The sequence below is a fragment of the Streptomyces sp. NPDC107654 genome (assembly GCF_055639035.1).
The window spans coordinates 1-115343 of the sequence record NZ_JBVKBI010000010.1; the positions used below are offsets into that span (position 1 = coordinate 1).

General features: G+C 72.2%; 94 protein-coding genes, 4 pseudogenes and 2 riboswitches (1 of these 100 running past the window's edge). Of the genes and pseudogenes, 64 read left to right on the top strand and 34 right to left on the bottom strand.

Features of this window, described 5'->3' with window-relative positions; translation table 11 throughout:
- Positions 1–712: maltotransferase domain-containing protein (locus tag ACZ7N4_RS19155; RefSeq protein WP_471359505.1), on the bottom strand; the 712-nt coding region annotated here is incomplete at its 3' end.
- 330 nt (positions 713–1042) lie between these two features.
- Between ACZ7N4_RS19155 and ACZ7N4_RS19160 the strand changes: the two genes are divergently transcribed.
- On the top strand, positions 1043–3661 hold the full coding sequence (locus tag ACZ7N4_RS19160) for a glycosyltransferase family 1 protein (protein WP_471359506.1): 2619 nt from the start codon (positions 1043–1045) through the stop codon (positions 3659–3661).
- Between the two features lie 49 nt (positions 3662–3710).
- Here the strand turns inward: ACZ7N4_RS19160 and ACZ7N4_RS19165 are convergent, their stop codons facing one another.
- From ACZ7N4_RS19165 to ACZ7N4_RS19195, 7 genes are all read right to left on the bottom strand, one after another.
- A complete protein-coding gene (locus ACZ7N4_RS19165) occupies positions 3711–3923 on the bottom strand; it encodes a bacteriocin immunity protein (RefSeq protein WP_471359507.1) in 213 nt (70 codons plus the stop codon).
- Positions 3924–3956: 33 nt separating this feature from the next.
- Positions 3957–8696, bottom strand: coding sequence for a putative T7SS-secreted protein (locus tag ACZ7N4_RS19170; RefSeq protein ID WP_471359508.1), 4740 nt, complete (start codon positions 8694–8696; stop codon positions 3957–3959).
- Positions 8696–9277, bottom strand: coding sequence for a hypothetical protein (locus ACZ7N4_RS19175; protein ID WP_471359509.1), 582 nt, complete (start codon positions 9275–9277; stop codon positions 8696–8698). Before ACZ7N4_RS19175 ends, ACZ7N4_RS19170 begins: the two co-directional genes overlap by 1 nt.
- Positions 9274–9789 (bottom strand): hypothetical protein, encoded by a 516-nt coding sequence (locus tag ACZ7N4_RS19180; protein WP_471359510.1) that lies wholly within the window; start codon positions 9787–9789, stop codon positions 9274–9276. Before ACZ7N4_RS19180 ends, ACZ7N4_RS19175 begins: the two co-directional genes overlap by 4 nt.
- A gap of 109 nt (positions 9790–9898) precedes the next feature.
- Entirely contained in the window at positions 9899–10420 is a 522-nt protein-coding gene (locus ACZ7N4_RS19185; RefSeq protein ID WP_471359511.1) for a DUF1990 domain-containing protein, read from the bottom strand.
- 74 nt (positions 10421–10494) lie between these two features.
- The gene (locus ACZ7N4_RS19190) at positions 10495–12135 is read right to left on the bottom strand and encodes a M4 family metallopeptidase (RefSeq protein WP_471359512.1); all 1641 of its coding nucleotides are present in this window, start codon (positions 12133–12135) and stop codon (positions 10495–10497) included.
- Positions 12136–12375: 240 nt separating this feature from the next.
- Positions 12376–14430 carry a M4 family metallopeptidase gene (locus tag ACZ7N4_RS19195; protein WP_471359513.1) on the bottom strand — a complete coding sequence of 685 codons (2055 nt, stop codon included), beginning with the start codon at positions 14428–14430 and terminating at the stop codon, positions 12376–12378.
- Between the two features lie 402 nt (positions 14431–14832).
- On the opposite strand from ACZ7N4_RS19195, the gene ACZ7N4_RS19200 reads away from it, so the two are divergent.
- The 5 genes from ACZ7N4_RS19200 (at position 14833) to ACZ7N4_RS19220 (ending at position 23594) form a co-directional block, all read left to right on the top strand.
- Complete coding sequence (locus ACZ7N4_RS19200; protein ID WP_471359514.1) at positions 14833–18753, top strand: DNRLRE domain-containing protein; 3921 nt, start codon at positions 14833–14835, stop codon at positions 18751–18753.
- Positions 18753–19244, top strand: coding sequence for a hypothetical protein (locus ACZ7N4_RS19205; RefSeq protein ID WP_471359515.1), 492 nt, complete (start codon positions 18753–18755; stop codon positions 19242–19244). Before ACZ7N4_RS19200 ends, ACZ7N4_RS19205 begins: the two co-directional genes overlap by 1 nt.
- A gap of 335 nt (positions 19245–19579) precedes the next feature.
- Positions 19580–21388: an ABC transporter ATP-binding protein gene (locus tag ACZ7N4_RS19210; protein ID WP_471359516.1), complete on the top strand. Its 1809-nt coding sequence runs from the start codon at positions 19580–19582 to the stop codon at positions 21386–21388.
- A complete protein-coding gene (locus ACZ7N4_RS19215) occupies positions 21385–23250 on the top strand; it encodes an ABC transporter ATP-binding protein (RefSeq protein WP_471359517.1) in 1866 nt (621 codons plus the stop codon). Before ACZ7N4_RS19210 ends, ACZ7N4_RS19215 begins: the two co-directional genes overlap by 4 nt.
- Positions 23229–23594 carry a hypothetical protein gene (locus ACZ7N4_RS19220; RefSeq protein ID WP_471359518.1) on the top strand — a complete coding sequence of 122 codons (366 nt, stop codon included), beginning with the start codon at positions 23229–23231 and terminating at the stop codon, positions 23592–23594. The genes ACZ7N4_RS19215 and ACZ7N4_RS19220 overlap by 22 nt, the downstream gene beginning before the upstream one ends.
- A 36-nt stretch (positions 23595–23630) precedes the next feature.
- Here the strand turns inward: ACZ7N4_RS19220 and ACZ7N4_RS19225 are convergent, their stop codons facing one another.
- From ACZ7N4_RS19225 to glgX, 5 genes and pseudogenes are all read right to left on the bottom strand, one after another.
- Positions 23631–24869, bottom strand: a complete 1239-nt coding sequence (locus ACZ7N4_RS19225) for a hypothetical protein (RefSeq protein WP_471359519.1) — start codon at positions 24867–24869, stop codon at positions 23631–23633.
- A gap of 23 nt (positions 24870–24892) precedes the next feature.
- Positions 24893–25741, bottom strand: a pseudogene (locus ACZ7N4_RS19230) (dolichyl-phosphate beta-glucosyltransferase); the annotation flags it as partial.
- Between the two features lie 37 nt (positions 25742–25778).
- Positions 25779–26312: a hypothetical protein gene (locus ACZ7N4_RS19235; RefSeq protein WP_471359520.1), complete on the bottom strand. Its 534-nt coding sequence runs from the start codon at positions 26310–26312 to the stop codon at positions 25779–25781.
- A 10-nt stretch (positions 26313–26322) separates the two neighbouring features.
- Complete coding sequence (locus ACZ7N4_RS19240; protein ID WP_471359521.1) at positions 26323–26829, bottom strand: SigE family RNA polymerase sigma factor; 507 nt, start codon at positions 26827–26829, stop codon at positions 26323–26325.
- Positions 26830–26941: 112 nt separating this feature from the next.
- Positions 26942–29185: a glycogen debranching protein GlgX gene (glgX, locus tag ACZ7N4_RS19245; RefSeq protein ID WP_471359522.1), complete on the bottom strand. Its 2244-nt coding sequence runs from the start codon at positions 29183–29185 to the stop codon at positions 26942–26944.
- 229 nt (positions 29186–29414) lie between these two features.
- Here glgX and ACZ7N4_RS19250 point away from each other — a divergent pair, with 229 nt between their 5' ends.
- From ACZ7N4_RS19250 to ACZ7N4_RS19275, 6 genes are all read left to right on the top strand, one after another.
- Positions 29415–30638: a L,D-transpeptidase gene (locus tag ACZ7N4_RS19250; RefSeq protein WP_471359523.1), complete on the top strand. Its 1224-nt coding sequence runs from the start codon at positions 29415–29417 to the stop codon at positions 30636–30638.
- 164 nt (positions 30639–30802) lie between these two features.
- Complete coding sequence (locus ACZ7N4_RS19255; RefSeq protein WP_471359734.1) at positions 30803–32029, top strand: L,D-transpeptidase; 1227 nt, start codon at positions 30803–30805, stop codon at positions 32027–32029.
- Between the two features lie 78 nt (positions 32030–32107).
- Positions 32108–32875, top strand: coding sequence for an enoyl-CoA hydratase/isomerase family protein (locus ACZ7N4_RS19260; protein ID WP_471359524.1), 768 nt, complete (start codon positions 32108–32110; stop codon positions 32873–32875).
- A gap of 299 nt (positions 32876–33174) precedes the next feature.
- Positions 33175–33678, top strand: coding sequence for an ATP-binding protein (locus ACZ7N4_RS19265; protein ID WP_471359525.1), 504 nt, complete (start codon positions 33175–33177; stop codon positions 33676–33678).
- Between the two features lie 305 nt (positions 33679–33983).
- The gene (locus ACZ7N4_RS19270; RefSeq protein WP_471359526.1) at positions 33984–34775 is read left to right on the top strand and encodes a polysaccharide deacetylase family protein; all 792 of its coding nucleotides are present in this window, start codon (positions 33984–33986) and stop codon (positions 34773–34775) included.
- A complete protein-coding gene (locus tag ACZ7N4_RS19275; RefSeq protein WP_471359527.1) occupies positions 34775–35962 on the top strand; it encodes a YncE family protein in 1188 nt (395 codons plus the stop codon). Before ACZ7N4_RS19270 ends, ACZ7N4_RS19275 begins: the two co-directional genes overlap by 1 nt.
- On the opposite strand, the gene ACZ7N4_RS19280 is transcribed toward ACZ7N4_RS19275, so the two are convergent.
- Entirely contained in the window at positions 35929–36579 is a 651-nt protein-coding gene (locus ACZ7N4_RS19280; protein ID WP_471359528.1) for a GNAT family N-acetyltransferase, read from the bottom strand. The genes ACZ7N4_RS19275 and ACZ7N4_RS19280 overlap by 34 nt on opposite strands.
- A gap of 48 nt (positions 36580–36627) precedes the next feature.
- Between ACZ7N4_RS19280 and ACZ7N4_RS19285 the strand changes: the two are divergent.
- The 3 genes and pseudogenes from ACZ7N4_RS19285 to ACZ7N4_RS19295 form a co-directional block, all read left to right on the top strand.
- A pseudogene (locus ACZ7N4_RS19285) lies at positions 36628–36838 on the top strand (MerR family transcriptional regulator); the annotation flags it as partial.
- A gap of 63 nt (positions 36839–36901) precedes the next feature.
- Positions 36902–37036 (top strand): hypothetical protein, encoded by a 135-nt coding sequence (locus ACZ7N4_RS19290; protein WP_471359742.1) that lies wholly within the window; start codon positions 36902–36904, stop codon positions 37034–37036.
- 59 nt (positions 37037–37095) lie between these two features.
- Positions 37096–37308, top strand: a complete 213-nt coding sequence (locus ACZ7N4_RS19295) for an EF-hand domain-containing protein (protein ID WP_189306000.1) — start codon at positions 37096–37098, stop codon at positions 37306–37308.
- Positions 37309–37367: 59 nt separating this feature from the next.
- Here ACZ7N4_RS19295 and ACZ7N4_RS19300 read toward each other — a convergent pair whose 3' ends face one another.
- Together ACZ7N4_RS19300 and ACZ7N4_RS19305 are read right to left on the bottom strand one after the other, a co-directional pair.
- Positions 37368–38162: an ABC transporter ATP-binding protein gene (locus ACZ7N4_RS19300; RefSeq protein WP_471359529.1), complete on the bottom strand. Its 795-nt coding sequence runs from the start codon at positions 38160–38162 to the stop codon at positions 37368–37370.
- Complete coding sequence (locus ACZ7N4_RS19305) at positions 38159–39844, bottom strand: 2-isopropylmalate synthase (protein ID WP_471359530.1); 1686 nt, start codon at positions 39842–39844, stop codon at positions 38159–38161. Before ACZ7N4_RS19305 ends, ACZ7N4_RS19300 begins: the two co-directional genes overlap by 4 nt.
- A gap of 194 nt (positions 39845–40038) precedes the next feature.
- Between ACZ7N4_RS19305 and ACZ7N4_RS19310 the strand changes: the two genes are divergently transcribed.
- The gene (locus ACZ7N4_RS19310) at positions 40039–40731 is read left to right on the top strand and encodes a FadR/GntR family transcriptional regulator (RefSeq protein WP_471359531.1); all 693 of its coding nucleotides are present in this window, start codon (positions 40039–40041) and stop codon (positions 40729–40731) included.
- Between the two features lie 102 nt (positions 40732–40833).
- Complete coding sequence (locus ACZ7N4_RS19315) at positions 40834–41493, top strand: NADPH-dependent F420 reductase (protein WP_471359532.1); 660 nt, start codon at positions 40834–40836, stop codon at positions 41491–41493.
- A gap of 40 nt (positions 41494–41533) precedes the next feature.
- Here ACZ7N4_RS19315 and ACZ7N4_RS19320 read toward each other — a convergent pair whose 3' ends face one another.
- Positions 41534–42088, bottom strand: coding sequence for a glycoside hydrolase family 25 protein (locus tag ACZ7N4_RS19320; RefSeq protein ID WP_471359533.1), 555 nt, complete (start codon positions 42086–42088; stop codon positions 41534–41536).
- 36 nt (positions 42089–42124) lie between these two features.
- A complete protein-coding gene (locus ACZ7N4_RS19325; RefSeq protein WP_471359735.1) occupies positions 42125–43156 on the bottom strand; it encodes a phosphatidylinositol-specific phospholipase C domain-containing protein in 1032 nt (343 codons plus the stop codon).
- Positions 43157–43356: 200 nt separating this feature from the next.
- Between ACZ7N4_RS19325 and ACZ7N4_RS19330 the strand changes: the two are divergent.
- A pseudogene (locus tag ACZ7N4_RS19330) lies at positions 43357–44334 on the top strand (M28 family metallopeptidase); the annotation flags it as partial.
- 100 nt (positions 44335–44434) lie between these two features.
- Here ACZ7N4_RS19330 and ACZ7N4_RS19335 read toward each other — a convergent pair.
- The 4 genes from ACZ7N4_RS19335 to gcvT all read right to left on the bottom strand — a co-directional run bounded on the left by ACZ7N4_RS19335 (position 44435) and on the right by gcvT (position 48794).
- Positions 44435–45802 carry an L-serine ammonia-lyase gene (locus tag ACZ7N4_RS19335; protein ID WP_471359534.1) on the bottom strand — a complete coding sequence of 456 codons (1368 nt, stop codon included), beginning with the start codon at positions 45800–45802 and terminating at the stop codon, positions 44435–44437.
- A gap of 63 nt (positions 45803–45865) precedes the next feature.
- Positions 45866–47146, bottom strand: coding sequence for a serine hydroxymethyltransferase (glyA, locus tag ACZ7N4_RS19340; RefSeq protein ID WP_471359535.1), 1281 nt, complete (start codon positions 47144–47146; stop codon positions 45866–45868).
- Positions 47147–47160: 14 nt separating this feature from the next.
- Positions 47161–47538 (bottom strand): glycine cleavage system protein GcvH, encoded by a 378-nt coding sequence (gcvH, locus tag ACZ7N4_RS19345; RefSeq protein ID WP_471359536.1) that lies wholly within the window; start codon positions 47536–47538, stop codon positions 47161–47163.
- A 137-nt stretch (positions 47539–47675) separates the two neighbouring features.
- Entirely contained in the window at positions 47676–48794 is a 1119-nt protein-coding gene (gcvT, locus tag ACZ7N4_RS19350; protein ID WP_471359537.1) for a glycine cleavage system aminomethyltransferase GcvT, read from the bottom strand.
- A 42-nt stretch (positions 48795–48836) separates the two neighbouring features.
- Positions 48837–48950: riboswitch (glycine riboswitch) on the bottom strand.
- Positions 48951–49050: riboswitch (glycine riboswitch) on the bottom strand.
- A gap of 179 nt (positions 49051–49229) precedes the next feature.
- Here gcvT and ACZ7N4_RS19355 point away from each other — a divergent pair.
- The 10 genes from ACZ7N4_RS19355 (at position 49230) to ACZ7N4_RS19400 (ending at position 61135) form a co-directional block, all read left to right on the top strand.
- Positions 49230–49898, top strand: coding sequence for an AAA family ATPase (locus ACZ7N4_RS19355; protein ID WP_471359538.1), 669 nt, complete (start codon positions 49230–49232; stop codon positions 49896–49898).
- A gap of 430 nt (positions 49899–50328) precedes the next feature.
- Positions 50329–51120, top strand: a complete 792-nt coding sequence (locus ACZ7N4_RS19360) for an enhanced serine sensitivity protein SseB (protein ID WP_471359539.1) — start codon at positions 50329–50331, stop codon at positions 51118–51120.
- Between the two features lie 93 nt (positions 51121–51213).
- Positions 51214–52038, top strand: coding sequence for an enhanced serine sensitivity protein SseB C-terminal domain-containing protein (locus ACZ7N4_RS19365; protein ID WP_471359540.1), 825 nt, complete (start codon positions 51214–51216; stop codon positions 52036–52038).
- Positions 52039–52387: 349 nt separating this feature from the next.
- Positions 52388–53386 (top strand): ABC transporter permease, encoded by a 999-nt coding sequence (locus tag ACZ7N4_RS19370; RefSeq protein WP_471359541.1) that lies wholly within the window; start codon positions 52388–52390, stop codon positions 53384–53386.
- 55 nt (positions 53387–53441) lie between these two features.
- Complete coding sequence (locus tag ACZ7N4_RS19375; RefSeq protein WP_471359542.1) at positions 53442–55193, top strand: ABC transporter substrate-binding protein; 1752 nt, start codon at positions 53442–53444, stop codon at positions 55191–55193.
- 72 nt (positions 55194–55265) lie between these two features.
- Positions 55266–56273 (top strand): ABC transporter permease, encoded by a 1008-nt coding sequence (locus ACZ7N4_RS19380; protein WP_471359543.1) that lies wholly within the window; start codon positions 55266–55268, stop codon positions 56271–56273.
- Positions 56270–57361 (top strand): ABC transporter ATP-binding protein, encoded by a 1092-nt coding sequence (locus ACZ7N4_RS19385; RefSeq protein ID WP_471359544.1) that lies wholly within the window; start codon positions 56270–56272, stop codon positions 57359–57361. The genes ACZ7N4_RS19380 and ACZ7N4_RS19385 overlap by 4 nt, the downstream gene beginning before the upstream one ends.
- Positions 57358–58914 (top strand): ABC transporter ATP-binding protein, encoded by a 1557-nt coding sequence (locus ACZ7N4_RS19390; protein ID WP_471359545.1) that lies wholly within the window; start codon positions 57358–57360, stop codon positions 58912–58914. The genes ACZ7N4_RS19385 and ACZ7N4_RS19390 overlap by 4 nt, the downstream gene beginning before the upstream one ends.
- Positions 58915–59036: 122 nt before the next feature.
- On the top strand, positions 59037–60428 hold the full coding sequence (locus ACZ7N4_RS19395; RefSeq protein ID WP_471359546.1) for a M1 family metallopeptidase: 1392 nt from the start codon (positions 59037–59039) through the stop codon (positions 60426–60428).
- Between the two features lie 47 nt (positions 60429–60475).
- On the top strand, positions 60476–61135 hold the full coding sequence (locus ACZ7N4_RS19400; protein ID WP_471359547.1) for a trimeric intracellular cation channel family protein: 660 nt from the start codon (positions 60476–60478) through the stop codon (positions 61133–61135).
- On the opposite strand, the gene ACZ7N4_RS19405 is transcribed toward ACZ7N4_RS19400, so the two are convergent.
- Positions 61044–62333, bottom strand: a complete 1290-nt coding sequence (locus ACZ7N4_RS19405) for an alpha/beta hydrolase (protein WP_471359548.1) — start codon at positions 62331–62333, stop codon at positions 61044–61046. The genes ACZ7N4_RS19400 and ACZ7N4_RS19405 overlap by 92 nt on opposite strands.
- 161 nt (positions 62334–62494) lie before the next feature.
- Here ACZ7N4_RS19405 and ACZ7N4_RS19410 point away from each other — a divergent pair, with 161 nt between their 5' ends.
- Positions 62495–63355 carry a thioesterase family protein gene (locus tag ACZ7N4_RS19410; protein WP_471359549.1) on the top strand — a complete coding sequence of 287 codons (861 nt, stop codon included), beginning with the start codon at positions 62495–62497 and terminating at the stop codon, positions 63353–63355.
- Here the strand turns inward: ACZ7N4_RS19410 and ACZ7N4_RS19415 are convergent.
- Positions 63342–63941 carry a TIGR03086 family metal-binding protein gene (locus ACZ7N4_RS19415; RefSeq protein WP_471359550.1) on the bottom strand — a complete coding sequence of 200 codons (600 nt, stop codon included), beginning with the start codon at positions 63939–63941 and terminating at the stop codon, positions 63342–63344. The genes ACZ7N4_RS19410 and ACZ7N4_RS19415 overlap by 14 nt on opposite strands.
- Before the next feature lie 112 nt (positions 63942–64053).
- Here ACZ7N4_RS19415 and ACZ7N4_RS19420 point away from each other — a divergent pair, with 112 nt between their 5' ends.
- Positions 64054–65034 (top strand): helix-turn-helix transcriptional regulator, encoded by a 981-nt coding sequence (locus tag ACZ7N4_RS19420; protein WP_471359551.1) that lies wholly within the window; start codon positions 64054–64056, stop codon positions 65032–65034.
- Between the two features lie 262 nt (positions 65035–65296).
- Here ACZ7N4_RS19420 and ACZ7N4_RS19425 read toward each other — a convergent pair whose 3' ends face one another.
- The gene (locus ACZ7N4_RS19425) at positions 65297–65923 is read right to left on the bottom strand and encodes a TetR family transcriptional regulator (RefSeq protein WP_471359552.1); all 627 of its coding nucleotides are present in this window, start codon (positions 65921–65923) and stop codon (positions 65297–65299) included.
- A gap of 145 nt (positions 65924–66068) precedes the next feature.
- Here ACZ7N4_RS19425 and ACZ7N4_RS19430 point away from each other — a divergent pair, with 145 nt between their 5' ends.
- The 3 genes from ACZ7N4_RS19430 to ACZ7N4_RS19440 all read left to right on the top strand — a co-directional run bounded on the left by ACZ7N4_RS19430 (position 66069) and on the right by ACZ7N4_RS19440 (position 67991).
- Entirely contained in the window at positions 66069–66236 is a 168-nt protein-coding gene (locus ACZ7N4_RS19430) for a hypothetical protein (RefSeq protein WP_189305957.1), read from the top strand.
- A 52-nt stretch (positions 66237–66288) separates the two neighbouring features.
- Complete coding sequence (locus tag ACZ7N4_RS19435; RefSeq protein ID WP_471359553.1) at positions 66289–66567, top strand: DUF4190 domain-containing protein; 279 nt, start codon at positions 66289–66291, stop codon at positions 66565–66567.
- A gap of 254 nt (positions 66568–66821) precedes the next feature.
- The gene (locus ACZ7N4_RS19440; protein WP_471359554.1) at positions 66822–67991 is read left to right on the top strand and encodes a cysteine desulfurase family protein; all 1170 of its coding nucleotides are present in this window, start codon (positions 66822–66824) and stop codon (positions 67989–67991) included.
- A gap of 134 nt (positions 67992–68125) precedes the next feature.
- Here ACZ7N4_RS19440 and ACZ7N4_RS19445 read toward each other — a convergent pair whose 3' ends face one another.
- On the bottom strand, positions 68126–68818 hold the full coding sequence (locus tag ACZ7N4_RS19445) for an N-acetylmuramoyl-L-alanine amidase (protein ID WP_471359555.1): 693 nt from the start codon (positions 68816–68818) through the stop codon (positions 68126–68128).
- 60 nt (positions 68819–68878) lie between these two features.
- On the opposite strand from ACZ7N4_RS19445, the gene mnmA reads away from it, so the two are divergent.
- Complete coding sequence (mnmA, locus tag ACZ7N4_RS19450) at positions 68879–70006, top strand: tRNA 2-thiouridine(34) synthase MnmA (RefSeq protein WP_471359556.1); 1128 nt, start codon at positions 68879–68881, stop codon at positions 70004–70006.
- Between the two features lie 75 nt (positions 70007–70081).
- On the opposite strand, the gene ACZ7N4_RS19455 is transcribed toward mnmA, so the two are convergent.
- Together ACZ7N4_RS19455 and ACZ7N4_RS19460 are read right to left on the bottom strand one after the other, a co-directional pair.
- Positions 70082–70864, bottom strand: coding sequence for an alpha/beta fold hydrolase (locus ACZ7N4_RS19455; RefSeq protein WP_471359557.1), 783 nt, complete (start codon positions 70862–70864; stop codon positions 70082–70084).
- A 37-nt stretch (positions 70865–70901) separates the two neighbouring features.
- Positions 70902–71225: a DUF427 domain-containing protein gene (locus tag ACZ7N4_RS19460; protein ID WP_471359558.1), complete on the bottom strand. Its 324-nt coding sequence runs from the start codon at positions 71223–71225 to the stop codon at positions 70902–70904.
- Positions 71226–71290: 65 nt separating this feature from the next.
- Here ACZ7N4_RS19460 and ACZ7N4_RS19465 point away from each other — a divergent pair, with 65 nt between their 5' ends.
- The 17 genes from ACZ7N4_RS19465 to ACZ7N4_RS19545 all read left to right on the top strand — a co-directional run bounded on the left by ACZ7N4_RS19465 (position 71291) and on the right by ACZ7N4_RS19545 (position 91010).
- Positions 71291–71830, top strand: coding sequence for an LOG family protein (locus tag ACZ7N4_RS19465; protein ID WP_471359559.1), 540 nt, complete (start codon positions 71291–71293; stop codon positions 71828–71830).
- A 7-nt stretch (positions 71831–71837) separates the two neighbouring features.
- A complete protein-coding gene (locus tag ACZ7N4_RS19470; protein WP_471359560.1) occupies positions 71838–72536 on the top strand; it encodes an SDR family oxidoreductase in 699 nt (232 codons plus the stop codon).
- Positions 72537–72901: 365 nt separating this feature from the next.
- Positions 72902–73909 carry a methionine synthase gene (locus tag ACZ7N4_RS19475; protein ID WP_471359561.1) on the top strand — a complete coding sequence of 336 codons (1008 nt, stop codon included), beginning with the start codon at positions 72902–72904 and terminating at the stop codon, positions 73907–73909.
- A gap of 15 nt (positions 73910–73924) precedes the next feature.
- Positions 73925–76120: an NAD-dependent DNA ligase LigA gene (gene ligA / locus ACZ7N4_RS19480; protein ID WP_471359562.1), complete on the top strand. Its 2196-nt coding sequence runs from the start codon at positions 73925–73927 to the stop codon at positions 76118–76120.
- Between the two features lie 259 nt (positions 76121–76379).
- Entirely contained in the window at positions 76380–78617 is a 2238-nt protein-coding gene (locus tag ACZ7N4_RS19485; RefSeq protein ID WP_471359563.1) for a putative bifunctional diguanylate cyclase/phosphodiesterase, read from the top strand.
- A 214-nt stretch (positions 78618–78831) separates the two neighbouring features.
- Complete coding sequence (locus ACZ7N4_RS19490; RefSeq protein ID WP_471359564.1) at positions 78832–79326, top strand: cupin domain-containing protein; 495 nt, start codon at positions 78832–78834, stop codon at positions 79324–79326.
- Between the two features lie 95 nt (positions 79327–79421).
- Entirely contained in the window at positions 79422–79718 is a 297-nt protein-coding gene (gene gatC / locus ACZ7N4_RS19495; protein ID WP_031117542.1) for an Asp-tRNA(Asn)/Glu-tRNA(Gln) amidotransferase subunit GatC, read from the top strand.
- Positions 79719–79722: 4 nt separating this feature from the next.
- On the top strand, positions 79723–81216 hold the full coding sequence (gene gatA, locus ACZ7N4_RS19500; RefSeq protein ID WP_471359565.1) for an Asp-tRNA(Asn)/Glu-tRNA(Gln) amidotransferase subunit GatA: 1494 nt from the start codon (positions 79723–79725) through the stop codon (positions 81214–81216).
- Positions 81213–81452 carry a hypothetical protein gene (locus ACZ7N4_RS19505; protein WP_161292640.1) on the top strand — a complete coding sequence of 80 codons (240 nt, stop codon included), beginning with the start codon at positions 81213–81215 and terminating at the stop codon, positions 81450–81452. Before gatA ends, ACZ7N4_RS19505 begins: the two co-directional genes overlap by 4 nt.
- Positions 81453–81467: 15 nt before the next feature.
- Positions 81468–82982 carry an Asp-tRNA(Asn)/Glu-tRNA(Gln) amidotransferase subunit GatB gene (gene gatB / locus ACZ7N4_RS19510; RefSeq protein WP_471359566.1) on the top strand — a complete coding sequence of 505 codons (1515 nt, stop codon included), beginning with the start codon at positions 81468–81470 and terminating at the stop codon, positions 82980–82982.
- A gap of 128 nt (positions 82983–83110) precedes the next feature.
- A complete protein-coding gene (locus tag ACZ7N4_RS19515; protein ID WP_471359567.1) occupies positions 83111–83491 on the top strand; it encodes a hypothetical protein in 381 nt (126 codons plus the stop codon).
- A gap of 112 nt (positions 83492–83603) precedes the next feature.
- Positions 83604–85835, top strand: coding sequence for an MMPL family transporter (locus ACZ7N4_RS19520; RefSeq protein WP_471359736.1), 2232 nt, complete (start codon positions 83604–83606; stop codon positions 85833–85835).
- Entirely contained in the window at positions 85813–86388 is a 576-nt protein-coding gene (locus tag ACZ7N4_RS19525) for a GNAT family N-acetyltransferase (RefSeq protein WP_471359568.1), read from the top strand. Before ACZ7N4_RS19520 ends, ACZ7N4_RS19525 begins: the two co-directional genes overlap by 23 nt.
- 35 nt (positions 86389–86423) lie before the next feature.
- On the top strand, positions 86424–87011 hold the full coding sequence (locus ACZ7N4_RS19530) for a hypothetical protein (protein WP_471359569.1): 588 nt from the start codon (positions 86424–86426) through the stop codon (positions 87009–87011).
- A 204-nt stretch (positions 87012–87215) separates the two neighbouring features.
- Complete coding sequence (locus ACZ7N4_RS19535; protein ID WP_471359570.1) at positions 87216–87404, top strand: hypothetical protein; 189 nt, start codon at positions 87216–87218, stop codon at positions 87402–87404.
- Positions 87405–87688: 284 nt separating this feature from the next.
- Entirely contained in the window at positions 87689–90727 is a 3039-nt protein-coding gene (locus ACZ7N4_RS19540) for a helix-turn-helix transcriptional regulator (RefSeq protein WP_471359737.1), read from the top strand.
- Between the two features lie 37 nt (positions 90728–90764).
- On the top strand, positions 90765–91010 hold the full coding sequence (locus tag ACZ7N4_RS19545; protein WP_471359571.1) for a DUF6191 domain-containing protein: 246 nt from the start codon (positions 90765–90767) through the stop codon (positions 91008–91010).
- A gap of 18 nt (positions 91011–91028) precedes the next feature.
- On the opposite strand, the gene ACZ7N4_RS19550 is transcribed toward ACZ7N4_RS19545, so the two are convergent.
- Both ACZ7N4_RS19550 and ACZ7N4_RS19555 read right to left on the bottom strand, forming a co-directional pair.
- The gene (locus tag ACZ7N4_RS19550) at positions 91029–92192 is read right to left on the bottom strand and encodes a PQQ-dependent sugar dehydrogenase (protein ID WP_471359572.1); all 1164 of its coding nucleotides are present in this window, start codon (positions 92190–92192) and stop codon (positions 91029–91031) included.
- A gap of 101 nt (positions 92193–92293) precedes the next feature.
- Positions 92294–93292, bottom strand: coding sequence for an aldo/keto reductase (locus tag ACZ7N4_RS19555; protein WP_471359573.1), 999 nt, complete (start codon positions 93290–93292; stop codon positions 92294–92296).
- A 75-nt stretch (positions 93293–93367) separates the two neighbouring features.
- Here ACZ7N4_RS19555 and ACZ7N4_RS19560 point away from each other — a divergent pair, with 75 nt between their 5' ends.
- The 6 genes from ACZ7N4_RS19560 to serA all read left to right on the top strand — a co-directional run bounded on the left by ACZ7N4_RS19560 (position 93368) and on the right by serA (position 103310).
- Complete coding sequence (locus ACZ7N4_RS19560; RefSeq protein ID WP_471359574.1) at positions 93368–94345, top strand: 2-hydroxyacid dehydrogenase; 978 nt, start codon at positions 93368–93370, stop codon at positions 94343–94345.
- 199 nt (positions 94346–94544) lie between these two features.
- Complete coding sequence (locus tag ACZ7N4_RS19565) at positions 94545–97739, top strand: putative bifunctional diguanylate cyclase/phosphodiesterase (RefSeq protein WP_471359575.1); 3195 nt, start codon at positions 94545–94547, stop codon at positions 97737–97739.
- A gap of 243 nt (positions 97740–97982) precedes the next feature.
- A complete protein-coding gene (locus ACZ7N4_RS19570; protein WP_471359576.1) occupies positions 97983–99833 on the top strand; it encodes an acetolactate synthase large subunit in 1851 nt (616 codons plus the stop codon).
- Between the two features lie 18 nt (positions 99834–99851).
- On the top strand, positions 99852–100376 hold the full coding sequence (gene ilvN, locus ACZ7N4_RS19575) for an acetolactate synthase small subunit (RefSeq protein WP_121786755.1): 525 nt from the start codon (positions 99852–99854) through the stop codon (positions 100374–100376).
- A 118-nt stretch (positions 100377–100494) separates the two neighbouring features.
- A complete protein-coding gene (gene ilvC / locus ACZ7N4_RS19580; protein ID WP_471359577.1) occupies positions 100495–101493 on the top strand; it encodes a ketol-acid reductoisomerase in 999 nt (332 codons plus the stop codon).
- 227 nt (positions 101494–101720) lie between these two features.
- On the top strand, positions 101721–103310 hold the full coding sequence (gene serA / locus ACZ7N4_RS19585; protein ID WP_471359578.1) for a phosphoglycerate dehydrogenase: 1590 nt from the start codon (positions 101721–101723) through the stop codon (positions 103308–103310).
- 69 nt (positions 103311–103379) lie between these two features.
- On the opposite strand, the gene ACZ7N4_RS19590 is transcribed toward serA, so the two are convergent.
- Positions 103380–104894 (bottom strand): MFS transporter, encoded by a 1515-nt coding sequence (locus ACZ7N4_RS19590; RefSeq protein WP_471359579.1) that lies wholly within the window; start codon positions 104892–104894, stop codon positions 103380–103382.
- Positions 104895–104990: 96 nt separating this feature from the next.
- On the opposite strand from ACZ7N4_RS19590, the gene ACZ7N4_RS19595 reads away from it, so the two are divergent.
- The gene (locus tag ACZ7N4_RS19595) at positions 104991–105575 is read left to right on the top strand and encodes a TetR/AcrR family transcriptional regulator (protein ID WP_471359580.1); all 585 of its coding nucleotides are present in this window, start codon (positions 104991–104993) and stop codon (positions 105573–105575) included.
- Here ACZ7N4_RS19595 and ACZ7N4_RS19600 read toward each other — a convergent pair.
- Positions 105562–106923 (bottom strand): MFS transporter, encoded by a 1362-nt coding sequence (locus tag ACZ7N4_RS19600; protein ID WP_471359581.1) that lies wholly within the window; start codon positions 106921–106923, stop codon positions 105562–105564. The genes ACZ7N4_RS19595 and ACZ7N4_RS19600 overlap by 14 nt on opposite strands.
- Before the next feature lie 47 nt (positions 106924–106970).
- On the opposite strand from ACZ7N4_RS19600, the gene pdxR reads away from it, so the two are divergent.
- Positions 106971–108380 (top strand): MocR-like pyridoxine biosynthesis transcription factor PdxR, encoded by a 1410-nt coding sequence (gene pdxR / locus ACZ7N4_RS19605; protein WP_471359582.1) that lies wholly within the window; start codon positions 106971–106973, stop codon positions 108378–108380.
- Between the two features lie 189 nt (positions 108381–108569).
- Here the strand turns inward: pdxR and ACZ7N4_RS19610 are convergent, their stop codons facing one another.
- Positions 108570–109871, bottom strand: a complete 1302-nt coding sequence (locus ACZ7N4_RS19610; protein ID WP_471359583.1) for a PucR family transcriptional regulator — start codon at positions 109869–109871, stop codon at positions 108570–108572.
- 144 nt (positions 109872–110015) lie between these two features.
- On the opposite strand from ACZ7N4_RS19610, the gene ACZ7N4_RS19615 reads away from it, so the two are divergent.
- From ACZ7N4_RS19615 to ACZ7N4_RS19630, 4 genes are all read left to right on the top strand, one after another.
- On the top strand, positions 110016–110942 hold the full coding sequence (locus ACZ7N4_RS19615) for a proline dehydrogenase family protein (protein ID WP_471359584.1): 927 nt from the start codon (positions 110016–110018) through the stop codon (positions 110940–110942).
- Between the two features lie 39 nt (positions 110943–110981).
- On the top strand, positions 110982–112613 hold the full coding sequence (gene pruA / locus ACZ7N4_RS19620) for an L-glutamate gamma-semialdehyde dehydrogenase (protein ID WP_471359585.1): 1632 nt from the start codon (positions 110982–110984) through the stop codon (positions 112611–112613).
- 242 nt (positions 112614–112855) lie between these two features.
- Positions 112856–113383, top strand: a complete 528-nt coding sequence (locus ACZ7N4_RS19625) for a GNAT family N-acetyltransferase (protein WP_471359586.1) — start codon at positions 112856–112858, stop codon at positions 113381–113383.
- Between the two features lie 322 nt (positions 113384–113705).
- Entirely contained in the window at positions 113706–113837 is a 132-nt protein-coding gene (locus tag ACZ7N4_RS19630; RefSeq protein WP_471359587.1) for a hypothetical protein, read from the top strand.
- A 72-nt stretch (positions 113838–113909) separates the two neighbouring features.
- On the opposite strand, the pseudogene ACZ7N4_RS19635 reads toward ACZ7N4_RS19630, so the two are convergent.
- Positions 113910–114895 (bottom strand): annotated as a pseudogene (locus ACZ7N4_RS19635) (purple acid phosphatase family protein).
- Positions 114896–115038: 143 nt separating this feature from the next.
- Here ACZ7N4_RS19635 and ACZ7N4_RS19640 point away from each other — a divergent pair.
- Positions 115039–115343: the beginning of a 3-isopropylmalate dehydrogenase gene (locus ACZ7N4_RS19640; protein WP_471359588.1), read on the top strand. It continues 739 nt past the right edge of the window; the window shows 305 of its 1044 coding nt (coding positions 1–305); it begins with the start codon at positions 115039–115041; the stop codon falls past the right edge of the window.

The following is a 115343-nucleotide window of genomic DNA, read 5'->3' on the forward strand; positions in this document are numbered from 1 at the left end:
GCTCCACCAGCAACGGCATCGGATCCGAGGCGGTCACCAGCTCCCGCAACGGATGGCGGGCCAGCAGCGCCTCCACCTCCGGGTCCAGCGCCGCCGCGAGCCGCCAGGCGGCCGGCCGGCTCTCGTCCCGCAGCGCCGCCACCGCGTCCAGCACGGGCCGCCGCTCGGCCTCCGGGACCCCGGCGGCGGCCCGCTCGTACAGCTCCGCGCCCTCCGCCAGCACCAGACCGGTGTCGATACCGGCCGGGATCTTGATCCGGGCCGTGTGCCGCCAGGTGCCCAGCGGGTCCGACCAGGCCTCCACCGTGAAGGTCCAGCGGCCCGGCTCGCCGGCGGTGACGGTGGCGCCCCAGCGGTCGGTGCCCGGGGCGAGTTCCCGCATCGGCGTCCAGGGTCCGGCGCGGCCCGCCGGGTCCCGGAGCACCACGTTCGCCGCGACGGCGTCGTGACCCTCCCGGAACACGGTGGCCGACACCTCGAAGGACTCCCCGGTCACGGCCTTGGCGGGCCGGCGGCCGTGCTGGACGACGGGGCGTACGTCCAGCACGGGGATGCGGCCGAGGGTGGTGGCCGCGCCGGGGGGCGTCACGTCGGGGGGCGCCACCCCGGTCCTCCCCGTCGCCGTGGTAGCCGGCGGTGTGGTCTTCTTCTTCCCTGCTGCCTTGCTCCTGTTGCTTGTCGGGGGTGCTGACGATGGGTGCTTGGCGGGCATGACCGCTCCTGTCCGCTTCAACGTGGGTGTGGGCGGATGGATATGGGGAGGTGGGTCCTGCGGTGGTGCTGTGGTGCACGGGTGGGGCCGGTACCGGTGGAGCCTTTCCACCCGGTCCGGGTGGGCAATCCGGCACCTTGTTAACTACTCACGCGTATGTCTACGCACAAGACCGGTCTCTCCCTCCGAGTGCCCCACGTCTGCTTCTTGACGCCCCGACACCCCGGCCGGTACGTCCCCACCGACCGCGCGGTAACCACTACCGTCGAAGGCGACGACGAGACGTACGACGCCGTACGTCTCCCCCCGTAACGCGTCCCGAGGTGGAATGTGAAGGCGATCCGTCGGTTCACCGTCCGTCCCGTTCTCCCCGACCCCCTCCGGCCGCTGAGCGACCTGGCGCGCAACCTGCGCTGGTCCTGGCATGCGGAAACGCGCGACCTCTTCCGGTCCGTCGACCCCGAGACGTGGGCCTCGGCCGGCGGCGACCCGGTACGGCTGCTGGGCAGTGTGCGGCCGGAACGGCTGGCCGAACTGGCGGCGGACCGGCGGTTCCTGCGCCGCCTCACCGCCGCCGCCGACGACCTGGACGACTATCTGACCGGCGACCGCTGGTACCAGACCCAGTCGGAGGGCCTGCCTGCCGCCGTCGCCTACTTCTCCCCGGAGTTCGGCATCACGGCCGCGCTCCCGCAGTACTCCGGCGGCCTGGGCATCCTCGCCGGCGACCACCTGAAGGCGGCCAGCGACCTCGGCGTACCCCTGATCGGCGTGGGGCTCCTCTACCGGCACGGGTACTTCCGGCAGACCCTCTCCCGGGACGGCTGGCAGCAGGAGCACTACCCGGTGCTCGACCCCCACGAACTGCCGCTCTCCCAGCTGAAGGAGCCCGACGGCACCCCGGCGCAGGTCTCCCTGGCCCTGCCGGGCGGCACGGCGCTGCGTGCCCGGATCTGGCTGGCCCAGGTGGGCAGGGTGCCGCTGCTGCTCCTGGACTCGGACGTGGAGGAGAACGACTTCGGCGAACGCGGGGTGACCGACCGGCTCTACGGCGGCGGCAGCGAGCACCGGCTGCTCCAGGAGATGCTGCTCGGCATAGGAGGTGTCCGGGCGGTACGGACGTACTGCCGCCTCACCGACCACCCACGGCCGGAGGTGTTCCACACGAACGAGGGCCACGCCGGTTTCCTGGGCCTGGAGCGCATCGCCGAACTCTGCGCGGCGGGGCTCGACTTCGACTCCGCACTGGAGGCCGTGCGCGGCGGCACGGTGTTCACCACCCACACCCCCGTCCCGGCCGGCATCGACCGCTTCGACCGGGAGCTGGTCGGCCGGCACTTCGGCCCGGACGCCGAACTCCCCGGCATCGACGTGCAGCGGATCCTGGCGCTGGGCATGGAGACGTACCCCGGCGGCCGTCCCGACCTCTTCAACATGGCGGTGATGGGACTCCGCCTCGCCCAGCGCGCGAACGGCGTCTCACTCCTGCACGGCCAGGTCAGCCGGGAGATGTTCGCGGGCCTGTGGCCGGGATTCGACCCCGAGGAGGTGCCGATCACCTCCGTCACCAACGGGGTGCACGCGCCGACCTGGGTGGCCCCGGAGGTCCTGCGCCTCGGCGCCCGCCGGATCGGCACCGAACGGGCCGAGGACGCGCTGACCGTCGGCGGCTCCGAGCGCTGGGACTCGGTCGCGGAGATCGACGACCAGGAGCTCTGGGAACTGCGCCGCACCTTGCGCGAACAGCTGGTGCAGGAGGTGAGGGAGCGGCTGCGCGCCTCCTGGCGCCAACGCGGCGCGGGAGACGCCGAACTGGGCTGGATCGACGGTGTCCTGGACCCGGACGTCCTGACGATCGGCTTCGCGCGCAGGGTCCCCTCCTACAAACGCCTCACCCTGATGCTCCGGGACCGGGACCGCCTGACGGACCTGCTCCTGCACCCCGACCACCCGATCCAGATCGTGGTGGCGGGCAAGGCGCACCCGGCGGACGACGGGGGCAAGCGCCTGGTCCAGGAACTGGTCCGCTTCGCCGACGACCCCAGGGTCCGCCACCGCGTCGTCTTCCTCCCCGACTACGGCATGGCGATGGCGCAGAAGCTCTACCCCGGCTGCGACGTCTGGCTGAACAACCCCCTGCGCCCCCTGGAGGCCTGCGGCACCTCGGGCATGAAGGCGGCCCTGAACGGCTGCCTGAACCTCTCCGTCCTCGACGGCTGGTGGGACGAGTGGTTCCAGCCGGACTTCGGCTGGGCCATCCCCACGGCGGACGGACCGTGCACCGACCCGGACCGCCGCGACGACATCGAGGCGGCGGCGCTCTACGACCTCCTGGAGCAGCGGGTGGCCCCCCGCTTCTACGAACGCGGCCGGGCCGGCCTGCCCGACCGCTGGATCACGATGGTCCGCCAGACGCTGTCCCTGCTGGGCCCGAAGGTCCTGGCCGGCCGCATGGTCCGCGAGTACGTCGACCGCCTCTACGCCCCCGCCGCCCAGGCCCACCGCGCCCTGACCCCGGACACCGCCCGGGACCTGGCCGAGTGGAAGACCCGGGTGCGGTCGGCCTGGTCCGGCGTGAGCGTGGACCACGTGGAGACGACGGCGACGACGGCGACCGCGGAACTGGGCACGACGGTGGGGCTCCGGGTGCGCGTCGACCTGGGCGACCTGACCCCGGACGACGTGGAGGTCCAGGCGGTGTCGGGCCGGGTGGACGCGGAGGACCGCATCACGGACGCGACGACGGTCCCCCTGAAGCCGACGGGCACCCCCGACCTGGAGGGCCGCCTGGCCTACGAGGGCCCCCTCTCCCTGGACCGCACCGGCCCGTACGGCTACACGGTCCGCATCCTGCCCGCACACCGCCTGCTGGCGTCCAACGCGGAACTGGGACTGGTGGCGGTGCCTTCTGAGGAGGTGGTGGAGGGGGCGGGGGTGCTGATGCGGTGATCTGTTGGCTGGACCGGTGGCGGGCCCCACAGGTGTCGATTGATTGCTTCTAGAGCTCGATGGGGCGGTAAGCGAGCGCCTGGTCGACTACTTCTTCCGCTGTCAACGGGGGGTCGGAATAGTAGATCAGGTCGGACACCCGTGGATGGAGGACGCTCGATTTCAGTTCCGCCACAAGTCGATCCTCCTCTTCTTCCGGCAGTCTCGCGTCGATGAGCTGCTGAACGATACGGACGAGCTCTTCACGTGACTTCTGTGCCATGGTTCCGTGATCCTCCGGGGCTGACGGCAGCTCTCATTTCCCGAAATGGTAGCTGCCGTCCAGTATCTCTTTATGGTAGCGCGGTGTGACGACGACGATGTTGTCCAGGTCGTAGACTCCGCCACCACGCTGGATGGGGCGCACGTGATGCAGCTCATACCTCCCCCTCCCGCCTGCCTGCTGACCCTCGACCGTGAACGGAGCCTTGCCTTGAGCCATTGCCGTTTGACCTGATGGGGAGAATTGCTCGGACAGTTCCCGATGTTTCGACACTTCTTCCCAGAAGGCCGAACGGAACTCGTTGAAACTGTTGAACTGCTTGCCCTGCAAGGCTCTCGCTACCTGCCCTGGAATTCTTCCGGCATTGCCCTCGGACCCCCTCAGCCATCTACCTTCGACGGGACTTAGCGAATGCCCCCCAGTTGCAGATCCTGGAGAGCTTCTAAGTTCTTCTGCGCTTTTTCGAGTACCAAAGCATGGTTGCAAACCTAGCGGGTCGATCCACGCGAGAGGGTTGTCGACGTAGGTAGCCGGGTTGGGTGCGGGCGTGAGCCCGAGGGGGTCGGGCGAAGCGTATCGGGCGGTATCGGGGTCGTAATGGCGGAAGTAGTTGTAGTGGAGGCCGGTTTCCGGGTCGTAGTACTGGCCGGGAAATCTTAGGGGTGTGTAGGTGCTGCTGTTGGTTGCCCATGTCGTCGTGCCCCAGAGGGTTCTCCGGCTGTGCCATGCGATGTCGCCCTGTTCGTTGACGAGTTCGGTCGGTGTGCCGACCAGGTCGGTGACGATGGCGAAGAAGCGGGAGTCGATTTCCTGTTGGGGGGCTTCGGCTGCGGTGATGCGTTCCGTCTGGGCGACGGGACGCAGATTTTGGTGGTCCCAGGTGAGGGTGACAGGGTGGGGGAGGTCGGTGGACGTTGTTGTCTGTTCGCAGAGTGTGGTGCCGTCCCAGGCGAACTCCACCCGTTCAAGAATCGTTTCGCCGTTCTCCGCGAGGCGGAGTTTGGCCGTGCGGCGGCCCAGGGGGTCGTATGTGTAGTGCCAGCGGGTGCCGTCGGGGGTCATCACCGAGGTGAGGCGGTCTTCGGCGTCCCACTCGTAGTGCCAGGCGTCCGGTTTGCGGGACAGTCGTGGCTTCTGGCGGAGAGTGATGCGGCCCAGGGCGTCGTGTTCGTAGCGGACGTTGCCGGCACGGATGATACGGGTGCCCGTGTACGCGCGCGGCCCCGTTGCCTCTGCGCCCGGGTGGTCCGAGGGCCAGGACGCCTCGGTCTGGTTGCCTGCCTCGTCGTAGGCGTAGCGTTCCGTCCAGCCGGCGGCGTGGACCGCTGTGACCCGGGCTGTCGCGTCGAGGTCGAAGCGGCGGATGCCGGACAGGTGGTCGTCGATGCCGATCAGGTGGCCGTCGGTTCGGTAGGTGTATGTCCGGTGTTGGATGCGACGGCCTCGTGCGCCGGTCACCGACTGGGTCGTCAGGCGGCCCATGAGGTCGAAGGTGTGCGCGAAGGCGAGGATGCCGCCGATGCGGCGGGACACCTCGCGGCCTGCCTCGTCGTAGGCGAAGTCGATCGTCCGGCCGGACGCCACCATGCCGATTGGGCGGCCCGCTGGGTCGTACGACCACGTCGTCCTGGCTCCGGTCGGGGTGGTGCGGCTCGTGCGGCGGCCCAGGGTGTCGTAGGTGTAGGTCATCGTGCGACCGTCGACCGTTTCTGAGCGCAGGCGGCCGTACCGGTCACGCAGCAGCATCAGTGTCGTGCCGTCGGGGCCCGTCGCCTGGGCCAGTTGGTCGGTCAGGTCGTAGGCGTACGTGGTGATGCGGCCCGCAGCGTCCTTGCGGAGTACTTGGCCGAGTTCGTTGCGTTCGAAGGACGTCACCTCGCCGAGTGCGTTGCTACGGGAAGACAGGCGGCCCGCCGCGTCGTACTCGTACTCCAGTGCCCGGTCGTCGAAGTCCGTCTCCTGTACCAGGCGGCCGGCCGGGTCGTACGTGTACTCCCAGGTCAGGCCCTGTGGGTTGGTGACCTTCGTCAGGCGTAGTTCGGTGTCGTGGTCGAATGCGTAGCGGATGCCGTCCGGGCCTGTGCGGGCTGTCAGCAGGTCGAAGTGGGTGTACTCGAAGTAAGAGACTCCGCCGAGGGGGTCGGTGTGGCTGGTGCAGTTGCCCTCGCCGTCGTACGTCCACGTCTCCGTGGTGCCGTCAGGGGCCGTACGGCGGGTCAAGTGGCCCTCGACCGACCATTCCAGGCGGGTTGTCGCTCCGGTCGGATCGGTGATCGAGGTCGGGCGGCCGAAGGCGTCTCGTTCGTAGCGGGTCACCGCACCCAGCGGGTCGGTCACCTGAGCCGGGAGACCGGCACGGTCGCTGACCACAGTCGTCGTGTTGCCCAGTGGGTCGGTCAGCGACGTCAGGTGGCCGGCCTGCGTGTACGTGAGGCGGGTTGTCTGGCCGGCCGGGTCCGTCACCGAGGTGAGGTTGCCCCGGTCGTCGTAGGTCTGGCGGATCACCGTGCCGTCCGGGTTCACCATCTTCACCGGCAGGCCGAGGTCGTTGTACTCCGCCCGTGCCTCGCGGCCGTCCGGGCGGACCGCCCGGGTGAGGTTGCCCGCGTCGTCGTACTCGAACGTCGTCGTGTGGCCCAGGGGGTCTGTTGTGGACAGCAGGCGGTTGTAGCGGTCACGGGTGTAGCGCGTGGTCGCGCCGACGTCGTTCGTTTCGGCGATGACCTGGCAGCGGCGGTTGATCAGGTAGCGGGTCGTGTGGCCGTGTGAGTCGGTGATCGTCGTGGTGTGCTCGCCGGTGTCCGCATCCACCGGCCCGTAGGCGAAGGTCGAGGCCAGGTGGCCGGCGGCGCCGGACTGGTGGGTGCAGCGGTCCTGGTCGTCGTAGGCGTAGGTGAAGTGGCTGTCGTTGGTGTCCGTCCAGGACACGATGCGCCCCTCGGCGTCGTACGCGAAGCGCATGGGACGGCCGCAGGAGTTGAAGACCTCGCTCAGGTGGCCGTCGGTGTAGCCGTACCGGATCAGTTCCTGGTCGGTGCCGTCCGATGCCGCGCCCGCCAGGTGCAGCGCGGTGACCCGGCCGTCGGCGGTTGACAGCAGCAGGCGGTAGCCGCCGCTGTGGGCCAGGGCGCGGGGGGCGCCGGTCGTGTCGTACTCGAAGGTGATCCGGTTGCCGTTGCGGTCGTCGATCTGTTCCAGTACGGCCAGGGTCTCGGAGCGGTCCGTGAAGTGCCGTACGTGACCGGACTCCGGGTCGGTGAGGGTGTAGCCGTCGTCCGTGCGGTCCAGCGACAGGCGGGGGCCGTGGCCGGGGAGCGTCGGCACGCCGGGTGCCGGGTGCGGGTAGGCGAGGACCAGGCCGTCCTCGCCGACGAAGACGACGCCCTGCGCGTCGATCTCCAGGCGCTGGTCGAGGGTGGAGGACCAGGTCGGGCCGAACCAGCCGCCGAGCCGGTACGACGACTCGAACTGCCGCTTGAGGAACAGGGGAAGAGCGCCGGGGAGGGAGACGTCGGTCTGCGGCAGCACCATCCGCCCGGTCGCGACGTCGACCGGGTCCTTTTCGCAGACCTTCTCGCCCGGCCGCCGGGAGACGTCCTCCGGGCCCTTTTCCACCGCGTTCCGGGCGGCGCTGCGCAGCCCCTGCTCGGCGCCCTCTTCCGCCGCCTTCCGCGCCAGTCCCGCTTCCAGCCCGGCGCCGTCACCGAGGAGGAACTGGGGGGCCATGCGTCCGCTGAACTCGGAGGGATCCTTGCGGAACTCCTCCCACATGGTCTTGGCGGTGCGTTCGGGGTGGGCGGCGGTGGAGGTCAGGCCGGAGAGCGTCATGCTGACGTTCTGCATGTAGGCGGCCGGGTGGGTGAGGTTGTAGGGGTCCGCCGGGTCCAGACCCCGGACGAAGTTGACCAGGCCGGCCGTGCCCTTGGCGACGCCTCCGGCGAAGTGGGTGAGTTCGATGCCGGTGGACACCGCGCCGTCCTTCAGGTCGCCCTTCAGGCGGTCCAGGGGCGGGGGTTCGGCCGGGGCGTGGGCGACGGCTGCTTTCACCTTGTCCTGGGCTTCGGAGGCGGCGGTGTTGCGCTGCTTGCGGGCCTCGGCGAGCTTGTGCCGGGCGGCCTGGACGGTGGCCTTGCCCGGGTCCTGGAACTTCCCCGGGTCCGGGCCGGGATCCTCGCCCGCCTTCGCCTTCGCCTGGTACGTCCGGACCTTGTCCTGGTAGGCGTCGAACGCGGTCCTGGACGCCTTCTCGCCCTTCTTGTAAAGCTCCACGGCCTCACCGGCCTGCCCTTGCGCCCACTTCACGGTGTCGGCATACGCATCCAAGGCAGCCGCGGCTGTCTTGCAGGCCTCGGCCGCCTGCGCCCACTTGGCGGGGTGGACGCCGAACTTGGCGCGGAAGGCGTCACCGCCCTCGCCCTTCCAGCCGGAGGAGTCGACCTTCTTCAGGCCCTGGCCGACCTTGTCGAACGCGCCGTGGAAGTCCCGCAGGTGCTTGACACTCTCCCGGATCTTCGCCGGGTCGCCGTAGATGAGTTCGTTGGCTTCCTCGCTCTGGCCGAGCTGCTGCTCGCCGGGGGTCGCGCCCAGGTCGGAGGCGATGCCGTCGCCCCAGTCCTCCACCACGTCGGCCCACTCGTGCAGCCCGTACTCGTCCAGCTTGTCGCCGACCTTGTCCGTGGCCCAGTCGACGCCCTCACCGAGCTTCTTCTTCCCCTTGTCGTAGAGGTTCTCGGCACCGCCCAGCAGGGCATTGGTGACATCCCCGATGCCCATCAGCCCTCACCGCCCGACTGCCCGGCGTCCGCGTCACCGACCAGGTCGCCCACACCCACGCCCGGCACCGGTCCGATGGTGTGCGAGGTCATCACATCGTCCGCGGCCGTCTTCCAGCCCTCCTTGCTGTTCGCCCACGCCTTCTCAAAGGACTCCCCGCTGTAGTCGACGTCACCGCCGTACGCACCCGACTTGGCGATGTCGCCGTAGCCCATCTTCTCGACGTCCTTCTCCGAGGCGTACGGGTTGCCGACGGCCGCGTTCTCCACGACCTTCACCGTGCCCTCGACGTACTTGTCGGTCTCGTAGTACGTCCCCGCCGCCAGCCCCGTCTTCTCCGCGAACCCGTTGCCCTCGGCGATCAGCGCCCGAACCCCCCACTCCCAGCGCTCGCAGAACGACGTGAAATCACCCGTCAAACCCTCATGACCCAGCTCCAGGCCCGACAGCGCGATCTCACCGAAACCGCGGCCCGCCCCGGACGTGCCGAAACCACCCAGCTCCTTCAACTCGCCCAGCGCATCCGTCAGCCCCTTGGCGATCAGGCCGAGCCCCTGCGCCGCCAGATCCTCACCGCTCACCGCTCATCCCCCGTCACACCCTCCACGTCCACCGCCACCGCGTCCGGCACGATCCCCCGCACCGGAGGAAAGACCATGCCGTCGTCCCCGTCCGCGCAGTCCAGCGCCACCCCACACGGCACACCCACCGCCGGCACCACCGCGTCCAGCAAACGGGCCCCCAGCCACCGCTGATAGGCCCACTCCCGGCCGCCCTCGCCCCGCGCCACCGCGAAACAGGCCAGGGCATGCTCATGGGAGAAGGCGTAGACCCAGCGGACACCGCCGAAGTCCGCCGTCAGGGGAGCGTCGTCCTCGTCCACCGGCACCAGCACGGCCGTACGCCGGAACTCACCCAGCAGGACAGCGAACTCCCGGCGCCTGCGCTCACGCGCCTCCAGGGCATCGGCGGCGTCGACCGCACGCTTCTGCGGAGCGGTGTCCTCCGACCTCACCGGCGCGGTCGTGTGCCGCTGGTCGACGCGGTCCGCGTCCACGTAGTCGTACAGCCGTGACCTGGGCGTTCGTGCCACCGAAACGGCGTTCCCCCCGTGTTCATCCACAGCCGGATCTTCACATCAGGGCGTTCTGGATCGCAACGCGGGGCACGGGGTCGCTGAGGCAGACGGCCGGAATCCGGCGTCATGCCTCCGGTACATCCGCGCACAGCCTCCTCAGCACCGCCCCGCACCTGCGGGCGTACGCGTGCTGCAAGCCGCGCGTGGCCGGGCCTCCCGCCCGGGCGTACCACTTGGCGCCCTTGCTGAACGCCGCCACCGTCAGCCAGACGGTGCCGTCGCCGGTGCGGTCGACCACGAAGGCTTCCTCGCCGCACTCGGGGTGGCCCTGGAGGGTGCCGTAGGCCCAGCCGGCACGGCGGGGTTCCTCCGCTGTCCAGACGACGCGGCAGGGGGCCTTGACGAGGCCGGCGAGGGTGACGGTGACGTCGACGCCGGGGGCCGCGCGGTCGGCGGTGGCGTCGATGCCCACCCCCAGTTCGCGGTGCATCTCCCAGGTCATGACCGCCTCGGCCGCGCGCTGGAAGACCGGCCGGCCCTCGCCGAGGCGGGTGCGGACGAGCAGGGGATGGAAGCCGGGCGGGCAGTACGACAGATCGTCGCGGGTTGCGCCTACCGGCTCGTAGGTGAAGGGGGCCGAGGACATGGGTCACAAGGGTAGGGGCGGCACCCGGGAGAGTCCTCTCCCGGGTGCCGCCCCTCACCACGAGCCGGGTGTCGCTAGGCGACGTTGACCGCCGACCAGGCGGCCGCGACCGCCTTGTACTCGGTGCTGGTGGAGCCGTACAGGGCGGACGCCGCGTTCAGGGTCGCCGTGCGGGCGGCCTTGTAGTTGGTCGTCGAGGTCATGTACGTGGTCAGCGCCTTGTACCAGATCTGCAGCGCCTTGGCGCGGCCGATGCCGGTGACCGTGGAGCCGTTGTACGTCGGCGAGTTGTAGGTCACGCCGTTGATCGTCTTCGAACCGCTGCCCTCGGAGAGGAGGTAGAAGAAGTGGTTCGCGACGCCCGAGGAGTAGTGGACGTCCTTGTTGCCGACGGAGGAGGACCAGTAGTCGGCCGAGCCGCCGTCCTTGCTGGGCTTGTCCATGTAGCGCAGCGGGGTGCCGTCGCCGTTGATGTCGATCTTCTCGCCGATGAGGTAGTCGCCCTTGTCGGACGCGTTGTTCGCGAAGAATTCCACACCGGTGCCGAAGATGTCGCTGGTGGCCTCGTTCAGGCCGCCGGACTCACCGGAGTAGTTGAGGCCCGCGGTGTTCGAGGTGACGCCGTGGCTCATCTCGTGGCCGGCGACGTCCAGCGCGGTCAGCGGGTCGGCGTTGCCGGAGCCGTCGCCGTAGGTCATGCAGAAGCAGCTGTCGTCCCAGAACGCGTTCACGTAGGCGTTGCCGTAGTGGACGCGGGAGTAGGCGCCGACGCCGTTGTTCTTGATGCCGCTGCGGCCGAACGTGCTCTTGTAGAAGTCCCACGTCTCGGCCGCGCCGTAGGCGGCGTCGGCGGCCGCCGTCTGGTCGGAGGAGGAGGTGGAGGCGGTGCCGGTGCCGAAGACGTTGGTCGAGTTGGCCACCAGGGTGCCCGTGCCGGACGTCCTGCGGGCCAGGTTGTAGGTCTTGTGGTTGCCCCGCGCGCTGTCGGTGAGCTGGTACGTCGAGCCCGACTGCACGGAGTTGAGGGTGACCGTGCCGGAGTACAGCGTCTTGCCGGTCGCGTTCTCGATGCCCTGGTACTCGTAGAGCTTCTTGCCGGTGGCCGCGTCGGTGATGACGTGCAGCTGGTTCGGGGTGCCGTCGTCCTGGAAGCCGCCGACGACGGTCTCGTAGGCGAGGACGGGCTTGCCGGAGCCGGCCCAGACGACCTTGCGGGCGCCGTCCGCGGCGGTCTTGGCGGAGCCCAGCGTCCTGGCGGCGGACAATGCCTGCTTCTCGGCCTTGGCCGCGGTGATCTGCGGCTTGAGCGAGGAGATTCTGATGGCCGACTTGGCCGCCTTGGTGACGCCCTGCGTCTTGCCGGACTTGGCGGTGTGGACGATCAGGTCGCCGCCGAGCACGGGCAGGCCGGCGTAGGTGCGCTCGTAGCGGGTGTGCAGGGTGCCGTCGGTGTCCTTGACGACGTCCTTGACGACGAGCTTCTCCTTGGCGCCGAGGCCTATCGCGTGCGCGGTGCCGGCCGCGTCGGCCTGGGCGTGCTGGAGCAGCGTGGTGCGGGCTGCCGCGGACAGCTGGGTCGGGGCCGCCGCGAGGGGCTTGGCCGTCGGCTGGGCGGAGGCGCTGGTGGTCACACCGGTGGCGAGGAGGGCTCCGGCCGCGACAGCGGTGGCGATGGCCAGAGTCGTGCGCTGACGAGGCGCGTAGAGGGGGCTCACAGAAGCTCCTTCGGGTGGGGAGTCCGGTCAGCGTGGGGTTACTGGCCGGCTGTGTGGGGTGGTGAAGTTCTGCGGCGGGTGGAGAGAGAGTGACATCAGCGCCGCGTACATGTCAGGACCCTGAAGTGATGTTGGCTGAAAGTCGATTGGTCGGTGAACGTTTCAGCAAGGTGAACGGACGCCGCCCGAGGATGCTCCACCCTCGGACAGCGCCGTGATCCCGGGCCCGTGGCATGCGGTTTACGGGAAGGTCAGCTTCCAGCCGTTGATCGTTCCGGTGTCGTAGGTGGCTTGATCCTGTACCCGCAGTTTCCACGTGCCGTTGGCGGGTTCGGCCGAGGCGTTGACCGTGTACGTCTCGTTCACGTCGTCCGCCGAGTCCGAGGAACTGAAGTTCTTCAGCCGGTAGGCGGTGCCCGACGGGCCGACGAGGTCGATCACCAGGTCGCCCCGCCAGGTGTGGGTGATGTCGACGCTCACCTGGAGGTTGCCCGGCGCGTTCCCGGTGCGGCCGGAGACGGTGATGGCGGAGGTGACGGCGGGCCCGTTGTCCGGCACCGACACCGGCGTGGTGCTCTCGTACGACGTACCGCCGCCGCCCCCGCCGCCGGAGCGCGAGCCGACCCCGACGCCCGCCCAGGCGTCCTGCACCGCCTTGTACTCGGCGCTGGAGGTGCCGTACAGCTCGCCGGCCGCGGCCAGGGTGCCGGTGCGGGCGCCCGCGTAGTTGGTGGTGGACGTCCACTTGGTCGTCAGCGCCCGGTACCAGATCTGCAGCGCCTTGTCCCGGCCGATGCCGGTGACCGGAAGTCCGTCCGCCGTCGGCGAGTTGTAGCTGACGCCGTTGACGACCTTGGCGCCGCTGCCCTCGCTCAGCAGGTAGAAGAAGTGGTTCGCCGGGCCGGACGAGTAGTGGACGTCCACGCCGCCGATGCCCGAGTACCAGTTGTCCTTGGACGCGCCGTCCTTGCTGGGCTTGTCCATGTAGCGCAGCGGGGTGCCGTTGCCGTTGATGTTGATCTTCTCGCCGACCAGGTAGTCACCGGGGTCGGTGGCGTTGTTCGCGTAGAACTCCACGCCGGCGGCCATGATGTCGCTGGTCGCCTCGTTCAGGCCGCCGGACTCACCGCTGTAGTTGAGGTTGGCGGTGGACGAGGTGACGCCGTGGCTCATCTCGTGGCCGGCGACGTCGATCGAGGTGAGCGGCTTGGTGTTGCCGGAGCCGTCGCCGTAGGTCATGCAGAAGCAGCTGTCGTCCCAGAACGCGTTCACGTACGCGTTGCCGTAGTGCACGCGGGAGTAGGCGCCGACGCCGTTGTTCTTGATGCCGCTGCGGCCGAACGTGCTCTTGTAGAAGTCCCACGTGAGCGCGGCACCGTAGTGGGCGTCGGCGCCCGCGGTCGCCGCGTTCGAGGTGGTCCCGTTGCCCCAGGTGTCGCTGGTCTGCGAGAACAGGGTGCCGGTGCCGGAGGTGCCCCTGTTCAGGTTGTACGTCTTGTGGCCGCCGCGTGCCCCGTCGGTGAGCGTGTAGGTCGAGCCCGACTGGGTCGTGGTCAGCGTGACCTGCCCGCTGTACTGGGTGTTGCCTATGCCGTTCTTGACGCCCTGGTACTCGAAGAGCTTCTTGCCGGTGGCCGCGTCGGTGATGACGTGCAGCTGGTTCGGGGTGCCGTCGTCCTGGAGCCCGCCGACCACCGTCTCGTACGCCGGCACGGGCTTGCCGGTGGCCGCCCAGATCACCCTGCGGACGCTGTCCGCGGCCGGCCGGGTCCCGCCGAGGGCCTTCGCCCGCCGCACGGCCTGCTGCTCGGCGGCGGCCTTCGACACGGCGGGGGTGAGACCGGCGACCTTCAGTGTGGCGTTCGTGGCCCGGACGACGTCCATCGTCTTGCCCGACCTGGCGGTGGTCACGACCAGGTCGCCGCCGAGCACGGGCAGGCCCGCGTACGTCCGCTCGTACCGCGTGTGCAGGGTGCCGTCGCCGTCCTTGACGACGTCCTTGACGACGAGCTTCTCCTTCGCGCCGAGGCCGATCTGCCGGGCCGCGGCGGCCTTGCCGGCGTCGGCGTCGCGGATCAGCTCGGCGCGCTGGGAAGGGGTGAGCCGGACCGCGGCGTGGGCCGGATCGGCCTTGCCCGCCTGCGGCTTCGCCGGTGCGGCGCCGGCCGTGCCGGACTGGACGGCGACGGCGATCAGGGCGGCGACACCGGTGAGGGCGACGGCGGCGGTGCGGCGGTGCGTGGCGGGGCGGTGCGGGGTGTGGGAGGTGCGTCCGCGAGAGAGGTGGGTTCTCAACACTGACTCCTTCTGCGTGACCGCGGGTCGCGCGGCCAGGGGAGACCGGACGGTGAGTTGGGACGTCCGGGCAGAACAGGGCGTTACGTGCGTTACGCCAAAGCCACGTGCGGGTGCGGAGCCGGCTCGTACAGACGCGCAGTAACTGTGGGGTTGCTGTGAGTCGGCCTGGGAAGAGTGGCAGGAGATCTCCCCATCTGTCAGGACCGCGTCAGGAATTTGGCCAGAAATGGTCCGTTGACCGGATGTTCATGTTCGGTATGCGGACTCTTCGCGCAAGTGACGGGAGGTCGGACGGGGGTGGCCCGCGAGGTGGGCGGTTTTAGGCCATGGACATGACCAGATCTGTATGTGAAGATCCTTTGAATTTTGCCAAGTACGTGTAAAGCAAGGATCTTGTACATGAGAAGACGCCACAGACCCGGGAGCAGCCGCTTCCTGGTCTACGCCGCGTACGCCATGGCCGGTGTCGTGACGGCCGGTCTCGCCCTTCCCGCCCACCGGGACGCCGTCGAGGCCGTCACCCCGGTGGCGACGGCGACGGCCGCGTCCGACGACGACGGCGACGCGGCGACGGGCGACGCGCGCAGGCGCGCCGCCGCGACGGGGGAACGCGTCGAGGTCACGGCCCTGCGCACCGAGAGCTCCACGACGTACGTCAACCCCGACGGGTCCGTGACCGTGGAGGCGGCCACCGGACCGGTCCGCGTCAAGGACGACGACGGCGCCTGGCACGACCTGGACACCACCCTCGTCCGCCGCGACGGCGGCATCGAACCCCGGCAGGCCGCGGCCGACATCCGCATCTCCGACGGCGGCGAGGGCCCGCTCGCCGAGGTCGACGAGGGGGACAAGACCCTCGGCATCAGCTGGGACGGCACCCTCCCCGAGCCCGAGATCAAGGGCAACACCGCCGTCTACAGCGAGGTCCGGCCGGGCGAGGACCTGGTGGTCACCGCGCTGCCGGAGGGCTTCTCGCACCAGCTCGTGCTGAAGGAGCGCCCCAAGGACGACATGGAGCTGCGGATCCCCGTGGCCGCCGAGGGCCTCAAGCTCCGTGAGACCGCCGACGAGCGGCTGCTGTGGGAGAGCGACAGCGGCCGGAAGGTCGCCACCGCCCCCGTCCCCGTCATGTGGGGAGCCGGACAGGGTCAGGCCTCCGGCGAACCGGCGAAGGTCACCGACGTGGACGTCTCCGTCGAGGGCGGCACCGACGGCCAGACCCTGGTGCTCAAGCCGGACACGTCGTTCCTCGCCGACCCCGCCGTCAGGTACCCGGTCACCGTCGACCCGACCAACACGCTGCTCGGCCCGCTCACGGACACCTGGATCCAGGACGACGACTATCCGACGTCCCAGCGCGGTTCGACCGAGCTGAAGGCGGGCACGTACAACGGGACCGAACGCGCCCGCTCCTACCTCAAGTTCGACGCCGCCCGGTTCCTCGGCAAGCACGTCGTCGACGCCGACCTGCGCCTGTACTCGCACTGGTCGTCCTCCTGCTCGACGAACAACTCCGGCATCCAGGTCCGGCGCGTCACGAGCGACTGGGACCCCTCCGCCATCACCTGGGGCAGCCAGCCGGGCACGAGCACCGTCTCCGCCCCCGTCTCGACGGCGGCGAAGGGCTACAGCTCCGCCTGCCCCGCCGGGCAGGTGTCGTGGGACGTCGACGGCATCGCCCAGGCGTGGGCCGACGGCCAGCCCAACTACGGCGTGCGCCTCGCCGCCGTGGACGAGACCGACCCCCTCACCTGGCGCCGCTACCGCTCCGCCAACTACGTCGACGGATCACACGACGCGGCCACCGAGCCGTCGCTGATCGTCACCTACAACTCCGCCCCCACGGTCCCGGCCTCGCTCGACGTCGGCCCGCTCAAGACGGACACCACCCTGACCACCGCCGGGTCCCTGACACCCACCCTCCAGGCCAAGGTGGGCGACGCCGACGCCGACTCCGGCCTGGTGACGGAGTTCCAGGTCCAGCCGGATCCCGCGTTCGCCGACACCACGTACACCTGGACGGGCAAGACCGCCGCGTTCGCGCCGGGCACCGTCGCCACCACGCAGATCCCCACCGCGTCGGCCGTGCCCGACGGCAGCCACCTGCGGATGCGCGCCCGCACGGGTGACGGGATCGACACCTCCGCCTGGTCCGACTGGAAGCCCTTCCGCGTCGACGCCACCGCCGTGCAGCCCGCCGACCTGCCCACCCAGCTCCAGGCCGGCGCGACGGACACCGCCTCGCCGCTCGTCACGGGCGTCGTCACCTCGCCGGGCGGCGGCATGGTCGAGGCACAGTTCCGCCTCGGCAACGCCACCGGCACCCAGACCCTGGGCACCCAGCTCGTCGCCGACGGGGAACGGGCCGGCTTCCAGATCCCCGCCGACCGGCTCACCTCCGGCGGCCCGTTCGACTGGTCGATGCGGGCCTGCTACGCGGGCAAGTGCTCCGCGTGGACCGAGCGGACCCCGATCAGCGCCGGGACCGGCGCGGAACCCGACCGGGTGACCGCCACCTCCTCGGTGGACCTGCCGCTCACCAAGGCCACCGTCTGCACCGACTCCGACACCTGCGTCGGGGAGACCGGCACGGCCCTGAAGGCCGGCAGCGTCTCGGGCAGGAACTGGCGCACCTACCTCAAGGCCGACGTGTCGAAGATCCCCGCCGGCGCCCGCGTGACCAAGGCCCAGCTCACCCTCCAGTCGGCCGCGACGACACCCGACCTGGACGTGCACGCCCTCAACGGGGCCTGGGCCACCACCGGCACCGGCAGCCAGCTGGACGCCGTCACGGCGCCGGAGGCCAATCTGACGGCCGGCGCGCCCTGGACCATCGACGTCACCGGCCTGGTCACGGGCTGGACCGACGGAGCGAACGCCAACAACGGCCTGGTGCTGCGCCGGGCCGAGGACGCCCCGGGCACGGCCGGCATCAGCTTCACCTCGGCCACCCTCACGGCCGAGTACGAGGCGGCCACCCCGCCCTCCCCGCCCGTGGCGGTCCACGCCCGGGCCGCGGACCAGGGCGCCCTGGTCACCTGGGGGGCCGGCGAGGACAGCGGCTACAACGACACCGTCCTCACCTACGAGGTGACCGCCCTCGACTCCTCCGGCGCCGAGGTCGCCCGGCACACCACCCACGGCACCGACGCCGTGTTCACCGGCCTCACCAACGGGGCCTCGTACACCTTCCGGGTCGGCGCCTCCAGCGCCTACGGCACGAGCGACGCCGTCACCAGCGCCGCCGTCGAGCCGGTCGGCGCCCCGCTCGACGGCACCGTCTACACGCAGGCGGTCCGCGAATACCTGGACTCCGCCGCCGCCCTGACGACCGGAGCGAAGGGCAGTGCCGCGGCGGCGGTCGACGGACGTCCGCACGCCGCCATGTACACCGCGCTGCTCAAGGCGGAGGAGTCCTGGCTGATCGACAGCCGCGACTCCCTGAAGGCGAACGGGCTGACGTACACGTCGATCACCACCGACCTCTCCGACGCGCTGCTGCTGCCCTCCGCCGACGGGACGGTGACCGTCCGCACGACGGTCGGCCAGCAGAAGACCCTGGCCGACGCGCCCTCCGACCCGGAGACCACCGAGACGACGGTCCGCTACACGTTCTCCGGCGGGGACACCCCGGTCCTGCGCGGCAGGACGAACGCCGAGCAGTACGAACAGCAGCTGGCCAAGGACGACCGCGCCCTCGGGGCCGTCACCTACGGGACCGTGGAGAACGACAGCGGCACCACGCAGGCCACCCGGACGGTCGCCGCCGCCCCGAGCGCGTACTCGTCCTACGCGTCGCAGATCACGCCGTACGCCACCATCAACGCCGGCGGCACGGCGAAGTGGGCGAGGGACCACTGGAACGACCGGGCCCAGTACAGCCAGGACTGCACCAACTTCGCCTCCAAGGCGCTGTACTACGGCGGCGGCATGCGCATGAAGGGAGTGAACAAGGACAAGAAGAGCGCGGACAACTGGTGGCGGGTCGGGCACCTGGCCCCGCACGGCGTGTACTACTACACGAACTCCTACACCTGGACGGTCGCCGACAAGATGCACACCTTCCTGCTCCGCCACAGCGACGGCGCGATCAACACCGAGACCAAGCAGAGTTACGCCAAGGTCGGTGACATCGTGCTGTTCAACTGGGGCGGCAAGGGCGGCTGGGACCACGCGGGCGTCATCACGAAGATGTCGGGCGGCAAGGCGTACGTCAGCGCGCACAACAACAACCGCCTGAACCAGCGCCTCGACGTCTACATCAACAGCCAGCGGGGCACCTGGGCCGACATCTTCCACGTCGTTCCGGGGTGGTACTGATGGCCGCCCCGGCCGGAAGGCGCCGCCTCGCAACGGTCGCCGCGACGGTCGCCGTCGTCCTGGCGGCGGCCGCCGGCACCTGGTGGCTCCTGCGCGACCCCGCGCCGTACGCCCTGCGGAAGACGCCGGCGGTGAACGTCAGCGTCCACGCCGTGAAGTCGGAGTACCCCGAGGCGGGGGAACTGGCCGGTGACGTCGATCCGCTCCTGAAGGTGTACGTCCAGCGCCTCGCGGCCGGGGACGCCACCGACCTGGCCCGCCTCGGAGCCCCCTGGTACACCGGCCGGGAACGGGCCGCACGGCAGCTGATCAGCCGGTACGGCGCACAGGCCGGCGAACCGGTCGACGCACTGGTGCGGGACCCCGTGGTGCCGTACCTGGCCGCCGTAGAACTGCGCTTCGGCGACGGGCGGCGACAGGAGGTGCTGCTCACCCGCGACGACGACGTGTGGTGGCTGCAACTCGGGGACGGCGACCCGGTCGCACCCTAGGCACCCCGCGTCCGTACGGCCGGCCGTCGGCTTTCCCGCAGACGGCCGGCCGTCGTGCTTCACGGCCGCCGGGGCGGTGTGCCGTGGTTCCGGGGTCCGGGGCGGTCCGTCGTACGTCCCGCCCGCCGCCACCCGCCCCTCGCGCCCGCCCGGTTCGGTCAGCCGGCCGTCCTCCATGACCGCCACCCGGTCCGCGTCGTGGGCCGTGTGCGGACGGCGGCGCCGTGGACGCCGTAGACCACGAGCGCGCCGACGCCTCCACGAGCCTGTCCGCGCGGGGGCTTGGGCCAAAACTCGGTGGGCGTTGTCAGTGGCGGTCCGTACGCTCGCGAGTGATGCCCACGACACGTGCAACCACCGACCGTTCCGCCGTGCGCACCCTGCTCCGGCTGTGGCCGTACGTCCGCCCGGTACGCGCGCGGCTGTTCACCGCCGCCTTCGTCGCGGTCGTCGCCTCCTGCACCGGACTGGTGATCCCGCTGGTCCTGAAGTGGATGGTCGACGGCCCGGTGGCCGACCGCGACCCGGCGGGCGTGTGGCTCGGCGCGCTGTGCCTGCTGCTGCTCGGCGTCGCCGAGGCGGTCCTGTTCGGCATACGGCGCTGGCTGGTGGCCCGGCCGCTGTCGCACGTCGAGGCGGAGATGCGGGCGGACCTGTACCGGCGGCTGCAACGGCTGCCGGTCGCCTTCCACGACCGCTGGGCGTCGGGCCAACTGCTCTCCCGGGGCACGACCGACCTGATGCTGCTGCGTATGTTCCTCGCCTTCCCGCTGACGTTCCTGCTGGTCAACGGCGTCACCATTCTCGTCGGCGTGGTCGTCATGCTGCTCCAGGACTGGGTGCTGGGACTGGTCATCCTGGGGCCCGCCGTCCCCGTGATGTGGACCTGCGTGATCTTCGAACGGCGGTACGCGCAGGTGGCGCGGCGCGCCCAGGACCAGGTCGGCGACCTGACGACGGTCGTCGAGGAGAGCGTGCTCGGCATCCGGGTCGTCAAGGGCTTCGGCCGCCACCGCAGCCAGGCCCGCGCGTTCCGTGAGCTGTCCGGCCGGCTGCGGGGCACGGAACTGCGCAAGGCGCGGCTGCTGGCCACCATCTGGGGGGTCATCGTCACCCTCCCGGAGGTGGCGATCGGCACGGCGCTGGTGCTGGGCGCGGTGCGGGTGGCCGACGGGGACCTGTCCGCGGGCACGCTGGTCGCCTTCCTGAGCACGGCACTCGCCCTGCGCTGGCCCGTCGACTCCATCGGGTTCCTGCTGGCGATGAGCCAGGAGGCGGCGACCGCGACCGAGCGGTACTTCGAGGTGATGGACGAGGCGCCGGAGGACCGGGGAGGAGGCCGGGACGCCGGGCCGCGCGCGCGGGACGCCGGGGACGCCCGGGCGCCTGCGCGGGAGTCCCGGGGCCTCCGCTTCGAGGACGTCTCCTTCCGCTACCCCGACGCACCCGCCGACTCCCCGCCCCTCCTCACCCGCATCGACCTGCACATCCGCCCCGGCGAGTCCATGGCCCTCGTCGGCGCCACCGGCAGCGGGAAGACGACGCTCACCGCGCTCGTGCCGCGACTGCACGAGGTCACCTCCGGCCGGATCACCCTGGACGGCGTCGACATCACGGCCATGTCCCGGGAGGAACTGCGCACCAAGGTCGCCGTGGCCTTCGAGGAACCCACCCTCTTCTCCGCGAGCGTCGGCGAGAACGTGCTCATGGGCGCCCCCGACGACGCCGGACAGCCGGAGCTGGCCCGGGCCCTCGCCATCGCGCAGGCCGACTTCGCGCACGCGCTCCCGCAGGGCACCGACACCCGGGTGGGCGAACAGGGCCTCAGCCTCTCCGGCGGCCAGCGCCAGCGGCTCGCACTGGCCCGCGCGGTGGTCGGCAGACCGGAGTTCCTGGTGCTGGACGACCCGCTGTCCGCCCTGGACGTGCACACGGAGGCCGCCGTGGAGGCCGCCCTGCGCCGGGTCCTCGCCGACACCACCGCGCTGATCGTGGCCCACCGCCCCTCCACCGTGCTGCTCGCCGACCGGGTCGCCCTGCTCTCCGGCGGCCGGATCGCCGCCGTCGGCACCCACCAGGAACTGCTGCGCCACAACCCCGAGTACGCCCACCTGATGTCCGGGGAACAGGAGGACACCCGTTGACCAGCACGACCTCCACCCCCGCCGTCGCCGACGACGACGAACCGGCCCGCCCGGACGGTGACGGCGAGGCGGGCGACCACGTCGACCGGGACCTGCTGCCCAGCCCGCCCGGCGCCACGGCCGCCCTGCTGCGCTCCCTCCTCGCGCCCATGAAGGGCCGGGTCGCGCTGACCACGCTCCTGCTGCTCCTCCAGCAGGCGGCGGTCCAGGCGGGCCCGCTGCTGGTGGCGTACGCCCTCGACAGCGCCGTACCGGCGTTCCGGGAGCACCGGCACGGCCCGCTGTTCGCGGTGGCCGCCGGCTATCTGCTGTGCGCGCTCGCCTCCGGCGCGCTGCAGTTCGCGTTCATCGAGACCTCCGCCCGGGTCAGCCAGGACGTGCTGCTGGACCTCAGGGGCCGGATCTTCCGGCACGCGCAGGCGCTGAGCGTCGACTTCCACGAGCGGTACACCTCCGGCCGGCTGATCTCCCGCTCCACCACGGACGTGGAGTCGCTGCGCGAACTCCTCGACGAGGGGCTGCAGGAGCTGGTGACCGTCATCCTGTCCTTCGTCTACATCTCGGCGCTGCTGCTCTGGCTGGACCTCGGCCTCGGCGCGGTCGCGGTGGCCTCCTTCGTGCCGCTGTACCTGCTGGTCCGGCTCTACCGGCGGCGCGCGGGGCGGGTGTACCGGGTGCGGTCCACGGCGATCGCGGCGGTGATCGTGAAGTTCGTGGAGACGATGAACGGCATCCGGCCGGTGCGCGCCTTCCGCCGGGAGGCCGTGAACGACGCCGAGTTCGCGGTGCTGAACACGCGGCACGAGCGCGTGAACGGGGACGCGCTGCTGGAGATGGCCCGCTACGTGGTCGGCTCCCGGCTGGTGGCCAACACGGCGGTCGCGGCGATCGTGCTCTGGGGCGCCTACCGGGTGGCCTCCGGTTCGCTGGAGCTGGGTGTGCTGGCGGCGTCGGTGCTGTATCTGCGCCGGCTGTACGACCCGATCGACCGGCTCGGCATGTTCCTGAACTCCTACCAGTCGGCAGCCGCCTCCCTGGAGAAGATCGCCGGCCTGCTGGCCCAGACCCCGTCCGTGCCGGAACCGTCCCACCCCCGCGAACTCCCGCCCCTCGACGGCGACCTCCCGGGCCGCGAGGTGGTCTTCGACGGAGTCCGCTTCGCCTACCGCACCGGCGGCGAGGTGCTGCCCCGCTTCGACCTGACCCTGCCGGCCGGGCAGACGGTCGCCGTCGTCGGCTCCACCGGCGCCGGCAAGTCGACCCTGGCCAAGCTGCTGGCCCGGTTCTACGACCCCTCGGCCGGGCGCGTGCTGCTGGACGGCGTGGACCTGCGCGAGCTGCCCGTGCCCGAACTGCGGCGCGGGGTGGTCATGGTGACGCAGGAGGCGTTCCTGTTCTCCGGCACGGTCGCCGACAACATCGCGATCGGCCGGCCCGACGCCACCCGCGAGGAGATCGAGCGGGCCGCGAAGGCGATCGGCGCGCACGAGTTCATCAGCGCGCTGCCCGACGGCTACGACACCGACGTCCGCAAGCGCGGCGGCCGCATCTCCGCCGGACAGCGCCAACTGGTCGCCTTCGCCCGGGCGCTGCTCGCCGACCCGGCGGTGCTGATCCTGGACGAGGCGACCAGCTCGCTGGACGTGCCGGGGGAGCGGGCGGTGCAGCGGGCCATGGCGACCGTGCTGCGGGGCCGTACCGCCGTGGTGATCGCCCACCGGCTGTCCACCGTGGAGATCGCGGACCGGGTCCTGGTGATGGAACACGGCCGCATCGTCGAGGACGGCCCCCCGGCCGACCTGATCAAGGGAACGGGCCGCTTCGCGGACCTCCACAGGGCATGGCGGGACAGCCTGGCATAGGCCGCCCCGTGATGCTGGCGGCCTCCCTCTGCGGCGGCATGGCCAACGCGGTGCAGAACGTGGCGCTACGGACCCATGTCATGGCCGACTGCCCGCAGGAGGTGCGCGGACGCGTTGGTGCCGCTTACGGCGCGACGCTGCAGAGCGCGGTGGCGGTGGGCTTCGCCCTGACCGGGCTCGCTCCTGCCGACGGGGCCCGCCGGGGCATCCTCGCCGGAGGTGCCGTCGCCTTCGTCGTGGGCTCGGCCGGCTGGCTGCGGACACGGGCGCTGGCCGCCCCGGCCCCGGCTGACGCCCACGTGTCCGTCCCCCCTCGACAGGCTTCGGAGGCGGAGGCGTCGTGACCCGTCAGCGGATCTCCCCGCCCCCGCCCGGCGGGATCACGGCACCCCCAGTTCGAACAGCGCGTACCCCGCGTACGAGCCGGAGGCCAGGGCCGCGATGGTCAGCAGGGTGTACTGGACGGGCAGGCTCAGGCGGCGCATGGCGACCGCGAGGGGGAGGAAGAGGGGGAAGCAGGGGAGCAGGTAGCGGGAGATGTTGGCGACGATCTGCTGGCTGCCGAGGACCAGGGCCAGGGTGAGGACGGTGTAGAGGATCAGCACCGCCGGCGGGCGCAGTCGCAGCAGCAGGGGGAGCAGGGCGCAGGCGAGCAGGATGACGCCGACCGAGATGACGTCCGCGAAGGGGTACGCGAAGAGGTAGTCGAACTTGCCCACGGGGACGGACGTCAGCACGTCCCAGGTCTGCTTGCCGTAGTCGAACCGGTGTGCCCAGGCGCCCGACTGGAGCTTGAAGTAGCCGCCGAGGTCGCCCATCTCGTTGCCGACCCAGAGCAGATAGCCGAGCAGCCCCAGCGGGGCCAGGGCCGTGGCGAGCAGGGGGCGCAGCGCGCCGTCCTCGCGGCGGCGCAGGGAGAGCAGCGCGGCCACGCCGAGCGCGGCGATCAGCGCGGCGGCCGTGGGCCGGTTGAGGCCGGCCGCGAAGGTGAGCACCCCGGCGGTGAGCCAGCGGCGGGTGAGGATGGCGTGGCAGGCCCAGGCGGCCAGGGCCACGTAGAGGGAGTCGGAGTAGACCGCCCACTCCACGCCGGAGCCCGGCCACACCGCCCAGAGCCCGGCCGCCGCGAGCCCGGCCCGCCGGCCGCCGAAGCGCTCGGCGACGGCGTAGATGCCGAGGGCGGCGGCGAAGGAGGCGAGGATCGAGACCAGCAGCCCGGCGCCGTAGGAGCCGAGGCCGGTGACCGCGGAGGTCAGCCGGATCAGGGCCGGGTACAGCGGGAAGAACGCCGCCGAGTTGCCCTCCAGCGTGATCAGGCCGGTGGCGCCCGGGACCGGGACGAGTTTCGGGTCGTAGCCGTGCAGCGCGATCTGCTGGTACCACCAGCCGTCCCAGGTGGCCAGCACGTCCCAGGCGTGCGCTCCGCCGCCGAACCGGGGGTGCTTGCCGCGGTAGTCGCCGGCGGAGGACAGCAGGTACAGGAAGGAGCAGAAACCGGTCAGCTTCAGCGTGCCGAACACGGCGAGCACGGGCCCGTGCCGGCGGGCGGCGGCCCGCAGCCGGGAGTCGGGCGCGGAGCCGGGGGCGGCGGGGCGTATGTGGGGCAGGGTCGCGGTCACCGGACCACCGGCCCGGGCCGGCGGCGGGCCAGGGTGCGCCGCATCCGGGCGATGCCGCGCAGGTCCGCGAGCGCGGTGGCGAGGATGTCGACGCTGCTGTCCGGGTCGTCGACCCAGTCCACCGGCACCTCGTGGATCCTCAGGCCCGCCCGCTCGGCGAGCACCAGCAGTTCGGTGTCGAAGAACCACTCCCCGTCCCGCACCAGCGGCAGCAGCCGCTCGGCGGTCTCCCGCCGGACCGCCTTGAACCCGCACTGGGCGTCGGAGAACCCGACGGCGAGCGTGCACCGCAGCAGCACGTTGTAGCAGCGGGATATGACCTCGCGCTTGGTTCCGCGCACCACCCGCGCGCCGGGCGCCAGCCGGGTGCCGATGGCCAGGTCGGAGTGGCCCGAGATCAGCGGGGCGACCAGCGGCAGCAGCGCGGCGAGCCCGGTGGACAGGTCCACGTCGAGGTACGCCAGCACGGGCGCCCGGGACCCGGACCAGGCGGCCCTGAGGGCCCGGCCGCGGCCTTTCCGGGGCAGCCGCAGCGAGCTCACCTCGGGGAGCTCGGCGGCCAGCCGGGCGGCGATGGCCGGGGTGCGGTCGGTGCTCGCGTTGTCGGCGATGGTGATCCGGAACGGGTAGGGGAAGGTGTCCCGCAGGTGCGTGTGCAGCCGCCGGACGTTGGGCTCCAGGTCCTTCTCCTCGTTGAACACCGGCACGGCCACGTCCAGGACGGGCTCCCCGTCCGCGGCCGCGGCCGCCCGCAGCGGGGTGCGCCGGGGTGCCGGGGCCGCCAGCGGGGCCGGAGGCCGGTCCGGCCTGCTCGATCGGCTCGGTCGGATGTATGTCACGTGATTCCCCGTTTGTTCTGGTGTTTCGGGCATGCCGAGGGCAGGCGCGGGCGGCCGGGACGGGAGGCGGCTAGTCGCTCGCGCTCACCAGGGACGAGGGTTCGTCCGACGGTTCGGCGGGCGCGCTGACCGAGGCGGTGGCCGGCGGTGGGGTGCTGTCGTAGCGGGCGGTGGAGGTGGCCGGTGGCGGCGCGTGCGTGGCGGTGGCCGGAGCGCCGGTGCTCGCGGGCGGCTCGGAGGTGACCGAGGTCCCGTCCGGCGTCGCGGTGAACGTCGGCGTGGAGGACGGCGCGGACGGCGCGGACGGCGGCGCGCTCGGCGACAGGGTCGGCGAGACGGTCGGCGAACTGCTCGGCGTCGGTGCCGGGCTGACCATGGGCCGGGGTGCGCTGGGCCGGTCGACGGTGTGGCCGTGCGGCCACAGGAACAGGCCCAGGCCGAGCCCGGCCACCGCCAGCACGGAGCCGGCCGTCCGGCGCGCGGTGCGCACCCGGCGCCGGGCCCGCACCCCCGCGCGCAGCGCCTCCCGGTGCCGGGCCTCGAAGGACGCCGGCTGCCGGTCCTGCTGCATGAGCTGCGTCAACTGCCGCTCGAAGTGGTCCATGACTCCTCCCTCACCCCACCGGCTCGATGACGTCGGCCAGGAGCCGGCGCAGCCGGGCCACCCCGCGCGCGGCATGGGACCGGGCCGTGCCCACCGGGCAGCCCAGGGTCTCCGCGACCTGCCGGTCGGGCAGGTCCTGGTAGTACCGCAGGACCACGGCGGCCCGCTGCTGCGGCGTCAGCTGGGCGAGCGCCGCCTCCAGCCGGGACCGCTCGGCCACGGTCGCCGACATGTCACCGGCCGCCGCGACCTCCGGCAGCTGCTCCACGGGCCGCTCGCCCCACCAGCGCCGCCGGGCCGAACGCGCCGCGGCCCGCGCCAGCACCTTGCGCACATAGGCCTCCGGCGCCTCGTCGGCGACCCTCGGCCAGACGAACCACAGTTTGACCAAGGACTCCTGCAACAGGTCCTCGGCGCGGTGCCGGTCCCCTCCGGTGAGCAGACGGGCGAGATGGAACAACACCGACCAGCGGGCCGCCACGAACGCGTCGTACTCACCGGCCCTGGTCTGCTCCATTCCCACGGTCCCCGTTCTCGCCGGCTGTCTTCACCAGGAGAAAGGCCCTTGACCCCCGTCGGCGCTGCACTCGGGGGGGCGTGATCCGCGTCACGCACGGAGCCGTACCGGCTCACGCCACCCGCAGCAGCAGCACCGTCCGTGCCGGAACCGTGATCTCCGCCCCCGCCCGGTGGACCGTACCCGGCGGTTCGGCCTGGTCCTCCGCAGAGGTGTCCACGACCACCTCGTACCGCCCCGCCCAGGGCGGCCCGGGCAGGAGGAAACCGGTCGGCCCGTCGCCCGCGTGCAGCACCGCCAGGAAGCTGTCGTCCACCACCGGCGCGCCCCGCTCGTCGCGGCCGGGGATGTCCCGCCCGGACAGGTACATGCCGAGCGTGGCGGCGGGCGCGTACCAGTCGGCCTCGGTCATCTCCGCGCCCCGCGCGGTGAACCAGGCCAGGTCCCGCAGCCCGTCCGCGGTCTGCGCGCGCCCGGAGAAGAAGGCCCGTCGGCGCAGCACCGGATGCCGGTGGCGCAGCGCGATCAGACGCGAGGTCAGCTCGTACAGCGCCCGCCAGCCGGGCTCCTCCAGCAGCGACCAGTCCAGCCAGCTGATCTCGTTGTCCTGGCAGTAGGCATTGTTGTTGCCGCGCTGGGTGCGGCCCAGTTCGTCGCCCGCGACCAGCATGGGCACACCGGTCGACAGCAGCAGGGTGGTCAGCAGGTTCCGCAGTTGTCTGCGGCGCAGGGCCCGTACGTCCTCGTCGTCGGTCTCGCCCTCGGCGCCGCAGTTCCAGGAGCGGTTGTCGTCGGTGCCGTCCCGGTTGTTCTCGCCGTTGGCCTCGTTGTGCTTGGTCTGGTACGACACCAGGTCGCGCAGGGTGAAGCCGTCGTGCGCGGTGACGAAGTTGACGGAGGCGTACGGGCGCCGGCCGCCCCAGGCGTACAGGTCGCTGGAGCCGGAGAGGCGGTAGCCCATCTCCCGCACGTCGGGCAGGGCGTGCCGCCAGAAGTCCCGGACCGCGTTGCGGTAGCGGTCGTTCCACTCGGTCCACAGGGGTGGGAAGGCACCCACCTGGTAGCCGCCGGAACCGATGTCCCACGGCTCGGCGATCAGCTTCACCCGGCGCAGCACCGGGTCCTGGGCGATGACCGCCAGGAACGGGGAGAGCATGTCGACGTCGTGCATCGAGCGGGCCAGCGCCGCCGCGAGGTCGAAGCGGAAGCCGTCCACGCCCATCTCGGTCACCCAGTAGCGCAGCGAGTCGGTGATCAGGCGCAGCACGTGGGGCTGGACGACGTGCAGGGTGTTGCCGCAGCCGGTGTAGTCGGCGTACCGGCGGGCGTCGCCCTGGAGCCGGTAGTAGCCGCGGTTGTCGATGCCCTTCAGGGACAGCGTCGGCCCCAGCTCGCCCGCCTCCGCGGTGTGGTTGTAGACCACGTCGAGGATCACCTCGATGCCGGCCGCGTGCAGCGCGCGCACCATCCGCTTGAACTCGCCGACCTGCCCGCCGGCCGTACCGGAGGCCGCGTAGGCCGCGTGCGGGGCGAAGTAGCCGATGGAGTTGTAGCCCCAGTAGTTGCGCAGGCCCCGGCGCAGCAGGTGGTCCTCGTGCGCGAACTGGTGGACGGGCAGCAGTTCGACGGCCGTGACGCCCAGTCTCACCAGGTGCTCGATCGCGGCCGGGTGCGCGAGCCCCGCGTAGGTGCCGCGCAGTTCCTCGGGTATGTCCGGGTGCAGCCGGGTGAAGCCGCGCACGTGCAGTTCGTAGATGACCGAGTCCGCCCAGGGCGTCTTGGGGCGGTGGTCGTCGGACCAGTCGTCGTCGTCGTGGACGACGACGCCCTTCGGGACGTACGGCGCCGAGTCCCGCTCGTCGCGCACGGTGTCGGCGACCGACTGGTCCGGCCAGTCCCGCACGTGCCCGTACACCTCCGGAGGGAGCCGGAACTCCCCGTCCACCGCGCGCGCGTACGGGTCGAGCAGCAGCTTCGCCGGGTTCCAGCGGGCGCCGGTCCACGGGTCCCAGCGGCCCTCCACCCGGTAGCCGTACCGCTGTCCGGGCATCACGCCCGGCACGAAGCCGTGCCAGATCTCGTGCGTCAGTTCGGTCAGCGGGATCCGTGTCTCCCGGCCGTGCTCGTCGAAGAGGCACACCCGGACCGCCTCCGCACCGGCCGCCCACAACGCGAAGTTGGTGCCCGCGACCCCGTCCGGGCCGACCCGGAACCGGGCCCCCAGCGGGGTCGGCGCGCCCGGCCACACGGCCGGGACGGGGGGCACGGCCCGCCGGGCGCCCTTCGCCGCCGCCGGTTGCCCGCTCCCGGCGGCCGGCTCCCCGGCCGGCGCCCGCTGCTCGGCTGCGCTCGTCACTGTCGGCCCCTCTTCTCAGTGGCGCGCCAGCGGTCGGCCCCACCGGGAAGCCGGGAGCGCACCCGCGCGGCGCCCCGGCCGCCGGTACGGCTGCGCCCCGACGGCTCGTGTCGGGCCGGGGGCGCTCCCAGTGGCGGAGGCTCCCGGCCTGTCGTCCTTCCCTCTGTTCTGCCCACCGCGTGGCTCGCACTCACGTTTCCCCGGAGCGGGCGCCGTCGTTGAGTCTCGCGTGAGGCACGCAACTGGACGCGCACGGCGCGCGGGGGCCGCGCTGGCCGCCGTACTGACATGGGCGGGGCTGCTCGCGGGCTGCTCCGCGGACGGACCGGGCCCGCTGGGCATGGGCGGGGCACTGGGCGAGCCGCCGCCCCCCGAGGACGTCATCCGGGTGACCCCCGACGACGGCAGCAAGGCCGTACGCCCCGGCGACCGGCTGCTGGTCCGGGTGCCCGGCGGGCGGCTGGAGAAGGTCACCGTGGTGAAGTCGCAGGACGCCCAGGACTCCCCGGTCCCGGGGCGGATCGGGGAGGACGGGCTGACCTGGCGGCCGGACGAGGACCGGCTGGCGCTGGCCGCGAAGTACACCGTCGACGTGGTCGCGCTGGACTCCCACGGCCGCCGCTCGGCCCGGCACACCACCTTCACCACCTACGTCCCCGACCAGCGGTTCATCGCCTACGTCAGCCCGGAGAACCGGGCCACCGTCGGCACCGGCATGATCGTCTCGCTCTCCTTCAGCCAGGAGATCACCGACCGGGCCGCCGTGGAACGCGCCGTCCGCGTCAGCGCCCGGCCCCCGGTCGAGATCCGCCCGCACTGGTTCGGCAAGGGCCGCCTGGACTTCCGCCCCGAGCGCTACTGGAAGCCCGGTACCGAGGTCACCGTCGACCTGGGCCTGCGGGACGTCGAGGGCGCCCGCGGTGTCTACGGCCTGCAGGACAAGACGTTCTCCTTCACCGTCGGCCGCAGCCAGGTCTCCCTGGTCGACGCGGCCGAGCACACCATGGAGGTGCGGCGCGACGGGCAGCTCCTGGCCACCGTCCCCATCACCGCGGGCGCCCCCAAGCACCCGACGTACAACGGGAAGATGGTGGTGATGGACATGCTGGAGGTGACCCGCATGAACAGCCAGACGGTCGGCCTCGGCGCCGAGTACGACATCCCCGACGTCCCGCACGCCATGAAGCTCACCGACTCCGGAACCTTCCTGCACGGCAACTACTGGGCCCCGGACGCCCCCGGACAGGTCAACATCAGCCACGGCTGCGTGGGTCTGAGGGACGTCAAGGGCGGCGGCTCGGACACCCCGGCCGGCTGGTTCTTCGACCGCAGCCTCGTCGGGGACGTCGTCGAGGTGGTGAACAGCAAGGACAAAACCGTCGCTCCCGACAACGGCCTCGGCGGGTGGAACATGGGCTGGAAGGAGTGGAAAGCGGGCAGCGCGGTGAAGTGACCAGGTGAGGGGTGGGGGCGGGACGCGGGTGTCGGGCGGAAGTTGCGACGGAACGGTGACCTATGCCTGACGCCCCGCTCAAAACCTGGCAGTTAATATGCGCGCACCGAAGTGGTGGGGAGCGGGCCTGAGCAGGGGCCCGGCGAGGGGAGAACAACTTGAACATGCGGCCTGTGGCGGGGGCGTCGGCTCGGGGGCGGCGGGGCCGTAGGGGACTGGCGGTCATAGCCGGCGCCCTGGTGCTGACGCTCTCCGCGTGCGGCGGAGGGGACGACTCGGGGTCCGGTTCCGGGGACGGCAAGGGCAAGGGCGGCGGCCGGAAGGACGGGCAGTCCACGGCCGCCGTCAGCATCGCGCCCAGGTCCGGGGCGACCGGTGTCGACACCAGCGGCGCGCTCAAGGTCAGCGTGGCCCGGGGCAAGCTGACCGAGGTCACCGTCAAGGACGCCAAGGGCACGAAGGTCGACGGCGCCCTCACCGGCGGCGGCTCCGCCTGGACGCCGTCGACCCATCTGGCCGCGGCCACCAAGTACACGGTGCACGCGGTCGCCAAGGACTCCGAGGGCCGCGAGGCCGCCGAGGACGCCAGCTTCACCACGCTCACGCCGAAGAACACCTTCGTCGGCTACTTCACGCCCGAGGACGGCTCCACCGTCGGCGTCGGCATGCCGTTCTCCATACGCTTCACCCGCGGCATCACCAGCCCGGAGGCGGTCGAGAAGGCCGTGAGGATCAGGACCGAGCCGGCCGTCGACGTCGAGGGCCACTGGTTCGGCAACGACCGCCTGGACTTCCGCCCCGAGAAGTACTGGAAGGCCGGCACCAAGGTCACCGTCGACCTCGACCTGGACGGCGTCGAGGGCCGCGACGGCGTCTACGGCAAGCAGCGCAAGACCGTGAAGTTCACCATCGGCCGCAACCAGGTGTCCGTCGTGGACGCCAAGAAGCACACGATGAAGGTCACCCAGGACGGCAAGGTCGTCAAGACCCTCCCGGTCACCACCGGCAAGCCCGGCTACGAGACCTGGAACGGCCAGATGGTCATGAGCGAGAAGCTCGCCGTCACCCGGATGAACGGCGAGACGGTCGGCTACGGCGGCGAGTACGACATCAAGGACGTCCCGCACGCCATCCGCCTCACCACCTCCGGCACCTTCATCCACGGCAACTACTGGGGCGGCGGCGCCTTCGGCAACTACAACGCCAGCCACGGCTGCGTCGGCCTGCGCGACGTGCGCGGCGGCTACGACGGCTCCGTCCCGGCCGCCTGGTTCTTCAACCACTCGATGGTCGGTGACGTGGTGGTCGTCAAGCACTCGCACGACGCCACGGTGGCCCCGGACAACGGCCTGAACGGCTGGAACATGTCGTGGGCGGACTGGAAGAAGTAGCCCCGTCCGACGTGAGGGCCCGGTGCTGTGACCTACGGCACCGGGCCCCATGCCGTTAGTCCCCGTTAACCTGCCTCCATGACCGTCACTCTCGAAGTCGCCGAAGGCGTCGGCACCCTGCGGCTGGACCGGCCGCCGATGAACGCGCTGGACATCGCCACCCAGGACCGGCTGAAAGAGCTGGCCGCGGAGGCCACGGACCGCGACGACGTACGCGCCGTGGTGATCTACGGCGGTGAGCGGGTGTTCGCGGCGGGCGCGGACATCAAGGAGATGCAGAACATGGACCACGCCGCGATGGTCCGCCGCTCCCGCGCCCTGCAGGACTCCTTCACCGCCGTGGCCCGCATCCCCAAGCCCGTCGTCGCCGCCATCACCGGCTACGCGCTCGGCGGCGGCTGCGAGCTGGCCCTGTGCGCCGACTACCGCATCGCCGCCGACAACGCCAAGCTCGGCCAGCCCGAGATCCTGCTCGGCCTGATCCCGGGCGCCGGCGGTACCCAGCGGCTGCCCCGGCTGATCGGCCCCTCCAAGGCGAAGGACCTCATCTTCACGGGCCGTCAGGTCAGGGCCGACGAGGCCCTCGCCATCGGCCTGGTGGACCGGGTCGTCCCGGCCGCCGAGGTGTACGAGCAGGCGCACGCCTGGGCCGCGAGGCTCGCCCAGGGTCCGGCGATCGCGCTGCGCGCGGCGAAGGAGTCCGTCGACACCGGTCTGGAAGCCGACATCGACACGGGGCTCGCCGTCGAACGGAACTGGTTCGCGGGCCTGTTCGCCACCGAGGACCGCGAGCGGGGCATGCGCAGCTTCGTGGAGGAGGGGCCGGGCAAGGCCAAGTTCGTCTGAGTCCGTGTGGTGGACGGCTTGACCGAACTCCGGTGAGGGACGGCGCAGTTGACGTGTCGTCTCGTTCGGGTCCCTCGAAGGGGCGGTTTATGGGAGCCTTAAGGCAGCCTTAAGCCTGCTGTGTCGAGGGAGTCCGTCGATTGCCGGGAAGTGAGCCGTCGTCGCAGGTCAGCAGGTTCGTATCGGACATCGACATGTCGGCGGCATATGTCGGCGGACAGGTGCGGAACGGGGGCGTGCGGGGGGCGTATTCCTCCGGAACGGCCCCCAAGGCGGCTCCGGACGGCCATCATGGGGGCATGGCGGGGCTGGAGGGCATCGAACAGCCGCGGGGACACAGCCGTGCAGCCGCGGCGCGCTGGTCGCCCGCGGTCGAGGACGAACAGGCGCTCAAGGCGCTCGAACTGTTCGGGAACCCGACGGAGGCGGAAGTGCCGCTGCCGTCCCGCCCCGAGTCCGCCGCCACCGCCCGCCGGCTCGCCCAGGTCGTCGTCCTGCGCACCTGGAGGCTCACCCCCAAGCTGGCCGAGGACGCCGTCTTACTGGTCTCCGAACTCGTCGGCAACGCCGTGCGGCACACCGGCGCCCGGGTCTTCGGCCTCCGGATGCGCCGGCGCCCCGGCTGGATCCGGGTCGAGGTCCGCGACCCCTCGCGCGGGCTGCCCTGTCTGATGCCGGTCCAGGAACTCGACGTCAGCGGACGCGGACTGTTCCTGGTGGACAAGCTCTCCGACCGCTGGGGCGCGGACCTGCTGCCGCGGGGCAAGACGACGTGGTTCGAGATGAGGGTCGCGGACCGCTAGGGCCTCTCTTCCGGATCCTGCCGGGGTCGCGGGGTGTGGCACGCACATCTGCGGCGTTGTCGTCGGTTGTCGACTCCCCCCACGCACTCGACGTCGCTCGCACGGGGGACCTCCATCGCGTCGACGCCCTCCTCCACCTCGCGGCTGCACGCACCGGACCCCGCTCAGGTCGGCCGACGGGCACCGTCGTCCGGAGCCGGCCTGATCCGGAAGAAAGGCCCCAGCCGCGTCCGGGGCGCCGTCGCACGACCCGACGCCATGGCGAACCGGGCTAATCTCCGGTTTTCTTACCAAACCATCCTTAAATGGTGCGTGTGACCTCCACCCACCGCCGTGACGTGCTGCGCGCCGGCGCCGGGATCGTGGCCGGCGGTGCCCTCGCCACCGGGTGCGGCACCGGCCAGGCCGCCGCTCCGCCCGCCCCGGCCTCCGCCTCCCGCTCGCCCTCGCCCTCCGCGTCCCCGCCGGCGGCCCCCGCCCCCCGGGCCTACCCGGGCCACCCCGCCCAGATCACCCACGGCCCCCGCACCCGCCCCCAGGTGGCCCTCACCTTCCACGGCCAGGGCGACCCCGCCCTCGCCCGCGCGCTGCTCACGACGGCCGAGCGGTACGGCGCCCGGCTCACCGTGCTCGCCGTCGGCAGCTGGCTGGACGAGCACCCGGACCTCGCCCGCCGCGTCCTCGACGGCGGCCACGACCTCGGCAACCACACCCAGCGGCACATCGGCGTCAACTCCCTGCCCGAGGCGGAGGCCCGCCGGGAGATCACCGACTGCGCCGAACGGCTGAAGCGGCTCACCGGCTCCATCGGCACCTGGTTCCGGCCCTCCCGTGCCCCGTCCGCCTCCCCGCTCGTCGCCCGGCTGGCCCGCGCCGCCGGCTACCCGCACGTGCTGTCGTACGACGTCGACTCCCTCGACTACACCCGCCCCGGCGCCGCCGCCGTCACCCGGGAGGTCCTCGCCGGTGTGCGCGACGGATCGGTGGTGAGCCTGCACTTCGGCTACCCGGACACGGTCGCCGCCCTCCCCGACGTCCTGACCGAACTCGGCCGCCGCGGACTGCGCGCGGTCACCACCACGGAGCTGCTGAGCTGATGCGAACCACGAAAGCCGCCCGCCTGCTGGCCGCCGGTGCCGCCGTCACCGCCCTGACCCTGCTCTCCGCGTGCGGCGGCGGCAGCGGGGGCCACGAGAGCGAGGCCCTCGGCAGCAAGGCGCCGCCCCGGCCGCAGGTGAAGAAGCCGCAGGTGAACGTGTTGCCCGGGATGCCACCGGTCGAGGACCCGAAGGACCTGTACGCCGCCGACCGGCCGAACCGGCTCTCGCCCGTGGTCAGGGACTTCCCCACCCGGGTCTACGTCCCCAACACCAACTCCGACACCGTCACCGTCATCGACCCCGCGACCTACCGGGTCGTCGAGACCATCAAGGTCGGACGCCAGCCCCAGCACGTCGTGCCGTCCTGGGACCTGAAGACCCTGTGGGTCAACAACGACCTCGGCAACAGCCTCACCCCGATCGACCCGCGGACCGGCAAGGCCGGCGCACCGGTCGAGGTGCACGACCCGTACAACCTGTACTTCACGCCCGACGGCAAGTACGCCGTCGTCATGGCCTCCATGGACCGCCAACTGGTCTTCCGGGACGCGCACACCATGAAGGTCGTCAAGTCCGTCCCGGTCAGCTGCTACGGCGTCAACCACGCCGACTTCTCCATCGACGGCCGCTACTTCATCGTCTCCTGCGAGTTCAGCGGGGAGATCCTCAAGGTCGACACGGCCGGGATGAAGGTCGTCGCCCAGGAGAAACTGCCGCTGCGCGGCGCGATGCCGCAGGACGTCAAGATCTCCCCGGACGGCAAGCTGTTCTACATCGCCGACATGATGGCCCACGGCGTGTGGATCCTGGACGGCGACCGGTTCACCCGGCCCCGCTTCCTGGCCACCGGCAAGGGCGCCCACGGCCTCTACGTCAGCCGCGACTCGCGCGAGATGTACATCTCCAACCGCGGCGAGGGGACCATCTCCGTCTTCGACTTCACGCAGGACCGGCTCACCAGGAAGTGGCACCTGCCCGGCGGCGGCAGCCCCGACATGGGTGGTGTCTCCGCCGACGGCAAGGTCCTGTGGCTGTCCGGCCGCTACAACTCCGAGGTGTACGCCATCGACACCCGAACCGGTGCCCAACTGGCCCGCATCAAGGTCGGCAGCGGCCCGCACGGGCTCGCCGTCTACCCCCAGCCCGGCCGCTACTCACTGGGACACACCGGCATCTTCCGCTGAAGCAGCAGCTCCGCCCCCACCGGACGGTATCCGGCCGCCTGGAACGCCCGCAGGCTACGGGCGTTCCCCGGGGCGACCTGTGCCCACAGCGGCTCGGCGGCGAGGTGCCGGGCCGCGGTCACCAGCAGCCGTCCGAGCCCCCGCGCGCAGCGCTCGTCCACCTCGACCGACACCTCCAGCCGCCCGGCGACCCCGCGTCCCATGACCAGCACCCCGCCGTCCGCCGCCCAGACCCGGACGTCGTCGCGCCGGCCCCGGGCGTAGCGCGCTCTGGAGTGCCGGGCCTCGCGCGTCTCCGTCAGCGCGAGCGGCGGATCGCCCGGCAGCGGGCCGCCCACCAGGACCGCGTCGATGGTCTCGGCCCGGCGACCGGTCCGCTCCAGGAGGGCGGTCAGGAACCGCGGGTTCATGGTGGCCGCCAGCGGATCGCAGTCCAGGCCGGCCAGGGTCGCGCGGATCCACGCCGGGTCCTCGTCGGTGAAGATCACGGTGTGCGCGGTGAACGACATCACCCCGGCGTCCCGCGGCGAGGGCTGCGGTACGACCGTCGTACCGCCGTCCGGCGGCGGGAAGACCCCGGCCGCCGCCGCGTCGAGAACGTCCCGCAAGCTCTCCAAGGCCCACTCCTCGAGTCTCCACCCACTGGAGGGCTCAGACTCGCAGACGTGATCGACGACGGCACCGGACTTCTCACCATCGGCGAGCCGACCCGCGCCACCGGCCTGACCGGGCGCACCATCCGCTACCGGTCCGACGAGGGCGTGCTCGCCCCCGTGACCCGGTCGGCCGGCCGCTACCGGTTCTACGACGCCGGGTGCGTCGCCCGCCTGGAGCTGATCCGCACCCTGCGCGAGCTGGGCCTCGGCCTTCAGGACTCCAGTACCCGGGAGGTGCCGCACGAGCTCTTCGGGCGCCGACCGGGCCGAGGCGCTGGAGCGCATGACGGCCGGCTTCGACGAGCGCGTGGCCCGCTACCGCGAACTGCTCGCCGTGGTCAGCCGGCAGCCCGCTCCGCCGCACGCCGAGGACTTCGCCTGGGTGGTCGCCGCACTCCGTGCTCGCGCGGGCCGTTAATCTGACCAGCGTCAGTACGCCAGCACGGCATGAGAAACACGAACAAAAGGGGCGGATCGGTGGCGGACATCGAGGAAGCACGCAAGCAGTTCCAGCGGATCGACGCGGACGGTGACGGATTCATCACCGCAGCGGAGTTCAAGTCCGCCCTGGCGCAGCAAGGTGACTGGAACGTCACCGAGACGGTCGCGGAGGCCGTCATCAAGTCCCGCGACCTCAACGGCGACAAGGTGCTGTCGTTCGACGAGTTCTGGGCCTACCTGAACAAGTGACCCGATGACGACAGGGGGTGCTCGCGCCGAACGGCCCGGGCACCCCCTTCGTCACACCGTCACCGCGCCCGCCGGATCCGCACGCTCCAGCGGCCCTCGTGCCGCTCCAGCGTCAGTGGCAGGCCGAAGCAGGAGCCGACCTGGTCGCCGGTGAGCACGGACCCGACCGGCCCGCAGGCCAGCACCCGTCCCTCGCGCAGCAGCACGGCGTGCGTGGTGCCCGCCGGCAGCTCCTCCAGATGGTGCGTGACCAGTACCGTCGCCAGCGCGGGATGTGCCGCCCGCAGCTCCTCCAGGGCCTCGATCAGCCGCTCCCGGCCGGGCAGGTCCAGTCCGGTCGCCGGCTCGTCCAGGAGCAGCAGCCGTGGCTCGGGCATCAGCGCGCGGGCGATCAGCGTCCGGCCGCGCTGCCCCTGCGAGAGCGTCGGCCACCGGGCGTCCCGCAGTGCGCGAAGGCCCAGCAGGGCCAGCAGCGCCTCGGCCCGCTCCGCCTGTTCGGCGGTCGGCCGCCACCGGGGGACCGGCTCCACCGAGTTCGTCACGCCGGTGAGCACCACGTCCCGCACCCGCAGCGGCGAGGTCAGCGGATGGCGCGGGTTCACGTGCCCGACGAACGCCCGCAGCTCCCGCAGGTCCACCCGTCCCAGCCGGTGGCCGAGCACCTCCACCGTGCCCCGCGTCGGATGCACCACCGCGCCGAGCAGTCCGAGCAGCGTGGACTTGCCCGCGCCGTTGGCCCCGAGCAGCGCCCAGTGCTCACCGGCCCGGACGGTCAGTGAGACCTCCTGGAGGAGGGGCCGTCCGTCCCGGACGACGTGCACGTCCTCGGCGCGCAGCACGGTCGTCCCGGTCACCGCGCCGCCCGGTTCACCGCGGACAGCACCGCGTGCACGGCGGCCGAGGGGCCCGTTCCCGCGCCCCAGGCCGTGACCCCGCCGACCCGGCACTCGGCGAAGGCCGCCGCCGTGTCCTCCGTGAGGTCCAGCACGTCGACCGCGATGCCGGCGCCGGCCAGCGCGTCGGTGAACGCGGTCAGCGGACCGGCGCCCGTGCCCTCGTGGTCGCCGACGCGGCCCCCCGCCTCCAGCGTGCAGACGAACCGGTGCACACCGGGCGCCTGCTCGTGCGTGGACCAGGCGTGCAGCCGTACCGCGCCCTCCGTCGGATAGGTCGCCCGGAACAGCTCGTACAGCTCCTGGGGTGTCGCCTCCCGTCCGCTGTCGTCCGTCGCCGCCTGCACGACCCGCGCGAAGTCGGCCCGCATGCGCGGCGGCAGGTCGATGCCGTGGTGCGTGCGCAGCAGGTACGCCACCCCGCCCTTGCCCGACTGGGAATTGACGCGGATCACCGCCTCGTACGACCGCCCGACGTCCGCCGGATCGATCGGCAGGTACGGCACCGACCACGGCGCCGCGCTCTCCGGCACCCCCAGCTCCTTCGCCCGGTGGGCGTGCCGGGCGAGCCCCTTGCCGATCGCGTCCTGGTGCGTGCCGGAGAACGCCGTGTACACCAGGTCGCCCGCGTAGGGGTGCCGCGGGTGGACGGGCAGCCGGTTGCAGTGCTCCACCGTCTCCCGAACGGCGTCGAGGTCCCCCAAGTCGACCATCGGGTCCACTCCCTGGGCGTACAGGTTGAGGGCGAGGGTCACCAGGTCGACGTTGCCGGTGCGCTCCCCGTTTCCGAACAGACAGCCCTCCACCCTCTGGGCGCCGGCCAGCACGGCGAGTTCGGCGCAGGCGACACCGGTGCCCCGGTCGTTGTGCGGGTGCACGGAGAGGACCACGGAGTCGCGGCGGGCGAGGTGGCGGTGCAGGTACTCGATCTGGTCGGCGTAGACGTTCGGGGTGGCGATCTCCACGGTCGCCGGGAGGTTGTGGGTCACCGGGCGGTCCGGGCCCGCGTCCCACAGCGCGGTGAGCCCGTCGCACAGTTCGAGGACGAAGTCCGGCTCGGTGAGGTTGAAGGTCTCGGGCGAGAACTGGAAGCGGACGCCGGGCGCGTCCCCGGCCCGCCGGGCCATGTGCTCCGCCGCCTCCCGCACCGTCCGCCACACCTCGTCCCGGCTTCTGCGCAGGACCACCTCCCGCCACACCGGCGAGGTGGCGATGTAGAGGTGGACCACGGCTCGCGGCAGGCCCTCGATCGCGTCGAAGGTCCGGTCGATCAGGTCGGCGCGGGCCGGCGTGAAGACGACGGGGGTCACGTCGTCCGGCACCGCCCCGCCGCGCGCCAGGTGCCGTACGAAGTCGAAGTCCGCGCGGCTGGCGGAGGGGTAGCCGACCTCGATCTCCTTGAAGCCCACCGTGGTCAGCAGGTCGAAGAGGCGGCGCTTGCGGGGCGTGTCCATGGGCTCGGCGAGCGCCTGGTTGCCGTCGCGCAGGTCGACCGGCACCCAGAGGGGAGCGCGCTCCAGACGCGCGTCGGGCCAGTGCCGGTCGTCGGCGGGGACGCGCACGCGGTCCTGGTAGGGGCGGTAGCGGTGGTACGGCATCCCGCTGGGACGCTGCGGGTTCCAGACGGAAGGAGTGGTGGTCATCGTCGGCTGCCTCTCGGCTCGGTCGGACGGTGACCGGCAGCGCGGGGCCCCGCGGCGGGGTGCCGGTCGCGTCAAACCCCGCCGCGGCAGCCGAGGAGAAGCAGACCGCGAAGCGTCATGCCGGTACGCTAGTCACTGTTCAGCTCCTCAGACAAGTAGAAACCCTCAACTCCTCAGACAAGTTGGTGACCTCGATGCCGCTCGGTGCCCTCCGCCCCAGCCCGCTGGTCGAACAGGCCGCGCAGCGCCTCCGGGAGCAGATCGCCGCCGGCCACTGGCCCGTCGGCACCAAACTGCCCGGTGAGACCACTCTGGCCAGGGAGCTCGGTGTCGGCCGCTCCACCGTCCGTGAGGCGCTGCGCGCGCTGGCCGGCGCGGGACTGGTCCGCCCCCGGCACGGCGCCGGCGTCTTCGTCACCGCCACCGATCCCGTCGAGGACTGGCCCGCCCGGCTGCGCCGGGCCGCGGTCACCGACGTCTACGAGGTCCGCATGGGCGTCGAGGTGCAGGCGGCCCGGCTGGCCGCACGGCGCCGCACCCCCGAGGACGTCACGGCTCTGCGGACCGCGCTGGAGGGCCGCCGTGCGGCCGCCGGCGGGGACGACGCCGGCTTCGTGGAGGCCGACATCGCCCTGCACGGGGCCGTGGTCGCCGCCGCCCACAACCCCGTGCTCACCGGCCTGTTCGCCGAGTTCGTCCCCGTCCTGCGCGAGGGCCTGGTGACCCTGCTGGACCTCACCCGGCTGCGCCACGAGGACCCGGAGACCGGTGACGACTCCCATGCCGCCCTGGTCGAGGCCGTCACCGAGGGGGACGCGGACCGGGCGGCCGCCGTCCTGCTGGCGGAGCTGGAACAGACGCTGGAACGCCTGCGGGAACGAGAGTGACCCTGTCACCCGTCCGGAGGGCGGCGGAATAGTCCCGGGCGCGGGGAGGTTGTCGCGGAGGACAGAAGCATGCATGTGCATGGATTACCCGGAAGGTCAGCCATGAAGATCGGCATCATCGGCGCGGGGAACATCGGCGGCAACCTGACCCGGCGGCTCACCGCCCTCGGCCACGACGTCTCCGTGGCCAACTCCCGCGGCCCCGAGACGCTCCGCGAACTGGCCGAGGAGACCGGCGCCACCGCGGTCCGGGCCGAGGAGGCGGCCGAGGGCGCCGGGGTCGTGATCGTCACCGTCCCCCTGAAGGCCGTCCCCGACCTCCCCTCCGGCCTGCTGGACGGCGCGGCCGAGGGCGTCGCGGTGATCGACACCGGCAACTACTACCCGCAGCGCGACGGCCGCATCGCCGCCATCGAGGACGAGGGCCTCACCGAGAGCCGCTGGACCGAGCAGCACCTCGGCCACCCCGTGATCAAGGCCTTCAACGGCACCTACGCCCAGGACCTCCTGGACCGCCCCCGCCCCGCGGGCGACCCCGACCGCATGGCCCTCCCCGTCGCCGGCGACGACGAGACCGCCAAGCGCACGGTCCGGGCCCTGATCGACGAACTGGGCTTTGACACGGTCGACGCCGGCAGCCTCGACGACTCCTGGCGACAGCAGCCCGGCACCCCGGTCTACGGCCTCCGCGCCGGCACGCCCGCCGTGGAGAAGGCCCTGGCGGAAGCCACCCCGGAACGCCCCGCGGACTTCCGGGCCTGACCCGCGCCCGCCGTCCGGGCCCGGTCATCCCGCCCGGGCCCTACGGCGTGGCCCAGTCGCGCAGCTCGTCCTCCCCGGCGAAGTACGCCACGTCCTTGTCGTGGGGGTCACTGGTGTACTGGTGGAACCGCCACTTCGCCTGGATGCGCGGCTTGCCCGCGGTGACGTAGTCGGCGATCCACAGACCGTCCCCGGCGTAGGAGGTGGTGTCGACGTTCAGCCAGAAGTGGCGGTTGCAGTAGAGCACGACCCGGTTGTGCGGTCGCAACTCCTTGAGTCTGCGGATGAAGCGGTCCTTCTCCGCGTTGCTCGCGTGGGTGCCCTCGCCGGTGGTTTCCCAGTCGACGGCGAGGAGGTCGCCGCGGCGGTCGGGGGCGTGGTCGAGGAAGTACTCGGCCTGGGCGGTGAGGTTGCCGGGCCACAGGAAGTGGTAGAAACCGACGACCAGGCCCGCGTCGCGGGCGCGCTTGGTCTGCGCCGCGAGTTTCGGGTTCACGTACGAACGGCCCTCCGTCGCCTTCACGAAGACGAAGGAGAGGCCGCCCGTCCCGTAGGCGGAGGACTGGAAGGCGCTCACGTCGATGCCATGCAGCATGTGAAGGTTGTCCCCCGTGAGCGCCCGTCCCGAACCTCAGCTCCGGGTGGTCACCGAACTCAGCACCGACGCCGGCTTCGCCGACCAGTCCGAGGTGATCATGCTCGCGTGGTCCCTGGCCAACAGGGCGAGGCGTGCGGCGACTTCGGCGTCCGTCGGGTTGGTGGAGGAGATGGCCGGGGACACGTTGTGGGCGTCCGTGGCGATCAGGATGTAGTGGTTCCGGGAGTAGAACGAGGTGTCGTAGCCGTTGTTCACGTAACTGGCCGCGTCACCGTCGAAGAACACGAACCACGGGCGGATCGAGGCGTCGTAGCGGTTCGTGCGCGGGTCGCCGTTCTCGGCGCCGAGCACGGCCGGGAAGGCCTGGGCCGAGGAGATGCGGCCGGCCGCGTACAGGTCGCGCAGGTGGTCGCCGTACTCCTCGTCCGTCCAGTAGCCGTCGAACGGGTTGGACTGCTCCACCGTGCCCGGGATCAGGTCGAAGAGGAACTTGCCCCTGAGCGAGTCCCGGTCGGGCCAGGCGTCGGCCTTCGCCGCCGCGTCCAGCGTGCTGTACGTCCCGCCGAGCAGGTCGGCCGGCCTGTAGACGCTGCCGCCCAGCTTCTGGGCGACCAGGGTGTCGAACTCGTCCGGTCCGAGGCCGCCCTTGTCGTTGAAGCCGACCTTCATCTCGACCTTGACGAGGATCGGCGGGTGGTCGGGGTGGAGCTGGTTCCACGCGGCCATGTTGTCCAGGCAGCCGCCGAGGTCCTGGTTCCGGCTCTTGCCGTACAGCTCGCCCGGGGTCTTCGCCGCCTCGCAGTTGTTGTCGTTGCCCAGCGGGTTGCTGTGGCTGACCCGCCAGCGGTGGCTGAGGCTGTCGACGTAGACGTCCAGCTCCAGCAGTGAGGCCCCGGAGTCCAACGCCTGGGCGAAGTACGCGTACTTGCTCTTCTCGTACGCGTTGTGCGTACCGATGGCCGTCGTCGCGGAGAACTTCGGCGACGCCGCGTGGGCGTTGCCCGGTGCCACCACCAGCAGAGCGGCGGCGCCCGCGAGCGCCGCCAGCCGTCTCAGTCCACGTATCACCGAAATCCCTTTCGCCGCCGTCGAGTTGGCGGCAGCGTAGGGCGGTGCGGTTACCGTGCGGTAGCCCCAGGGGGAACATCCTTCCCGGAATTCATGCTTGACGGGTGCTTGGCATGCGCATGCTCATAGTGAGGGGAGCGGCACGTCCCGGCCGGGCCGTGCGCGCACCTCCCGTTTCCTCCACCCCACAAGGAGACATGGTGTTACGACCGAGCAGACTCACCCTGGCAGGCCTCGCGCTCGTCACGGCCGCCACCGGCCTCGCCGCGCTGCCCCTGAACGCCGAAGCGGCCTCCTCGCGCCCCCAGGACCCCACCCTGGCCGCGTCCGCCCCCGACATCGACGTCACCAGGGTCCAGGCGCACCTCACCGAACTGGGCGCCATAGCGACCCGCAACGGCGGCAACCGCAGATCGACCGGCCAGGGCTACCGCGACTCGGTCGCCTATGTGAAGGCCAGGCTCCAGGCGGCCGGATACACCGTCACCGAGCAGGCCTGCGCCTCCGGTTGCACCCGCGGCGCCGGACCCAACCTGATAGCCGAGTGGCCCTACGGCGACGCGTCGAAGGTGTACATGTTCGGCTCCCACCTCGACGGCGTCTCCGCCGGCCCCGGCATCAACGACAACGGCTCCGGCAGTGCGACCCTCCTGGAGGTCGCCCTGAAACTCGCCGAGACCCGCCCCGCGATGGCGGCCCGCGTCCGCTTCGGCTGGTGGACGGACGAGGAGGCCGGCCTCAACGGCTCGGACTTCTACGTCCGCTCCCTCACCGCCGCCCAGCGCTCGGCGATCAAGGCGTACTACAACTTCGACATGGTCGCCTCGCCCAACGGCGGCTACTTCGTCAACCACCTCACCTCCACCGCCGCCGCGCCGATGAAGGCGTACTGGGACTCGCTGAACCTCCGGCCCGAGGAGAACACCGAGGGCGCGGGCCGCTCCGACGACTACTCGTTCGAGGCCTACTCCATCCCGACCTCCGGCTACGCCATGGGCGCGAGCGCACGCAAGACCTCGGCGCAGGCGGCCAAGTGGGGCGGCACGGCGGGTGCCGCCTACGACCGCTGCTACCACTCCTCCTGCGACACCACCGCCAACATCAACGCCACCGGCCTGAACCGCAGTGCCGACGGTGTCGCCTACACGCTGTGGAAGCAGGCGGTCTCGGCCGGCTGAGCCGTCGGCGGGACGGCGAAGGGGGGCGGATCCTCCGGGACCCGCCCCCCTCTCGCCGTACCCTCACGCCGTTCCCGGTACCGCCCGTCCGGCCCGGCTAGCACTCGATGATGTTCACCGCGAGCCCGCCGCGCGCCGTCTCCTTGTACTTCACGCTCATGTCCGCGCCGGTGTCCTTCATCGTCTTGATGACCTTGTCCAGGGACACCTTGTGCGAGCCGTCGCCGCGCATCGCCATCTTCGCGGCCGTGACCGCCTTCACCGCGGCCATGCCGTTGCGCTCGATGCACGGGATCTGGACCAGGCCGCCGACCGGGTCGCAGGTCAGGCCGAGGTTGTGCTCCATGCCGATCTCGGCCGCGTTCTCCACCTGCTCGGGGGAGCCGCCGAGCACCTCGGCGAGCGCGCCCGCCGCCATGGAGCAGGCCGAGCCGACCTCGCCCTGGCAGCCGACCTCGGCGCCGGAGATGGACGCGTTCTCCTTGAACAGCATGCCGATCGCGCCCGCGGCCAGCAGGAAGCGGACCACGCCGTCCTCGTCGGCGCCCGGCACGAAGTTGATGTAGTAGTGCAGGACCGCCGGGATGATGCCGGCCGCGCCGTTGGTGGGTGCCGTCACCACACGGCCGCCGGCCGCGTTCTCCTCGTTCACCGCCATCGCGTAGAGCGTGATCCACTCCATGGCGTGCGCCAGCGGGTCGCCCTCGGCGCGCAGCTGACGGGCCGAGACGGCCGCGCGGCGGCGGACCTTCAGACCGCCGGGCAGGATGCCCTCACGGGACATGCCCCGCTGCACGCACTCGCGCATCACCCGCCAGATCTCCAGCAGGCCCGCGCGGATCTCCTCCTCGGAGCGCCAGGCCCGCTCGTTCTCCAGCATCAGCGAGGAGATCGACAGGCCCGTCTCCTTCGTCAGGCGCAGCAGCTCGTCGCCCGTGCGGAACGGGTACTTCAGGACCGTGTCGTCGAGCTTGATCCGGTCCGCGCCCACCGCGTCCTCGTCGACGACGAAGCCGCCGCCGACCGAGTAGTACGTCTTGGAGATCAGCTCGGCGCCGTCGGCGTCGTACGCCCACAGCGTCATGCCGTTGGCGTGGTACGGCAGGGCCTTGCGGCGGTGCAGCACCAGATCCCGGTCGAAGTCGAAGGCGATCTCGTGCTCGCCGAGGAGCCTGATCCTGCCCTCGGTCCTGATCGCCTCCACGCGCGCGTCCGCCGTCTCCACGTCCACCGTGCGCGGCGAGTCGCCGGCCAGGCCGAGCAGGACGGCCTTCGGGGTCCCGTGGCCGTGTCCGGTCGCGCCCAGGGAGCCGTACAGCTCCGTGCGGACGGAGGCGGCCTTCTCCAGAAGGCCTTCGTTGCGCAGGCGGCGGGCGAACATCCGTGCCGCCCGCATCGGGCCGACCGTGTGGGAGCTGGACGGGCCGATGCCGATCGAGAACAGGTCGAAGACCGAGATGGCCACGGTCACTCCTCAAGACAACAGGGGGGTGGCGGGGCACCCTCGGACGGGTGCCCCACCGGGGACTTACTTGTTCAGACCCGGGTACAGCGGGTGCTTGTCGGCGAGCGCCTTCACGCGCGCCTTGAGGGCCTCGGCGTCGGCCTCCCCGAAGGGGGACGGCGCCTTCAGCGCCTCCGCGATCACGTCCGCGACCTCGGCGAAGTCCTCGGCCGTGAAGCCGCGGGTCGCCAGGGCCGGCGTACCGATGCGCAGACCCGAGGTGACCATCGGCGGCCGCGGGTCGTTCGGGACGGCGTTGCGGTTGACCGTGATGCCGACCTCGTGGAGACGGTCCTCGGCCTGCTGCCCGTCCAGCTCCGACGCACGCAGGTCCACGAGGATCAGGTGCACGTCGGTGCCGCCGGACAGCACGTTCACGCCGGCCTCGCGCGCGTCCGGAGCCGTCAGCCGCTCGGCGAGGATGCGCGCACCTTCCACCGTACGACGCTGGCGCTCCTTGAAGTCCTCCGAGGCGGCGACCTTGAAGGAGACCGCCTTCGCCGCGATCACGTGCTCCAGGGGACCGCCCTGGAAGCCCGGGAAGACGGAGGAGTTCAGCTTCTTCGCGAAGTCCTTCTTCGCGAGGATGATGCCGCCGCGCGGGCCGCCCAGCGTCTTGTGGGTGGTCGAGGTGACGACGTCCGCGTACTCCACCGGGTTCGCGTGCAGACCGGCCGCGACCAGGCCCGCGAAGTGCGCCATGTCGACCCACAGGTACGCGCCGGCCTCGTCGGCGATCCGGCGGAACTCGGCGAAGTCCAGCTCCCGCGGGTACGCCGACCAGCCCGCGATGATCACCTTCGGGCGGTGCTCCTTGGCGAGCCTCTCGACCTCGGCCATGTCGACCAGGCCGGTCTCGGCGTCCACGTGGTAGGCGACCACGTCGAACTGCTTGCCGGAGAAGTTCAGCCGCATCCCGTGGGTCAGGTGGCCGCCGTGCGCCAGGTCCAGGCCGAGGATGGTGTCCCCGGGCTGGGCCAGCGCGAACAGGGCCGCCTGGTTCGCGGAGGCACCGGAGTGGGGCTGCACGTTGGCGTACTCGGCGCCGAACAGCTCCTTCACCCGGTCGATGGCGATCTGCTCGGCGACGTCGACGTGCTCGCAGCCGCCGTAGTAGCGGCGGCCCGGGTAGCCCTCCGCGTACTTGTTGGTGAGGACCGAGCCCTGCGCCTCCATCACCGCGAGCGGCGCGAAGTTCTCGGAGGCGATCATCTCCAGGGTCGACTGCTGACGGTTCAGCTCGGCGTCGACCGCGGCGGCGATCTCCGGGTCCAGCTCGTGCAGGGGCGTGTTCAGAACAGTCATACGACTACGACTCCTCAGCCGGCGGAAAAGGCGGTGTACTCGTCGGCGGAGAGCAGATCGGCCGGCTCCTCCGCGACGCGTACCTTGAACAGCCAGCCGCCCTCGAAGGGAGCGGAGTTCACCAGCGACGGGTCGCTGACGACGTCCTCGTTGACCTCGGTGATCTCACCGGTGACCGGCGAGTACAGGTCGGACACCGACTTCGTCGACTCCAGCTCGCCGCAGGTCTCGCCCGCGGACACGGTGGAGCCGACGTCGGGGAGCTGGACGAAGACGACGTCACCGAGCGCGTTGGCCGCGTGCTCCGTGATGCCGACCGTCGCGACGCCGTCCTCGGCGGCCGACAGCCACTCGTGCTCCTTGCTGTAGCGCAGCTGCTGGGGGTTGCTCATGGCCTGAATTCTCCTGTACACGCGGGAGTGCTGATGACGGGGGGACTGCGGAAACCGCTGGTGAGCGGCCGAATGTGCGCAGGGTCACGTGCCGGCCACGGGGCGGGGCCCCGGAGACGGCCGACCGCGCCCAGTCTTTACTTCTGGCGCTTGTAGAACGGCAGCGCCACGACCTGGTACGCCTCGTGGGTGCCCCGGATGTCCACGCCGACGCCCCCGGTGCCCGGCGCGGCGTGCGCCGCGTCGACGTAGGCCATGGCGATCGGCTTGCCCAGGGTGGGGGAGGGGGCGCCGGAGGTGACCTCGCCGATCACCTCGCCCCCGGCGACGACGGCGTACCCGGCGCGCGGCACCCGGCGGCCCTCGGCGACCAGGCCGACCAGCACCCGCGGGGGGTTCTCCTCGGCCCGGGCGGCGGCCCGCGTGAGCGCCTCGCGGCCCACGAAGTCGCCTTCCTTCTCGAACTTCACCACGCGGCCGAGCCCGGCGTCGAAGGGGGTCAGCTCACGGGTCAGCTCGTGCCCGTACAGCGGCATGCCCGCCTCCAGGCGCAGCGTGTCCCGGCAGGACAGCCCGCACGGCGCCAGGCCGACGCCCTCGCCGGCCTTGGTCAGCGCCTGCCACAGCTCGACGGCGTGCTCCGGCTTCACGAACAGCTCGAAACCGTCCTCGCCGGTGTAGCCGGTGCGGGCGATCAGCGCCGGGACGCCGGCGACCGTGCCGGGCAGGCCGGCGTAGTACTTCAGACCGTCCAGGTCGGCGTCGGTGAGCGACTTCAGGATCCCGGGGGACCGGGGACCCTGCACGGCGATCAGCGCGTACGCGTCCCGGTCGTCGCGGACCTCGGCGTCGAAGCCCCCGGCGCGCTCGGTGAGCGCGTCCAGCACGACCTGGGCGTTGGAGGCGTTGGCGACGACCATGTACTCGGTCTCGGCCAGCCGGTAGACGATCAGGTCGTCCAGGATGCCGCCGTCGGCCTGGCAGATCATGGTGTAGCGGGCGCGGCCCACGCCGACGGAGGCGATGTTGCCGACCAGGGCGAAGTTCAGGAACGCGGCGGCCTCGGCGCCGGTGACGGTGATCTCGCCCATGTGGGAGAGGTCGAAGAGACCGGCCTTCGTGCGCACGGCGAGGTGCTCGTCACGCTCGGAGCCGTAGCGCAGGGGCATGTCCCAGCCGGCGAAGTCGGTCATCGTCGCACCGAGCGAGCGATGCACGGCATCGAGCGCGGTGTGACGGAGTGCAGAACTGCTCATCGGACGGTCGTCTCCCAAGGCAGGCGGACAGGCGAGGAACGTTCCTCCCCATCTGTCATCGGAACCTGAGAGGTTCGCCACGACCGCCACGGGGACGATCACGGCTTGCACCTTGGGTGGAGCCACTGTCTGCAGCGGCCCGCTTTTCAGATGTGCCTCGCCCGCGCGGTAACGGGGCCTGAGAGATTCAAGGGAGGGACTTGCTCCTTCGGCGCCCCGGCACCAGTGCTGCCAGGGACTCTCCCGCGCGGATTCAAGCGGCCGGTATGCAGTTGGCGGGCACATCATTGCACGCCGCACCCCGCCCAGCCAGAGCACGCTCCTTGTGACCAACCCGTAGCCGTACGCACACGAATCGCCGACCGTTGCGCATTACCTTCCCTTTACATACGACGGGCATGGGATTGACCGAGCCCACAGGGGAGGACGATCACGGTGAACAGGACCTCGGCCTACGCCACCGACGCCGGCTTCGCGGTGCCGAAGCAGCCCACCGCCCTCTCCCGCGAGCGCAGCGCGGACCGCCCCGCACCGGTCGTCCGCGACCTGCGCGACCGCGCCGGCCGGAGCCCGCACGCCCTGCTCTTCGGCCCCCGCGACCTGGTGGTGGTCACCGGACTGCCCGGCAGCGGCAAGTCCACCCTGATGCACCGCGCCGTCACCGGCCGGCGCGTCGACTCCCAGGACGCCCGCGACCGCTGGCAGGCCCGCGTCCCCGGCTTCCTCCCCTACGCCCTGTACCGCCCCCTGGTCCGCCTCGCCCACTACGCCGGACTGCGGCGCGCCCTGCGCACCGGCGAGGGGGTCGTCGTGCACGACTGCGGCACCCAGCCCTGGGTGCGCGCCTGGCTGGCCCGCGAGGCCCGCCGCCGGGGCGCCACCCTGCACCTGCTCGTCCTCGACGTCAGCCCCGAGACGGCCCGGGAGGGCCAGCGCGAACGCGGCCGGGGCGTGTCCCGCTTCGCCTTCCGCCGCCACCGCCGGACCACCGCCCGCCTGCTGCGCGCGGTGGAGAGGGGCGAGCCGCCCGCCGGCTGCGGCGCGGCCGTGCTGCTGGACCGGGACGCGGCGGACGTCCTCGGCCGGGTCGGCTTCACCCGGTGACGGCTGCCGGTCTCGCGCGGGGGCGGGGCCGGGTTTCGGACGGGGCGCGGGTGCGGCTTCAGGCCGTGGCGGGCGCCGGCTTCAACGGTGGCGGGTGCCGGCTGCGAGGGAGGCGGTGGGCGTCGGCTGCGAGGGCTGCGGGTGCGGGTTTCAGTCGGAGGCGGATGCCGGTTCGGGCGGGGGTGGGTGCGGGCTCTGAGCCGCGACGGGTGCCGACTTCACCTATGGCGGCGGCGGCTGCACGCGGCGGCGGCGCCGGCCCCACGTGGTGGCGGGCGTCGGCTGCGAGGGGGGCGGGTGCGGGCTTCAGCCCGTGACGGGTGCCGGCTTCGCGCGGTGGCGGGGTGCCGGCCTCGCGCGGTGAGGCACTGTCACCGCCACCCGCTAGCCTTTTCGCGCACAGCAGTGATCCCCAGCAGGCGGTAGGCAGATGGACTTCCCGGCGGACCTTCCCGCGGACTTCCCGGCACAGGCGCACCCCCACCCGCACGGCGGGTGGCCCGGCAACGAGTTGGAGGAGGTGCTCTCGGCCTCCCTCGGCGTGCCCGCGGCGGGCGGTCGGATCGTCGAGGTCCTCGGCCGCAGCTTCCTGTGGATACCGCTGCCGAACGGCGGGGGCCCGGACAGCGGCCCGCTGGACCTGCCGACGATGGACATCGAGGGCCAGACGTACGTCCCGGTGTTCAGCTCCGAGGAACAGCTGCGCCAGGTGGCCGGTGCCCACATGTCGTACACCGTCGCCCCCGCCCTGGAGTTCGCCCGCGGCCTGCCCCCGCAGGCGGGCATCGTGGTCAACCCGGGCGGTGTGGTCGGCGTCCCGCTGCCGCCCGACGCCGTGGCCGAGCTGTGCAGGGCCGGCCGCACCCCGCTCGACGGCCCCAACACCGGCGGCCGGGTCCGCCTCTTCGAGCCCGACTGGCAGGACGACCCGGTCGACTTCCTCTCCGCCGCCTCCGCCGAGTTCGCCGAGGCCGGCGTGATCCTCACCGCCCGCCGCTGCCTGGCGGCCGTCGAGACGGCCGACCCGGTGATGTTCGTCGGCGTGGAACTCTCCCAGTGGGAGGGCGACCTCCGCACCCGCCCCCTGGAGGCCCTGGGCCGGGCGCTGGGCAGGGTGCCGGTCCGGTGGCCGGTCAGCCTGGTCCTGATGGACGTGACGGACGACCCGGTGGCCACCTGGCTGAAGACCAACGTCCGCCCCTTCTACGAGTACGGCCACTGAAGGCGCCCCCGCGCACGAACACAAGGCCCCGAGTCGCAGGGCGCATAAGCTGTCTCCGAACGCAGGGGCACGGAAAAGAGAAGGGCACGACAGGTGAGCGCGAGCCACAGCGGAAGCGTCGAGCACACGCTGCGCCAGGTCACGCCCGGACGCTACGACGCCTACGAGGCCCTGCTCCGCGCCCTCGCCATCCCCTCCTCCGGCCAGATCTGGATGCTGCTGTGGCACGGCCAGGCCGGTTCTCCGGACGCCCAGTACGGGGACATGGAGGTGGACGGCTGCCACTACGCCCCCTGCGTCACCTCCGCCCAGGAGCTGTCGGCCAGCGGCTGGAACCGCTCGTACGAAGTGGTCGACGGCCTCGACGTGGCGCGCACCCTCTACCCCGACCACTACGGACTCTGGCTCAACCCGCACGCCCCCGGCGGCGGCGTCGGCATCCCCTGGCTGGATCTGCGCCGTATCGCCGCCGGCCTGGACCGCCAGCCCGCGGGACCCCTGCGGCTGTCCGAGCCCGGCATCGAGATCCCCCAGTTCTACGCCCTGCTCGCGCAGAACGCGCACCGGACCCCCGCGCTGCGCTCGCTGCGCCGCGCCTGGGTGCAGCCGGCACTCGGGGCGCCGTACCTCGCCATCGGCCTGGACGTCTACGACGCCTCCCCGGCCGCGGTCGACTCGGTGCGCGCGATGATGCAGCAGTCCATCGGGGCGGTCCCGGAGGGGCTGCCGGTGTCGACGGTCGCCATGACCGACGACCACGACCCGGTGGTGATGTGGATGCGGGCCAACGCGCGCCCCTTCTACGACCGCGAGGCCCACGTCCCCGCGCCCCCGCCGCAGCCCCCGCTCCAGGCCCCGGCCCTGCCGCAGACCCCGGCGCCCGGATACGGCTACCCACCGGTGCACGGCGGTTACTGACAACAGTGCCGCGTGGCACGCGCTTTGGCTGCCGGCGCAGAATTTACGAGCCGGACCCACTTCTGCGCGCGTAGACATCGCCCGATCGTCCCGAACCGCGCAAATTCGCCGTTCTGCCCCAACTGGGCCGCGTCCGGTGGCCGTTACCCACTGATCGGATAACGGAATCCCCCGGACTGCATCACGGTTGCGCATACTTTCGCCGTCAGCTCTGGCGGGTGATCGCGACGACGCTGAAGACTCCCGACTCAGACGTGAGGTCGAGACCTCATGCTCGATGGCAAGTCGACAAAGCCGCAATCCGCGGCAGGCGCAGGCCGGTCACCACCGGCGAGAGGGGTCGCTCACCGTGACCGCACCGATCGAGACCACCGGGGCGGCAGCCGAGGCACAGCCGGAGGCTGTGCTGGAGGGTGTCGGAAAGGGGCAGATCGAGGGTCGTTCCCTGGGCCAGATCGCCTGGACCCGGTTCAAGAAGGACAAGGTGGCCGTCGCGGGCGGCGTCATCGTGATCCTGCTGATCCTCCTCGCCGTCCTCTCGCGGCCCATCCAGTCCCTGCTCGGGCTCGACCCCAACGCCTTCAACCAGGACCTGATCGATCCCAACACCTCCCTGCCCAAGGGAAGTCTGGGCGGCATGAGCGCGGACCACCCGCTCGGCGTGGACCCGAAGTTCGGCCGGGACATCGCCACCCGCATCCTGGAGGGCTCCTGGGTGTCGCTGGTGGTCGCCTTCGGCGCCACCATCCTGTCCAACGTGATCGGCGCCGTCATGGGCGTCATCGCGGGCTACTACGGCGGGCGGGTCGACTCGATCATCAGCCGGCTGATGGACACGTTCCTCGCCTTCCCCCTCCTGCTGTTCGCCATCTCCATCTCCGCCACGCTGCAGGGCGGCGCGTTCGGCCTGAACGGACTGCCGCTCCACCTGAGCGTGCTGATCTTCGTCATCGGCTTCTTCAACTGGCCCTATCTGGGACGGATCGTGCGCGGCCAGACCCTCGCCCTGCGCGAGCGCGAGTTCGTCGACGCCTCCCGGGGCATGGGCGCCAAGGCTCCGTACATCCTGTTCAGGGAGCTGATGCCCAACCTGGTCGGCCCGATCATCGTCTACTCGACGCTGCTCATCCCGACCAACATCCTCTTCGAGGCGTCCCTGAGCTTCCTCGGCGTCGGCATCCAGCCCCCGCAGGCGTCCTGGGGCGGCATGCTCCGCGAGGCGGTCAACTTCTACAAGGTCGACCCCCAGTTCATGATCGTCCCCGGACTCGCCATCTTCGTGACCGTGCTGGCGTTCAACCTGCTCGGTGACGGTCTCCGCGATGCTCTCGACCCGCGCAGTCGCTGACGCCTGCCACAGAGAGCCCGAAAAGTTTCCAACAATGGAGGGGAAAGCGCCCATCATGCGAAGGTCAGCGCTGGCCGCGATCGCGGCCATCGGCTCCGCCAGCCTGCTCGTTGCAGGTTGCAGCAAGGCCGATGACAACAAGAACGAGAACGGCACCAAGTCGGCCGGGGCCAACGCCGCGACCAAGGGCGTCGTCAACGCGTCCGACAAAAAGGGTGGCACGCTCACCTACGAGATGTCCGACGTCCCGGACTCGTTCGACCCCGGCAACACGTACTACGCGTACATGTACAACCTGAGCCGGCTGTGGGCCCGCCCGCTGATGACCTTCAAGCCGGGCGCCGGCGAGGAGGGCAACACCCTCGTCCCGGACCTCGCGGCGAGCAAGGGCGTGTCGAGCGACGGCGGCAAGACCTGGACGTACAAGCTGCGTTCGGGCCTGAAGTACGAGGACGGCACGCCGATCACCTCGAAGGACGTCAAGTACGCCGTCGAGCGCTCAAACTTCGCGCGTGACGTGCTCTCCCTCGGCCCGAACTACTTCCAGCAGTTCCTGGCCGGCGGCGACAAGTACAAGGGCCCGTACAAGGACAAGAGCGACAAGGGCCTGTCCTCCATCGAGACGCCGGACGACACCACGGTCGTCTTCCACCTGAAGCAGGCCTTCCAGGAGTTCGACTACCTGGTCGCCGCCCCGCAGACGGCGCCGGTGCCCAAGGCGAAGGACAAGGGCGTCGACTACGTCAAGAGCATCGTCTCCTCGGGCTCGTACAAGTTCCAGAGCTACGAGGACGGCAAGCAGGCCGTCCTGGTGCGCAACGAGAACTGGGACGCGAAGACCGACCCGCTGCGCAAGCAGCTGCCGGACAAGATCGTCGTCAAGCTGAAGGTCAACCCGGAGACGATCGACCAGGACGTCCTCGCCGGCAAGGCGATCGACCTGGCCGGTACCGGTGTCCAGGCCTCGACCCAGGCCGACGTCATCACCGACCCGGACAAGAAGGCCGGCACCGACAACACCTTCGGTGGCCGTCTCGTCTACATGGCGATCAACACCAAGGTCGCGCCGTTCGACAAGATCGAGTGCCGCAAGGCCGTCCAGTACGCCATCGACAAGGTCTCGGTGCAGACCGCCGAGGGCGGCCCGATCCGCGGTGACATCGCCTCCACGGTCCTCCCGCCGGACATCCCGGGCTACGCCAAGTCCGACGTCTACGCCACCAAGGACAACAAGGGCGACGTCGCCAAGGCCAAGGAGCAGCTGAAGGCCTGCGGCAAGTCGTCCATCTCCACGAACATCTCGGCCCGTTCGGACCGGCCGCAGGAGGTCGACGCCGCCACGGCGATCATCAACTCGCTGAAGAAGGTCGGCATCAACGCCAGCCTGAAGCAGTACCCGTCCGGCAAGTACTTCACGGACTACGCGGGTGTGCCGAAGTTCACCGAGAAGCAGAACCTCGGTCTGATCATGATGCAGTGGGGTGCCGACTGGCCCTCGGGCTACGGCTTCCTGCAGCAGATCCTGAACGGCAAGGCGATCAGCCAGTCCGGCAACACCAACCTGGCGCAGTACGACAGCAAGGACGTCAACGCCCTGCTGTCCAAGGCGATCGGCACTCAGGACACCACTGAGCGCAACAGCCTCTACACGCAGATCGACAAGAAGACCATGGACGACGCCGTCCTCGTCCCGCTGACCTACTTCAAGGTCCTGCTCGCCCGCCCGCAGAACTACACCAACCTGGTTTCCACGGCGGCCTTCAGCGGTCAGTACGACTACCTCAACATCGGCGTCGCGTCGAAGTAGCAGCCCCGGAAGGCAGGTGAAGGCATTGGTGCCCGCGGGCCTCGCGGCCCGCGGGCACCAGCGCCGATCCCCGTGATCTCGTACATCCTCCGCCGGACGTTCGCGGCAGTGATCCTGCTGCTGGTCGTCTCCGCGGTCACCTTTGCCATCTTCTTCCTGCTGCCGCGGCTCGCCGGCCAGACAGCGGACCAGCTGGCGCAGCAGTACATCGGCAAGAGCCCGTCGCACGCGGACATCGCCGCGGTCAAGCGCAACCTCGGTCTGGACCAGCCCGTCTACGTCCAGTACTGGCACTTCATCAAGGGGATCGTGGCCGGCGCCGACTACAGCATCGGCCCCACCACGGTGCACTGCGACGCACCCTGCTTCGGCTACTCCTTCAAGAACCACCAGGCGGTGTGGCCGGAACTCACCTCCCGCATCCCGATCACGCTGTCGCTCGCCGTGGGCGCCGCGGTGCTGTGGCTGCTCTCGGGCGTGGTGGCCGGTGTCATCTCCGCGCTGAAGCCGCGGTCGGTCTACGACCGGGCTTTCATGGGCGTCGCGCTCGCCGGCGTCTCGCTGCCCATGTTCTTCACGGGGAACCTGGCGCTCCTGCTCTTCACCGAACAGCTGCCGATCTTCGGACGCGACTACGTCCCGTTCACCGAGAACCCGTCCCAGTGGGCCAACACCCTCTTCCCGGCCTGGTGTTCCCTCGCCCTGCTGTACTCCGCCATCTACGCGCGGCTCACCCGCTCGGGCATGCTGGAGACGATGAACGAGGACTTCATCCGCACGGCCCGCGCCAAGGGCCTGCGCGAGCGCAACGTCGTGGTCCGCCACGGTCTGCGCGCGGCCCTCACGCCGATCATCACCGTGTTCGGCATGGACCTCGGTCTGCTGCTCGGCGGCGCCGTGATCACCGAGTACGTGTTCTCGTTGCCGGGCATCGGCCAGTACGCGGTGCAGGGCATCACCGACAACGACCTGCCCAAGATCCTCGGCGTGACCCTGCTCGCCGCCTTCTTCGTCGTGATCGCAAATCTTGTGGTGGACGTGCTCTACGCCGCCGCCGACCCGCGGGTGAGGCTCTCGTGACCGAACTCTCCAAGACCGGCGCGGCCGTGGGCGAGCCCACGTCCGCCAAGGCACCCGAGGCCTTCCTGGAGGTCCGTGACCTCAAGGTGCACTTCCCGACCGACGACGGCCTGGTCAAGTCCGTCGACGGGCTCAGCTTCTCGCTGGAGAAGGGCCGGACCCTCGCCATCGTCGGCGAGTCCGGCTCCGGCAAGTCGGTCACCTCGCAGGCCATCATGGGTCTGCACCGGCTCGGCACGCGCGGCAAGAACGTGCGGATGTCCGGCGAGATCTGGCTGGACGGCAAGGAACTGGTCTCCGCCGCCCCGGACGAGGTGCGCAAGCTCCGCGGCCGCGAGATGGCGATGATCTTCCAGGACCCGCTGTCCGCGATGCACCCCTACTACAAGGTCGGCGACCAGATCGTCGAGGCCTACCGGGTGCACCACAAGGTCAGCAGGAAGGTCGCCCGCGCGCGGGCCATCGAGATGCTCGACCGGGTCGGCATCCCCGAGCCGGCCAAGCGCGTCGACGGCTACCCGCACGAGTTCTCCGGCGGTATGCGCCAGCGCGCCATGATCGCCATGGCCCTGGTGAACAACCCCGAGCTGCTCATCGCGGACGAGCCGACCACCGCCCTCGACGTGACCGTCCAGGCGCAGATCCTCGACCTGATCCGGGACCTGCAGAAGGAGTTCGGCTCCGCGGTCATCATGATCACGCACGACCTCGGTGTGGTCGCCGAGATCGCCGACGACGTCCTCGTGATGTACGGCGGCCGGTGCGTGGAGCGCGGGCCGGCCGACGAGGTCTTCGAGAAGCCGCAGCACCCCTACACCTGGGGCCTGCTCGGCTCGATGCCCCGCATCGACCGTGAGACCTCCGAGCGGCTCATCCCGGTCAAGGGCTCGCCGCCGAGCCTCATCAACGTCCCCTCGGGCTGCGCCTTCCACCCGCGCTGCCCGTACGCGGACATCCCCAAGGGGAACGTCACCCGCACGGTGCGCCCCGAGCTGGAGCTGGTGAGCACCGGGCACTGGTCCGCCTGCCACCTCTCGGCCGAGGACCGCCAGCGGATCTGGACCGAAGAGATTGCGCCCAAGCTGTGAGTGAGACCAAGAAGACGGACGAGGCCGCGATCCCTCAGCAGGCGTCGGCCTCCGAGGGCTCGGCGGACCGCGAGGTGCTGCTCAAGGTCGAGGGCCTGACCAAGCACTTCCCGATCAAGAAGGGCATCCTGCAGCGGCAGGTCGGCGCCGTGAAGGCCGTCGACGGCATCGACTTCGAGGTGCGCAAGGGCGAGACCCTGGGCGTGGTCGGCGAGTCGGGCTGCGGCAAGTCGACCATGGGCCGGGTCATCACCCGGCTCCAGGACCCGACCGGCGGGAAGATCACCTTCGAGGGCCAGGACATCACGCGGCTCAAGACCGGGCAGATGCGCCCGCTGCGCCGCGACATCCAGATGATCTTCCAGGACCCGTACGGCTCCCTGAACCCCCGGCACACCATCGGCTCGATCGTCTCGGCGCCCTTCCGGCTCCAGGGCGTCGAGCCCGAGGGCGGGGTGAAGAAGGAGGTCCAGCGGCTGCTGTCGCTGGTCGGCCTCAGCCCCGAGCACTACAACCGCTACCCGCACGAGTTCTCCGGCGGTCAGCGCCAGCGCATCGGCATCGCCCGCGCGCTCGCCCTGAAGCCGAAGCTGGTCGTGGCGGACGAGCCGGTCTCCGCGCTGGACGTGTCGATCCAGGCCCAGGTCGTGAACCTCATGGACGACCTCCAGCAGGAGCTGGGCCTGACCTACGTGATCATCGCCCACGACCTCTCGGTGGTCCGGCACGTCTCGGACCGGATCGCGGTGATGTACCTCGGCAAGATCGTGGAGCTGGCCGACCGCACCGCGCTGTACGAGTCGCCGATGCACCCGTACACCAAGGCGCTGATGTCGGCGGTGCCGGTGCCGGACCCGAAGCGCCGGGGCCAGAAGAGCGAGCGCATCCTGCTCCGCGGCGACGTTCCCTCGCCGATCGCCCCGCCCTCCGGCTGCCGTTTCCACACGCGGTGCTGGAAGGCGACGGAGATTTGCAGGACGACCGAGCCCCAGCTGGTCGAGCTGCGGCCGGGCCAGCGGGTCGCCTGCCACCACCCCGAGAACTTCGCCGACCAGGCCCCGCAGGACACGGTCCTGCTGACGGCGGCCAAGGAGGCCTCGGAACTGGTCCCGGACGCGGTGGTCTCCGGCGGCTCGGCGGAGAAGGAGCCGGTGGCGAAGGGGGCGGAGAAGAAGCCGGTGGCGAAGGAGGCTTCCGAGCCGGCGGAGGCGGTCGCGGCCACCGAGGCGGCGGAAGCCGTCGCGGAGGCGCGGGAGGCCGTTGCCGAGGCCGAAGAGGCCGCCGAGACCGCCGAAGCGGAAGAGCCCGCCGAGGCGGCCGAGCCCACCGAGGCCTCCGCGACCGAAGAGGCTTCCGAGGCTGAGGTGACCGCCGGGACCTCGGAGACCGCGGAGTCCACCGAAGAGCCCTCCGTGACCGCCGAGGCTCCGGAAGCGGCCGAGGCTCCGGACGCCACCGAGGCCGCCGAAGCGGTCGAGACCTCCGGCGCCAAGACCGGCCCGGGCGCGAAGACCACGAACGAGGCCGACACGCAGGAGTCGACCGGCAAGTAGCCCATGACGCAGCCCGTCGCGTCGCACATGACGACTGGGCAAAGTCATGTACATGTCTGAACGGGAGAGTGCAGAGTCGTCCGTGTCCGACCACTGATCGGCACGCTCGAAAGGGACGACTCATGTCACTCTCCCGTTCGGCACGTCTGGGGGCAGTCGCCACCGCCGCGGCCTCCTTCCTCGTAGTCGCCGCCTCCTCCGCCCCCACCCCGGGCGCCCCCGGCATCGGCGACCCCTACTTCCCGCAGCTCGGCAACGGCGGCTACGACGCCCGCCACTACGACCTCGACCTCGCCTACGCCCCGGACACCGGCCGCCTGGACGGCCGTACGACCCTCACGGCGCGCGCCACCCAGAAGCTCTCCTCCTTCGATCTCGACCTGCAGCAGCTGGAGGTCACCGGCGTCCGGGTCGACGGCAGACGGGCGGAGTTCACCCGCGACGGCGACGAGCTGACCGTCACCCCGCGCCGGGCGCTCCCCGAGGGCCGCGTGTTCACCGTCTCCGTCACCTACGGCGGCGTGCCCCAGCCCCTCGGCGGGCCCATCATCTTCGGCTCCTCCTACGGCTGGATGAAGACCGGCGACGGCGTCTTCGTCGCCTGCGAGCCCAACGCCGCCTCGACCTGGTTCCCGTCCAGCGACCACCCCGCCGACAAGGCCACCTACGACATCCGGATCAAGGCCCCGCGCGGCCTGACCGCCGTCTCCAACGGCCGGCTGGTGTCGACGTACGACAAGGGCGGCTCGACGTACACCCACTGGCGGGAGTCGAAGCCGATGGCGACCTACCTCGCCACCGCCACCGTCGGGAGGTTCGACGTGCGCACCGGCCGCACCCCCGGCGGCATCCCGATCTACGTCGCCGTCGACCCCGTGCTGAAGAACGGCACCAGCGTCGACGTCTACGGCGTCACCGCCGCCGCCACCGACTACTGGTCCAAGGTCTTCGGGCCGTACCCCTTCGAGGAGACCGGCGCGATCGTGGACGACATGCCGGAGGCCGGGTTCTCGCTGGAGGTGCAGAGCAAGCCCGCCTACTCGGCCGTGCGCAACGAGACGACCATCGTGCACGAGCTGGCCCACCAGTGGTTCGGCGACTCGGTGAGCGTGGCGCGGTGGAAGGACACCTGGCTCAACGAGGGCTTCGCCACCTACGCCCAGTGGCTGTGGGCCGAGCACCAGGGCACCCGCTCCGCCCACGACTCCTTCCTCGCCGCGTACAACGCCCGCCCCGCCGACTCCGCCTTCTGGCAGATCAAGGTCGCCGACCCGCAGCGGGACACGATGTTCGCCTCGGCCGTCTACCAGCGCGGCGCGATGACGCTCCAGGTGCTGCGCGAGCGGATCGGCGACAAGGCCTTCTTCGCGCTGCTGCCCGCCTGGACGCGCCTGCACCGGTACGGCAACGCGGACACCGGCGACTTCGTCCGCCTCGCGGAGCGGGTCAGCGGGCGGCAGCTGGACGACCTTTTCGACAGCTGGCTGTTCACCACAGGGAAACCCGCCCTGTGAGCCTGGCTTTGTAAGGTTCACCCACTCCGACAGGTGAGAATGTCAGGGTGCAGCTCCAGCAACTCTTCAGTCCCTCCGTCCAGCACACGCTCGATGTGATCGGCATCTTCGTGTTCGCGATCTCCGGCGCCCTGCTGGCGGTGCGGAAGAACTTCGACGTCTTCGGCATCGCCGTGCTCGCCGAGGTCACCGCGCTGGGCGGGGGACTGTTCCGCGACCTGGTCATCGGAGCCGTCCCCCCGGCCGCCTTCACCGACCTCGGATACTTCGTCACCCCGCTGCTCGCCACGCTCGTCGTCTTCTTCCTGCACCCGCACGTCGAGCGCATCCAGGCGGCGGTGCTGGTCTTCGACGCCGCCGGTCTCGGTCTGTTCTGCGTGAGCGGTACGACGAAGGCGTACAGCTTCGGCCTCGGCCTGACCGCGTCGGCGACGCTGGGCCTCGCCACCGCCGTCGGCGGCGGTGTCCTGCGGGACGTGCTGGCCAACGAGGTGCCCTCGCTGCTGCGCTGGGACCGCGACCTCTACGCGGTCCCGGCGATCGTCGGTGCCTCGATGGTCGCGCTGTGCATCCGCTACGACGTCCTCAGCCCGCTCACCAGCGGGCTCGCGGTCGTCACGGCTTTCGTGCTGCGCCTGCTCGCGATGCGGTACCACTGGCGAGCGCCGCGCGCGTGGAACCGCCGGTCGACGGTGACCGAGGAGTAGTCCCCGGGGTCCCCGTCGCGGTCCCGCGGGTTCCGTGAGCGGTCCCGGCGACGGAGGTGTCGTGCCCCTTCGCGCGGCTCTCGCCCATCTGCAGGGTCAGCCAGCGGAAGACGGTGTCCACCTGCGGCCGCCACAGCGCCATGGTGTGACCGCCCGCACTGCGCGGCAGGAACACCACCCGCACGGTGGTCGGCGCCTTGGCGACCGCCTCCAGGGCCATGCCCGCCTGGTAGCCGTCGCCGGACTGGCCGGAGAGGTACAGCGCGACCGGGGGCGGGGCGGGGGCCTTGCGCAGCATCAGGTAGGGGTTGTTCGCGGCGCGCAGGGCGGGGGTCTGCGCGGCGAGGGAGTTGCGCTCGCCGATCGGGTCGTTGTAGCCGGACATGCTCACCGCGGCCCGGTACCGCTCGGGGTGGGCCACGGCCAGCTTGACCGCGCAGTGCGCGCCCGCCGAGTACCCGGCCACCGCCCAGCCCCGGGGAGCCGGCTCGGCCCGGAAGTTGTCCATGACCATCTTCGGGACGTCGATGCTGAGCCAGGTGTCGGCGTTGACCTGGCCCGGGACGTTGGCGCAGCCGGTGTCCACACCGGCCAGCAGGTTGGTGCGCGGGGCGACCAGGATGAACGGCGCCACCTGGCCGCTCCGCATCAGCGGCAGCAGCTGCTCGTGGGCCTGCAGCGAGCCGAACCAGGCCTTGGCGGAGCCGGGGTAGCCCGGCAGCACCTCCACCACCGGGAACTTCCTGTGCCGGTAGGCCGGGTCGTCGTACTGCGGCGGCAGCCAGACGTAGACCTCGGCGTTCACGCCGGAGACCCGGCCCTTGAGCTGGGTGACGCGCACCCCGCCGGCTGCGCGCATGCCGGGGCCCTGGGCGTCCGCGAAGGTCTGGCGCACCTTGGGCAATCGTTTCACCGCGATCCCGCCGGTGCCGTCCCGGCCGAGGTCGGCGGCCTGCTGGACGTGGTCGCCGGTGCCGAGCAGGTCGGCCCAGTCGTCGTAGAGGTTGTTCTGGTTGTTGACCAGCACGAAGACCAGGGTGACGGCCGTGCCCTGGGCGAACAGCAGCATCAGCACCCGGGCCGCGGTGCGCAGCGGCCGGGGTCCGCGCATCCGTGACCACAGGACGAGCGGCAGGATCAGGGCGACCACGGACAGCACGATGGTCGTGTAGAGGAACGGAGTCCCGGTGAGGCTCATGTCCCTTTAGAGGGAGAACGGAGTCCCGGGGTTGAGGACGAGTCCGGACACTTACCGAGAAATTGCCGGACCCTCACCCGGTACCGGTGGCGGGCGGTGCGCGACCCCTGCTCACACGAGAAAAGCTACCGCTTAGTAGTTTCCTGCTGTACCGTTCTTCCATGCCAGAAGCAGCTTCCGTCCCCGCCGCCCCGGCCCTGATCGGCGACAGCGAGTTCGACCGCGACACCGCGGTCACCCGGCGCGAGCCCGGTGTCTACGACATCGACCTCTCGGCCGGCTGGACCATCATCAGCGCCGTCAACGGCGGCTATCTGCTGGCCGTGCTCGGCCGGGCCCTCGCGGACACCCTGCCGCACCCGGACCCGTTCACCGTCTCCGCGCACTACCTGACCGCCTCGCAGCCCGGCCCGGCGGTCGTCCGCACCGAGACCGTGCGCACCGGCCGCACCCTCTCCACCGGCCAGGCCTCGCTCTACCAGTACGACGACGAGGGCAACGAGGTCGAACGCATCCGCGTCCTCGCCTCCTACGGCGACCTCGCCGCCCTCCCCGACGACGTCCGTACGACGGCCACCCCGCCCGCCATACCGCCGCTGGAGCAGTGCTTCGGCCCCGAGGACGGGCCGGCCCCGGTCGACGGCAGCTCCGCGATCACCGACCGGCTGATGCTCAAGCTGGACCCCGCCACCCTCGGCTGGGCGCTCGGCGCGCCCTCCGGCAAGGGCGAGATGCGCGCCTGGTTCGGCCTCGCCGACGGCCGTGACGCCGACCCGCTCTCGCTGCTCCTCGCCGTGGACGCCCTCCCGCCCACCGCCTTCGAGCTGGGCATCAAGGGCTGGGTGCCGACCGTGGAACTCACCGTCCACGTCCGCCACCGCCCGGCCCCCGGCCCGCTGCGGGTGTCCATCACCACCCGCAACCTGGCCGGCGGCTTCCTGGAGGAGGACGCCGAGGTCTGGGACAGCGAGGACCGGCTGGTCGCCCAGTCCCGCCAGCTGGCCCGGGTCAGGCTCGGCTGAGCGGCGCGCGGCCCAGCCAGGCCGCCAGCCGCTCGTACACACCGGCTCCCGCCGGCGTCTCGCGGCGGTCGGCGAAGGGCGTCTCCGCGTCACGCGGACGGGAGTCCGGCAGCACCGCGCGGGCGGTGGCGAGCGCGAACCCGGCCAGTTCCGGGTCGAGTCCGTCCCGCCGGCCGAGCGCCTCGGCGAGGTCCCAGGTGTGCGTGACGATCTCCATGACGTAGCCCGAGAGCGCCGCGTGGCCGGGGACCTCGCCCCAGGGCACCCGCACCGGCGCCGTCATCCGCTCGTCGCTCTCCCAGGCCCTCAGGACCCGGACCCGCACCTCGTCGTAGGCCGCGGCCCAGCCGTCGTCCGCGACCCCCTCGGTGACCGGGTCCACGGCGAGGCCGTCGCCGCCCTCGCCGACCACCGCGATCCGCCGGGTACCGCCGACGACGTGGCCCAGCAGGCCGCGTACGTCGAACTCGGTGCAGGGGGTCGGCCGGTCCAGGTCCTCGGGCCGTACGGTGTTGATCAGGGCGGCCGCCTGGTCGGTGGCGCGGACGTAGAACGGGCGCGGGTCGGTGAACTCGGTGCTGGTCATGGGTGCCTCTCCCGTGGTGGTGCTCGTGGTCGGTGAGAAGAGGATGCGCGAATAACCTGACACCTTCCGTCAACATTTGCGCGGCGCTCCGCGACGGCGGGATCCTGGGCGCGTGAAGTCCGACCGGCTGCTGTCGATCCTGCTGCTCCTGCAGACCCGGGGCCGCGTCCCCGCCCCCGAACTCGCCGACCGGCTGGAGGTGTCGGTCCGCACCATCTACCGGGACGTCGAGGCGCTGTCCGCCGCGGGGGTCCCCGTGTACGCCGAGCGCGGCCGGCACGGCGGCATCGAACTCCTCCCCGGCTTCCGCACCGACGTCACGGGGCTGACCGCCGACGAGTCCCGGGCCCTGTTCATCCTGGCCGCCCAGGGCGCCCATGCCGCGCTCGGACTGGACGCGGCCCTCGGCTCGGCCCTGCGCAAGGTGATGGCCGCGCTCCCCGCGCCGCACCGGCCCGCCGCCGAGGTGACCAGCCGCCGCATCCTGGTCGACGCCACCCGCTGGAAGAGCGGCCCGCTGCGGGCCGTCGACCTGGACGTGCTCCAGAGCGCGGTCTTCTCCGACCTGCGCCTGAGGCTCCGCTACCGGCACAGCGGGCAGCGCGAGCCGCGGACGTACACCGTGGATCCCTACGGCCTCGTCGCCAAGGCCGGGGTCTGGTACCTGATCGCCGACCGGCGCGGCCTGCCCCGGCTGTTCCGCGCCGACCGGATCCACTCCGCCCGGCCGCTGGACGAGCCCGTACGGCGCCGGCCCGGGGTCGAACTCGGCGACGCCTGGGAGGTGTTGCGCCGGCAGGTGGAGGAGCGGGAGAACACGGTCGAGGTCACCGTGCGAGTACGGCGCGACCGGCTCGACCTGTTCCAGCGACTGGTCGCCGCCCAGCTGACGGCCCTGCCCGACGACCCCGGCACGGGGGAGTGGGCCACCGCGCGGCTGGCCTATCCGAGCCTGCGGGCCGTACGGCAACTCCTCGCACTCTCCGACCAGGTGGAGGTCGTGGACCCGCCCGAGGCGCGCGCGGAACTGCTGGCGGCGGTGCGTTCGGTCGCGGCGCTGTACGAGGGGGCCGGCCCGGGGACCGACGGCTGACGGACAGCACGGGCTCACGTGCCGCCCGGCGTCCCCGCTGCCGCCGACCGCGTGCGGCTCGGGCGGCTCACCCCGTCGGCGGGCTCCGCGGGCAGCGGCAGGGCTGTGAGGTGTCGTCCGGCACGCCCACGGGCGGAACCGGAGGGCGCCGGCCGAGAGGGACGCCGTCGGGGGAGCCGAGCGGCGCGCCCGGCGGCCCCGGCGGGGGCCAGGGCGGTCGTCGTGGCGCTCCGGCGGGAGCCCGGCAGGGCTGGGGGGCGGCTCAGTCGAGCCAGTGGCTGCGGCCGATGCTGATGAGCCGCAGCTGGCGGGTGGCGAGCTGCGTCACCCGCTCCCGCTCCTCCTCCGGGGCCTCCAGCGCCTCCAGGAACAGGGAGGCGGTGATGAGCATCTGGTCGACGTAGAGGTGCGCGAGCATCAGCAGGTCGTCCTCGCTCCAGCCCTCCGCCTCCGGGTCGTCGGCCAGTTCGGTCCTCACCTCCTCGGCGAACCGGAGCAGTTGGGCCCGGATGGCCTCGCGCACCGGCTGGACCCCGCCGTGCCGTTCCCGGGCGATGAAACGGACGTGTGCGGGGTACGCGTCTACGTGACGGGCGATCAACTCGATGGCACGTGTGATGCGTTCCTCGCTGTCGCCCGTGGTGGACACCGTCGTCCGCACCATCGGGTGCAGGCTGCCCAGCGCCTCGTCGACCAGGGCCACACCGAGGTCGGCGGTCGAGCGGAAGTGCCGGTAGAAGGCGGTCGGGGCGACCCCGACGGCCCGGGTGACCTCGCGCAGGCCGAGGCTGCTCAGGCTCTGCTCCTCCAGCAGGGCGAGCGCCGCGTCGAGGAACGCCTGCCGGGTCTTCTGCTTCTGGGCCTGCCGGATCCCGAGGGTGTGACTCATGTCATCCAGTTAACAACTGTTCTCTGGAATTTTAAAGCCGTCGGGAGCGCTAGACTCGAAGTCAGTGAACAACTGTTACTACAACTGTTCACCGAAATTTCACACCGGCCGAACCACGAGGCACCCAGGAGGGGGGATCCGTCCCATGCTGTTCCTCGTCGCCGCGCTCATGCTGCTCGGAGTCGTGCTGGGCACCGTCGCCCACGCACCGCTGACCGTCACCGCCGTCCTCGCCGCCGTCATCGCCGTCTGGCTCGGCGTCTTCGCGATCCGCGAGCGCCACGGGCGTCGCCGTCGCACCTCGACGAACTGACCGCGGGCAGGACCCGAGACCCAGGGACCACGGACCCAAGGAGCTGAGCACCATGCAACTCACCGCACCGGCCACCGGCCGCACCGACACCCGCCCGCGCACCCGTGACGCCGACGGCATGGCCGTCGCGTCCTTCATCCTCGGCCTCCTCGGCCTGCTCGTCCTCAACGTCTTCCTCGGCCCGGTCGCCATCGCCCTCGCCGCGGTCTCCCTCTGGCGCGGCACCACCCGCCGGGGCCGCGCCTACCTGGGCCTCGCCCTCGGCGTCGCCGACCTGGTCGTCCTCGTCGCGGCCATGCAGATCTCGGGCACGGTCTCCTGGAGCCTGTGACCCGGCGCGCCCGGTGGACGACGGGGCCGCACCGCACGTGACCGCCGTACCGTCGTGCGCGGTCGTTCAGCGGGGTGACGGGGGTCCCCTGCCGAGCCGAGCCGAGAACGCGGGGAGAGCGGCCCCGGCAGCCGGCGCCGGGCGCCCCGTCGCCCGCCTCGGGCGCGGCCGGCCCCAGGCCGCCGAGTCCTGCCCGCGCCTCATCCCGGCCGACGCCGACCGCCGGGACCCGGCGCCGTAGAATCGGCGTCACCATGGCTTACCTCGACCACGCCGCGACCACCCCGATGCTCCCGGAGGCGGCAGAGGCGTTCACCGCCCAGTTGAGCATCACGGGCAACGCCTCCTCTCTCCACGCGTCCGGCCGCCAGGCCCGCCGTACGGTCGAGGAAGCCCGCGAGACCCTCGCCGAAGCGCTCGGTGCCCGACCCAGCGAGGTCGTCTTCACCTCGGGCGGCACCGAGGCCGACAACCTGGCCGTCAAGGGCCTGTACTGGTCCCGCCGCGCCGCCGACCCGGCCCGCACCCGCGTCCTCGCCAGCCCCGTCGAGCACCACGCCGTCCTGGACGCCGTGCACTGGCTCGGCGAGCAGGAGGGCGCCACCGTCGAGTACCTCCCCGTCGACTCCCACGGCCGGGTCCACCCCGACGCGCTGCGCGAGGCCATCGCCCGCAACCCCGACGACGTCGCCCTGGCCACCGTGATGTGGGCCAACAACGAGATCGGCACGATCATGCCGATCCGTGAACTCGCCGACGTCACCGCCGAGTTCGACGTCCCGCTGCACGCCGACGCGGTCCAGGCCTTCGGTCAGGTCCCGGTCGACTTCCAGGCCTCGGGGCTCGCCGCCATGACCGTCTCGGGCCACAAGATCGGCGGCCCGTACGGCATCGGCGCCCTGCTCCTCGGCCGCGAGTACACCCCCGTACCCGTCCTGCACGGCGGCGGCCAGGAGCGGCACGTCCGCTCCGGCACGCTCGACGTCCCGGCCATCGCCTCCTTCGCCGTCGCCGGCCGGCTCGCCGCCGAGCACCGCGAGTGGTTCGCGCGGGAGATCGGCGCCCTGCGCGACCAGCTGGTCGACGCCGTCCTCACGGCCGTGCCGGACGCGATCCTCGGCGGTGACCCGGCACCCGGGGGCCGGCTCCCGGCCAACGCGCACTTCACCTTCCCCGGCTGCGAGGGCGACTCCCTGCTGCTTCTGCTGGACGCCCAGGGCATCGAGTGCTCCACCGGCTCCGCCTGCACCGCGGGCGTCGCCCAGCCCAGCCACGTCCTCCTCGCCACCGGCGCCGAACCCGACATGGCCCGGGGCACCCTGCGCTTCTCCCTCGGCCACACCTCCACCGAGGACGACGTCGAGGCCGTGGGGAAGGCGATCGGCCCGGCGGTGGAACGCGCCCGGGCGGCGGGCCTCACCTAGCCACAGGGCCCACCCGGCCGCGGACCTGCCCTGGCGGCGAGGCCCCGGACCTCCCCGCCCCGGACCTCCCCGCCCCGGACCTCACCTCGCGGGCGGGGCCCGTCCCCGCCGCGGGTCTCACCCAGCCGCGGTGCTCACCGCGCAGCGGAGGCTCCGGCACGCTCGGCACGGACCAGGCGTATGTACCGCTCCCAGTCCCAGAACCGCCCCGGATCCGTGTGGTCCGTGCCCGGCACCTCCCCGTGCCCGATGATGTGCTCCCGGTCCACGGGTATCCCGTACCGCCCGCATACCGCCGCCGTCAGCCGGGCCGAGGCCGCGTACATCGCGTCCGTGAACGACGCGGCGTCCTCCACGAAGCCCTCGTGCTCGATGCCGACGCTGCGTTCGTTGTACTCCCGGTTGCCCGCGTGGAAGGCGACGTCCAGCTCGCGGATCAGCTGCGTGATCCGCCCGTCCCCGCGCACGATGTAGTGCGCCGCGGCGCCGTGCGCGGGGTCCTGGAACACCTTCACCGCCGAGGCGTAGCCGCCCTGGGTGACGTGGACGACCACCCGGTCCACCCGGTAGTCCGACGGCCGGTCCGCCCGGCGGTAGTTCGCCGCCGAGGCCGCCACCCAGCGCGCGCCCCGGAAGTCCACCGCGCCCGCCACCCGCGGCCTGTCCACCCCGGGCAGCCGCCACCACAGCCGGGACAGCTCCTCGCGGGCCAGCACCGCCGTGCCCACGGCCGCCGCGAGGCCGCCCGCCAGCAGGGCCCGCCGCCCCAGCCGCCGGTCCCCGTCGCCCGCCGGCGATCCCGTGGTCGTCCCTGTCGTCGCCCCCATGTGATCGTCAACGGATACGCGGCCGTCGGGGTTCCCGCGCCCCCGTACCCTGGAAGGGTTATGACTGACACCCCGCAGCGCACCCGCCCCCTCCGCGTCCTCGCCGCCATGTCCGGCGGGGTCGACTCCGCCGTCGCCGCCGCGCGGGCCGCGGAAGCAGGCCACGACGTCACCGGCGTCCACCTCGCGCTCTCCGCGAACCCGCAGTCGTTCCGAACGGGCGCGCGGGGCTGTTGCACCATCGAGGACTCGCGCGACGCCCGCCGCGCCGCCGACGTCATCGGCATCCCGTTCTACGTCTGGGACCTCGCCGACCGCTTCCGCGAGGACGTGGTCGAGGACTTCGTCGCCGAGTACGAGGCGGGCCGCACCCCGAACCCGTGCCTGCGCTGCAACGAGAAGATCAAGTTCGCCGCGCTGCTGGACAAGGCGCTGGCCCTCGGCTTCGACGCCGTCTGCACCGGCCACTACGCCCAGGTGATCGTGAACGCGGACGGCTCCCGCGAGCTGCACCGCGCCTCCGACATGGCGAAGGACCAGTCGTACGTGCTCGGCGTGCTGGACGAGAAGCAGCTCGCGCACGCGATGTTCCCGCTCGGCGACACGGTCACCACCAAGGAGGAGATCCGCGCGGAGGCCGAGCGCCGGGGCCTGGCCGTGGCCAAGAAGCCCGACTCGCACGACATCTGCTTCATCGCCGACGGCGACACCCAGGGCTTCCTGGCCAAGCGCCTCGGCAAGGCCGAGGGCGACATCGTGGACGAGTCCGGCACCCGGCTGGGCACCCACGACGGCGCGTACGGCTTCACCATCGGCCAGCGCAAGGGCCTGCGGATCGGCACCCCGGCCCCCGACGGCAAGCCGCGCTACGTCCTCGACATCTCCCCGGTCACCAACACGGTCACCGTCGGCCCCGCCGCCGCCCTCGACGTCACCGCCCTCACCGCGATCAAGCCCCGCTGGTGCGGCACCGCCCCCACCGGCCCCGGCACCTACACCGCCCAGCTGCGCGCGCACGGCGGCGAGACCGAGGTGAGGGCCGAGCTGGTCGACGGCGAGCTGCGGGTGACCTTCGCCGAGCCGGTCCGCGGCGTCGCCCCCGGCCAGGCGATCGTGCTGTACGACGGCACGCGCGTGGTGGGCTCGGCGACGATCGCGTCCACCACGCGCGCGACGGCGGCCGTCTGAGCCGCCCGGGTCCCGCCCGGCGGGCACCCGGCGCCCGCCCGGCCGGCCGGCCCGGTCCGCTCCGGCCGGCCCCGCCTACCCCGCCAGGAACTCCGCCAGCACCGGCCCCAGCACCTCCGGCTCCACCATGTGCGTCTGTCCCGGCAGCACCCGGTAGGTGCCCTGCGGCACGGCCTCCGCGACCGCCTGGGCCGCCCGGTGCATCCACTCCGGGCTCGCGCCGCCCGCGACCGCGAGAACGGGGACACGGACCGCGGCGAGCCGGTCCCGGGGCAGCAGTCCGTCGCCCATGACCGCGTCGTCGTACGCGAGGCTGGGGGCGACGGACTCCATGCCGGCCCACATCGGCGACTGACGGGCGCCCCGGATCATCTCGTCGGCGAGGCCCGTCAGGCGCAGGAACAGCTCCACCGCGTCCCCGCGCCGGTCCTCGGCGAGCGCCCTGTTCAGCTGCTCCTTGTAGACGGCCTCGCGCGCGGCACCGTCCGCCAGGTGGTCGGCGTAGGGCACCTCGTACACCGCCGCCCGGCCGACCGGCAGTCCGCTCGCCGCCGCGTGCAGGACCAGGGCGCCGCCGGAGGAGACCCCGAACAGCGCCGCGTCGCCGCCCACCGCGTCGAGGAGCGCGGCCAGGTCCTCCACCTCACGGTCGACCTCGTACGGTGGCGTGTCGCCGCTCTCGCCGCGGCCCCGGCGGTCGTAGACGACGGCCGTGCAGCTGTCCGAGAGGCGCTGCGCCAGGGGCATCATGGTGCCGCCGGTGGACATCGCGCCGCTCACGAGGATCACCGTGGGCCCCTGGCCGGTCACGTGGTACGCGAGGGAGGTGCCGTCGCGGGAAGTCGTCTTCTTGTCCATGCCCGTGCAGACTGCCAAACGACGGCGGACTCACCGGTCAGGACACGTCGGTGTCGTAGAAGCAGTAGTGGTCCTTGATCTCCGCCACCTCCGCCTCGGGCTCGGGGTACGCCCAGACGAGGTCGGGTGCGTCCGGCAGCGACCAGTAGGACGCCGTGCCCTTGAAGGGGCAGACGGTGTGCGTGTCGGAGGGCGTCAGCAGGTCGAGGCGTACGTCCTCGGCGGGGAGGTAGTACCGCACCGGACAGCCCGTCTCGTGCAGCTCCAGGGCGCGGTCCGACTCGGCGAGCACCCGGCCGTCGCGCACCACGCGCACGTGCCGCCCGCTCTTCTCGATGGTGATCGTGTGTCCATGGGTCATACCGGTTCAGCACCCGGCAGGCCCGTTCTTCTTCCCGCCCGACCGGGCACCGTACGGTGGGGGGCATGAACATCTGCGTCTTCCTCTCCGCCGCCGACCTCGACGAGCGTTACACGCGCCCCGCGCGCGAGTTCGCGGAACTGATCGGCAAGGGCGGCCACACGCTGGTCTGGGGAGGCTCCGACGTCGGTCTGATGAAGGTGGTCGCCGACGGCGTGCAGGAGGCGGGCGGCAGGCTGCTGGGTGTCTCGGTGGAGTTCCTCGCGAACAAGGCGCGGCCCGGCGCCGACGAGATGGTCATCGCGGCCGACCTCGCCGAGCGCAAGAAGCTGCTGCTGGAGAAGGCCGACGCCGTGGTGATCATGGTGGGCGGCACCGGCACGCTGGACGAGGCCACCGAGATCCTGGAGCTGAAGAAGCACGGCCGCACCGAGAAGCCCGTGGTGCTGCTGAACACGGCGGGCTTCTACGACGGCCTGAAGCAGCAGTTCCACCGCATGGAGGCCGAGGGCTTCCTGCCCCGCCCGCTGGGTGAGCTGGTCTTCTTCGCGGACGAGCCGGTCGGGGCCCTGGCCTACCTGGAGGAGCAGACCACCGCGCACTGATGCGAGCATGGCGGTCATGGCTACTCATGTGATCACCGGGGCCGGCTCCGGCATCGGCGCGGCCGTGACGCGCCGGCTGCACGCGCGCGGGGACGAACTCGTGCTGCACGCGCGCGACGCCGGCCGCGCGAAGGAGCTGGCGGCCGAGTTCCCCGGCGCCCGCACCCTGGTCGGCGACCTCGCGGACCCGGACAAGCTGTCCTGGGCGTTCTCCCACCAGACACTTCCGGACCGGGTGGACTCCCTGCTGCACATCGCCGGCGTCGTCGACCTCGGCGAGGTGGGCGAGCTGACCCCGAAGGCCTGGCGCCACCAGCTCAACGTCAACCTGATCGCCCCCGCCGAGCTGACCCGGCACTTCCTGCCGCAGCTGCGGGCCGCCCGCGGTCATGTGATCTTCGTCAACTCCGGAGCCGGCCTCAGCGCGAACGCCGGCTGGTCCGCGTACGCCGCCTCCAAGCACGGCCTCAAGGCCCTCGCCGACTCCCTGCGCCAGGAGGAGCACGCGCACGGCGTCCGCGTCACCTCGGTCTACCCCGGCCGCACCGCCAGCCCCATGCAGGCCAAGGTCCACCAGCAGGAGGGCAAGGAGTACGACCCCTCGAAGTGGATCGACCCGGAGTCCGTCGCCACGACCGTCCTCATGGCCCTCGACCTGCCGCGGGACGCGGAGGTCAACGACCTGACGGTGCGGCCGGGGCGGTGACGCGGGGAGCGGGGCCGCGGTCCTGCTCCGGCCGGCCCACGGGAGATCGTCGACGGCGCCCGCCGCGCGGAGCTGCCCGGTCTCGCCACCGAGGGGAGTTCACCGACGACATCTTCCGGTGCCCCGCCCGCCCGACGGTGGCCCTGCCCGGCGCCCGGGGCCGGACCATCCGCTCCGCGAGCCTCACGCCCGGTGCCCGGTCGTCGGCTCCGCGAGCCCCCGCAAGGGGCACGGACCTCGCGGGGACGGGGCCGCTTCCGGCACGATCTCGCCGTGGCCGGTCCGCCCGCTCCGCGTGCCCCGCCGCTCCGGTACGGCACTGACTGGCCGCGAAGTCACGGGCCGGCGTTACGTACCCTGCGGGGGTGAGCGAAAACAGCCAGTTCAGGTTCCCAGGAGCCACCGGTGTCGGGTCCCTGCCCGGTGGCGACGCCCGCGAGGCCGCCAAGACCGCCACCGGATCCTTCGAGGACTTCCCGTTCCTGCCGGAGCTGCCCGCGCGCGGGCCCGGTGCCGACATGATCGGCCGTACCGCCGGGATGCTGGTGGAGCTGTACGCGCGCGTGGAGCCCAGCGGATGGCGGATCGGGGACCGGCCCGGACGCGACACCAAGCGGGCGCGGTCCTGGCTGGTCGAGGACCTGGACGCCCTGGAGGAGTTCACCCAGGGCTACGAGGGCGATCTGAAGGTGCAGGCGGTCGGCCCGTGGACACTGGCCGCCGCCCTGGAGCTGAGGAACGGCGAGGCCGCCCTGGCGGATCCCGGCGCCTGCCGTGACCTCGCCGCCTCGCTCGCCGAGGGCCTGCGCCTCCACCTCGCCGAGGTGCGGCGGCGCGTGCCCGGCGCCCGGCTCGTGCTCCAGCTCGACGAGCCCTCCCTCACCGCCGTGCTGCGCGGACAGGTGAGGACCGCCAGCGGCTACCGCACCCACCGCGCCGTGGACCGGCAGGTCGTGGAGGCCACGCTGCGGGACGTCGTCGGCGCGCACGCCGGCGGGCCCGTGGTGGTGCACTCCTGCGCCCCCGACGTCCCGTTCGCGCTGCTGCGCCGGGCCGGTGCCGCGGCCGTCTCCTTCGACTTCGCCCTCCTCACCGAGCGTGACGACGACACGATCGGCGAGGCCGTCGAGGGCGGCACCAGACTGTTCGCCGGTGTCGTGCCGGGCACGGACGGCCCGTTGTCAGACCCTGCCGGTAGCGTCATGGGTGTCAGGACGCTGTGGCGCAGGCTGGGCCTGCATCCGGGACTGCTCGCCGAAGCGGTCACGGTGACTCCGGCGTGCGGCCTGGCGGGGGCCTCCCCCGCCTACGCACGCCAGGCGCTCGCCCATTGCGTCCGGGCGGCGAGATCCCTCGCGGACAACCCAGAGTAACGGGAGGACAACACGGTGGCCGGCGACAAGCAGCAGGCGGAGACGGCAGTGCCCGCCGAGGCACGTGACAAGCACGCGCAGCTCGCTGAGCAGATCGAGGAGCACCGCTTCCGGTACTACGTGAAGGACGCTCCCGTCGTCAGCGACGCGGAGTTCGACCGGCTCCTGAAGTCCCTGGAGGCCCTGGAGGAGCGGTATCCGGAGCTGCGCACCCCGGACTCGCCCACCCAGAAGGTCGCGGGGTCGTACGAGACGGAGTTCACCGCGGTCGAACACCGCCAGCGGATGCTCTCCCTGGACAACACGTTCAACGACGACGAGCTGGCCGCCTGGGCCGACCGCATCGCCCGGGAACTCGGCGACCAGACGTACCACTTCCTGTGCGAGCTGAAGGTGGACGGCCTCGCCGTCAACCTCACCTACGAGAAGGGCCGCCTCACGCGCGCGGCGACCCGCGGCGACGGCCGCACCGGCGAGGACATCACGCCGAACGTACGGACGATCGCGGAGATCCCGGACCGTCTGGCGGGCGACAGGGTGCCCGACCTGGTGGAGATCCGCGGCGAGGTGTACTTCCCGATGGAGAAGTTCCTCGAACTCAACGAACGCCTGGTCGCGGCCGGCGACAAGCCGTTCGCCAACCCCCGTAACGCCGCAGCCGGTTCGCTGCGCCAGAAGGACCCGCGGGTCACCGCCACCCGGCCGCTGCACATGGTCGTCCACGGCATCGGCGCCCTGGAGGGCTACTCGGGCATGACCCGGCTCTCCCAGGCCTACGACCTGCTCAAGACCTGGGGCCTGCCCACCTCCCCGCACAACCGGGTGGTCGACGACCTCGACGGCGTACGCAAGTTCATCGCCCACTACGGCGAGAACCGCCACTCCGTCGAGCACGAGATCGACGGTGTCGTGGTCAAGCTGGACGAGATCCGCCTCCAGGGGCGGCTCGGCTCCACCGCGCGGGCCCCCCGCTGGGCCATCGCGTACAAGTACGCGCCGGAGGAGGTCAACACCAAGCTGGTCGACATCAAGGTGGGCGTCGGCCGCACCGGCCGTGTCACGCCGTACGCCCAGGTCGAGCCGGTCACGGTCGCCGGCAGCGAGGTCGAGTTCGCCACGCTGCACAACCAGGAGGTCGTCAAGGCCAAGGGCGTCCTCATCGGCGACACGGTGGTGCTGCGCAAGGCCGGTGACGTCATCCCGGAGATCCTCGGCCCGGTGGTCGACCTGCGCGACGGCACCGAGCGGGAGTTCGTGATGCCGGGCGAGTGCCCCGAGTGCGGGACGGCGCTCAGGCCCATGAAGGAGGGCGACATCGACCTCCGCTGCCCCAACGCCCGTACCTGCCCCGCACAGTTGAGAGGCCGTCTCGCGTACCTGGCGGGCCGTGAGTGCCTGGACATCGAGCACTTCGGTGACGTGGCCGCCGCCGCGCTCACCCAGCCGCTGGAGCCGGCCGACCCGCCGCTGGTGGACGAGGGCGGCCTGTTCGACCTGACGGTGGAGAAGCTGCTGCCCATCAAGGCGTACGTGCTCGACCCGGACAGCGGTCTGCCCAAGCGTGACCCCAAGACGGGTGGGGAGAAGGTCGTCACGGTCTTCGCCAACCAGAAGGGCGAGCCGAAGAAGAACACCCTCGCCCTGCTGGCGAACATCGAGGCGGCCAAGTCCCGCCCCCTCGCCCGCTTCCTGAACGGGCTGTCGATCCGGCACGTCGGCCCGGTCGCCGCGCAGGCCCTCGCGCGCGAGTTCCGGTCGATCGACCGCATCGAACAGGCGACCGAGGCGGAGCTGGCAGCCGCCGACGGCGTCGGCCCCATCATCGCCGCCGCGCTCAAGCAGTGGTTCGCCGAGGACTGGCACCGCGAGATCGTCCGCAGGTGGAAGGCCGCGGGCGTTCCGCTGGAGGACGAGTCGTCCGGCGAGGACGAGGGGCCGCGTCCGCTGGAGGGGCTCACGGTCGTCGTCACCGGGACGCTGGAGAACTTCACCCGGGACGGGGCCAAGGAGGCGCTGCAGGGCCGGGGCGCGAAAGTGACCGGTTCGGTGTCGAAGAAGACCTCGTTCGTCGTAGTGGGTGACAACCCCGGATCGAAATACGACAAGGCGATGCAGCTGAAGGTTCCCGTTCTGAACGAGGACGGTTTCCGCGTCCTTTTGGAGCAGGGCCCCGAAGCCGCGGCCGAAGTCGCGCTTCCGACCGAGGAGTAGCGGTTGAAGGCCACCCGATCGGCGCATATCAGTTGCATACGGGTGGCCCGGGCGCATTCGGGCAACCGTCGGAGACCGCTGCCCGTGGAAGCCTTCCGCGGCCTACTGTTGAGGTGTGCGCCTGCCGTGCCCAGCTGCGGCTGGGGCATCGCCGTGCCCTTCAGGAGCGCGGGGAAGGTTTCTTCGACGCGGAGCCGCTGATGGTTGTCGGGCATCGGGCCGCGTGGCGTGGGCACCGCCGGCTGTGAGAGGGACGGGAATGGAACCGACCGAGAGCGCCGCCCCGGACTCACGGCTGCGCCTGCGCCGCCGAGCGGTCGCGTGGCGGGGGTACCGGTGGACCGGGCGGGCCGACGGGCGTACGGGCGCGCAGCCCCGCCCGGCCGGACCGGGCAGCGCCACCGAGTCCCGCGCGCCGCTGCCGGCCATCGAGCCCGCCCCCGGCCTGGCCGGAGCCGACACCGAACGGCAGCCGTACTGGCCGGCGCTGCCCGCGGCCCTCGTCGCCGCCGCGGGATGTGCCCTGGGTGCCGGCTTCTACCGCGCCTACACCGGCCACCACGCCCTCTTCCCCTGCGGCACGGTCGGCTGGGCGCTGGCCCTGCTGACCGGCGTCATCGTCGGCCACCTCGTCATGCTGGGCCGCGCCCGCTGGTGGGGCGGCACCGGATCGGGCGCCGCCCTCACCCTCGCCGTCCTGCTGCTGTACGGCTGGGTGCCCGCCGGCCTGGTCAGCCTCACCGTCGTCGTCCTGGTCGGCATCGCCCGCCGGTACCGCTGGCGGCAGGGGGTCCTGCACGGCGCGGTGGACGTCCTCGGCATCGGCGCCGGCGCCCTGCTGCTCGGCGCGTTCGGCCGGGTGCCGAGCGTCGAGCAGCCCTGGCGGCCCGGCAGCTGGACCGTCGCCACCGCCCCGCAGGTCGTCCTGGTCGCGGTCGCCTACCTCGCGGTCAGCCGCGGCCTGCTGTGGTACCTGCACGCCCCGCGCGGCGGCGGCGTTCCCACCGTCGCCCGTACCGCCCTGGTCCGCCAGGGGCTGGTCGCCGTGGCGCTGCTCGGCATCGCGCCCCTGCTGTGTGTCGTCGCCGACGCCCAGCCGATCCTGCTGCCGCTGTTCGCCATCCCGCTCATCGCCCTGGACTCCACGCTGTGGATGGCCCGCGCCCGCGCCGAGGAGCAGCTGCGCGACCCGCTGACCGGGCTGCCCAACCGGCAGTGGCTGCTGGAGCGGATCTGGACCGCCCTGGACGACGCCGAGCGCATCGGAGCCCGCGCCGCCCTCATGCTGATCGACCTCGATCGTTTCCGTTCGGTGAACGACACCCTCGGTCATCTGGCCGGTGACCGGCTGCTGCTCCAGATCGCCGACCGGCTCCGGCTCGCCCTCCCGCGCGGCGCCGAGGCCGCCCGGCTCGGCGGTGACGAGTTCGCCGTCTTACTGCCCGTCGCCGACTCCACCACGTCGGCCACGCGCGTCGCCCGCGGCCTCGTCTCCGCCCTCAGCTCCCCGCTCGACCTGGACGGACTCACCCTCGTCCTGGAGGCCAGCGCCGGCGTCGCCGTCTTCCCCGATCACGCCCTCGACGCCGAGGGACTGCTGCGCCGCGCCGACGTCGCGATGTACCAGGCGAAGCGGGACCGCACGGGCGTCGAGGTCTACGAGTCCAAGCGGGACTCCAACACCCCGGACCGCCTGGGCCTGCTGGGGGACCTGCGCCGGGCGCTGGACGCGCACGAGGTGCAGCTGCACTACCAGCCCAAGGTCCGCTTCGACGGACAGGTGGCCGGCCTGGAGGCGCTGGTCCGCTGGGTGCACCCGGAGCGCGGCAAGGTACCGCCGGACGAGTTCATAGCGATAGCCGAGTCCTCCGGGCTGATGCCCCACCTGACCGAGTACGTGCTGGAGACCGCCCTCGCCCAGGTCGCCCGGTGGCGCGCCCAGGGGCTCAGGGTGCCGGTCGCCGTCAACGTCTCCCCGCGCGACGTCCACACACCCGGCTTCGCCGGATCCGTCGCCGCCCGTCTCGCCCGGCACGGGGTCCCCGCCGGAGCGCTCCAGCTGGAGATCACCGAACACGTCCTGCTGGAGGACCCGCAGCGGGCCGCCGACACCCTCGCCGGCCTCACCGCGCACGGCGTGAAGATGTCCCTGGACGACTTCGGCACCGGCTACTCGTCCCTGGTCCACCTGCGGCGGCTGCCGGTCAGCGAGCTGAAGATCGACCGCTCCTTCGTGGCCCGGCTGGCGGTCGACACCGAGGACGCCGAGATCGTGCGCTGCACGGTGGACCTGGCGCATTCCCTGGGCCTGCTGGTCGTCGCCGAGGGCGTGGAGGACGACGAGACCTGGGAGCGGCTGCGCGACCTGGGCTGCGACGCGGTGCAGGGCTGGCTGGTCGCCGCGGCGATGCCGCCCGAGGAGACCACGGCGTGGCTGCTGGCGCGGGGGTCCCGCGGCTGGCAGCGACCGCGCGCCGCGTTGCCCGCCGCCGAGTAGGCCCCGCCTCCTGCCGTCACGGGCGCGCGGACTCCTCCCGACTGACAGCCCTGACAGCCCTGACAACCCGGGCAGCCCCGCGGAACGGCGGCACGAAAGCCGTCGCCTCCGGGATCCACTTCGCCACCGCGATCGTTGTACTGATCAGCGCGGGACCGCTCCTCGTGGTCCGACGGCACCTCGTACGACGTCACCTCACAGGGGGAGATCCACCGTGTCGCTGTTCGTGCCCAGGTTCGATGAGACCGTGCTCGTCCGGGACGCCGAGGCCGAAGTGGTCGGCGGGGCGCCCGTCGGGGTCAGACTGCTCGCCGACAGCAGCGCCACCGGGGGCGGGCTGTCCACCGTGCGGGTCACGCTCGCCGAGGGCGCCGACGGGGCCCGCCCGCACGTGCACCACAACTCGGCGGAGATGTTCTACCTGCTCGACGGCGAGGCGGAGGTCCTCTCCGGCGACGACGTCGTGACCGCCGGCCGCGGCGACCTGGTCATCGTCCCGCCGGACCGCCCGCACGCCTTCGCCGCCGCCCCGGGCAGCACCGCGGACCTGCTCATCGTCATCGCGCCGGGCGTCGAGCGCTTCGCGTACTTCCGCCACCTGCAGCGCATCCGCCTCGGCGAGGCCACCCCGGAGAGCATCCTCGAGGTGCAGGAGCTGTACGACAACCACTTCCTGAAAAGCGAGGCCTGGGACGGGCGGCGCCGCTGAGCGGGGAGGCCCGGGGCAAACCGTTTCACGGGCACGGGTCCCGGCCCCATAGGATTGGGCCCAAACCACACACTCTCACCCCAGAGGATCGCTGCATGCCTGGCATCACGCGCGAGGAGGTCGCCCACCTCGCCCGGCTGGCGCGTCTGGAGCTGAAGCCCGAAGAACTCGATCACTTCGCAGGCCAGCTGGACGACATCATCGGCGCGGTCGCCCGCGTCAGCGAGGTCGCCGACCAAGACGTACCGCCGACCTCGCACCCGCTCCCGCTGACGAACGTCATGCGGCCGGACGAGGTCCGTCCCTCGCTCACCCCCGAGCAGGCGCTCTCCGGCGCCCCCGCCCAGGAGCAGCAGCGTTTCAAGGTGCCGCAGATCCTGGGGGAGGACTGATCCCATGACGGACATCATCAAGCTCACGGCCGCCCGGACCGCCGAGAAGATCGCCTCGGGCGAGCTGACGGCCGTCGAGGTCACCGAGGCCCACCTCGCCCGCATCGAGGCGGTCGACGAGAAGGTGCACGCCTTCCTGCACGTCGACCGCGAGGGCGCCCTCGCCCAGGCCCGCGCCGTGGACGAGAAGCGCGAGCGCGGCGAGAAGCTCGGCCCGCTGGCCGGCGTCCCGCTCGCGCTCAAGGACATCTTCACCACCGAGGGCGTGCCCACGACCGTCGGCTCGAAGATCCTGGAGGGCTGGATCCCGCCGTACGACGCGACGGTCACCCAGCGGCTGAAGGCCGCCGACGTCGTCATCCTCGGCAAGACCAACATGGACGAGTTCGCCATGGGCTCCTCCACCGAGAACAGCGCCTACGGCCCGACCGGAAACCCGTGGGACCTCACCAAGATCCCCGGCGGCTCGGGCGGCGGCTCCTCCGCCGCGCTCGCCTCCTTCCAGGCCCCGCTCGCCATCGGCACCGACACCGGCGGCTCCATCCGCCAGCCGGCCGCCGTCACCGGCACCGTCGGCGTGAAGCCGACGTACGGCGCGGTGTCCCGCTACGGCATGGTGGCGTTCTCCTCCTCCCTCGACCAGGGCGGTCCCTGCGCCCGTACGGTCCTGGACGCGGCCCTGCTGCACGAGGTGATCGCCGGGCACGACCCGCTGGACTCCACCAGCATCGACGCCCCGGTCCCGCCGGTCGTCGAGGCCGCCCGAAACGGCAGCGTCCAGGGGATGCGCGTCGGCGTGGTCAAGCAGTTCCGCGGCGAGGGCTACCAGGCCGGTGTCGTCCAGCGCTTCGACGAGTCGGTCGAGCTCCTCAAGGAGCTGGGCGCGGAGATCGTCGAGCTGGACTGCCCGTCCTTCGACCTCGCCCTGTCGGCGTACTACCTGATCGCGCCGTCCGAGTGCTCCTCCAACCTCGCCCGCTTCGACGGCCTGCGCTACGGCCTGCGGACGGGCGACGACGGCACCCACTCGGCGGAGGAGGTCACCTCCCTCACCCGTGAGGCGGGCTTCGGCCCGGAGGTGAAGCGCCGCGTCATGCTCGGCACGTACGCCCTGTCGAGCGGTTACTACGACGCGTACTACGGCTCCGCGCAGAAGGTCCGCACGCTCATCACGCGTGACTTCGAGAAGGCCTTCGAGCAGGTGGACGTGATCGTCTCCCCGACGACCCCGACCACCGCCTTCGCGATCGGCGAGCGCACCGACGACCCGATGGCGATGTACCTCGCGGACCTGTGCACCATCCCGACCAACCTGGCGGGCAACGCGGCCATGTCCCTGCCCTGCGGCCTCGCCCCGGAGGACAACCTCCCGGTGGGTCTGCAGATCATCGCCCCGGCGATGAAGGACGACCGGCTGTACAAGGTGGGCGCCGCCGTCGAGGCCGCCTTCATGGAAAAGTGGGGTCACCCGCTGCTGGAGGAGGCTCCGTCGCTGTGAGCGCACTGACCAAGGCCAAGGGCTTCAAGAAGTCCAAGTCCGGTACGTACCTGTCCATGGCCGCCACCGCGTTCGGCGCGGTCGGCGCCATGAAGCAGATCAAGAAGGCCCGCGCCGAGAACGACACGCTGCGGCTCGTCGACGCCGTCGTCACCGCCGCCGGCATCGCCACCGGCCTCGCCATCCTCTACCGCGAGCTGAAGCGGCTGGGCGACGACGACGTCCTGCTGGGCTGAGAGGGAAGTTTCACCGTGACCACCACGACCGACCTGGTGTCGTACGAGGACGCGCTGGCGTCGTACGACCCCGTCATGGGCCTTGAGGTCCATGTCGAACTCGGCACCAAGACCAAGATGTTCTGCGGCTGTTCGACCTCGCTCGGCGCCGGTCCGAACACCCAGACCTGCCCGGTCTGCCTCGGCCTGCCCGGCGCGCTCCCGGTCGTCAACGCGACCGGCGTCGAGTCCGCGATCAAGATCGGTCTCGCGCTGAACTGCGAGATCGCCGAGTGGTGCCGCTTCGCCCGGAAGAACTACTTCTATCCGGACATGCCGAAGAACTTCCAGACCTCCCAGTACGACGAGCCGATCGCCTTCAACGGCTACCTCGACGTGCAGCTGGAGGACGGCGAGACCTTCCGCGTGGAGATCGAGCGCGCCCACATGGAGGAGGACACCGGCAAGTCGACGCACGTCGGCGGCGCCACCGGCCGTATCCACGGCGCGTCCCACTCCCTGCTGGACTACAACCGCGCCGGCATCCCGCTCATCGAGATCGTCACCAAGCCGATCGTGGGCGCCGGCGAGCGCGCCCCCGAGGTGGCGAAGGCGTACGTCCGCGAGCTGCGCGAGCTGATCCGTGCCCTCGGCGTGTCCGAGGCCCGCATGGAGATGGGCCAGATGCGCTGCGACGTGAACCTCTCGCTGATGCCCAAGGGCAGCGAGAAGTTCGGCACGCGCTCGGAGACGAAGAACGTCAACTCCCTGCGCTCGGTGGAGCGCGCGGCCCGCTTCGAGATCCAGCGGCACGCGGCCGTCCTCTCCGGCGGCGGCACGATCGTCCAGGAGACCCGCCACTTCCACGAGGACACCGGGTCCACGACCTCGGGCCGCGTGAAGGAGGAGGCCGAGGACTACCGGTACTTCCCGGAGCCCGACCTGGTGCCGGTCGCGCCCTCGCGCGAGTGGGTCGAGGAGATCCGCGCGGCCCTGCCCGAGCTGCCGCTGGCCCGCCGCACCCGGCTGCTGGCCGAGTGGGGCATCTCCGCCACCGACATGCAGGCGATCCTCAACGCCGGTGCCCTGGAGCCGATCGTCGCCACGATCGACGCCGGTGCCGACGCGGCCTCCGCCCGCAAGTGGTGGATGGGCGAACTGGCCCGCAGCGCCAACGAGTCCGGCAAGACGCTGGACGAGCTGGCGATCACGCCGCAGCAGGTGGCGCGGGTCACCGAGCTGGTCGCCAAGGGCGACCTGAACGACAAGCTGGCCCGTCAGGTCATCGAGGGCGTCCTCGCCGGCGAGGGCACCCCGGACGAGGTCGTGGACAAGCGCGGCCTGAAGGTCGTCTCCGACGAGGGCGCGCTGACCGCCGCCGTCGAGGACGCCATCGCCGGCAACCCGGCCATCGCGGACAAGATCCGCGGCGGCAAGGTGGCCGCGGCCGGCGCCCTGGTCGGCGCGGTCATGAAGGCCACCCGCGGCCAGGCCGACGCGGCCCGCGTCAAGGAGCTGATCCTGGAGAAGCTGGGCGTCAGCGAGGGCTGAGTCCCGAGCACAGCCGTACGGCCCCGGAGGCGTGTCCTCCGGGGCCGTACGGCTTCCTCGCACGTCCGCGGCCGCGGGCACCGCCCCCCGCCGGGGCCTTTCCACCGGAGGCGGTACGCTCGCCCGCCATGAGTGGACGCACCAATTCCGGCACCGAGCCTCCGATAACAGCGGCCGGCGAGGAGCGGGAGAAGTACGCGGAGCACGAGGACCCTGAGGAGCACGAGGAGCACGAGGAGCACGAGGAGCACGAGGAGCACGCCGGGGATGCCAGGCGGGCGCGGTGGGCCGCGGCCGGCACCGGCGCACTGCTGACGCTCGCCGGAGTGGCCGCCGCGCTGCTCAGGGCGGCCGGCTCCGCCCCCGTGCTCGTACCCGCCGCCTACGCCCTCGGTGCCGCCGTCTGCTCCCTCGCGGCGGTGCTCGGCTTCCGCGGCCGTACCCGCAGGGCCCTGTGGCTGCTGATCGCCGGGACGATGGTCATGGCGGTCGGAGACCAGTTCGACTGACCTTCCGTATCCGCACGGTGCGGACGGATCCGGCGTCCTCCACGGGTTATATCCGGTTTATAGGCGATTGTTCCCGGCCAAAGATCACACATCGTCTTCTGGGAGCATGCCCGTGGCAGACCTCGCGCGTTGGTGTGTCCGGCACCGCCTGACCACCGTCCTGCTGTGGTTCCTCGCCTTCGGCGGGGTCACGACGTGCGCGGCCCTGGCCGGTTCGGCGTACACGGACGACTACGAGGTCCCCGGCACCGAGTCCGGCAGCGCGGCCCGGCTGCTCCAGGACGCCTTCCCGGGCCTGGCCGGCGACAGCGACACGGTCGTCTGGCACACCGGCGGCGGCACGGTCCGCGCCCCCGACGTCGAGCAGACCATGACCCGCACCCTGCGCCGGATCGCCGCCCTGCCCGGCGTGGCCTCGGTCGTCGGGCCGTACGGCGACCAGGACACCCACCGGATCAGCGCCGACGGCCGTACCGCCTACGCCACCGTCACCTTCGCCCGGCCGGCCGAGGACATCGACCCGGCCGAGGCCGAGGCCGTCGTACGCACCGCCAGGGCCGCCGCGGGCGAGGAACTCCGCGTGGAGCTGGGCGGCGGCGCGATCGGGCTCACCGAGGCCCCGCGCGGGCACACCGCCGAGGTGGTCGGGGTGCTCGTCGCCGTCGTCGTCCTCCATCTCGCCTTCGGCTCGCTCGCCGCCTCGCTGCTGCCGATCGCCACCGCGCTGGTCGGTGTCGGCACCGCCTACGCCGGCACCGGGCTGCTCGGACACGTCATGACGGTCGCCGACTTCGCCCCCGTGCTCGGCACCCTGATCGGCCTCGGCGTGGGCATCGACTACGCCCTGTTCATCGTCACCAGACACCGGCGCGGCCTGAAACGCGGCCTGGGCGTCGCCGAGGCCGCCGAGCACGCCGTCGCCACCACCGGACGCGCCGTCGTCTTCGCGGGCGCGACGGTGTGCATCGCCCTGCTGGGGATGCTGATACTGCGGCTGGTCTTCCTCAACGGGGTCGCGGTCGCCGCCTGCCTGACGGTCGCGCTCACCGTCGCCGCCTCCGTGACCCTGCTGCCCGCCCTGCTGTCGTACCTCGGCACGCGCGCGCTCAGCCGTCGCGAGCGGCGCCGGCTCGCCGAGGAGGGGCCCCGCCCCGAGCTGCCCACCGGTCTCGCGGCCCGCTGGTCGGCGCTGGTCGAACGCCGCCCCAAGCTGCTCGGCTCGCTCGCCCTGTTGGTCGTCGCGGTGCTCGCCCTGCCGGCCTTCTCGCTCCGCCTCGGCACCTCCGACCAGGGCAACGACCCCCGCACCACCACCACCCGCAAGGCCTACGACCTGCTCGCCGAGGGCTTCGGACCCGGCGTGAACGGACCGCTGACGCTGGTGACCCGAGTGGACGGCGGCGACGACAAACTCGCCCTGGACAACCTCGACGCCACCTTGCGCGCCACCCCGGGCGTCGCCTCCGTCACCCCGGTCACCTACGCCACCGGCGGGGACACCGCGTACCTCACCGTCGTCCCCGGGTCCGCGCCGCAGTCGCAGGCCACCAGCGACCTGGTCGACCGGTTGCGCACCCGTGTGCTCCCGCGCGCGCAGCGCGGGACCTCGCTGGACGTGCGGGTGGGCGGGGTCACCGCGGGCTACGACGACTTCGCGGAGGAGATCGTCGGAAAGCTGCCGCTGTTCGTCGGCGGGGTGGTCGGCCTCGGCTGCCTCCTGCTGCTGGTCGCCTTCCGCTCGCTCGGCGTGCCGTTGAAGGCCGCCGCGATGAACGTCGCCGCCGTGGCCGCCGCGTTCGGCGTCGTCGTCGCCGTCTTCCAGTGGGGCTGGGGCGGCGAACCGCTCGGCCTCGGCCGCGCGGGCCCCGTCGAACCCTTCCTGCCGGTGATCATGGTCTCGGTGCTCTTCGGGCTCTCGATGGACTACCAGGTCTTCCTGGTCGGCCGGATGTACGAGGAGTGGCTGGAGACCGGCGACAACCGGCGCGCCGTCCGCGTGGGCCTCGCCGAGACCAGCCGGGTGATCAACTCCGCCGCGGTCATCATGATCTCGGTGTTCCTCGCCTTCGTGCTCAGCGGTGACCGGGTCATCGCCATGTTCGGCATCGCGCTCGCCTCCGCGGTCGCCGTCGACGCCTTCGTCCTGCGTACGCTGCTCGTGCCCGCCCTGATGCACCTGCTCGGTCCCGCCAACTGGTGGCTGCCCCGCTGGCTGCGGCGCCGCCTGCCGCACGTCGGCATCGAGCCGCGCGGGTGCCGTGCCGCGCATGAGAGGCTCGGCCGGGTCCCGGTGCGTGAACCACGGAAGGAAGAACGGCACGATGTACGCGATATCGCTCGGTGAGGACGGCGCCGAACTGCGGCCCCTGGAGGTGTGGCACGCCGAGGAGGTGCTGGCCAACATCGACCGGGGGCGGGAGTTCATCGGCCGGCACATCGGCCTGGCGGACGCGGTGTCCGACCTGGCCGGCGCCCGTGCCTGGCTGAAGTCGTACGCCGACAAGCGCGGTGCCGACGCCGGCAGCCTGCACGGGATCTGGCTGGACGGCACGCTCGTGGGCGGGCTGCTGTTCCGCGTCTGGGACACCCCGAGCGGGGTCTGCGAGGCCGGCTGCTGGCTGGAGCCGGCGGCGGCCGGGCGGGGGCTGGTCACCCGCGGGATGCGGGTGCTGCTCGACTGGGCCGTCGAGGAGCGCGGCATGCACCGGGTGGAGTGGCGCGTGTCCTCGGCCAACGAGCCGAGCATCAACGTCGCCCGGCGGCTCGGGATGACCCGCGAGGGCGTCCTCCGCGAGAACTACCCGCACCACGGGGCGCGCACCAGCACCGAGATCTGGGCGGTGCTCGCACCCGAGTGGCGTGCGGCACGCGCGCGTACCGCGCGCGACGATCATTAAGACACCTCTCAGAGAGCGTCCGTACGGTTCCGGGCATGGCAACGAAGACAGCGGAAGGCGCCGAGGCCGGCACCGAGGCGCGCAAGGACGACGAGACGGTGGCGGCCGGCACCACCGCGGAGGGGACCGGGGCACGGGCCGCGGCGGACGGGACCCACGAGAGCACGGCGCGGACCTCCCCGGAGGTGGGCGACGAGCCGGCGGAGGACGCGGCCGGCGCCCGGGTGCCCTCCGGGGTCGGCCAGGGTGCCGGAGCCGTCGTCTCCGCGGCCCTCGGACTGGTCTCGCTCAGCGGCGGCTGGGTCGGCACCGTCGCCGGCGCCCGGGAGCAGCTCGTCGGCCAGCTGCACACCTCCACCGGCGCGAGCGTCGCCACGCAGCTCAAGGAGGTCTACGGCGACGCCTGGCACACCACCGCCCTGTGGGCCGGCCTGTTCGCGCTGGCCGCGCTGGTCACCGGCGTGGTCGTGCTGGTCCGGCCCGCCTTCGGCGCCCCCGGCCGCCCGCAGGCCCCCTGGATCAGGTCGGTCGCCTGGGCGGGTGTCTCGCTCGGCGTCATCGGCCTGCTCCTGGCCGTCCTGAAGTACTCCGACGCCCTGCTCGGCCTGCCCTCGGCCGGCTGACAGACCGCAGGTCACAGGGGCCTTAGGGAGTCCGTGAGCATCTCACGGGCCTCCTAAGGCCCCTTACGCGCGTGTACGGGACGCCGGCCGGCCGAAGATGCGGAACTCTCCCGATGTGGCGGACCCCGCCGGAGGACGAAAGTGGAGTCATCGCAGAACGCGAGGCACGACCACCACGACACCGGCTCCTCGGAAGGACCTGCCATGCACGAGCTCGAACTCCACCGGATGCGGTCCGCGGAACTGCGCCGCGAGGCCCAGCAGCACCGCCTGGCCCGCGAGGCCGTCCGCGCCCTCCGCGCCGCCCGTCACGCGGACGCCGGCCACGGGGCCGCGGCCGCCGAGTCCCATACGGACCGCCCCCGCCGGCTGCGGCTGCCGCGCACCGCGTGACCACGGGGGCGCGGGGCGGCCGTACGGGGGTCGGCCGCTCAGCGGAACAGGGTCGTACGGCTCTCCGGCAGGGGAGCCGTACGGCCCTTCCGGCCGTGGGGACGACTTCGCGGCCCACCAATCCGACTTCGCGGCCCATCGGTACGACCCCGGTGGCCGCCGGTGCGGCTTCGGCTGTGGACGGTGCCGCTCCTGCCGTGGACCGTGCGACTCCTCCGGCCGGCGGTACGACGATCACACCGGGGCTGTGGAAAACCGGTGACCGGTCGTCCCGGCCCCGTGCGATGCTCGGGCCCGTGGAGACCAGGTCCGTCAGTCCCGTGTTCGTCGGCCGCACCGACGAGTTGGGCACGCTCGACGACGCGCTCGCCCGTGCCGCCGCGGCCGAGCCGCAGGCGCTGCTGCTCGGCGGTGAGGCAGGCGTCGGCAAGACCCGCCTCGTGGAGGAGTTCGCCACGGCCGCGGCCCGGCAGGGTGCCGTCGTCGCCGTCGGCGGCTGCGTGGAGATCGGCGCCGACGGGCTGCCCTTCGCCCCCTTCTCCACCGCGCTGCGCGCCCTCCGCGACGCTCTGACCGACGAGTTCACCGCCGCCGCGGCCGGCCAGGAGGAGGAGCTGGCCCGGCTGCTGCCCGACCTCGGGGAGGCCGGCGCCGGCCGCCACGACGAGCAGGGCATGGCCCGCCTGTTCGAACTCACCGCCCGGCTGCTGGAGCGCATCGCCGCCGCACACCCGGTCGTCCTCGTCCTGGAGGACCTGCACTGGGCCGACGCCTCCACCCGCCACCTCCTCGCCTACCTCTTCCGCACCCTGCGCGCCGGCCGCCTCCTCGTCCTGGCCACCTACCGCTCCGACGACATCCACCGCCGCCACCCGCTGCGCCCCCTGCTCGCCGAACTGGACCGGCTGCGCACCGTCCGCCGCATCGAACTCGCCCGCTTCACCCGCGAGGAGGCCGGCCGGCAGATCGCCGGCATCCTCGCCGCCGAACCCGCCCCGGCCCAGGTGGACGAGATCTACGCCCGATCCGACGGCAACGCCTTCTTCATCGAGGAACTCGCCGTCGCCGCCGCCCAGGGCGACTGCGCCGGCCTCACCGACTCCCTGCGCGACCTGCTCCTGGTCCGGGTCGAGGCGCTGCCCGAGAGCGCCCAGCGGGTCGCCCGCGTCGTCGCCGAGGGCGGCTCCACGGTGGAGTACCGGCTGATCGCCGCCGTGGCCCAGCTCACCGAGGACGACCTCATCGAGGCGCTGCGGGCCGCCGTCGGTGCCAACCTCCTCGCCGTCGCCCGCTCCGGCGACGGCTACCGCTTCCGGCACTCCCTGGTCCGCGAGGCCGTCGCCGACGACCTGCTGCCCGGCGAACGCTCCCGGCTCAACCGCCGCTACGCCGAAGCCCTGGAGGCCGACCCGACACTGGTCCCCGCCGACGCCCGCGTGATGCGCCTGGCCAGCTACTGGTACCACGCCCGCGACGCCGCCAAGGCCCTGCCCGCCGTCCTGGCCGCCGCCGTCGTCGCCCGCCGCCGGCACGCCTACAGCGAGCAACTCGGGCTGCTGGAACGGGCGATGGAGCTGTGGGACACCGCCCCGCAGGAGGTGCGCCGCGCTCTGCGCCCGGTCGACTACACCGAGGTCTACCCGCCGTGCGGCTGCGACCCGGCCACCACCCCGCTGCGCTACCTCGACCTGATGGCCGAGGCGGCCGTCGCGGGGCGTTTCGGCGGGGAGCGCGAACGCGCCCTGAAGATCACCAAGCGTGCCCTGCGCCTCCTGGCCGAGGAGCCCGACCCCTTGCGCGCCGCCTGGTTCTGGGTGCAGCGCGCCCGGCTGGTCCAGGCCCTGGCGCGCGGTGACGGCTGGCAGGAACTGGGCACCGCCCAGGATCTGGTGCGCGGCCTGCCGCCGTCGGAGGTGCACGCCGAGGTGCTGGCGGTCGCCGCCAGCTGGTCCATGCAGCGCCGCCCCGGCCCCGACGCCCTCGCCGCCGCCGAGCGGGCCGTGGAGTACGCGCGGATGGTGGGCGCCCGCGAGACCGAACTGCACGCCCGCCTCACCCTCGGCGTGCTGACGGTGGAGTCCGGCGACCCGGAGACCGGGCTCGCGCAGATGCGGCAGGTCCTGAGCGACACCCGCGCGGAGGGCATGCACCACGTCACGGGCCGGGTCTACGTGAACCTGCCGTCCGCGCTGCAGAGCATCGGCCGGGACCGGGAGGCCGTGCCCCTGCTGCGCGAGGGCATCGAGTTCTGCCGGGGGTACGGACTGCTGGACTCCGGGGCGTGGGCGTGGGCCAACCTGTCCGAGGCCCTGTACTCCCTGGGCCAGTGGGCGGAGGCCGCCGAGGCCGCCGCGCACGCGACCCGGATCGGCCACAGCGCCAAGCCCCGCGGCGCGGGTGCCCTGCGCCTGGCCCACCTCGCCCTGGGCCGCGGCGACCTCGCCGAGGTGGGCCGGCACCTCGCCGCCGCCCACGCCTGGTACGGCACGCACGACCCGATGCCCCAGCACCTGCTGCCGCTGACCCGCATCACCCTGGGGATCGCCGCCGCCGAGGACCGGATCCCCGACGTCCGCGCGGCCCTGCTCCCGGCCCTGGACGCCGGGTTCCCGACCGGCACCCACCGCTACGGCTGGCCGCTGCTGCTGGCCGCCGTCACCGCGGAGGCCGACGCCCGCACCCTGCCCGCCGCACGGCCCGGCCGCGCCGAGATCCTCGACCGGCTCTCCGCCGCCGTACGGACCCTCACCACCGGCGTGCCGCTCTGGCAGGCCTACGCCCAGTGGACCGGGGCCGAACTGCTCCGCGCCGAGGGCCGGGACACCCCGGACACCTGGTCCCCGGTCGTCGCCGCCTTCGAGTGCCTGGACCGGCCCTACGACCTCGCCCGGCTCCGTCACCGGCTCGCCGCGGCGCTGCTGGCCGAGGGCGGCGACGACGAACGCGACCGCGCGGGCGAGCTGCTCCGGCTCGCCTCCGCCGTCGCCGCCCACCTCGGCGCCCGGCCCCTGGCCGACGCCGTCACCCGGCTCGCCCAGCGCGCCCGCCTCAGCCTGACCGGCGCCGGCCGTCGGGCACCCGACGACCCGGTCGCGGCGCTCGGCCTCACCAGCCGTGAGCGGGACGTGCTCGGCCTGGTCGCGGCCGGCCGCACCAACCGCCAGATAGCCGAGGCCCTGTTCATCTCCCCGAAGACCGCCAGCGTCCACGTCTCCAACATCCTCGGCAAGCTCGGCGTCTCGGGCCGCGGCGAGGCGGCGGCGGTGGCGCACCGGCTGGGACTGTTCACGGCCGGGACGCTCGGGGCCGAAACGCCGGGATGAGACCTACGCTGAAGAAAACCGGCATTGAGGGGGAGCCGTGTTCAACGCGTTCGAGGAACTGTTCGCACCCGGTCGTCAGCACACCCGGGACGAGCGGAGACGACTGGAACTGACCCGCGAGGACGTCGGCGACGGCGACCCCGGTCGCGGCCCGATAGACCTCGCCTCCGGCAAAGCGGTGATACGTCTGCCGGGACCGGACCCGGCCGGGACCGAACCGGCCGGGACCGACCCGGCCGGTCCAGAGCCGGAGGAGCGGCCCGCGGCGCCGGAAGCGGGGTGACCCCGTGCGCCGCCGGCGCTACCGCACCCGCACCTCCAGCACCCGGTCGTCCCCCTTCTTCGGGGTGCCCCGGCCGTCCGTGTTGCCGGTCACCAGCCAGAGCCGGTCGCCGCCCGCCGGGACGACCGTGCGGAGGCGGCCGTAGGTCCCCGTGAGGAAGGCCTGCGGACCGGCCGCCGCCGAGGTGCCGTTCAGCGGGACGCGCCACAGGCGCTCGCCCTTCAGACCCGCCATCCAGATCACGCCGTCCACCCAGGCGATGCCGCTGGGGGAGGCGTCGTCGGTGTGCCACTGGGCCAGCGGGTTCTGGAAGCGGGCGTCGGAGGACCTGCCCTCGGCCTCCGGCCAGCCGTAGTTCCCGCCCGGCTTGATCGCGTTCAACTCGTCCCAGGTGTCCTGCCCGAACTCCGAGGCGAACAGCCGCTGCCGGTCGTCCCAGGCCAGACCCTGCACATTGCGGTGGCCGTAGGAGTACACCGGCGAGCCCGGGAACGGGTTGCCCGGGGCCGGTTCGCCGTCCGGAGTCAGCCGAAGGATCTTGCCGCCCAGCGACTTCCTGTCCTGCGCCAGGCCTCTGTGCCCGCTCTCGCCGGTGCCCGCGTACAGCATGCCGTCCGGGCCGAAGGCGATCCGGCCGCCGTTGTGGATGAGACCCTTCGGGATGCCCTTGAACACCGTGTCGGGGGCGCCCAGCTGCTCACCGGCCGGCTTCTTCTCGTCGTACAGCATGCGCACGACGCGGTTGTCCGAGGCGGAGGTGAAGTAGGCGTAGACCATGTGGTCCGAGGCGAATGTGGGGGAGAGGGCGATGCCCAGCAGGCCGCCCTCGCCGGCCGGTGAGACCCCGGAGACCGTGCCCAGCACGGTGGTCCGGCCCGTCTTCTCGTCGATCCTGCTGATCGTGCCCTCGTCCCGGGAGGACACCAGCAGCCCGCCACCGGGCAGCGGAGCCAGTCCCCACGGGGTCTTCAGCCCCTCGGCCACCGTGCGCAGCACCCGCACCGAGCCCTTGGCCGGGGGCAGGGACCCGGTGGCCCGCGGGGCGGAGGCGCCCGGCGCGCTCCCGGTCGCCGTCCGCCCGCCGCCGTCCGCCCCGCCGTCCCCGCCGGAGGAGCAGCCGGCCGTCAGCAGCAGGGCGGTCACGGCCAGGACGGCCGGTACAGCTCGACGTCGCACGATCATGGTCCCTTCGACGCGGCGGGTCCGCACGGCATGCTCTTCCCTGTCCAACACCGCTCGTACCCCGCCGGGTTCCCGGACCACGGCACCCGTTGGAGGGAACCTCAGTCCCACGACCCCTGGGCCGCCGGCAGCCGGGCCATCTCCGCCAGGTCCTGCGCGGTCAGCCGCAGCCCCGCGGCCGCCGCGTTCTGCGCGGCCCACCGCTCCCGCTTGGTGCCCGGCAGCGCGATCACATGCCGGCCCTGCGCCAGCACCCAGGCCAGCGCCACCTGGGCCGGGGTGACGTCCTCGCCGTGCCGGCGCGCGATGCGCCGCAGCCCCGCCACGATCGGCTGGTTCGCCGCCATCATCTCGGCGGTGAACCGGGGATGCCGGGCCCGTACGTCGTCCGGTTCGAAGCCCTCCCCCGGAGTCAGCGTCCCGGTCAGGAAGCCGTTGCCCAGCGGCATCGCCGCCAGGAAGCCCACGCCCCGCGCCTCGCACCACGGCAGCAGCGCCCGCAGCGCCTCCGGCGACCACACCGACAGCTCCGCCTGCACCGCGCTCACCGGGAACACCTGCTGCACGCGCCCCAACTGGCGCAGCGTCGCGTCGTACAGCCCCGCGCCCGTGCGGCGCCCGCCGCGCGCGCCTACCGCGCACAGTCCCAGCGCCCGCACCTTCCCGGCCCGCACCAGGTCCGCCATCGCGCCCCAGGTCTCCTCGACGGGCACCTCCGGATCGGCGCGGTGCAGCTGGTACAGGTCGATCACGTCCGTCTGGAGCCGGCGCAGCGAGGCGTCGCAGGCCCGCCGCACATAACCGGGGCGGCCGTTGGCCACGATGTGCTGCTCGCCCACCAGCAGCCCCACCTTCGTCGACACGAAGGCCTCCCGGCGCCGCTCCTTCAGCACCCGGCCCAGCAGCAGCTCGTTGGTGAACGGGCCGTACATGTCCGCGGTGTCCAGGAGGTCCGAGCCCAGGTCGAGGGCCCGGTGCACGGTTCTGAGCGACTCCTCTCCACGCTGCCGGGAACCGCTGTACGCCCAGCTCATCGGCATGCACCCGAGTCCGACGGCCCCCACCGCGAGTCCCCCCGCGCCGATCGTCCTGCGCTCCACCTGCTCGTGAACCTCCCTCTGCCCGGCCCCCAACCTAACCTCTGCGCGCACGGGCGCCTGACATAGCCTCCTGGCATGACTTCAGACGTCTGGCTTCCCATTCCGCCCGAGGAGATCGAGGGGCTGCCCGAGGGGCTCCGGTACCTGTTCTGGGACGGGGGGGACGACGGCCGCCGGCCGTTCCCCGGCGACCCGGCGGAGTGCGCCGTGTACGTGGTGCCGTACATGAAGCGGCTGTCGGTCCGGGTGGGGCCGCTGGAGCACCTGACGAACGTCCGGGTCATCCAGACGCTCACCGCCGGCGTGGACGACATCACCTCCCAGTTGTCGGCGATCCCGCCGGGGGTACGGCTGTGCAACGCGCGCGGGGTGCACGAGACCAGCACCGCCGAGCTGGCGCTCACCCTGACCCTCGCCGCGCTGCGCGGCATTCCGCAGTTCGTCCGCGACCAGCAACAGGAGCGCTGGGCCGGCGGTTTCCGCCCCGCGCTCGCCGACAAGAACGTCCTGATCGTCGGGTACGGGGCCATCGGCGCCGCCATCGAGGACCGGCTCGTGCCCTTCGAGGTGGCGCGGGTGGCGCGCATCGCGCGCTCCCAGCGCACCACGGCGCGCGGTCTTGTGCACCCGATCACCGATGTGCTCTCCCTGCTCCCGGACGCGGACGTCGTGATCGTCTGCACCCCGCTCACGGAGGCCACCAGGGGCCTCGTCGACGCCGGCTTCCTGGCCCGGATGAAGGACGGCGCACTGCTCGTGAACGTCGCGCGCGGAGCCGTCGTCGACACCGAGGCGCTCCTCGCCGAACTGGAACGGGGCCGGATCACCGCCGCCCTGGACGTGACGGACCCCGAGCCGCTGCCCCCCGGCCATCCCCTGTGGCAGGCGCCCGGAGTGCTGATCACCCCGCATGTGGGCGGTCCCTCCTCGGCCTTCCTGCCGCGCGCCGGGCGGCTGCTGGCCGACCAGTTGACCCGCTACGTGAACCAGGAGCCGCTGCGCAACGTGATCCTGACGACCGGACCGGGAACGGCGGGAGCAACCGGGCGGTAAGCCCCTTCCGGCACCCTCCGCAACCTTTCGGACGCGGCCCGTACCCGCATCCCCGCTGGTCGTCACGGAGCGTAGAGACACTATGTCCCTGAGTGACGATCCTGGTGTATCGTCCCGACAGGGGCTGCGCCGCTGACCGTTCGGCGCCGGGGATGGACATTTCAGATTTGTGAGGGGGGCGACGGGCGATGCACGGCCTATGGACGAACGATCCGACGCGGCGGAGCCGCCGACGGCGACCCTGGCGCACGGCAGCGCGCAGACGCGGCCACCACACCAGCCACCACAGTCACCAGCAGCGCAGGCACAGCGGCCGTCGCAGGCACGCCCATCCAGCGCACCGGGACCGTCGGGACCCGGGAGCGGCGCAGACCGGGAGGCCCCGGTGAGCGCCCCGCCCTCGGTCACGACCCCCCTCGACGGAGCGGTGCGCGCACCGCACCCGCACGAGGCGCCGCCGCCCCGCCGGCCGGCCGCCGGTGACGGCACCCGGCTGGCGGAGCAACTCGTCCTCGCCCTGATCTGCGCGGCCTACGCCGTCGGAGCCGCGTTCGACTGGGGCACGCGCGAAGTCGCGTTGATCATGGGCGACTTCGGACTGACGGCCGCGGCGGGCACCGCCGCCGTCTCCTGCTTCCTGTACGCCCGCAGCCGGCGCGTCCGCTTCCGCTCGGCCTGGCTGCTGTTCGCCCTCTCCTCGACCATGGCCGCGCTGGGCAACGCGGTCTGGGGCTGGTACGAGGTGGTGCTGGACCGGCCCGTGCCCAGCCCCAGCTACGCCGACCTGTTCTTCCTGTGCTTCGCCCCGCCCGCCATCGTCGGCCTGCTGGTGCTCGCCAAGCGGCCGGTGACCCGGGCGGGCTGGATCTGCCTCGGCCTGGACGCCTGGCTGATCGGCGGCTCGCTGCTCACCCTCTCCTGGAGCCTCGCGCTCGCCCAGGCCGCCCGCATCGACGGGTCGAACGTGGCGCACGCCGCGCTGTCGCTGGCGTACCCGCTGCTCGACATCGCGCTCGTCAGCATGGTCCTCGCGCTGCACTTCCGCCGCGCCCCGGGCAACCGTACGGCGGTGAACACGGCGATCGGCGCGCTCGCGCTCACCGTGATGTGCGACGCCCTGTTCACCTCCCCGTTGCTGCACAGCAGCTACCGCTCCGGGCAGCTGCTGGACGCGGGCTGGTTCGCCGGTTCACTGCTGCTCGCCTACGCACCCTGGGCCGCCCCCCGGCGCCGGCGCGCGCAGGAGGCACGCCCGGCCGAGGGCCACACGCGCGTGGTGCACGAGCACGTGCCGGGCCAGCGGAGCACGGGCCACCTCCCGCCGCCGCCCGCGCCGGGCGGCGAGCACAGCCGGTACCCGTCCGGCCGGCCGCTCACCGGCTCCCTCGCCGCCCTCACGCCGTACCTCGCCGCGGCCGTGTGCACCCTGGGCATCCTGTACAACGTCCTGAACGGCCGCAGGCCCGACCACGTGGTGCTGATCACCGCGGGCGCCGTGGTGCTGGCGCTCGTCATCCGGCAGGGCATCATGCTGCTGGACAACATCACCCTCACCCAGGAACTGGCCCAGAAGGAGAACCACTTCCGCTCCCTGGTGCAGGGCTCCAGCGACGTCATCATGATCGCCGCGCCCAACGGCATCCTGCGGTACGTCTCCCCGGCCGCCGCCGGGGTGTACGGCCGGCCCGCCGAGGAACTGGTGGGCACCGAGCTGGCGGCGCTCATCCACCCCGAGGACCTGGGCTGCGTGGTGCACGAGGTGCGCCGCTTCCTCGCCGCCAGCCCGCTGGAGGAGCCCACCACGCGCATCGAGTGCCGGTTCCGCTCCGGCGACGGCGGCTGGCTCAACGTCGAGTCGACCGTCAACCGGCACCACGGCGGCCTCATCTTCAACAGCCGGGACGTCACCGAGCGAGTGCGCCTCCAGGCCCAGTTGCAGCACAACGCCGAGCACGACCCGCTCACCGACCTGCCCAACCGCGCGCTGTTCACCCGGCGCGTGCAGCAGGCCCTGTCCGGCCGCCGCGCCACCGACCGGGGCGCCGCCCTGCGCGGTACGGCGGTGCTCTTCATCGACCTGGACGGCTTCAAGGCCGTCAACGACACGATCGGACACCAGGCCGGGGACGAACTGCTCATCCAGGCCGCCCGCAGACTCCAGGACGCGGTCCGGCAGGGCGACACCGCCTCCCGGCTGGGCGGCGACGAGTTCGCGGCGCTGATCGTCGGGGACGGCACCCGGGACCGGGCCGCCCGGGAGCGGAACATCCTGGAGCTGGCCGACCGCCTCAGGGGGACCCTCTCCCAGCCGTACGCCATCGACGGCAACGACGTCCGGGTCAACGCCTCCATCGGTGTCGCGTTCGCCGAACCGGGGCTGGGCGCCGGTGAGTTGCTGCGCAACGCCGACCTCGCGATGTACCGCGCGAAGTCGGCCGGAAAGGGCCGGGTCGAACTGTACAAACCGCAGATGCAGCAGGACGTCGTCCGCAAGGCGGAGCTGGCCACGCGCCTGCGTGCCGCCCTCCACGACGGCGAGTTCACGCTGCTGCACCAGCCCGTGGTGTGCCTGCAGAACGGCCGGATCACGGCGGTCTCCGCACAGGCGCGCTGGCGCTCCTCGCAGGGCGTGCTGTTCACCCCGGCCGAGTTCCTGCGGGTGGCCGAGGACGGCGACAAGACCGCCGAGCTGGACCGCTGGATCCTTCAGGAGGCCGTGGAGCAGGCGGCCGAGCGGGCCGCGACCGGGCTCGTCGTACCGGTGGCCGTCCGGATGAGCGCCCGGCGGCTGCTGGACCGCTCGACGCCGTTCGGCTCGGTGGAAGCGCTGCTGACCCGGCACGGACTGCCGCCCGGCGCGCTGGTCGTCGAGCTGTCCGACACCGACCCCCGGGTCGGTCTGGACGAACTGGAGCGGCGGCTGACCGCGCTCAGCCGGCTCGGGGTGCGGATCGCGCTGGACGGCTTCGGCAGCGGTTACGCGGCCATCACGGCCCTGCGCAGGCTGCCCGTGGACATCCTCAAGCTCGACCGCGGTCTGGTCGAGGGCGTGGTGGAGTCGGCGCGGCTGCACAAGATCACCAGTGGTCTGCTGCGGATCGCCGGCGATCTCGGCCTCCAGTCGGTGGCCGAGGGCGTGGACCTGCCCGAGCAGGTGGTCGCGCTGCGCGCGATGGGCTGCACGCACGGACAGGGCATGGCGTTCGCCGGCCCGTTGGACGAGTACCGGCTGCGCCGGGCGCTCGGATCCGGCCACTATCCGGTGCCGCACGCCCCGGCCGAACCGGCGTTCGCGGGCAAGGGGCCCCGGGTGTACACAGGGGGTGTGTCGGCTGTCATCGGAGGCGGGAGCGCCCTTCGTTCACATTCTGAGACGCCCGTCCCACCCACTTGACACGTGGTGCGTGCCGGGGGGAGGGTCAGTCCCATGCGCACCCGAATTCTCGTACTTGGACAGCGCGTCGGCTGAGCTGGGAACCACCGGAGGACGATCCGGAATCCCCAGCGACCTCACCGGCGCGCTCCCCTCGCTTGCCTTGCGGCACGAGGGGTTTTTTGTTGCACGAGTGCCTTTCGTGCAATGCGTGCACTCCGCCCGAACCTCGCAAAAACCCTCAGCATCGAGAAGAGAATGCCGATGACCGAGCAGGCCACCGGGGCCCACCATCCGCAGCCGCGGCCCCGTTCCGGAGGACAGCAGTCCGCCCCCGTCGAGCACGTCACGGGTGCGCAGTCCCTCATCCGCTCCCTCGAGGAGGTCGGCGCGGACACGGTATTCGGCATTCCCGGCGGCGCGATCCTGCCGGCGTACGACCCGCTGATGGACTCCACCCGGGTGCGGCACGTCCTGGTCCGCCACGAGCAGGGCGCCGGCCACGCGGCCACCGGCTACGCGCAGGCCACCGGCAAGGTCGGCGTCTGCATGGCGACCTCCGGACCGGGCGCCACCAACCTGGTCACGCCGATCGCCGACGCGCACATGGACTCGGTGCCGCTGGTCGCGATCACCGGCCAGGTGTCGTCGAAGGCGATCGGCACGGACGCCTTCCAGGAGGCGGACATCGTCGGCATCACCATGCCGATCACCAAGCACAACTTCCTGGTCACCAAGGCCGAGGACATCCCGCAGGTCATCGCGCAGGCCTTCCACATCGCCTCCACCGGCCGTCCCGGCCCGGTCCTGGTCGACATCTCCAAGGACGCGCTCCAGGCGAAGACCACCTTCACCTGGCCGCCCGCCATGGACCTGCCCGGCTACCGCCCGGTGACCAAGCCGCACGCCAAGCAGATCCGCGAGGCCGCCAAGCTCGTCACCGCCGCCCGCCGGCCCGTCCTGTACGTCGGCGGCGGCGTCCTCAAGGCGCAGGCCACGGCCGAGCTGAAGGTCCTCGCCGAGCTGACCGGCGCACCGGTCACCACCACCCTGATGGCGCTCGGCGCGTTCCCCGACAGCCACCCGCTGCACCTGGGCATGCCCGGCATGCACGGCAGCGTCGCCGCGGTCACCGCGCTGCAGAAGGCCGACCTGATCGTGGCCCTCGGCGCCCGCTTCGACGACCGCGTCACCGGCAAGCTGGACAGCTTCGCCCCCTACGCCAAGATCGTCCACGCGGACATCGACCCGGCCGAGATCGGCAAGAACCGCGCCGCCGACGTGCCGATCGTCGGTGACGCCCGCGAGGTCATCGCCGACCTGGTCCAGGCCGTGCAGAAGGAGCACGCCGAGGGCCACCAGGGCGACTACACCGCCTGGTGGAGCGACCTGAGCCGCTGGCGAGAGACCTACCCGCTCGGTTACGACCAGCCGGAGGACGGCTCGCTCTCCCCGCAGGCGGTCATCGAGCGGATCGGGCAGCTCGCCCCCGAGGGCACGATCTTCGCGGCGGGAGTCGGCCAGCACCAGATGTGGGCCGCGCACTTCATCCAGTACGACAAGCCCGCCACCTGGCTGAACTCCGGCGGCGCCGGGACGATGGGCTACGCGGTCCCGGCCGCGATGGGCGCCAAGGCCGGCCGGCCGGAGCAGGCGGTCTGGGCGATCGACGGCGACGGCTGCTTCCAGATGACCAATCAGGAGCTGACCACCTGCGCCCTGAACAACATCCCGATCAAGGTCGCCATCATCAACAACGGCGCCCTCGGGATGGTCCGCCAGTGGCAGACCCTCTTCTACAACCAGCGCTACTCCAACACCGTGCTCCACAGCGGCCCCGACGACGTCAACCCGGAGGCCAAGGGCACCCGGGTGCCGGACTTCGTGAAGCTGTCGGAGGCCATGGGCTGCGTGGGCCTGCGCTGCGAGCGCCCGGAGGACCTGGACAAGGTCATCGCGGAGGCGAACTCCATCAACGACCGCCCGGTCGTGGTCGACTTCATCGTCCACGAGGACGCGATGGTCTGGCCGATGGTCGCCGCCGGCACCTCCAACGACGAGATCATGGCCGCCCGGGACGTCCGCCCCGACTTCGGCGACAACGAAGACGACTGAGCGAGGAAGACCCCAGACATGTCCAAGCACACGCTCTCCGTCCTGGTGGAGAACACGCCGGGCATCCTCGCCCGCATCGCCGCCCTGTTCTCCCGGCGCGGCTTCAACATCGACTCGCTCGCGGTCGGCGTCACCGAGCACCCCGACATCTCCCGCATCACCATCGTGGTCGGCGTCGAGGAGCTCCCGCTGGAGCAGGTGACCAAGCAGCTCAACAAGCTCGTCAACGTGCTGAAGATCGTCGAGCTGGAGCCCGGACAGGCCGTCCAGCGCGAACTCGTCCTGGTGAAGGTCCGCGCCGACAACGAGACCCGCTCCCAGATCGTGGAGATCGTCCAGCTGTTCCGCGCCAAGACCGTGGACGTCTCCCCGGAGGCCGTGACCATCGAGGCCACCGGGTCCGGCGAGAAGCTGTCCGCCATGCTCAAGATGCTGGAGCCGTACGGCATCAAGGAGCTGGTGCAGTCCGGCACGATCGCGATCGGCCGCGGTGCCCGTTCGATCACGGACCGGTCGCTGCGCGCTCTCGACCGGACGGCGTAAGACTGAGAACGGGCGGCCGGCGATCAACGGCCGCCCGTATGCCGAGACCCCCGAACTTCCTTCCCGCCCGCCGTCATACGGTGGGACGCACCACCTGCACACAAGGAGAGAACCCAAAGTGGCCGAGCTGTTCTACGACGCCGACGCCGACCTGTCCATCATCCAGGGCCGCAAGGTCGCGGTCATCGGCTACGGCAGCCAGGGCCACGCCCACGCCCTGTCGCTGCGTGACTCCGGTGTGGACGTGCGTGTCGGTCTGCACGAGGGCTCGAAGTCCAAGGCCAAGGCCGAGGAGCAGGGTCTGCGCGTGGTGACCCCGGCCGAGGCCGCCGCCGAGGCCGACGTCATCATGATCCTCGTCCCGGACCCCATCCAGTCCCAGGTCTACGAGGAGTCCATCGCCCCGCACCTGAAGGACGGCGACGCGCTGTTCTTCGGCCACGGCTTCAACATCCGCTTCGGCTTCATCAAGCCCCCGGCCGGCGTCGACGTCGCCATGGTCGCCCCGAAGGGCCCGGGCCACCTGGTCCGCCGTCAGTACGAGGAGGGCCGCGGCGTTCCCTGCATCGCCGCCGTCGAGCAGGACGCCTCCGGCAACGCCTTCGCGCTGGCCCTGTCGTACGCCAAGGGCATCGGCGGCACCCGCGCCGGCGTCATCAAGACGACCTTCACCGAGGAGACCGAGACCGACCTCTTCGGCGAGCAGGCCGTCCTGTGCGGTGGCACCGCGGCCCTGGTCAAGGCGGGCTTCGAGACCCTGACCGAGGCCGGCTACCAGCCGGAGATCGCCTACTTCGAGTGCCTGCACGAGCTGAAGCTGATCGTGGACCTCATGTACGAGGGCGGCCTGGAGAAGATGCGCTGGTCGGTCTCCGAGACCGCCGAGTGGGGCGACTACGTCACGGGCCCGCGGATCATCACCGACGCCACCAAGGCCGAGATGAAGAAGGTCCTCGCCGAGATCCAGGACGGCACCTTCGCCCGGAACTGGATGGACGAGTACCACGGTGGTCTGAAGAAGTACAACGAGTACAAGCAGCAGGACTCCGAGCACCTGCTGGAGACCACCGGCAAGCAGCTGCGCAAGCTGATGAGCTGGGTGAACGAGGAGGCGTAAGCCTTCCGACAGGGGCCGGGGCGCACTGCTCCGGCCCCTGTTGTCCACCTCGTCCAGCCCCGGACGGGTGATCCTTCCGCCGAGGCGTAATGCGACCCCCGCCTCAGCACTAGACTGCTGCACAACACGCGTCAGGCCCACAGCGTCGTGCGTCTTCCGCGGCTAGCCCCCCTCCTCCGCCTGCGGCCGTCGGGACGGCCGTCCGCATCGCACATGTGAGGACTCACGTGAGCTCGAAACCTGTCGTACTCATCGCTGAAGAGCTGTCGCCCGCCACCGTCGACGCACTCGGTCCGGACTTCGAGATCCGGCACTGCAACGGAGCGGACCGCGGCGAGCTGATTCCGGCCATCGCCGACGTGGACGCGATCCTGATCCGCTCCGCCACCAAGGTCGACGCCGAGGCCATCTCCGCCGCGAAGAAGCTCAAGGTCGTCGCCCGGGCCGGTGTCGGCCTGGACAACGTCGACGTCTCCGCCGCCACCAAGGCCGGCGTGATGGTCGTCAACGCCCCCACCTCCAACATCGTGACCGCCGCCGAACTGGCCTGCGGTCTGATCCTCGCCACCGCCCGCAACATCCCGCAGGCCAACGCCGCGCTCAAGAACGGCGAGTGGAAGCGCAGCAAGTACACGGGCGTCGAACTGGCCGAGAAGACGCTGGGTGTCGTGGGCCTGGGCCGCATCGGTGCCCTCGTCGCGCAGCGCATGTCCGCCTTCGGCATGAAGGTCGTCGCCTACGACCCCTACGTGCAGCCCGCGCGGGCCGCCCAGATGGGCGTCAAGGTGCTCTCCCTGGACGAGCTGCTGGAGGTCTCCGACTTCATCACCGTCCACCTGCCCAAGACCCCCGAGACCCTCGGCCTCATCGGCGACGAGGCGCTGCGGAAGGTCAAGCCGACCGTGCGCGTCGTCAACGCCGCCCGCGGCGGGATCGTGGACGAGGCGGCGCTGTTCGCGGCGCTGAAGGAGGGCCGGGTCGCCGGCGCCGGCCTCGACGTGTACGCCAAGGAGCCCTGCACCGACTCCCCGCTCTTCGAGCTGGACCAGGTCGTCTGCACCCCGCACCTGGGCGCGTCGACGGACGAGGCGCAGGAGAAGGCCGGTATCGCCGTCGCCAAGTCCGTCCGCCTCGCCCTCGCCGGCGAACTCGTGCCGGACGCGGTCAACGTGCAGGGCGGAGTCATCGCCGAGGACGTCAAGCCGGGCCTGCCGCTGGCCGAGCGCCTCGGCCGCATCTTCACCGCGCTCGCCGGCGAGGTCGCGGTCCGCCTCGACGTCGAGGTCTACGGCGAGATCACCCAGCACGACGTGAAGGTGCTGGAGCTGTCCGCGCTCAAGGGTGTCTTCGAGGACGTCGTCGACGAGACCGTGTCCTACGTCAACGCCCCGCTGTTCGCGCAGGAGCGCGGGGTCGAGGTCCGCCTCACCACCAGCTCCGAGTCGGCCGAGCACCGCAACGTGGTGACCGTGCGCGGCACGCTGGGCACGGGCGAGGAGGTGTCGGTCTCCGGCACGCTGGCCGGCCCGAAGCACGTCCAGAAGATCGTCGCGGTCGGTGACTACGACGTCGACCTGGCCCTCGCCGACCACATGGTCGTCCTGCGCTACGAGGACCGTCCGGGTGTCGTCGGCACCGTCGGCCGCATCCTCGGCGAGGCGGGCCTCAACATCGCCGGCATGCAGGTCGCCCGCGCGGCGGTGGGCGGCGAGGCGCTCGCCGTGCTGACCGTGGACGACACGGTGGGATCCGGTGTCCTGGCCGAGGTCGCCTCCGAGATCGGGGCCACGTCGGCTCGGTCGGTGAACCTCGTCTGATTCCCCTCTTCCCCCGCGAACGCCGGTCGGGCTGACTCTCGTCAGCCCGACCGGCGTTCGCGTCGTTCCCTACTCGTCCCGCACCTCGATCTTCCGCAGCGTCACCCCCGCCGCCACCGCGGCCAGCGCCAGCGTCACCGCGCCCGCGATCGCCGCGCCCTGCATCCCGCCGGTGAACGCCTCCCGCGCCGTGGCGAGGAGGGACGCGCCGGTCCGGCCGGGCGCGTGCGCCGCGTCGGCCAGCGCCCCGCCCAGGGTCTCCCGGGACGCCGCCGGGGCCGTGTCCGGCATCCCGTGGCGGTAGAGGGCCGTACCGATCGAGCCCAGGACCGCCATGCCCAGCGCGCCGCCGAACTCGGTGCCGGTCTCCAGGAGGGAGGAGGCGGCGCCCGCCCGCTCCACCGGCGCGCCGCTCATCGCCAGGTCGGTCAGCTGGGACATCACCATGACCGCGCCGCAGGCGAGGACGCCGGCCGCGGTCAGCACCAGCCACAGGGAGTCGGTGCCGGCGAGGGACAGCAGGCCGTAGCCGGCGGCGCCGACCGCGAAGCCGGCGGCGACGACGTACCCGCGGTGGAGGCCCCGCTGGACGAGCTGGGCGGTGACGGGGCCCGCGATGCCGATGAGCACCGACGGGAGCAGGCTCCACAGCGCCGCCTCCAGCGGGCTCTTGCCGAGGACCGACTGCAGGTACTGCGTGGTGAAGACCGCGGAGCCCATCATCCCGAACGCGCTGACCAGGGTCAGCACCAGCGCCGGGGTGAAGCCGTGGCCCCGGAGCAGGGCCGGCGGGATCAGCGGGGAGGTGCCGGTGCGCTGGCGGTGGGCGAAGAGGGCCGCGAAGAGCAGGCCGACGGTGACGCAGAGGACGTACCGCGGGTGCCAGCCCTCGGAGGGGATCTCCTTGAGGCCGTAGACCACGGGGAGCACGGCGGCCAGGGAGAGCGGGACGCTGGGCCAGTCGAAGCGGCCGGGCGCGGGGTTCTTCGACTCGGGCAGCAGCACCGGGCCGAGGACGAGCAGCAGCGCCATCGCGGGCAGGTTGACCAGGAAGACCGAACCCCACCAGAAGTGCTCGACCAGGATGCCGCTCATCACCGAGCCGAGGGCGATGCCGCCGGTCATCACCCCGGACCACAGCCCGATCGCCTTGGCCCGCTGGGCGGGGTCGGTGAACATCGTGCGCAGCAGGGCCATCGTGGACGGCATCAGGGTGGCGCCGCCGATGCCGAGGACCGCGCGGGCCGCGATCAGGGTCTCGGCGCTGTCGGCGTAGGCCGCGAGGAGCGAGGCCCCGCCGAAGGCCGCGGCTCCCATGAGCAGGAGCCTGCGGCGGCCGATGCGGTCGCCGAGCGAGCCCATCGTCATCAGCAGGCCGGCCAGCACGAAGCCGTAGATGTCGAAGATCCACAGTTGCTGGGTGCCGCTCGGACGCAGGTCGGCGTTGATCGCGGGGGTCGCGAAGTACAGGACCGAGACGTCCATCGAGACCAGCAGGAGCGGCAGCATCAGCACGCCGAGGGCGGTCCAGGCACGGCGTCCGGCGCGGACGGGGGTGGCGGTGCTCGTCGCGTTCATCGTCATGCCGAGGACTGTACGGACGTCTTAAACGATTGTCTAGAACGCTTGTATAAGTCATCTGTCTAGGACGATCGTATGGATCCCGGGTAAGGTGACGGCATGGGACACCGTGAGGATCTGCTCGAAGGCGCCAAGCGCTGCCTGCTGGAGAAGGGTTTCCTGCGTACGACCGCGCGGGACGTCGTCAAGGAGTCGGGCACCAACCTGGCGTCGATCGGTTACCACTACGGTTCGAAGGACGCGCTGCTGGTGCAGGCGTACATCTCGCTGATCGAGGGCGTGGGGGAGCGGTTCGACCCGGGGCTCGGCGCGGAGGTGACACAGCCCCCGGGCTCGCTGGAGCGCTTCCGGGAGGTGTGGGCCGGAGTCATCCGCACGGTGCCCGAGTCCCGGCCGATCTGGCTGCTCAGCTTCGAGCTGATGTTCCAGGACGAGCGGCTGCAGGAGGTGCGCAAGCTCCTCGCGGAGGCGCAGCGCGAGGGCCGCGCGGGGCTCGCCGCCATGTTCACCGGCGTCCCGGAAACGGATCTCGACCCGGAGACGGTCGAGACCGAGGGCCGGCTCTACCAGACCCTCCTCAACGGGCTCATGGTCCAGTGGCTCTTCGACCCCGACTCCGCGACCACCGCCGAACAGCTCACCGAGGGGCTGCGGCGGGTGATCCAGGACGTCACCGGGGACTGACCCGGTCCCCGTGTCCGCCGGACACCGGCCGGTCCCGCACCGCCGGGGCCAGCGCGCCCAGCATCACCGTCGCCGTCACCGCGAACGCCCAGGGATACCCCGTGCATCCGGCCAGGACACCGAACACCGCCGCTCCCGTGCCCATGCCGGCGTCGTAGGCGAGGTTCCACAGGGCAGTCACCGTGCCGTAGGAGGCGCGGGGGACCCTGCCGTACAGCAGCGCGAGCGTCGCGTTCTGGGTGAGGCCGAAGCCCGCGCCGAACACCGCGGCACCGGCGACGACGGCGACCGCGCTGGAGGTCGCGGCCGTGAGCAGCATCCCGGCGGCCGACACCAGCAGTCCGGGCAGCACCAGCCGCCCGGAGCCCTTCCGGTCGCCGTACCGGCCGGCCGCCCAGCGGGCCGCGGTGGTGGTGGCGGGCTGCACCAGCAGCGCCACCGGCACCGCGCCCGCCGCCGCGGGCGCCACGGCCAGCGGCAGGAACGTCACCAGGACGCCGGCGGCGAGCGCGGTGGTGCCGAAGACGAGCGAGGGCCGGCGCAGCGGCCCGGAGCGCAGGGCGGCGACCATGCCGAGGCTCTTCCGGCCGACGCCCCGGGACACGGCGGATCCGCCCGGTGCACGCCGGTCGTTCGTGGTCTCGCGCGGGTCCGGGGCCGTGGGTGTCGCCGTGTCGGCCGGTGCGCGTCGGTCGTTCGTGGTCTCGCGCGGGCCCGGGGCCGTGGGTGCCGCCGTCTCGCCCGGCGCGCTGCCGTCGTCCGCGGTCTCTCTCAGCCCCGGGACCGTGGGCACCGCGGCCAGCGCCGCCGCCCCGGCCGCCACCGCGACCGGTGCGAACCCCACCTGCCCGGACAGCCACAGGCCCAGCGGCAGCGCGGCCAGGGACGGGATCCCTCCGACCACACCGACCAGCGCGAGACCCTCGCCCCGGCGCTCGGCCGGGATCAGTGCCGCCGTCAGGGCGCCCCCCGCGACGATCGTCAGCGCGAACCCCAGCCCACGCACCGGACACAGCGTCAGGATCCAGGCCGGCGCGGCGGAGAGGGGCATCAGCAGCGCGGGCGCGCCCAGCAGGAACAACCCGGCCGCCAGCGGCCCCCGGGTGCCGTACCGGGTGACGATCCGCGGCGCGGCCAGCTCGCCCAGCACCGTGGTCAGCATCAGCGCGCCCGTGGCGAGACCCGCCCCGCCCCGGCCGGCGTGCGCGGGCACCGCCGACAGCAGCAGGTAGAAGCTGGTCGAGGCGCCGACCATGCTCACGAACCGCAGGGCGAGGGCGCGGGTCAGCAGGGGCGGCAGGGGCGGCCGTACGGCCGAAATCCCCTCCAGGGGCACGGAGTTCGTCATGCGGCCGACGCTAGGCGGCGACCGGACCCCCGGTAAGCTCCAATTCCATGCCTGTGCAGTGGGCCGGTCTGTCCCCCGAGTTGTTGCTGTCGGTCGACCGCGGCAGCGGCGAACAGCTGCGCGCGCAGCTGGAACGGCAGTTGAGGGACGTGATCCGCACCGGTCGGCTCCGGCCCGGCGAACGGCTGCCGTCCTCCCGGGAACTCGCGCGCGCTCTCGGCCTCTCCCGCGGCCTGGTCCAGGACGCCTACGCCCAGTTGCAGGCCGAGGGATACCTGGTCACCCGCGTCGGCTCGGCCACCCGTGTGGCCCCTTCCGCGCCCACGCCGCCCGCCGCCGCACCGACGCCCAGGCCTCCCACGGACGTGCCGCGCCTGGTCGCGGACTTCCGGTACGGCGTCCCCGACCTGGCCTCCTTCCCACGCGGCGACTGGCTGTGGGCGGTCCGGGAAGCCGCCCGGACCATGCCGACCGCGGACCTCGACTACGGCGACCCGCGCGGCAGCCAGGCGCTCCGCGAGATCGTCACCGCCTATCTGCGCCGGGTCCGCGCCGCCGTCGCCGACCCCGCGCACACGGTCGTCGTCTCCGGCTACGCACAGGGCCTTGCCCTCGCCTTTCAGGTCCTGGCCCGGGCCGGAGTGCGGGCCGTCGCCCACGAGGAGCCCGGCGCCCCGGCCACCGTGACGGCGGCCGCCCGCGCCGCGGGCCTGAGCCCGGTCCCGGTCCCGGTCGACGCGGACGGCCTCGACGTGACGGCGCTGGAGGCGACCGGGGCCACGGCCGTGGTCGTCACCCCGGCCCACCAGTGGCCGACGGGTGTGGCGCTGGCACCGGCCCGCCGCCGTGCCCTGGCGGCGTGGGCGCTGCGCCGGGGCGCCCACGTCATCGAGGACGACTACGACGCCGAGTTCCGCTACGACAGGGAGCCGGTCGGCGCGCTCCAGGGCCTCGCACCGGACCGGGTGATCTCGATCGGCACGGTCAGCAAGTCCCTGGCCCCCGCCCTGCGCATCGGCTGGCTGCTGAGCCCGCCCGCGCTCACCCCCCGACTGGTGGAGGCGAAGCGGATCGCCGACCGTGGCACGCCCACCCTCGACCAGCTGGCGCTCGCCCTGCTCATCGAGTCCGGCCGCTACGACCGCCACCTGCGCCGCATGCGCACCACCTATGCGGCCCGCCGCACCACCCTGGTCGCGGCCCTCGCCGAGCACGCCCCGCGGGTACGGCTGACCGGGCTCGCCGCCGGCTTCCACGCGGTGGCCCACCTCCCGGACGGCGCCGAGGAGGGCACGGTGATCGGCGCGGCCCTCGCCCGCGGTGTCGGCCTGTACGGCATGAGCGCCTGCCGTTCCCTGCCGGCGGCCGGCCCGGCACGCCTCGTCCTGGGGTTCGGAGACGTACCCGAACGCGCGATCGCGGAGGGGATCGCGCGGGTCGGCGACCTGCTCGGCTGACCGCGCCCCCCGAACCCGCTCCCTGACCGCACACCGGAAGTGCGGCACCCGCCCCCGGGCTCACCTCCCGCCCGCCCGGATCACGAACGGCCGCCCGGCACGGACCAGGGGTCCCGTGGTCCGCGCGACCGGGACTCGGGGGCGCGGTGATCGGGGCGAGCCGGGGACGGCCGCCGGTCCGTCAGCCCGTCACAGCCGCGCCCGCTTCAGCGCCATGTGCAGCAGCAGCCGGTCCTCGCCGTCGTCCAGGTCCAGGCCGGTCAGCTGTTCCACCCGGGACAGGCGGTAGTAGAGCGTCTGGCGGTGGATGCCCAGCTCGGACGCCGTGCGCCCGGCCTGGCCCGCGCAGTCGAGGTAGACCTCGGCCGTGCGGGCCAGCTCCCGGTGCGCGGGGGAGAGGAGCGGGCCGACCACGCGGTCGTGCGCGGCCTCCGGCGGCAGCGCGGTCAGCAGCCGGTACGCCCCGATCCGCGCCCACTCGGCGACCGGCCCGTACCGCGGCTCGGCCAGCGCGGCCCGCGCCGCGGCCGCCGCCTCCTGCCAGACCGTGCCCAGCTCGGCGAGTCCGGTGCGGGGCTCGCCGACCCCGGCGGCGCAGCCGGCGACCGCGGCCCCCGGGGTGAACCCCGCGGCGACCGCCGCCGCCACCCGCGCCCCGGCCCCGCGAGCCGCGCCCCCCGCCGCCCCGCGCGCCGCTTCGGCCTCCTTCAGCAGCCGGGTGGCCGCCGCCACCGCGGGGGTGCTCGTCTCCGCGGTCCGCAGCCGTACCAGCAGGGCCAGACTCTGCCCGGCCGCGCCCCACGGCAGCGTGCACAGCGCCGTGGCGTGCGGGATCGTCCGGGCGACCGGGGCGTCGTCCGGGTCGGCCGACGGCCAGGGCGCGACACAGACCAGGGTGTGCGGGCCGTCCGCGCGGGGTCCCAGGGCGGTGCGCAGCTCGGCCACCGCCATGTCCCGCTGCCAGCCGCTCTCCGCGGTGAGCACCGCCCGCAGCTCGCGGCTCAGTCCCGCCCCGGCCTCCGCCTCGTCGGCGAGCAGCGCGCCGATCCGCCCGGCGACTCCCATGGCGGCGGCCAGCTGGGCGTCGGTCGGCCCGGGATCGCCGTCCAGCAGCCAGACGTAGCCGAGGACCACGCCCCGGTGCCGGACGGGCAGGCAGATCCGGCCGCGGTAGACACCGGCCTCGGTGCTCGCCGGGATGCGGACCGGGCCGGTCGCGCGGGTGATGCCGAAGCCCTCGAACCAGGCCCGGACCGTGGCCGTGGAGCGGCGGGTCAGGATCGAGCGGGTGCGCACCGGGTCCAGCGCGGACGGGTCCAGCTCGCCCTCGCTGTCGTAGGCCCCGAAGGCGATCAGCTCGAAGTCGCGGTTCTCCAGGGTCGCGGGCACCCCCAGCAACTCGGAGATCTCGTCCACCAGCTCCTGGTAGTCCGCCTTGAATTCAGCCGCCACCCGGGCATTCTCCCCCATGTTCCGGCCGCCTTCATACATCTGTCTGAGATCCCGGGCACGGATGCGTGACAGCTGTCGATGGCCGACGATCGGAGAGATCCTTAGGTTTCACGGTGGTTCCCCGTGCCGTACCCGAATCGTCGGGTGATGGCCGTATTTGGTGCTTGTCTGTGGAGGTGCCCCGTGCTGGGTCCCGTGATTCTCGCCGCGTCGCGCAGCGACCGGATGCGACGCCTGATCTCGGCGGCCCCGGTGACCAAGCAGGTCGTCGACCGCTTCATCCCCGGCGAGACCGTGGCCGACATCATCCCGATCGTCAGGGACCTGACGGCCAAGGGTCTGGAGCTGACGATGGACGTCGTCGGCGAGGACATCACCACCCCGGAGCAGGCCGCCGCCGCCCGGGACGCCTACCTGGAGCTGATCGACCACCTCCGGCAGCTGGAGCTGGGCGAGCGGGTCGAGATGTCGGTCAAGCTGTCGATGTTCGGCCAGGCCCTCCCCGGGGGTCACGAGCTGGCCCTCGCCAACGTCCGCCCGGTGGTCGAGGCCGCCGCGGCCATCGGTACGACGGTGACCCTCGACGCCGAGGACCACACCACCCTCGACTCGATGTTCGCTATCCACGAGGAGCTGCGGAAGGACTTCCCGCAGACCGGCTGCGTCATCCAGGCCTACCTGTTCCGCACCGAGGCCGACGCCCGCCGCCTGGCCGAGTCCGGCAGCCGCGTCCGCCTGGTCAAGGGCGCCTACAAGGAGCCCGCCGAGGTCGCCTACCAGCAGAAGCACGAGATCGACAAGGCGTACGTCCGGGTCCTGCGCATCCTGATGGAGGGCGAGGGCTACCCGATGATCGGGTCGCACGACCCGCGCCTGATCGCCATCGCCCAGGAGCTGGCCCACCAGGCCGGACGTAAGCTCGACGAGTACGAGTTCCAGATGCTGTACGGCATCCGCGGCGAGGAGCACCTGCGGCTCGCCGCCGAGGGCCACCGCATGCGCGTCTACACCGCCTACGGCACCGACTGGTACGGCTACTTCATGCGCCGCCTGGCGGAGAAGCCGGCCAACCTCCGGTTCTTCCTCCGTTCCATGGTCAGCAAGGGCTGAGCCCGCACACCCGCTCACGTACAAGGAGTTACGGATCTCATGGACGCTGTGACCCAGGTCCCCACCCCCGTCAACGAGCCGGTGCTCGGCTACGCCCCCGGCTCGCCCGAGCGCGCCCGGCTGGAGGTCAAGCTCAAGGAGCTGGCCGAGAACCCGATCGAGCTGCCCATGACGATCGGCGGCGAGAAGCGGCTGGGCGGCGGCGAGCCGTTCGAGGTCGTGCAGCCGCACAACCACAAGGCCGTCATCGGCACCGGCCGCCACGCCACCCGGCAGGACGCGCAGGACGCCATCGACGCGGCCCTGGCCGCCGCGCCGGCCTGGCGTGCGATGTCCTTCGACGACCGCGCCGCGATCATCCTGCGCGCCGCCGAGCTGCTGGCCGGCCCCTGGCGCGAGACCCTCGCCGCCTCCACCATGCTGGGCCAGTCCAAGACCGTCCAGCAGGCCGAGATCGACACGCCCTGCGAGCTGGTCGACTTCTGGCGCTTCAACGTCCACTACGCCCGCCAGATCCTGGCCGAGCAGCCGCCGGCGAACTCCCCGGGCGTGTGGAACCGCCTGGACCACCGCCCGCTGGAGGGCTTCGTCTACGCGATCACGCCGTTCAACTTCTCGGCGATCGCGGGCAACCTGCCCACCGCCCCCGCCCTCATGGGCAACGTGGTCGTCTGGAAGCCGTCCCCGACGCAGACCCACGCGGCCGTGCTCCTCATGCGGCTGCTGGAGGAGGCGGGCCTGCCCAAGGGCGTGATCAACCTCGTCACCGGCGACGGCATCGCGGTCTCCGAGGTCGCCCTGAACCACCGCGACCTGGCCGGCATCCACTTCACCGGTTCGACCAAGACCTTCCAGTACCTGTGGAAGACGGTCGGCGCCAACATCGAGAAGTACCGTTCGTACCCCCGCCTGGTCGGCGAGACCGGCGGCAAGGACTTCCTCGTCGCGCACCCGTCGGCCGACCGCGCGATCCTGAAGACCGCCCTCACCCGGGGTGCCTTCGAGTACCAGGGCCAGAAGTGCAGCGCCACCTCCCGCGCGTACATCCCGGCCTCCATCTGGAACTCCGGCTTCAAGGAGGAGTTCGCGGCCGAGGTCGACTACCTCACCATGGGTGACGTCACCGACCTGTCGAACTTCGTCGGCGCCGTGATCGACGACCGCTCGTTCGCCAAGAACAAGGCCGCGATCGACCGCGCCAAGGCGGACCCGTCCTGCACGATCGTCGCGGGCGGCAGCTACGACGACTCGGTGGGCTACTTCGTCCGTCCGACCGTCATCGAGTGCACCGACCCGGAGAACGAGGTCTTCACGACCGAGTACTTCGGCCCGATCCTCGCGGTGCACGTCTACGAGGACGACAAGTACGACGAGATGCTGGCCCAGATGGAGTCGGTCTCGGACTACGCCCTCACCGGCTCCGTCATCGCGAACGACCGCGCGGCGGCGGCCTACACCATGGAGAAGCTCCGCTACGCGGCCGGCAACTTCTACATCAACGACAAGTCGACCGGCGCCGTCGTCGGCCAGCAGCCCTTCGGCGGCGGCCGCGCCTCCGGCACCAACGACAAGGCCGGCGCCCCCCAGAACCTCCAGCGCTGGACCCTGACCCGCGCCATCAAGGAGACGCTGGTCCCGCCGACCGACTACACGTACCCGCACATGGGCTGATCCCCGGCCCCCCGGACCCGGGCCGGGAAGCCTGCCGCCGAGCAGGCTTCCCGGCCCGTTCCCATGTCAGAGGCGGCGGCCGGGGAGGTCCCGCAGGAGCGCGGCAGCGGGATCGGGTCCCGGAACATGCGCGAGCTCGCACCGCGACCGTCCGCGGCCCCCATGCGTACTACGGCGAGGCCGGCCCCGCCGACGCCCCGTGCTGCTGCTCCTGCACGGCTCCCCGAGCGGATACTGGGGGCATGACTCCTCGCCTCCGTCTCGCCCACACCGCCGACCTGGACCCCGCCGAACTCCGCAGTGTCCGCGCCCTGTTGGACGACGCGTTCGACGGGGACTTCTCCGACGAGGACTGGGAGCACGGGCTCGGCGGGATGCACGTGCTGGTGCGGGACGGGGACGGGCTCGCCGCCCACGGGGCGCTGGTGATGCGCCGGGTCCGGCACGGGGGACGCTGGCTGCGGGCGGGGTACGTGGAGGCCGTCGCCGTGCGGGCCGACGTACGGCGGACGGGGCTCGGCGGGCGGGTGATGGGCGAGTTGGAGCGGGTGGTCGACCGGGCCTACGACCTCGGCGCGCTGTCCGCCAGCGACGAGGGCGCCCTGTTGTACACCGCCCGCGGCTGGCAGCGGTGGCCCGGCCGGGTGCACGCCCTCTCACCGGACGGGATCGTACGGCTGCCGGAGGAGGAGGGCGGCGTGTACGTACGGGGCGCCCTGGACCCGGCGGGGGAACTGGTCCTCGACTGGCGCGACGGCGACGTCACCTGACGAACGCACGGGCGGCACACGGTCGCTCGTACGGCACGGGCAGGATGGCCCCCCTCGCCCGCATGAGCGCACGAAAGCCCAGCTCAGAGCGGTGTGACCCGATCAGCCGTCTCAGATAGTAGGAAGTCCGAGTAATTGGGCAGACAGACGCGGGCCGCTCCCTTAATTTGAAAGGAGCCGAACGTCTCGCTCGATCCAGCGAATGGCGGTCGTGAGCCGGGCCCCGTGCAGGCAACCCCTGCGGCCGAGCGCTCCCCGCCCCTTCCGGCGTCTCGTTACCCCTCACTGCCGTGCTCCACGTAAGCCCAAGGAGTCGATTGCCATGGCCGAGACGACCGTCCGCCGCCGAGTCCGTCACGCGTCCCGCACGAGCGAGTCCGACCGCAAGAACGCCGCCGCCGCCCTCCAGCGCGCCCTTGACCGCCGGGACAACGGCGGCGCGACCGGCCACTGAGCCGGGCCACCGGGAGAAACCGCCGCGCGACCGCCGGCCGGGAGCCGCACCCGTCGGGGCGCGGTGCGGCCCTCACCCGCCGCGCCGCACCTCGAAGTGGTCGATCCGCCGCCCGTCCTGCGCCAGCGCCGACACCGCGAGCCGCGGTGCGGCGCCCGCCCGGACCTCCACCGACAGCAGCGAGAAACCGGTGTAGCGCACCCGCGACCACTCCACCGTCTCCGGCGCGCGGCCCCCGCCCTCCGCCCAGGCGAAGGTCCGCACGGCCTCGTGCCGGGTGGCACGACCCTCGTAGCTGTCCTTCACACCCGCCGGGAAGCCGTACAGGTCACGGCCGCCGCCGCCCGCAGTGACGTACACCGTGCCGTCCCGGGCGGGGTCGGTGGAGCCGCCGGCCGGCACGGCCCGGCCGACCCGTCCGCCCCTGATCGCGTCCGTGCGCTCGTACACGTGGTTGTGCCCGTTGATCACCAGGTCCACCTGGTGCTTCGCGAACAGCGGCAGCCACTCCCGGCGCACGCCCCCGTCCGAGGCGTGCCGGGAGGTGGAGTAGGCGCAGTGGTGGAAGAAGACCACCACGAAGTCGACGTCCCCGCTCGCGCGCAGCCGCCGCAGCGTCCGGTCCAGCCAGGCCGTCGCGTGCACGTAGTACTGCTCCGGCGCGCCGGCCGCACCCCCGCCACCCCGGGCGTGCGCAGCGGGCGGACCTCGGCCGGGATCCGGTGCCCGAGGTCGTCGGGGCGCAGCCCGACCCGTACGTACGGCCGCCGCACCGCCGAGGGGACCTGCCAGGAGATCCGCATCCGGCTCCGCGGGTCGGCGCCGAAGGCGAGGTGGCGGCCGAACGGGCGCACCGCCCAGCCCGGCACACGGGAGGCGACCGGTCCCGGCCTCCCGGCGGACGCGGCGCCGCACCCGGTCGGCAGACCGCCCGCCACCGCGCCCGCCGTCACCAGCGTGCGGCGCGGAAGCACGCGGGTGCGCAGGTACGCGTACTGCTCGGCCATGCTCAGCCGCCCGGCGAGCGGGCGGGGGATGCCGACGTCAGGGGTGTCCATGTCCGGGAACCTTCCACCGGACGCCAACTTCCTTGCCGCGCACGGGTGAACAGGGGCCGACGGGATGATGCCCGCAATCCGCCCGGGTGTCCGCATGGCGGACAGGGCGTGTCAGCGAATGGGACGAGGAGTAGGGTGCCCGCATGTCTCGCAGCATCAATCTCGCAGTGATCCCCGGTGACGGCATCGGCCAGGAGGTCGTGGCCGAGGGTCTCAAGGTCCTCTCCGCCGTCCTGCCGCAGGATGTGAAGCTGGAGACCAAGGAGTACGACTTCGGCGCCCGGCGCTACCACGCGACCGGTGAGACCCTCACCGACGCCGACCTGGCGCAGCTCAAGCAGCACGACGCCATCCTGCTCGGCGCGATCGGCGACCCGTCGGTGCCGTCCGGCGTCCTGGAGCGCGGCTTCCTGCTCAAGCTCCGCTTCGCCTTCGACCACCACGTCAA

What these genes read in the sequence shown, in the direction of transcription:
- ACZ7N4_RS19185 (WP_471359511.1), bottom strand. Translation starts at nt 10,420, where the DNA reads ATGTCCTCGGCCCCCTTCACCTACGAGCCGGTAGGCGCAACCCGCGAC.
- ACZ7N4_RS19525 (WP_471359568.1), top strand. Translation starts at nt 85,813, where the DNA reads ATGTACGCGATATCGCTCGGTGAGGACGGCGCCGAACTGCGGCCCCTG.
- ACZ7N4_RS19305 (WP_471359530.1), bottom strand. Translation starts at nt 39,844, where the DNA reads ATGACCACCACTCCTTCCGTCTGGAACCCGCAGCGTCCCAGCGGGATG.
- ACZ7N4_RS19320 (WP_471359533.1), bottom strand. Translation starts at nt 42,088, where the DNA reads ATGCTGCATGGCATCGACGTGAGCGCCTTCCAGTCCTCCGCCTACGGG.
- ACZ7N4_RS19290 (WP_471359742.1), top strand. Translation starts at nt 36,902, where the DNA reads ATGACGGCCGGCTTCGACGAGCGCGTGGCCCGCTACCGCGAACTGCTC.
- ACZ7N4_RS19425 (WP_471359552.1), bottom strand. Translation starts at nt 65,923, where the DNA reads ATGAGTCACACCCTCGGGATCCGGCAGGCCCAGAAGCAGAAGACCCGG.
- gatC (WP_031117542.1), top strand. Translation starts at nt 79,422, where the DNA reads ATGCCTGGCATCACGCGCGAGGAGGTCGCCCACCTCGCCCGGCTGGCG.
- mnmA (WP_471359556.1), top strand. Translation starts at nt 68,879, where the DNA reads ATGACTGACACCCCGCAGCGCACCCGCCCCCTCCGCGTCCTCGCCGCC.
- ACZ7N4_RS19465 (WP_471359559.1), top strand. Translation starts at nt 71,291, where the DNA reads ATGAACATCTGCGTCTTCCTCTCCGCCGCCGACCTCGACGAGCGTTAC.
- ilvN (WP_121786755.1), top strand. Translation starts at nt 99,852, where the DNA reads ATGTCCAAGCACACGCTCTCCGTCCTGGTGGAGAACACGCCGGGCATC.
- gatA (WP_471359565.1), top strand. Translation starts at nt 79,723, where the DNA reads ATGACGGACATCATCAAGCTCACGGCCGCCCGGACCGCCGAGAAGATC.
- ACZ7N4_RS19565 (WP_471359575.1), top strand. Translation starts at nt 94,545, where the DNA reads ATGGACGAACGATCCGACGCGGCGGAGCCGCCGACGGCGACCCTGGCG.
- ACZ7N4_RS19595 (WP_471359580.1), top strand. Translation starts at nt 104,991, where the DNA reads ATGGGACACCGTGAGGATCTGCTCGAAGGCGCCAAGCGCTGCCTGCTG.
- ACZ7N4_RS19220 (WP_471359518.1), top strand. Translation starts at nt 23,229, where the DNA reads ATGGCGGGACAGCCTGGCATAGGCCGCCCCGTGATGCTGGCGGCCTCC.
- ACZ7N4_RS19570 (WP_471359576.1), top strand. Translation starts at nt 97,983, where the DNA reads ATGACCGAGCAGGCCACCGGGGCCCACCATCCGCAGCCGCGGCCCCGT.
- ACZ7N4_RS19270 (WP_471359526.1), top strand. Translation starts at nt 33,984, where the DNA reads ATGGTGCGTGTGACCTCCACCCACCGCCGTGACGTGCTGCGCGCCGGC.
- ACZ7N4_RS19235 (WP_471359520.1), bottom strand. Translation starts at nt 26,312, where the DNA reads ATGGACCACTTCGAGCGGCAGTTGACGCAGCTCATGCAGCAGGACCGG.
- ACZ7N4_RS19440 (WP_471359554.1), top strand. Translation starts at nt 66,822, where the DNA reads ATGGCTTACCTCGACCACGCCGCGACCACCCCGATGCTCCCGGAGGCG.
- ACZ7N4_RS19540 (WP_471359737.1), top strand. Translation starts at nt 87,689, where the DNA reads ATGCTCGGGCCCGTGGAGACCAGGTCCGTCAGTCCCGTGTTCGTCGGC.
- pruA (WP_471359585.1), top strand. Translation starts at nt 110,982, where the DNA reads ATGGACGCTGTGACCCAGGTCCCCACCCCCGTCAACGAGCCGGTGCTC.
- ACZ7N4_RS19535 (WP_471359570.1), top strand. Translation starts at nt 87,216, where the DNA reads ATGCACGAGCTCGAACTCCACCGGATGCGGTCCGCGGAACTGCGCCGC.
- ACZ7N4_RS19205 (WP_471359515.1), top strand. Translation starts at nt 18,753, where the DNA reads ATGGCCGCCCCGGCCGGAAGGCGCCGCCTCGCAACGGTCGCCGCGACG.
- ACZ7N4_RS19275 (WP_471359527.1), top strand. Translation starts at nt 34,775, where the DNA reads ATGCGAACCACGAAAGCCGCCCGCCTGCTGGCCGCCGGTGCCGCCGTC.
- ACZ7N4_RS19470 (WP_471359560.1), top strand. Translation starts at nt 71,838, where the DNA reads ATGGCGGTCATGGCTACTCATGTGATCACCGGGGCCGGCTCCGGCATC.
- ACZ7N4_RS19210 (WP_471359516.1), top strand. Translation starts at nt 19,580, where the DNA reads ATGCCCACGACACGTGCAACCACCGACCGTTCCGCCGTGCGCACCCTG.
- ACZ7N4_RS19240 (WP_471359521.1), bottom strand. Translation starts at nt 26,829, where the DNA reads ATGGAGCAGACCAGGGCCGGTGAGTACGACGCGTTCGTGGCGGCCCGC.
- ACZ7N4_RS19410 (WP_471359549.1), top strand. Translation starts at nt 62,495, where the DNA reads ATGCCAGAAGCAGCTTCCGTCCCCGCCGCCCCGGCCCTGATCGGCGAC.
- ACZ7N4_RS19395 (WP_471359546.1), top strand. Translation starts at nt 59,037, where the DNA reads ATGTCACTCTCCCGTTCGGCACGTCTGGGGGCAGTCGCCACCGCCGCG.
- gcvH (WP_471359536.1), bottom strand. Translation starts at nt 47,538, where the DNA reads ATGAGCAACCCCCAGCAGCTGCGCTACAGCAAGGAGCACGAGTGGCTG.
- glyA (WP_471359535.1), bottom strand. Translation starts at nt 47,146, where the DNA reads ATGACTGTTCTGAACACGCCCCTGCACGAGCTGGACCCGGAGATCGCC.
- ACZ7N4_RS19360 (WP_471359539.1), top strand. Translation starts at nt 50,329, where the DNA reads ATGGACTTCCCGGCGGACCTTCCCGCGGACTTCCCGGCACAGGCGCAC.
- ACZ7N4_RS19610 (WP_471359583.1), bottom strand. Translation starts at nt 109,871, where the DNA reads ATGTATGAAGGCGGCCGGAACATGGGGGAGAATGCCCGGGTGGCGGCT.
- ACZ7N4_RS19630 (WP_471359587.1), top strand. Translation starts at nt 113,706, where the DNA reads ATGGCCGAGACGACCGTCCGCCGCCGAGTCCGTCACGCGTCCCGCACG.
- ACZ7N4_RS19600 (WP_471359581.1), bottom strand. Translation starts at nt 106,923, where the DNA reads ATGACGAACTCCGTGCCCCTGGAGGGGATTTCGGCCGTACGGCCGCCC.
- ACZ7N4_RS19625 (WP_471359586.1), top strand. Translation starts at nt 112,856, where the DNA reads ATGACTCCTCGCCTCCGTCTCGCCCACACCGCCGACCTGGACCCCGCC.
- ACZ7N4_RS19200 (WP_471359514.1), top strand. Translation starts at nt 14,833, where the DNA reads ATGAGAAGACGCCACAGACCCGGGAGCAGCCGCTTCCTGGTCTACGCC.
- ACZ7N4_RS19430 (WP_189305957.1), top strand. Translation starts at nt 66,069, where the DNA reads ATGCTGTTCCTCGTCGCCGCGCTCATGCTGCTCGGAGTCGTGCTGGGC.
- ACZ7N4_RS19170 (WP_471359508.1), bottom strand. Translation starts at nt 8,696, where the DNA reads ATGGGCATCGGGGATGTCACCAATGCCCTGCTGGGCGGTGCCGAGAAC.
- ACZ7N4_RS19530 (WP_471359569.1), top strand. Translation starts at nt 86,424, where the DNA reads ATGGCAACGAAGACAGCGGAAGGCGCCGAGGCCGGCACCGAGGCGCGC.
- ACZ7N4_RS19415 (WP_471359550.1), bottom strand. Translation starts at nt 63,941, where the DNA reads ATGACCAGCACCGAGTTCACCGACCCGCGCCCGTTCTACGTCCGCGCC.
- ACZ7N4_RS19165 (WP_471359507.1), bottom strand. Translation starts at nt 3,923, where the DNA reads ATGGCACAGAAGTCACGTGAAGAGCTCGTCCGTATCGTTCAGCAGCTC.
- ACZ7N4_RS19445 (WP_471359555.1), bottom strand. Translation starts at nt 68,818, where the DNA reads ATGGGGGCGACGACAGGGACGACCACGGGATCGCCGGCGGGCGACGGG.
- ACZ7N4_RS19590 (WP_471359579.1), bottom strand. Translation starts at nt 104,894, where the DNA reads ATGACGATGAACGCGACGAGCACCGCCACCCCCGTCCGCGCCGGACGC.
- ACZ7N4_RS19515 (WP_471359567.1), top strand. Translation starts at nt 83,111, where the DNA reads ATGAGTGGACGCACCAATTCCGGCACCGAGCCTCCGATAACAGCGGCC.
- ACZ7N4_RS19260 (WP_471359524.1), top strand. Translation starts at nt 32,108, where the DNA reads ATGACCGTCACTCTCGAAGTCGCCGAAGGCGTCGGCACCCTGCGGCTG.
- ACZ7N4_RS19435 (WP_471359553.1), top strand. Translation starts at nt 66,289, where the DNA reads ATGCAACTCACCGCACCGGCCACCGGCCGCACCGACACCCGCCCGCGC.
- gcvT (WP_471359537.1), bottom strand. Translation starts at nt 48,794, where the DNA reads ATGAGCAGTTCTGCACTCCGTCACACCGCGCTCGATGCCGTGCATCGC.
- ACZ7N4_RS19460 (WP_471359558.1), bottom strand. Translation starts at nt 71,225, where the DNA reads ATGACCCATGGACACACGATCACCATCGAGAAGAGCGGGCGGCACGTG.
- ACZ7N4_RS19310 (WP_471359531.1), top strand. Translation starts at nt 40,039, where the DNA reads ATGCCGCTCGGTGCCCTCCGCCCCAGCCCGCTGGTCGAACAGGCCGCG.
- ACZ7N4_RS19455 (WP_471359557.1), bottom strand. Translation starts at nt 70,864, where the DNA reads ATGGACAAGAAGACGACTTCCCGCGACGGCACCTCCCTCGCGTACCAC.
- ACZ7N4_RS19405 (WP_471359548.1), bottom strand. Translation starts at nt 62,333, where the DNA reads ATGAGCCTCACCGGGACTCCGTTCCTCTACACGACCATCGTGCTGTCC.
- ACZ7N4_RS19550 (WP_471359572.1), bottom strand. Translation starts at nt 92,192, where the DNA reads ATGATCGTGCGACGTCGAGCTGTACCGGCCGTCCTGGCCGTGACCGCC.
- ACZ7N4_RS19560 (WP_471359574.1), top strand. Translation starts at nt 93,368, where the DNA reads ATGACTTCAGACGTCTGGCTTCCCATTCCGCCCGAGGAGATCGAGGGG.
- ACZ7N4_RS19315 (WP_471359532.1), top strand. Translation starts at nt 40,834, where the DNA reads ATGAAGATCGGCATCATCGGCGCGGGGAACATCGGCGGCAACCTGACC.
- ACZ7N4_RS19255 (WP_471359734.1), top strand. Translation starts at nt 30,803, where the DNA reads ATGCGGCCTGTGGCGGGGGCGTCGGCTCGGGGGCGGCGGGGCCGTAGG.
- ACZ7N4_RS19485 (WP_471359563.1), top strand. Translation starts at nt 76,380, where the DNA reads ATGGAACCGACCGAGAGCGCCGCCCCGGACTCACGGCTGCGCCTGCGC.
- ACZ7N4_RS19375 (WP_471359542.1), top strand. Translation starts at nt 53,442, where the DNA reads ATGCGAAGGTCAGCGCTGGCCGCGATCGCGGCCATCGGCTCCGCCAGC.
- pdxR (WP_471359582.1), top strand. Translation starts at nt 106,971, where the DNA reads ATGCCTGTGCAGTGGGCCGGTCTGTCCCCCGAGTTGTTGCTGTCGGTC.
- ACZ7N4_RS19265 (WP_471359525.1), top strand. Translation starts at nt 33,175, where the DNA reads ATGGCGGGGCTGGAGGGCATCGAACAGCCGCGGGGACACAGCCGTGCA.